98 protein-coding genes and 1 tRNA gene (2 of these 99 only partly in view) are annotated in these 115,343 nt (G+C 59.3%); 51 read left to right on the forward strand and 48 right to left on the reverse strand.

The annotated features are described in order from the left end of the window. Positions 1–145, forward strand: the 3' end of a protein-coding gene (rcdA, locus tag AC5I5B_RS18355; RefSeq protein ID WP_003506184.1) for a protease adaptor protein RcdA. It extends 371 nt beyond the left edge of the window; the window shows 145 of its 516 coding nt (coding positions 372–516); its start codon lies off the left edge, out of view; it ends in the stop codon at positions 143–145. A 153-nt stretch (positions 146–298) separates the two neighbouring features. Here the strand turns inward: rcdA and rpmE are convergent, their stop codons facing one another. Next, entirely contained in the window at positions 299–520 is a 222-nt protein-coding gene (gene rpmE, locus AC5I5B_RS18360; protein ID WP_003506183.1) for a 50S ribosomal protein L31, read from the reverse strand. 261 nt (positions 521–781) lie between these two features. Between rpmE and AC5I5B_RS18365 the strand changes: the two genes are divergently transcribed. After that, on the forward strand, positions 782–2,581 hold the full coding sequence (locus AC5I5B_RS18365; RefSeq protein WP_003506179.1) for an ABC transporter transmembrane domain-containing protein: 1,800 nt from the start codon (positions 782–784) through the stop codon (positions 2,579–2,581). 65 nt (positions 2,582–2,646) lie between these two features. On the opposite strand, the gene AC5I5B_RS18370 is transcribed toward AC5I5B_RS18365, so the two are convergent. The 6 genes from AC5I5B_RS18370 to AC5I5B_RS18395 form a co-directional block, all read right to left on the reverse strand. Then, positions 2,647–4,293, reverse strand: coding sequence for an FAD-binding dehydrogenase (locus AC5I5B_RS18370; protein WP_111834192.1), 1,647 nt, complete (start codon positions 4,291–4,293; stop codon positions 2,647–2,649). An 89-nt stretch (positions 4,294–4,382) separates the two neighbouring features. Further along, positions 4,383–5,414 carry a peptidoglycan -binding protein gene (locus AC5I5B_RS18375; protein ID WP_003506175.1) on the reverse strand — a complete coding sequence of 344 codons (1,032 nt, stop codon included), beginning with the start codon at positions 5,412–5,414 and terminating at the stop codon, positions 4,383–4,385. Positions 5,415–5,416: 2 nt separating this feature from the next. Next, a complete protein-coding gene (locus AC5I5B_RS18380; RefSeq protein WP_003506173.1) occupies positions 5,417–6,439 on the reverse strand; it encodes a hypothetical protein in 1,023 nt (340 codons plus the stop codon). Between the two features lie 201 nt (positions 6,440–6,640). Continuing rightward, positions 6,641–7,441 (reverse strand): inositol monophosphatase family protein, encoded by an 801-nt coding sequence (locus tag AC5I5B_RS18385; protein WP_003506172.1) that lies wholly within the window; start codon positions 7,439–7,441, stop codon positions 6,641–6,643. Positions 7,442–7,605: 164 nt separating this feature from the next. Then, on the reverse strand, positions 7,606–8,706 hold the full coding sequence (locus AC5I5B_RS18390) for a tetratricopeptide repeat protein (RefSeq protein WP_162695504.1): 1,101 nt from the start codon (positions 8,704–8,706) through the stop codon (positions 7,606–7,608). An 8-nt stretch (positions 8,707–8,714) separates the two neighbouring features. Then, positions 8,715–9,368 (reverse strand): thiamine phosphate synthase, encoded by a 654-nt coding sequence (locus AC5I5B_RS18395; protein WP_003506168.1) that lies wholly within the window; start codon positions 9,366–9,368, stop codon positions 8,715–8,717. Between the two features lie 104 nt (positions 9,369–9,472). Here AC5I5B_RS18395 and AC5I5B_RS18400 point away from each other — a divergent pair, with 104 nt between their 5' ends. After that, positions 9,473–10,237, forward strand: coding sequence for a sulfite exporter TauE/SafE family protein (locus tag AC5I5B_RS18400; protein ID WP_003506166.1), 765 nt, complete (start codon positions 9,473–9,475; stop codon positions 10,235–10,237). A 99-nt stretch (positions 10,238–10,336) separates the two neighbouring features. Here AC5I5B_RS18400 and AC5I5B_RS18405 read toward each other — a convergent pair whose 3' ends face one another. Continuing rightward, on the reverse strand, positions 10,337–10,513 hold the full coding sequence (locus AC5I5B_RS18405) for a YdcH family protein (protein ID WP_003506164.1): 177 nt from the start codon (positions 10,511–10,513) through the stop codon (positions 10,337–10,339). Between the two features lie 235 nt (positions 10,514–10,748). On the opposite strand from AC5I5B_RS18405, the gene AC5I5B_RS18410 reads away from it, so the two are divergent. From AC5I5B_RS18410 to AC5I5B_RS18430, 5 genes are all read left to right on the forward strand, one after another. Beyond that, a complete protein-coding gene (locus AC5I5B_RS18410; RefSeq protein ID WP_003497661.1) occupies positions 10,749–10,952 on the forward strand; it encodes a YdcH family protein in 204 nt (67 codons plus the stop codon). Between the two features lie 47 nt (positions 10,953–10,999). Then, positions 11,000–11,467, forward strand: coding sequence for a 5-(carboxyamino)imidazole ribonucleotide mutase (gene purE, locus AC5I5B_RS18415; protein ID WP_035212960.1), 468 nt, complete (start codon positions 11,000–11,002; stop codon positions 11,465–11,467). Positions 11,468–11,478: 11 nt separating this feature from the next. Continuing rightward, complete coding sequence (locus AC5I5B_RS18420) at positions 11,479–12,555, forward strand: 5-(carboxyamino)imidazole ribonucleotide synthase (protein WP_111834245.1); 1,077 nt, start codon at positions 11,479–11,481, stop codon at positions 12,553–12,555. 146 nt (positions 12,556–12,701) lie between these two features. Next, complete coding sequence (gene ykgO / locus AC5I5B_RS18425) at positions 12,702–12,827, forward strand: type B 50S ribosomal protein L36 (protein WP_003497670.1); 126 nt, start codon at positions 12,702–12,704, stop codon at positions 12,825–12,827. Between the two features lie 94 nt (positions 12,828–12,921). Beyond that, entirely contained in the window at positions 12,922–13,542 is a 621-nt protein-coding gene (locus tag AC5I5B_RS18430) for a tetratricopeptide repeat protein (protein WP_087746053.1), read from the forward strand. Between the two features lie 68 nt (positions 13,543–13,610). Here the strand turns inward: AC5I5B_RS18430 and AC5I5B_RS18435 are convergent, their stop codons facing one another. The 3 genes from AC5I5B_RS18435 to AC5I5B_RS18445 form a co-directional block, all read right to left on the reverse strand. Beyond that, positions 13,611–13,868, reverse strand: coding sequence for a DUF2312 domain-containing protein (locus AC5I5B_RS18435; RefSeq protein WP_020812069.1), 258 nt, complete (start codon positions 13,866–13,868; stop codon positions 13,611–13,613). Between the two features lie 147 nt (positions 13,869–14,015). Then, on the reverse strand, positions 14,016–14,321 hold the full coding sequence (locus AC5I5B_RS18440; protein ID WP_111792243.1) for a DUF1244 domain-containing protein: 306 nt from the start codon (positions 14,319–14,321) through the stop codon (positions 14,016–14,018). Between the two features lie 15 nt (positions 14,322–14,336). Next, positions 14,337–15,125 carry an N-formylglutamate amidohydrolase gene (locus AC5I5B_RS18445; RefSeq protein WP_111792242.1) on the reverse strand — a complete coding sequence of 263 codons (789 nt, stop codon included), beginning with the start codon at positions 15,123–15,125 and terminating at the stop codon, positions 14,337–14,339. A 291-nt stretch (positions 15,126–15,416) separates the two neighbouring features. On the opposite strand from AC5I5B_RS18445, the gene AC5I5B_RS18450 reads away from it, so the two are divergent. Continuing rightward, complete coding sequence (locus AC5I5B_RS18450) at positions 15,417–15,803, forward strand: DUF1036 domain-containing protein (RefSeq protein WP_020012242.1); 387 nt, start codon at positions 15,417–15,419, stop codon at positions 15,801–15,803. Beyond that, positions 15,803–17,242: a pyruvate kinase gene (pyk, locus tag AC5I5B_RS18455; RefSeq protein ID WP_003506145.1), complete on the forward strand. Its 1,440-nt coding sequence runs from the start codon at positions 15,803–15,805 to the stop codon at positions 17,240–17,242. The genes AC5I5B_RS18450 and pyk overlap by 1 nt, the downstream gene beginning before the upstream one ends. Positions 17,243–17,324: 82 nt before the next feature. Here the strand turns inward: pyk and AC5I5B_RS18460 are convergent, their stop codons facing one another. Together AC5I5B_RS18460 and AC5I5B_RS18465 are read right to left on the reverse strand one after the other, a co-directional pair. Continuing rightward, positions 17,325–19,229 carry a peptidoglycan L,D-endopeptidase MepK gene (locus AC5I5B_RS18460; protein WP_162695505.1) on the reverse strand — a complete coding sequence of 635 codons (1,905 nt, stop codon included), beginning with the start codon at positions 19,227–19,229 and terminating at the stop codon, positions 17,325–17,327. Positions 19,230–19,404: 175 nt separating this feature from the next. After that, a complete protein-coding gene (locus AC5I5B_RS18465; protein ID WP_111834194.1) occupies positions 19,405–20,952 on the reverse strand; it encodes a sigma-54-dependent transcriptional regulator in 1,548 nt (515 codons plus the stop codon). 169 nt (positions 20,953–21,121) lie between these two features. On the opposite strand from AC5I5B_RS18465, the gene AC5I5B_RS18470 reads away from it, so the two are divergent. After that, a complete protein-coding gene (locus AC5I5B_RS18470) occupies positions 21,122–22,972 on the forward strand; it encodes a M3 family oligoendopeptidase (protein ID WP_111834195.1) in 1,851 nt (616 codons plus the stop codon). Between the two features lie 100 nt (positions 22,973–23,072). Further along, complete coding sequence (locus AC5I5B_RS18475; RefSeq protein ID WP_003506137.1) at positions 23,073–23,708, forward strand: aminotransferase class IV family protein; 636 nt, start codon at positions 23,073–23,075, stop codon at positions 23,706–23,708. On the opposite strand, the gene AC5I5B_RS18480 is transcribed toward AC5I5B_RS18475, so the two are convergent. Then, complete coding sequence (locus tag AC5I5B_RS18480) at positions 23,705–24,613, reverse strand: sensor domain-containing diguanylate cyclase (RefSeq protein ID WP_003506135.1); 909 nt, start codon at positions 24,611–24,613, stop codon at positions 23,705–23,707. The two genes, AC5I5B_RS18475 and AC5I5B_RS18480, sit on opposite strands and share 4 nt — an antisense overlap. A gap of 259 nt (positions 24,614–24,872) precedes the next feature. On the opposite strand from AC5I5B_RS18480, the gene AC5I5B_RS18485 reads away from it, so the two are divergent. From AC5I5B_RS18485 to AC5I5B_RS18510, 6 genes are all read left to right on the forward strand, one after another. Then, positions 24,873–26,318: a homospermidine synthase gene (locus tag AC5I5B_RS18485; protein WP_020809346.1), complete on the forward strand. Its 1,446-nt coding sequence runs from the start codon at positions 24,873–24,875 to the stop codon at positions 26,316–26,318. Positions 26,319–26,467: 149 nt separating this feature from the next. Then, the gene (gene omp10, locus AC5I5B_RS18490) at positions 26,468–26,842 is read left to right on the forward strand and encodes an outer membrane lipoprotein Omp10 (RefSeq protein WP_003506132.1); all 375 of its coding nucleotides are present in this window, start codon (positions 26,468–26,470) and stop codon (positions 26,840–26,842) included. 217 nt (positions 26,843–27,059) lie between these two features. Then, positions 27,060–28,976 (forward strand): 5'-nucleotidase C-terminal domain-containing protein, encoded by a 1,917-nt coding sequence (locus AC5I5B_RS18495; RefSeq protein ID WP_111834196.1) that lies wholly within the window; start codon positions 27,060–27,062, stop codon positions 28,974–28,976. Between the two features lie 351 nt (positions 28,977–29,327). Continuing rightward, a complete protein-coding gene (hemH, locus tag AC5I5B_RS18500; protein WP_111834197.1) occupies positions 29,328–30,362 on the forward strand; it encodes a ferrochelatase in 1,035 nt (344 codons plus the stop codon). 57 nt (positions 30,363–30,419) lie between these two features. Continuing rightward, a complete protein-coding gene (locus AC5I5B_RS18505) occupies positions 30,420–31,469 on the forward strand; it encodes an SPFH domain-containing protein (RefSeq protein ID WP_003506126.1) in 1,050 nt (349 codons plus the stop codon). Between the two features lie 2 nt (positions 31,470–31,471). After that, a complete protein-coding gene (locus AC5I5B_RS18510; RefSeq protein WP_003506125.1) occupies positions 31,472–31,936 on the forward strand; it encodes an NfeD family protein in 465 nt (154 codons plus the stop codon). A gap of 22 nt (positions 31,937–31,958) precedes the next feature. On the opposite strand, the gene AC5I5B_RS18515 is transcribed toward AC5I5B_RS18510, so the two are convergent. Next, positions 31,959–32,954: a KpsF/GutQ family sugar-phosphate isomerase gene (locus AC5I5B_RS18515; protein WP_003506123.1), complete on the reverse strand. Its 996-nt coding sequence runs from the start codon at positions 32,952–32,954 to the stop codon at positions 31,959–31,961. A 112-nt stretch (positions 32,955–33,066) separates the two neighbouring features. Continuing rightward, positions 33,067–33,432 carry a PAS domain-containing protein gene (locus AC5I5B_RS18520; RefSeq protein ID WP_020809342.1) on the reverse strand — a complete coding sequence of 122 codons (366 nt, stop codon included), beginning with the start codon at positions 33,430–33,432 and terminating at the stop codon, positions 33,067–33,069. 92 nt (positions 33,433–33,524) lie between these two features. Between AC5I5B_RS18520 and AC5I5B_RS18525 the strand changes: the two genes are divergently transcribed. Together AC5I5B_RS18525 and uppP are read left to right on the forward strand one after the other, a co-directional pair. Beyond that, positions 33,525–33,845 carry a hypothetical protein gene (locus tag AC5I5B_RS18525; protein WP_153315100.1) on the forward strand — a complete coding sequence of 107 codons (321 nt, stop codon included), beginning with the start codon at positions 33,525–33,527 and terminating at the stop codon, positions 33,843–33,845. Positions 33,846–33,851: 6 nt separating this feature from the next. Further along, entirely contained in the window at positions 33,852–35,351 is a 1,500-nt protein-coding gene (gene uppP, locus AC5I5B_RS18530) for a polysaccharide biosynthesis protein UppP (RefSeq protein ID WP_111834198.1), read from the forward strand. A 57-nt stretch (positions 35,352–35,408) separates the two neighbouring features. Here the strand turns inward: uppP and galU are convergent, their stop codons facing one another. After that, on the reverse strand, positions 35,409–36,296 hold the full coding sequence (galU, locus tag AC5I5B_RS18535; RefSeq protein WP_031233583.1) for a UTP--glucose-1-phosphate uridylyltransferase GalU: 888 nt from the start codon (positions 36,294–36,296) through the stop codon (positions 35,409–35,411). A 195-nt stretch (positions 36,297–36,491) separates the two neighbouring features. Here galU and AC5I5B_RS18540 point away from each other — a divergent pair, with 195 nt between their 5' ends. From AC5I5B_RS18540 to AC5I5B_RS18555, 4 genes are all read left to right on the forward strand, one after another. After that, positions 36,492–37,715 carry a lytic murein transglycosylase gene (locus AC5I5B_RS18540; protein WP_080864733.1) on the forward strand — a complete coding sequence of 408 codons (1,224 nt, stop codon included), beginning with the start codon at positions 36,492–36,494 and terminating at the stop codon, positions 37,713–37,715. A gap of 63 nt (positions 37,716–37,778) precedes the next feature. Continuing rightward, positions 37,779–39,014, forward strand: coding sequence for an SGNH/GDSL hydrolase family protein (locus tag AC5I5B_RS18545; RefSeq protein ID WP_111780745.1), 1,236 nt, complete (start codon positions 37,779–37,781; stop codon positions 39,012–39,014). A gap of 251 nt (positions 39,015–39,265) precedes the next feature. Beyond that, the gene (locus tag AC5I5B_RS18550; protein WP_020809062.1) at positions 39,266–39,940 is read left to right on the forward strand and encodes a response regulator transcription factor; all 675 of its coding nucleotides are present in this window, start codon (positions 39,266–39,268) and stop codon (positions 39,938–39,940) included. Then, positions 39,937–41,292, forward strand: a complete 1,356-nt coding sequence (locus tag AC5I5B_RS18555; RefSeq protein ID WP_111834199.1) for a sensor histidine kinase — start codon at positions 39,937–39,939, stop codon at positions 41,290–41,292. The genes AC5I5B_RS18550 and AC5I5B_RS18555 overlap by 4 nt, the downstream gene beginning before the upstream one ends. An 85-nt stretch (positions 41,293–41,377) precedes the next feature. Here the strand turns inward: AC5I5B_RS18555 and AC5I5B_RS18560 are convergent, their stop codons facing one another. The 3 genes from AC5I5B_RS18560 to gltB are packed head-to-tail and all read right to left on the reverse strand — an operon-like array spanning position 41,378 to position 47,760. Further along, entirely contained in the window at positions 41,378–42,832 is a 1,455-nt protein-coding gene (locus AC5I5B_RS18560) for a glutamate synthase subunit beta (RefSeq protein ID WP_080864730.1), read from the reverse strand. A 15-nt stretch (positions 42,833–42,847) separates the two neighbouring features. After that, complete coding sequence (locus AC5I5B_RS18565; protein ID WP_162695503.1) at positions 42,848–43,006, reverse strand: hypothetical protein; 159 nt, start codon at positions 43,004–43,006, stop codon at positions 42,848–42,850. 8 nt (positions 43,007–43,014) lie between these two features. After that, positions 43,015–47,760, reverse strand: coding sequence for a glutamate synthase large subunit (gene gltB / locus AC5I5B_RS18570; RefSeq protein ID WP_111834200.1), 4,746 nt, complete (start codon positions 47,758–47,760; stop codon positions 43,015–43,017). Positions 47,761–48,129: 369 nt separating this feature from the next. Between gltB and AC5I5B_RS18575 the strand changes: the two genes are divergently transcribed. Further along, the gene (locus tag AC5I5B_RS18575) at positions 48,130–49,182 is read left to right on the forward strand and encodes a threonine aldolase family protein (RefSeq protein WP_020809067.1); all 1,053 of its coding nucleotides are present in this window, start codon (positions 48,130–48,132) and stop codon (positions 49,180–49,182) included. A gap of 28 nt (positions 49,183–49,210) precedes the next feature. On the opposite strand, the gene AC5I5B_RS18580 is transcribed toward AC5I5B_RS18575, so the two are convergent. The 9 genes from AC5I5B_RS18580 to AC5I5B_RS18620 form a co-directional block, all read right to left on the reverse strand. Continuing rightward, on the reverse strand, positions 49,211–49,900 hold the full coding sequence (locus AC5I5B_RS18580) for a response regulator transcription factor (RefSeq protein ID WP_003506100.1): 690 nt from the start codon (positions 49,898–49,900) through the stop codon (positions 49,211–49,213). Between the two features lie 48 nt (positions 49,901–49,948). After that, entirely contained in the window at positions 49,949–52,651 is a 2,703-nt protein-coding gene (locus tag AC5I5B_RS18585; protein WP_020809068.1) for a DUF4118 domain-containing protein, read from the reverse strand. Between the two features lie 55 nt (positions 52,652–52,706). Continuing rightward, positions 52,707–53,273 carry a potassium-transporting ATPase subunit KdpC gene (gene kdpC, locus AC5I5B_RS18590; RefSeq protein ID WP_003506097.1) on the reverse strand — a complete coding sequence of 189 codons (567 nt, stop codon included), beginning with the start codon at positions 53,271–53,273 and terminating at the stop codon, positions 52,707–52,709. A 12-nt stretch (positions 53,274–53,285) separates the two neighbouring features. After that, positions 53,286–55,370 (reverse strand): potassium-transporting ATPase subunit KdpB, encoded by a 2,085-nt coding sequence (kdpB, locus tag AC5I5B_RS18595; protein WP_111834201.1) that lies wholly within the window; start codon positions 55,368–55,370, stop codon positions 53,286–53,288. A 44-nt stretch (positions 55,371–55,414) separates the two neighbouring features. Then, positions 55,415–55,579, reverse strand: a complete 165-nt coding sequence (locus tag AC5I5B_RS18600) for a hypothetical protein (RefSeq protein ID WP_162993069.1) — start codon at positions 55,577–55,579, stop codon at positions 55,415–55,417. A gap of 9 nt (positions 55,580–55,588) precedes the next feature. Continuing rightward, positions 55,589–57,292 (reverse strand): potassium-transporting ATPase subunit KdpA, encoded by a 1,704-nt coding sequence (kdpA, locus tag AC5I5B_RS18605; RefSeq protein WP_111834202.1) that lies wholly within the window; start codon positions 57,290–57,292, stop codon positions 55,589–55,591. Positions 57,293–57,325: 33 nt separating this feature from the next. Then, entirely contained in the window at positions 57,326–57,415 is a 90-nt protein-coding gene (kdpF, locus tag AC5I5B_RS18610; protein ID WP_003506089.1) for a K(+)-transporting ATPase subunit F, read from the reverse strand. Positions 57,416–57,733: 318 nt separating this feature from the next. Next, positions 57,734–58,687: an asparaginase gene (locus AC5I5B_RS18615; RefSeq protein ID WP_003506085.1), complete on the reverse strand. Its 954-nt coding sequence runs from the start codon at positions 58,685–58,687 to the stop codon at positions 57,734–57,736. Further along, entirely contained in the window at positions 58,684–60,141 is a 1,458-nt protein-coding gene (locus AC5I5B_RS18620) for an amino acid permease (protein ID WP_111834203.1), read from the reverse strand. The genes AC5I5B_RS18615 and AC5I5B_RS18620 overlap by 4 nt, the downstream gene beginning before the upstream one ends. A 270-nt stretch (positions 60,142–60,411) precedes the next feature. Between AC5I5B_RS18620 and AC5I5B_RS18625 the strand changes: the two genes are divergently transcribed. Further along, positions 60,412–61,839, forward strand: coding sequence for an aspartate ammonia-lyase (locus AC5I5B_RS18625; protein ID WP_003506082.1), 1,428 nt, complete (start codon positions 60,412–60,414; stop codon positions 61,837–61,839). Here AC5I5B_RS18625 and AC5I5B_RS18630 read toward each other — a convergent pair. From AC5I5B_RS18630 to AC5I5B_RS18645, 4 genes are all read right to left on the reverse strand, one after another. Next, the gene (locus tag AC5I5B_RS18630) at positions 61,808–62,524 is read right to left on the reverse strand and encodes a FadR/GntR family transcriptional regulator (protein ID WP_111834204.1); all 717 of its coding nucleotides are present in this window, start codon (positions 62,522–62,524) and stop codon (positions 61,808–61,810) included. The genes AC5I5B_RS18625 and AC5I5B_RS18630 overlap by 32 nt on opposite strands. A 197-nt stretch (positions 62,525–62,721) precedes the next feature. Beyond that, positions 62,722–65,793: an efflux RND transporter permease subunit gene (locus AC5I5B_RS18635; protein WP_020808555.1), complete on the reverse strand. Its 3,072-nt coding sequence runs from the start codon at positions 65,791–65,793 to the stop codon at positions 62,722–62,724. After that, positions 65,790–66,875, reverse strand: a complete 1,086-nt coding sequence (locus tag AC5I5B_RS18640; protein WP_099087347.1) for an efflux RND transporter periplasmic adaptor subunit — start codon at positions 66,873–66,875, stop codon at positions 65,790–65,792. Before AC5I5B_RS18640 ends, AC5I5B_RS18635 begins: the two co-directional genes overlap by 4 nt. After that, on the reverse strand, positions 66,875–67,951 hold the full coding sequence (locus AC5I5B_RS18645) for an efflux RND transporter periplasmic adaptor subunit (RefSeq protein WP_099087348.1): 1,077 nt from the start codon (positions 67,949–67,951) through the stop codon (positions 66,875–66,877). Before AC5I5B_RS18645 ends, AC5I5B_RS18640 begins: the two co-directional genes overlap by 1 nt. A 303-nt stretch (positions 67,952–68,254) precedes the next feature. On the opposite strand from AC5I5B_RS18645, the gene AC5I5B_RS18650 reads away from it, so the two are divergent. Continuing rightward, positions 68,255–68,869 (forward strand): TetR/AcrR family transcriptional regulator, encoded by a 615-nt coding sequence (locus tag AC5I5B_RS18650; RefSeq protein WP_003506076.1) that lies wholly within the window; start codon positions 68,255–68,257, stop codon positions 68,867–68,869. A 26-nt stretch (positions 68,870–68,895) separates the two neighbouring features. On the opposite strand, the gene hutC is transcribed toward AC5I5B_RS18650, so the two are convergent. Beyond that, positions 68,896–69,636 (reverse strand): histidine utilization transcriptional repressor HutC, encoded by a 741-nt coding sequence (gene hutC, locus AC5I5B_RS18655; RefSeq protein ID WP_099087351.1) that lies wholly within the window; start codon positions 69,634–69,636, stop codon positions 68,896–68,898. Between hutC and AC5I5B_RS18660 the strand changes: the two genes are divergently transcribed. The 5 genes from AC5I5B_RS18660 (at position 69,623) to AC5I5B_RS18680 (ending at position 74,514) form a co-directional block, all read left to right on the forward strand. Beyond that, positions 69,623–70,108, forward strand: coding sequence for a hypothetical protein (locus tag AC5I5B_RS18660; RefSeq protein WP_236775525.1), 486 nt, complete (start codon positions 69,623–69,625; stop codon positions 70,106–70,108). The genes hutC and AC5I5B_RS18660 overlap by 14 nt on opposite strands. 91 nt (positions 70,109–70,199) lie before the next feature. Further along, a complete protein-coding gene (locus AC5I5B_RS18665) occupies positions 70,200–71,237 on the forward strand; it encodes an ABC transporter substrate-binding protein (RefSeq protein ID WP_111834206.1) in 1,038 nt (345 codons plus the stop codon). A gap of 95 nt (positions 71,238–71,332) precedes the next feature. Beyond that, the gene (locus AC5I5B_RS18670; protein ID WP_003506072.1) at positions 71,333–72,190 is read left to right on the forward strand and encodes an ABC transporter permease; all 858 of its coding nucleotides are present in this window, start codon (positions 71,333–71,335) and stop codon (positions 72,188–72,190) included. Beyond that, positions 72,183–73,013 (forward strand): quaternary amine ABC transporter ATP-binding protein, encoded by an 831-nt coding sequence (locus AC5I5B_RS18675; protein WP_003506071.1) that lies wholly within the window; start codon positions 72,183–72,185, stop codon positions 73,011–73,013. Before AC5I5B_RS18670 ends, AC5I5B_RS18675 begins: the two co-directional genes overlap by 8 nt. Beyond that, a complete protein-coding gene (locus AC5I5B_RS18680) occupies positions 73,006–74,514 on the forward strand; it encodes an HAL/PAL/TAL family ammonia-lyase (protein ID WP_111834207.1) in 1,509 nt (502 codons plus the stop codon). Before AC5I5B_RS18675 ends, AC5I5B_RS18680 begins: the two co-directional genes overlap by 8 nt. A 216-nt stretch (positions 74,515–74,730) precedes the next feature. On the opposite strand, the gene AC5I5B_RS18685 is transcribed toward AC5I5B_RS18680, so the two are convergent. Continuing rightward, positions 74,731–75,771 carry a LacI family DNA-binding transcriptional regulator gene (locus AC5I5B_RS18685; RefSeq protein WP_003506068.1) on the reverse strand — a complete coding sequence of 347 codons (1,041 nt, stop codon included), beginning with the start codon at positions 75,769–75,771 and terminating at the stop codon, positions 74,731–74,733. 148 nt (positions 75,772–75,919) lie between these two features. Here AC5I5B_RS18685 and AC5I5B_RS18690 point away from each other — a divergent pair, with 148 nt between their 5' ends. From AC5I5B_RS18690 to AC5I5B_RS18730, 9 genes are all read left to right on the forward strand, one after another. Continuing rightward, positions 75,920–76,885 (forward strand): substrate-binding domain-containing protein, encoded by a 966-nt coding sequence (locus AC5I5B_RS18690; protein WP_003506067.1) that lies wholly within the window; start codon positions 75,920–75,922, stop codon positions 76,883–76,885. A gap of 104 nt (positions 76,886–76,989) precedes the next feature. Beyond that, the gene (locus tag AC5I5B_RS18695; RefSeq protein ID WP_003506066.1) at positions 76,990–77,994 is read left to right on the forward strand and encodes an ABC transporter permease; all 1,005 of its coding nucleotides are present in this window, start codon (positions 76,990–76,992) and stop codon (positions 77,992–77,994) included. Positions 77,995–78,003: 9 nt separating this feature from the next. Further along, positions 78,004–78,822 (forward strand): ATP-binding cassette domain-containing protein, encoded by an 819-nt coding sequence (locus AC5I5B_RS18700; RefSeq protein ID WP_111834208.1) that lies wholly within the window; start codon positions 78,004–78,006, stop codon positions 78,820–78,822. 23 nt (positions 78,823–78,845) lie between these two features. Then, entirely contained in the window at positions 78,846–79,748 is a 903-nt protein-coding gene (locus AC5I5B_RS18705; RefSeq protein ID WP_495752777.1) for a sugar phosphate isomerase/epimerase family protein, read from the forward strand. A gap of 83 nt (positions 79,749–79,831) precedes the next feature. Then, positions 79,832–81,004, forward strand: coding sequence for a Gfo/Idh/MocA family protein (locus AC5I5B_RS18710; protein WP_003506062.1), 1,173 nt, complete (start codon positions 79,832–79,834; stop codon positions 81,002–81,004). A gap of 78 nt (positions 81,005–81,082) precedes the next feature. After that, entirely contained in the window at positions 81,083–82,024 is a 942-nt protein-coding gene (locus tag AC5I5B_RS18715; protein WP_111834210.1) for a sugar phosphate isomerase/epimerase family protein, read from the forward strand. A gap of 55 nt (positions 82,025–82,079) precedes the next feature. Continuing rightward, entirely contained in the window at positions 82,080–83,009 is a 930-nt protein-coding gene (locus AC5I5B_RS18720; RefSeq protein WP_111834211.1) for a sugar phosphate isomerase/epimerase family protein, read from the forward strand. Positions 83,010–83,184: 175 nt separating this feature from the next. After that, entirely contained in the window at positions 83,185–84,894 is a 1,710-nt protein-coding gene (locus AC5I5B_RS18725; protein ID WP_236775473.1) for an AIPR family protein, read from the forward strand. Positions 84,895–85,267: 373 nt separating this feature from the next. Further along, positions 85,268–86,257, forward strand: a complete 990-nt coding sequence (locus tag AC5I5B_RS18730; protein WP_111834212.1) for a restriction endonuclease — start codon at positions 85,268–85,270, stop codon at positions 86,255–86,257. Positions 86,258–86,319: 62 nt separating this feature from the next. On the opposite strand, the gene AC5I5B_RS18735 is transcribed toward AC5I5B_RS18730, so the two are convergent. The 8 genes from AC5I5B_RS18735 to AC5I5B_RS18770 form a co-directional block, all read right to left on the reverse strand. After that, positions 86,320–87,285 (reverse strand): hypothetical protein, encoded by a 966-nt coding sequence (locus AC5I5B_RS18735; protein ID WP_111834213.1) that lies wholly within the window; start codon positions 87,283–87,285, stop codon positions 86,320–86,322. Positions 87,286–87,500: 215 nt separating this feature from the next. Beyond that, entirely contained in the window at positions 87,501–87,968 is a 468-nt protein-coding gene (locus tag AC5I5B_RS18740; protein WP_162695506.1) for a DUF6538 domain-containing protein, read from the reverse strand. 86 nt (positions 87,969–88,054) lie between these two features. Continuing rightward, positions 88,055–88,144, reverse strand: a tRNA-Ser gene (locus AC5I5B_RS18745). Positions 88,145–88,341: 197 nt separating this feature from the next. Then, positions 88,342–89,223, reverse strand: coding sequence for a dihydrodipicolinate synthase family protein (locus AC5I5B_RS18750; protein ID WP_087746121.1), 882 nt, complete (start codon positions 89,221–89,223; stop codon positions 88,342–88,344). Beyond that, entirely contained in the window at positions 89,220–90,863 is a 1,644-nt protein-coding gene (locus tag AC5I5B_RS18755; protein WP_111834215.1) for an ABC transporter ATP-binding protein, read from the reverse strand. The genes AC5I5B_RS18750 and AC5I5B_RS18755 overlap by 4 nt, the downstream gene beginning before the upstream one ends. After that, the gene (locus AC5I5B_RS18760; RefSeq protein ID WP_003506054.1) at positions 90,856–91,779 is read right to left on the reverse strand and encodes an ABC transporter permease; all 924 of its coding nucleotides are present in this window, start codon (positions 91,777–91,779) and stop codon (positions 90,856–90,858) included. Before AC5I5B_RS18760 ends, AC5I5B_RS18755 begins: the two co-directional genes overlap by 8 nt. Before the next feature lie 15 nt (positions 91,780–91,794). Beyond that, entirely contained in the window at positions 91,795–92,709 is a 915-nt protein-coding gene (locus tag AC5I5B_RS18765) for an ABC transporter permease (RefSeq protein ID WP_003506052.1), read from the reverse strand. 76 nt (positions 92,710–92,785) lie between these two features. Further along, positions 92,786–94,294, reverse strand: coding sequence for an ABC transporter substrate-binding protein (locus AC5I5B_RS18770; protein ID WP_111834216.1), 1,509 nt, complete (start codon positions 94,292–94,294; stop codon positions 92,786–92,788). Between the two features lie 321 nt (positions 94,295–94,615). Between AC5I5B_RS18770 and AC5I5B_RS18775 the strand changes: the two genes are divergently transcribed. From AC5I5B_RS18775 to AC5I5B_RS18785, 3 genes are read left to right on the forward strand one after another with little or no spacing between them, the layout of a single operon-like run. Continuing rightward, positions 94,616–95,812: a sialidase family protein gene (locus AC5I5B_RS18775; RefSeq protein WP_111834217.1), complete on the forward strand. Its 1,197-nt coding sequence runs from the start codon at positions 94,616–94,618 to the stop codon at positions 95,810–95,812. Next, entirely contained in the window at positions 95,809–96,765 is a 957-nt protein-coding gene (gene pdxA, locus AC5I5B_RS18780; RefSeq protein WP_111834218.1) for a 4-hydroxythreonine-4-phosphate dehydrogenase PdxA, read from the forward strand. The genes AC5I5B_RS18775 and pdxA overlap by 4 nt, the downstream gene beginning before the upstream one ends. After that, entirely contained in the window at positions 96,762–97,889 is a 1,128-nt protein-coding gene (locus AC5I5B_RS18785; RefSeq protein ID WP_060723106.1) for an iron-containing alcohol dehydrogenase, read from the forward strand. The genes pdxA and AC5I5B_RS18785 overlap by 4 nt, the downstream gene beginning before the upstream one ends. A 40-nt stretch (positions 97,890–97,929) precedes the next feature. On the opposite strand, the gene AC5I5B_RS18790 is transcribed toward AC5I5B_RS18785, so the two are convergent. From AC5I5B_RS18790 to AC5I5B_RS18805, 4 genes are all read right to left on the reverse strand, one after another. Beyond that, the gene (locus AC5I5B_RS18790; RefSeq protein ID WP_003506041.1) at positions 97,930–98,637 is read right to left on the reverse strand and encodes a FadR/GntR family transcriptional regulator; all 708 of its coding nucleotides are present in this window, start codon (positions 98,635–98,637) and stop codon (positions 97,930–97,932) included. Between the two features lie 4 nt (positions 98,638–98,641). Next, the gene (locus AC5I5B_RS18795; RefSeq protein ID WP_111834247.1) at positions 98,642–99,682 is read right to left on the reverse strand and encodes a four-carbon acid sugar kinase family protein; all 1,041 of its coding nucleotides are present in this window, start codon (positions 99,680–99,682) and stop codon (positions 98,642–98,644) included. Between the two features lie 233 nt (positions 99,683–99,915). Continuing rightward, positions 99,916–102,159 carry a polysaccharide deacetylase family protein gene (locus AC5I5B_RS18800; protein ID WP_111834219.1) on the reverse strand — a complete coding sequence of 748 codons (2,244 nt, stop codon included), beginning with the start codon at positions 102,157–102,159 and terminating at the stop codon, positions 99,916–99,918. 169 nt (positions 102,160–102,328) lie between these two features. Then, positions 102,329–102,718 (reverse strand): acyl-CoA thioesterase, encoded by a 390-nt coding sequence (locus AC5I5B_RS18805; protein WP_003506036.1) that lies wholly within the window; start codon positions 102,716–102,718, stop codon positions 102,329–102,331. 173 nt (positions 102,719–102,891) lie between these two features. On the opposite strand from AC5I5B_RS18805, the gene AC5I5B_RS18810 reads away from it, so the two are divergent. Beyond that, positions 102,892–103,086 carry a hypothetical protein gene (locus AC5I5B_RS18810; RefSeq protein ID WP_035212966.1) on the forward strand — a complete coding sequence of 65 codons (195 nt, stop codon included), beginning with the start codon at positions 102,892–102,894 and terminating at the stop codon, positions 103,084–103,086. A 31-nt stretch (positions 103,087–103,117) separates the two neighbouring features. Here AC5I5B_RS18810 and AC5I5B_RS18815 read toward each other — a convergent pair whose 3' ends face one another. After that, positions 103,118–104,926 carry an ABC transporter ATP-binding protein/permease gene (locus tag AC5I5B_RS18815; RefSeq protein WP_111834220.1) on the reverse strand — a complete coding sequence of 603 codons (1,809 nt, stop codon included), beginning with the start codon at positions 104,924–104,926 and terminating at the stop codon, positions 103,118–103,120. Positions 104,927–105,219: 293 nt separating this feature from the next. Between AC5I5B_RS18815 and AC5I5B_RS18820 the strand changes: the two genes are divergently transcribed. From AC5I5B_RS18820 to AC5I5B_RS18845, 6 genes are all read left to right on the forward strand, one after another. Continuing rightward, the gene (locus AC5I5B_RS18820; protein WP_111834221.1) at positions 105,220–108,546 is read left to right on the forward strand and encodes a transglutaminase family protein; all 3,327 of its coding nucleotides are present in this window, start codon (positions 105,220–105,222) and stop codon (positions 108,544–108,546) included. Between the two features lies 1 nt (position 108,547). Further along, on the forward strand, positions 108,548–110,953 hold the full coding sequence (locus AC5I5B_RS18825) for a circularly permuted type 2 ATP-grasp protein (RefSeq protein ID WP_080864706.1): 2,406 nt from the start codon (positions 108,548–108,550) through the stop codon (positions 110,951–110,953). 4 nt (positions 110,954–110,957) lie between these two features. After that, positions 110,958–111,836 carry a transglutaminase family protein gene (locus AC5I5B_RS18830; protein WP_111834222.1) on the forward strand — a complete coding sequence of 293 codons (879 nt, stop codon included), beginning with the start codon at positions 110,958–110,960 and terminating at the stop codon, positions 111,834–111,836. 169 nt (positions 111,837–112,005) lie between these two features. Beyond that, positions 112,006–113,244 carry a vWA domain-containing protein gene (locus AC5I5B_RS18835; RefSeq protein WP_003506025.1) on the forward strand — a complete coding sequence of 413 codons (1,239 nt, stop codon included), beginning with the start codon at positions 112,006–112,008 and terminating at the stop codon, positions 113,242–113,244. Between the two features lie 141 nt (positions 113,245–113,385). Further along, the gene (locus AC5I5B_RS18840) at positions 113,386–115,008 is read left to right on the forward strand and encodes an ABC-F family ATP-binding cassette domain-containing protein (protein WP_003506023.1); all 1,623 of its coding nucleotides are present in this window, start codon (positions 113,386–113,388) and stop codon (positions 115,006–115,008) included. A 60-nt stretch (positions 115,009–115,068) separates the two neighbouring features. Further along, positions 115,069–115,343 carry the 5' portion of a 2-hydroxyacid dehydrogenase gene (locus tag AC5I5B_RS18845; protein WP_060723100.1) on the forward strand. It continues 736 nt past the right edge of the window, so only the first 275 of its 1,011 coding nucleotides appear in the window; its start codon is at positions 115,069–115,071; its stop codon lies off the right edge, out of view.

A 115,343-nucleotide genomic window follows, 5' to 3' on the forward strand; every position in this document is an offset into this window, starting at 1 on the left:
CGAGCGCTCGCTGCGTCTCCAAAACCGCATCGCCCTGCTCGACCGCGAAATCTATCGCCCGTCCGAAGCCGCCAAGGTGCCGGACAATGAAAACAGCGTGCAGGCGCAGCTCAATCTTCTGCGCACAGCTTTCTCGATCAACTGAGAAAAGACGACCTTATCCGGACAATTTGAAAAGCAGGCTGAAAAGCCTGCTTTTTTGTTTTGGTCGTTACACCCATATGCACGGCCGCGAAAAGCAGACAACAAAAAAGCCCGGAAAAACCGGGCTTTTTTATACAATCCGTCCGCAAGTGGATCAGAGGCCGAGGCCGCCGAAACGCTTGTTGAACTTGGAAACGCGACCACCGCGGTCCATAAGCTGCTGGTTGCCGCCCGTCCATGCCGGATGGGACTTGGGGTCGATTTCAAGGTTCATGACTGCGCCTTCCGAACCCCAGGTAGAGCGGGTTTCGTATTCGGTGCCATCGGTCATGACGACCTTGATCGTGTGATAAGCGGGATGGATATCAGCCTTCATGACAATCTTCCTGGTTAAGTGACGTGCGGTCCATTTGCCGCAATTGCGTCAACTGAGCCATTTCAATAAATGAAGCCATAGACCAGATGGGCTATGGCTTCCCAATTCGATGCGGAGCCTATACATGAAGGTCGCCCAGATAACAAGAGCCTGCTATCCCCTTGTGAAAGGAGATGGCCGCAGGGGCTGGAATTTTACCGCGCGCCGGAAATTCACCCGCAAAAGGCCCAAAAACGGCATTGAACAAGGAGCATAGAGGACGTGGCAGATATTGACGAGCAGAAAGCTGCGAAACAGAGGAGCCTGAAGCCGCTTCTTGGCCTCTTCCCCTATCTGAGCCGTTATCGCGGCCTGATGGCGGCAGCTCTTTTCGCGCTTGTGCTTTCCTCCGCCACGACATTGGCCCTGCCGCTTGCCGTTCGCCGCATCATCGACCACGGTTTCCAGACGCCGGATGGCGGCATGATCAACAGCTATTTCGCCGTGCTTCTGGCGATTGCCGTGCTCCTCGCGCTTGCCAGCGCCATGCGCTATTATTACGTCATGACCATTGGTGAAAGGGTCGTTGCCGATCTGCGCCGCGATGTCTTCGCCCATCTCACCACCCTGTCGCAGCAGTTTTTCGATAGCAATCGATCCGGCGAACTGACCTCGCGACTGACCGCCGATACGGTGCAGATCCGCTCGGCATTCGGGTCGTCCGCCTCCGTGGCTTTGCGCAACATCATCATGTGCTGTGGTGCCGTGGCGATGATGATCTATACCAGCCCCGGTCTTTCGGGCCTTGCGCTGCTTGCCATTCCCTTCATCGTTTTTCCGTTGATCGCCTTCGGGCGCTCGGTTCGCGCCCGCTCCCGCACCACGCAGGATACATTGGCCAATTCCGCCGCCTATGCTTCCGAGACGATTGCTGCGAGCCGCACCGTGCAGTCCTTTAACGCCGAGGTGCTGGCAAATGCCCGTTATGGCGCTTCCGTGGAAGCCGCCTATCAGGGCGCTCGGGCAGCGATCGGCGCACGCTCCATTCTCACCGCCGTCGCCATCGCGCTGGTCTTCGGCAGCGTCGTCGGCATTCTCTGGTATGGCGCGCAAAGCGTCCTGTCTGGTGGCATGACGGCAGGCACGCTCGGTCAGTTCGTGCTTTATTCGGTCATCGCGGCAAGCGGTCTCGGCCAGCTCTCGGAAGTCTGGGGTGAACTGGCGCAGGCGGGTGGTGCGGCCGAACGGCTTTCCGAACTGCTGAACGAACGCTCGCCCGTCGCAGAACCCGCAACCCCTGTCGCCATGCCGCAGCCGCCGCGCGGCGAAGCCGAATTCGAAAATGTCGATTTTGTCTACCCGCTCGCGACAGGGCGGCCGATCGTCTCCGGCCTCTCTTTCAAGGTCAGCGCCGGCGAAACCGTCGCAATCGTGGGGCCTTCAGGTGCGGGCAAGAGCACGGTCTTTTCGCTGCTGATGCGCTTTTACGATCCGCAACAGGGCCGCATCACCGTCGATGGCACGGATATCCGCGACGTCACCCTCGCCGATCTGCGCGCGCGCCTGTCCATCGTTCCGCAGGATGTGGCGATATTCGCCTCCTCCATCCACGACAATATCGCCTTTGGCCGACCTGACGCGACACGCGAGGAGGTGCGCGCCGCCGCCATCGCCGCACAGGCTGACAGCTTCATCGAACGTCTCACCGATGGATATGATACCCAGGTGGGTGAACGCGGCGTGACGCTTTCCGGCGGCCAGCGCCAGCGCATCGCCATTGCCCGCGCCATCCTGCGCAATGCGCCGATCCTGCTGCTCGACGAAGCGACTTCGGCACTCGATGCGGAAAGCGAAACGCTGGTTCAAAAGGCGCTTGATGAGCTGATGAAAACCCGCACCACCATCGTCATCGCTCACCGTCTTGCCACCGTGCTGAAGGCCGACCGTATTCTGGTGATGGATGAAGGCCGCATCATTGAAGAAGGCACGCATCAGAGCCTCATCCGCCAGAACGGCCTTTATGCGCGGCTTGCCCGGCTGCAATTCCAGACCGGACCGGACGAATTGCGCGCCCAGGCTTAGTTCACGCGATCGGAGCGGAATTTCAGGCAAAACCGCTGGTGTTTCACCATTCCGCTCTCAACGGCTCACGCCAGCACGCTGCGTCCGGCAATGCGGCCCGAAAACAGGCAGCCGCCAAGGAATGTGCCCTCCAGCGCGTTGTAGCCATGCATGCCACCGCCACCGAAACCCGCCACTTCGCCGGCGGCATAAAGCCCCGGCACCGGCTCACCGGCAGCATCCAGCACCCGGGCTTCAAGATCGGTATGAAGGCCGCCAAGCGTCTTGCGCGTCAGCACATGCAGCCGCACGGCAATCAACGGTCCCATCCACGGGTCGAGCAGCCGGTGCGGTTTTGCCGTCCGCATCAGCCGGTCGCCAAGATAACGACGTGCGCCATGGATGGCCGTTACCTGGGCATCCTTGCTGAAACCATTTTCGATTTCGCGGTCGCGCGCTTCGATCTGCCGGCGGATATGGTCTATATGCAGCCGGTTATCGCCACTGATGGCATTCATCGCCGCCACGAGTTCTTCCAGCGTATCTCGAACCGCGAAATCTTCGCCGCGCTCCATGAAAGCACGCACTGGTCCCGGCGGCTCCTTGCCCAACCTTTTGAGCAGCAGCGGTATATCCTTGCCGGTCAGATCAGGATTCTGCTCCGAGCCTGAAAGCGCAAATTCCTTCTTGATGATCACCTTGGTCAGAATGAACCAGCTATGGCCGCTGCCGCGTTCGCCCAGCATTTTAAGCGTGCCGAGCGTATCGAAACCCGGCATGGCGGGGGCGGCGAGGCGGTTTCCATCCGCATCGCACCAGAAGGGCGAGGGACCGGGCAGAATGCGGATCCCGTGACCCGGCCAGATCGGATCATGGTTTTTCACGCCCTCGGTATAATGCCACATGCGGTCACGATTGATGACGGCTCCGCCAGCCGTTTCCGTAATGGCGATCATGCGGCCATCCACATGCGCGGGAACACCGCAGACCATGCTTGCGGGAGGCGCGCCCAACCGTTCCACCGGCCAGTTGCGCCGCACCAGTTCCTGATTGCCGCCGATGCCGCCGGAACTGACGATGACCGTCGCAGCGGAGAAGGTAAAATCGCCCTGCTCTTCCCGGCTGCTCTCCTGCCCGCGTTGCACGGGGTCGGCTACAAGAACAGCGCCTGAAATGCCGGTCACCCGGCCGTCGACGACCTCCAGACGATCAACCTGGTGGCGAAAACGGAAGGTCAGCCGGCCGGTTGCCGCCATGGCCTTCGCCTTTTTAACGAAGGGTGCGAGTACGCCCGGACCCGTGCCCCATGTGACATGGAAACGCGGAACGGAATTGCCATGACCATGAGCGAGGCTGCCGCCACGCTCGGCCCAGCCGACCACAGGAAACCAGCGCATGCCCATACGGTGCAGCCATTCGCGTTTTTCACCGGCAGCGAAATCGAGATAGGCCTCCGCCCAACGGCGCGGCCAATAATCCTCCGGACGGTCGAAACCGGCTGAGCCGAACCAGTCTTGCCGCGCAAGATCGAGACTGTCTCGCACCCGCATCCGGCGCTGCTCGGGACTATCGACGAAAAACAGACCACCCAGCGACCAGAAGGCCTGGCCGCCAAGGTTCTGCTCGCCCTCCTGATCCACGACACAGACGCTGAAACCTCGCTCAGCAGCCTCGGTTGCCGCCACCAGCCCGGCAAGCCCCGCGCCGACAACGATCACATCATAGCGTTCCATCAGCCCCTCCCAGATATGACGGAATTACTTTTACGCGAACGTAAATTCACTTTCGCCGGAAGGCAACCGCGCTGATGCGGTCCGCAATTTTAGCGCTCGGTGAGCTTGAGTTCGATACGGCGGTTCTGCTGCCGTGCTTCCGGCGTATCGCCTTCGGCAATCGGCTGATACTCACCGAAACCAGCGGCGACCAGCCGGTTTGCCGGGACGCCCTTGGAAATCAGGAATTTCACCACCGAGGTGGCACGGGCCGAGGATAGTTCCCAATTGTCCCGGTAACGTCCGGAACCGGAAAGCTGGACGTTATCCGTGTGGCCATCCACGCGCAGGACCCAGTTGATCTCCGCCGGAATTTCCTTGGCAAGATCGAGCAGCGCGACCGCCAGCTTCTCCATCTCCGTCTGTCCTTCCGGATTGAGTTCATTGCCGCCGGAAGGGAAGAGCACTTCGGACTGGAAGACGAACCGGTCACCGACGATGCGGATATTTTCGCGGTCCGACAGGATTTCGCGCAGCCGCCCGAAGAAATCAGACCGATAGCGGTTCAGTTCCTGCACCCGCTGCGCCAGCGCGACATTGAGGCGACGGCCGAGATCGGCGATCTTGACCTGAGACGAGGTATCCTTGGCTTCCGACGCCTGCAGGGCGGCTTCCACCGAAGCGATCTGCGCTCTCAGCGCCGCAATCTGCTGGTTCAGCAATTCGATCTGCGCGGAGGCGCGGGAATTGGCCTGCCGCTGGTCGTCCAGCTCGCCGGTCAGGCTGCCAATCCGGGCATTGGCGTTCGCATTGTTGCCCGATCCCGCATCGAGAAGCGCCTGCAGTCGCGAACGCTCGTTTTCTGAAGCTGCGAGCGTCGATTGCAGGCTTGCGAGCGCGTCCTCAATATCCTGCTTGTTGCCTTTTTCCATGGCCAGAAGTTCGGTCAGTTCGGCAATCTGGCTGTTGAGGCGCGTCAGCACTTCGTCCTTGCCGGTAATTTCGCGCGACAGTACGAATTGCGCCAGCACGAAGACCGTCAGCAAAAACATGATGGCCATCAGCAGCGTCGAAAGCGCATCGACGAAACCCGGCCAATAATCCACACCCCTGTCGCGGCGGCGGTTGCGCGCAAGCGCCATGGCTACTCGCTCCCGTTATCGTGCCGGGTGCGTCCGGATGATTTCGTGTCGCTATCGATCCGCGCCGACAGCCGGTCGAGCGTGCGGCGGAGTGATTTCGATTCTTCCTGCTGCGCCTCGATCCAGTCACGCAGCATCTGCTGTTCGCTGCGCATGTTCTTGACCAGACCCTGAATGCCCTCGGCAAGGCTGGTCATGGCCGCAAGCGAACGCTCGGTGCTGACCATGGCGCCCGGCTCAACGGCCTTGAACTCCCTCGGCCCTTCCGCCGAGGTGTCAGTTACCGATGACAGCCAGTTTTCGAGCTGGGTGTAAAAACGGTTCTGCGCACGACCGGCCTGAAGATCGAGAAAACCGAGGATCAGCGAACCTGAAAGACCGAGCAGCGACGAGGAGAAGGCCGTTCCCATGCCCGCCAGCGGCGCGGTGAGACCGGCCTTGAGCGAGCTCAGAATATCGTTGCTGTCACCGGCGCTCGGATCGAGCGACTGGATGACATTGCTGATGGCGCCGATGGTGCCGATCAGGCCCCAGAAGGTGCCGAGCAGACCGAGAAACACCAGCAGGCCGACGAGATAACGCGAGGTATCACGCGATTCGTCGAGTCGTGTTGCGATGGAATCGAGGATGGTCCGCTGCGTGACCGTGGAAAGCCGGACTTCGCCGCGCTTGCCGATCAGCGTGCTCATCGGCGCAAGCAGTTTTGGCGCACGGCCGACCTTTTCGACGCTGCCGGCAGCACGAAAGGCATTGAACCAGCGGACTTCCGAGCGCAGGCTCATCGTCTGCGTAAACACCAGAATGATGCCGATGGCCAACACGCCGAGAATGAAGCCGTTGAGCCCCGGATTGGTCATGAAGGCGGTGTGCGCCTGCCGATAGAGAATGGCCGCCAGAAAGCCGACGAGGATCAGAAACAGAACCATCGTCCAGAGAAACGGTGTGGGGCTGGACAGCTTGTGGCTGTATTGCCGTGTGGTCACCGGTTTCTCGACGCCAAGATCGAGCAGCTCCGAATCCGCCATAACGTTCGCATTCCCTCTGGTCAGGTATCCAGCGGAAGCTATTTGAAAATTGCGACGATTTGAAGCGAAAAGCCGGTCTTTCGTCACAGGCGTTTTAGGAAAATGTGTGAGCACCCGGCAATGGAAAACAAAAACACCCGCCGAACATTCGCCGGGCGTCTAAAACTTGTAGAAAACGACAGGTTTTCCGCCGAAAACCGATCAGCGGCCCGGGATGGGACGGTTGGCGACCTCAACGAGCGCCTTGTGGATATATTCATTTCCGGCAGCAACGGTGCCGCTGCCGAAGATATCCGTGCCGCCCTTGATGTCGGATGCGAAGCCGCCGGCTTCACGAATCAGCACCAGACCGGCCGCCATATCCCATGGCGAAAGATCGGCTTCCCAGTAACCGTCGAGACGGCCCGCGGCGACATAAGCCAGATCGAGCGAAGCCGCGCCCATGCGACGGATGCCGGCAGCCTCACCCATGACATGGCGAAGCTCGACCAGGAACTTGCCGTGATTGCCGCGACCGAGATGCGGCACGCCGCAGCCGATGACGCAATCGGTCAGCGCCTTGCGCGCGGCAACACGGATGCGGCGATCATTGAGGAACGCGCCGCCGCCACGCTCGGCGGTGTAGAGTTCGTCGGTGGCCGGATTGAAGATCACGCCGGCAACGACTTCACCGTTACGCTCCAGCGCGATGGAAACCGCAAAATGCGGAATGCCGTGCAGGAAGTTAGTGGTGCCATCAAGCGGATCCACGATCCAGCGATGCGCGCCATCGCTACCCTTTTCCTCGCCACCTTCTTCACCCAGGAAGTCATAGGTCGGGCGGGCCTTCATCAATTCATCGCGCACGATCTTTTCGGCTTTCAGATCCGCCTGCGAGACGAAATCGCTCGGTCCCTTGACCGAGACCTGAAGGTTCTGCACTTCACCGAAGTCACGCGACAAAGACTTACCCGCCTTGATGGCGGCCTGAACCATGACATTGAGAAGGGCTGAACGGGCCATCGAATTTGTTTCCTGGAAAGCTTGCGAACCGCCCGGAAGTTCACCGGGCAGGCACGTCATTATTTTCTTGAATTGAAAGTTTGCGGTTCAAGACCACAAAACGCGCGGAAATTCAAGGCAAAAAGCCCATGGGGCTGCGCCGGCGTGGTTAGGCCCGTCTGCCATCACGTCGGGCGGAAACGATTTGCGGCCTCAATCGCCTTCTTCTGCTGCTCGTCGGTGATCCCGAGATAAAAGTCCTCGAGGGAGGGATCCTTCAGCCCGGCGCGACGGGAAAGCACATACCATTTGGCCGCTTCGACCGCATCGGGCCGGGTGCCAAGCGCCTGAATATAAAGATGCGCCACCTTGTTCTGCGCCACGACATTACCACGCTGTGCCGCACCGTATAGCCAGCGGAAGCCCTCATCCAGATTGCGCTCGCCGCCGAAACCATTCACCAGCCAGATGCCCAGATCGACCTGCGCGGTGTCGTAACCCGCCTTTGCGGCCCGCATCAGCCAGTCCCGCGCCTTGGCCTTCTTTTCGGCCGGCACGTCCTTCACCAACCAGTAAATCTGCGACACCGCATATTGCGCATCTGCAATGCCCTGGTCAGCGGATTTTTCGTAGAAAGGCAAAGCCATCAGCAGGCCCTTGGCGCCGGGATTTTCCGAAACCAGAATCTGGCCCCAGTTGAACTGAGCAGAGGCATTACCGGCTTCCGCGGCGCGGCGCATGAAATCGTCAGCTTTCGCCTTGTCGCGGGTGACGAATTTGCCTTCCATCAGGATCAGGGCGAATTTGAACATGGCAACGGGATCGCCACCCTCTGCAGCCTGCTGATACCAGAAAGCCGCGGTTTTTTCGTCACGGGCAATGCCCAGACCACGCGACATCATTTCCGCCACCAGCGTCTGGGCGGATGCGTCACCGTTCTGCGCACGGTTCAGCGCCTTGTCGAGCGCCTGCACATATTCACCGCGCTGGAAATGCCCATAGGCTTCGTCCACCCGGCCCTTGAATTCCTTTTCAGGCGGCAGGGCGGGCAGCTCCGCACCCATGCGCTGATAGACATTGACGCCTGCGGACGGCTGCAAGTCCTTCTGCTCTTCGGATTGCACCCTGCCCTGACGGGTCGGCTGAGCCTCATTTTCCAGCTGGCGGGAAAGCGCATTGCTTTCGCTCTGCGGCCCGGATTGAGCAAAAGCGACACCCGCCGGCGCGCCGAAAGCAAGCGTCAGCAGCGAAACGGAAAAGCAGAGGTGAACCGAGCGCATGATCATCGCCTGTATCAACCGCCAAACCGTGGCGCTTTTTCGTCAAGCAGGGCGTTGATTTCAGAAACCGCCTGGGCAGCGCCACCGGCATTGTCAAAGACGCCGCTGCGCATCGCCACGAACTCCACGCCGGTTTCAGCTACGGCAACAACCGAAGACACATCCGTGCCACCCATGACGATGGCCGGAATTTCGATCATCGACGCCCACCACTCACCGAGAGCCAGGTTTTTGGGGTGCGCCTCAGGCTTGATGTCGCCTTCCAGCTTTCCGAAAAACACATAATCCGGATTGGACTCGCCCTGCTCCAGAGCCTTGTGACGGTCATCCGCATTACCGCCGCCGACGATCAGCTTCGGCGTGAACTTTTCCACGGCCTCGGCAAGCGCCTCGGCATTTCCAGCTACATGAAGGCCATCCGCCTTCACGCGACCGGCAACGCGGCTGTCACCGGCAATGAGCGCCGCCGCACCGGCCTTTTGCACGACAGGCACGATCAATTCGGCGCGTTTCTGGAAAGCGGCGTCATCCAGACCATATTGCGGAATGATGACGGAAGCGACATCACCGCCCCGCAATGCTTCTTCCACTTCTGTCGCCTGCTTTTGCGCGTCGTCCGATTCCGGAACGATCAGGACAAGGCGGCAACGATCTTCAACTAGGGTCATCGGTTCGTCCATTTCAGACAGAAGACGCTTGCCGCGCAATCTGCACTCGTTTTCATATGACAAATCCGATAAACCGGACCGGCGAAAGGATCAACTGTCCATCCATGCTGACCGATTTTCATTTTTATCTCGTCGCCATCCCCGCAGTCGTGCTCGTCGGCCTTTCCAAGGGCGGGCTGGGCGGCGCACTGGCCCTAATGGGCGTGCCGCTGATGGCGCTTGCCGTATCGCCTGTGCAGGCCGCCGCGATCTTTCTGCCGATCCTGATCGTGATGGATCTCGTGGCGCTTTGGGCCTGGCGGCACCACAACCACCGGGAAACGCTCCTCATCATGCTGCCCGGCGCAATCGCCGGCATCACGCTCGGCTGGGCGACCTCAAGCCTCATCTCCGCGGATGCCATGCGTCTCGTCGTCGCCTCGGTGACGATCCTGTTCGTGCTGCGTTATTTTCAGGAGAGTTTCAAAAGCCGTAAGGGACAGGAAATTCCGGCCAAACCGCAAAGACCGGCTGCCGCGACGCTCTGGTCCAGCCTTTCCGGTTATGCGAGCTTCGTGGCCCATGCGGGTGGACCGCCCTTTCAGATCTATGTTCTGCCGCTGAAGCTCGATCCGAAGACCTATACCGGCATGAGCGTACGCTTCTTCGCCATCATGAATGCGATCAAGCTCATTCCCTATTTCGCGCTCGGCGCGCTTGATGCCACCAACCTCAAGACCTCGGCCAGCCTGCTGCCGGTGGCGATGCTGGCGACGCTTGCCGGTGCAAGGGTGGTGAAATATCTGAAACCATCAGTGTTTTACCCGCTGATGTATTCCATGGCGCTGATTGCCGCGCTGAAACTGCTTTGGGACGGGTTGCCTTTCTAGGCTCAGGCAGCCACTAAAAGGCCCTGGCAGCACGCAGGTGCCGTCAGGGCCGAAAAGGAATCCGTCAGTCCTTCATTGAAGGCTGCGGTTTGGCATCAATTAGTGCCTTGTGGAGGCTTTAAGCCTCTGCAGTTCATCCTTCAGGCGCAGTTTACGGCGTTTGAGGTCGGCGATCTCTCTATCGTCAGAGGACGGGGAAGCAAGAATACTTTCGAGCTCCTCCTCCAGAGCACCGTGTTTCTTTTCGAGCGATGCAATATGAGCCTGAATGGTCATGCGGCACGTCCTTCCATTTTTAAGCCTACCTCCAGCTCTCCATCGCTGGAGTTTCAGGTTTGCGACGACAATGTGACACGGATCGCTGGTCTTGTCGAAGGCGAAATGAAGGCAATAAGTGGGCAATTTGGTCGCAAGGGATAACTTCCCGTTACCGCGATTTGATGATAGAGGCTCGTGAACGATCACAGACGCGCCGGAGCCGATCCGGCTAGCATAAAATGGGGATGACGAGATGCCCGATCAGGACCAGGCGGACATCAGGCTCACGCTGGCGCGGCTGCGCCAGGAGCATGAGGATTATGACGCGGCGATCAACGCGATGATCCAGACCAGCTGCGATGCGCTGAGAATACAGCGCATGAAAAAGAAGAAGCTGGCCGTCAAGGACAAGATGACCCAGCTCGAAGACCAGGTCATTCCCGATATCATCGCCTGAGCCGGAGAGATTACGTGACAGCAGAAACGCCCCCCGTCGCCATCATCATGGGCAGCCAGTCCGACTGGGAGACCATGAAGAACGCCGCCGATACGCTGGATGCGCTCGACATCGAATACGAAGCCCGCATCATTTCCGCCCACCGCACCCCGGACCGGCTTTATGACTTCGCCAATGGCGCGAAGGACGAAGGCTTCAAGGTCATTATCGCGGGCGCCGGCGGCGCTGCCCATCTGCCCGGCATGACGGCCTCAATGACGCCGCTTCCGGTGTTCGGCGTTCCGGTTCAGTCAAAGACCATGTCCGGTCAGGACAGCCTCTATTCCATCGTGCAGATGCCCGCCGGCATCCCCGTCGGCACGCTTGCCATCGGCAAGGCCGGCGCGATCAATGCGGCCCTTCTCGCCGCTGCGGTTCTGGCGCTGAGCGACGAGGACCTCGCTGACCGGCTGGATGCCTGGCGTGCGCGCCAGTCGGCAGCCGTCGCCGAATATCCCATGGACAGCGCCCAGTGACGACCGAAGTGATGGCAAAGACGACCAACCTGACCATCGGCATCATCGGCGGCGGGCAGCTCGGGCGCATGCTGGCGATGGCCGCTGCCCGTCTCAACCACCGAACCATCGTGCTGGAACCGCAGGCCGATTGCCCGGCTGCGCAGGTCTGCAACGACCAGATCGTCGCGGAATATGATGACGAAAAAGCGCTTGCGGAACTCGCAAACCGCTGCGATGTCGTGACCTACGAATTTGAAAACGTGCCTGTCGCGGCCGCCGAAAAGCTTAGCCTCTCCGTTCCCGTCTATCCGCCGCCGCAGGCGCTCAGCGCCTCGCAGGACCGGTTGACGGAAAAACGCTTCCTCAATGGTTGCGGCATCCCGACCGCCGATTTTCGCGCCGTGGACAGCCAGGAAGAGCTGGAAGCCGCGTTGGTCGCCTTTGGCGGCAAGGGCGTGCTGAAGACTCGTCGCATGGGTTATGACGGCAAGGGCCAGCGTCTCTTCCGGGGCGGCGAAGACCTCGCGGGTGCCTTTGCAGCGCTCGGCGGCGTGCCGCTCATCCTTGAGAGTTTTGTCGCCTTCGAGCGAGAGATTTCGATCATCGCCGCCCGTTTCCAGGACGGGACCGTCACCTGTTATGATCCCGCCGAGAATGTCCATCTGAACGGCATTCTGCACACGTCCACTGTTCCGGCAGCGCTCTCCGATGCCGCGAAGGCGGTTGCCGTGGAGTCAGCAGAGAAGCTTCTGGCCGCGCTCGAATATGTCGGCGTCATCGGCATCGAATTCTTCGTCCTGCCGGATGGTTCGCTGGTTGCCAATGAAATGGCGCCACGCGTTCACAATACCGGCCACTGGACGGAAGCGGCCTGCGTAATCTCGCAGTTTGAACAGCATATCCGGGCCGTGTCGGGCCTCGCCCCCGGCAGCACGGAGCGCCACTCCGATTGCGTCATGACCAACCTGATCGGCGACGACATCGACGATGTGCCGGCATGGCTGTCGAAAAAAGACTGTCTCGTGCATCTCTACGGCAAGACGGAAGCACGGCCGGGCCGCAAGATGGGCCATGTGACCGAGCTTCTGCACACAGGAAAAGCCTAGTCTTTTAAGGCAAAGGCACGGCCAAGTGTTGACAGGCAGGGCTCAAACGGGTATCTGCCTGCCAACCGAAAAGAGCGCGCCCCGTTGCGCGCTTTTGATTGTTTGAATAGCACGGCAAAATCCGTGCAAAACTGCGGACCAGTAAAATGAAGATCAAGAATTCGCTTAAAGCGCTTAAGGCCCGTCATCGCGATAACCGCCTGGTTCGCCGCAAGGGCCGCGTCTACATCATCAACAAGCAGAACCCGCGCTTCAAGGCTCGTCAGGGCTGATTGACTGCGGTTCGCGATGGTTTCGCGGATCACTTTGTTGACAGTGCAGAAGTTTGCATTTGATATTGGGCGCAGCCGGGTTAAGCTTTAACCCATGCGCCCAAATCGTTTTAGCACGGCTATCATTCTCGCTCAGGGCTTCCTGTTTTCAAGCCTCCCGTTTCCGGGAATGGCTGCGATTGCCCATGCGGCGGACGGGCAGGCACCTGCTGTTGCGGAATCCGCGCCTTCACCCGCCAAAACCATCGACACTCTTTTTGCATCGCTGAAAAAAGAACGGAATGCGGTCAAGGCACGTAGCATTGCCAACCAGATCGCCTCCGAATGGAATGATTCCGGCAGCGCGACAATCAATCTCCTGATGCAATGGGCGGGCGAAGCCGCCGACGAAAAGCGCAACGCCGCCGCTTACGATTTTCTCGACCAGATTGTTTTGCTCGATCCTGACTATGTGCAGGCGCCGTATCGCCGCGCCATGGTCCATTTCGCCGATGGTGATACCCGCAAGGCGATGGCGGATATCAATCTGACGCTGGAAAGGGAGCCGCGCTATTTCCCGGCACTCGCAAGCCTTGCCAACATCCTCGAAGCCTCGGGCCGCGACGAGTTGGCGCTGAAGGCCTGGGAGCGTTATCTGGCGCTTTATCCTGCGGACAAGGACGCCCGCAAGGAAGCTGCCGACCTTTCGGAAAAGCTCGCCGGCACGCGCGGCTGAATTGGGCAGAGGCCCAAACAAAAATCGCCGCAGAAGCGGCGATTTTTCATTGAGACGTTCTCAACCGATCATTCCATACCGAGCGCGGCCATATAGGTCTGGAGAATCGTTTCTTCTTCGATGCGCTCATTGGCATCCTTCTTGCGCAGACGGATGATGGTGCGGATCGCCTTGGTGTCGTAACCACGACCCTTGGCCTCGCCCATGACATCCTTGATATCGCCCTGAATGGCGGCCTTTTCCTCTTCGAGGCGCTCAACGCGCTCGATGAACTGACGCAGTTCTGCGGCGGCGACGGTTTCGGTGGTGCTGGTATCGTCCATCATATCATCCTTTATTGGCGGCCCGCATGCGAGCCTTGTTCATCATTCCGGGCGAAGCCTTCGCCGGCCGCTGCCAGTGGGCAGCAAAATTCAGGCCTGTGAACTGCCCACTGAAAGGCGTCCCGTCAAGTCGTTTCCGTCGATCAGAGGTTATTCCCTCGACCGGTTCTGTTCAAAGGCGGCTTTCTGGGTATCACTCGCCTCCGCCTGATATTTCTCTTTCCAATCCTCATATGGCATGCCGTAGACGATTTCGCGGGATTCATCCTTGCTGAGCGGAACGCCAGCCTCTTCGGCCGCTTCCCGATACCAGTTGGAAAGGCAGTTGCGGCAAAAGCCCGCGAGATTCATCAGGTCGATATTCTGCACGTCGTGACGTTCGCGAAGGTGCTTCACGAGGCGGCGGAAGGCCGCCGCTTCAAACTCGATCTGCCTGTTGTCGTTCTCTTTCGTCATGGCGAAACTCCAGGCTCAATAGGGGCCGGTACGGGAGGCGAAAAGCTGATATTCATGCAAGACGGGATCGTCATTCATTGCGGCGAAAATGGGAGCGAGCCGATCCGACCATTCGGCGATCCCCTTCTCATCCGCGATCAGGTCCTGCCGAACCTCGAGAAGCGCATGCGGCAGGCCCTTCATCATGCAATGACGATACATGGTGTCGCCCTTCAGCGCCCCGTCATAGGGTTCGTTGTCACCCACAAGGATATCGCCGGTGGCACGCAGATGCGCCAGAAGCGGATCGACCGCACGATGATCGGTATCCCACAGAACCGCCGCATGCCATGGCCGCGGCGTTTCCTTCCAGAACGGCGTGTAGGAATGCAGCGACAGGACGAGCGGCGCTTCTTCCGAGGCCTCGGCCACGCCGGTCAGCACACGGTCCACGGCATTGTGATAGGGCCGGTGAAAAATCTCGATTCGCCTTTGCCATTCCTCGTCCGAAATCGGATGGTTACCGGGGATGATCGCCCCGTCCGAGATCTTCATGATGAGCGTGGGATCATCCTCGCCGCGATTCGGATCGATCAGGAGCCGCGAAAACCGCCCGAGCACCGCCGGTACGCCCAGGCGCGCGGCAAGCGAGCGCGTTAGCCCCTCTATACCGATATCAAATGCGATGTGGCGATGAAAAGCGGTTTGCGGAAGGCCAAGTTTGCCGTAGTGTGCCGGCAGGAGGTTCATGGCATGGTCCGCCAGAAGAACCATGCCTTTGTCATATTCGCCTTCTATGATTTCATAGGGTATGAAGTCGTTCATCGATGATTTTCTGGGGCAGGATTGAGGAGAGAAGCTTGATGGCATGGCTTGAGGCCGGGCGCAAGTTACGGCGAAAGAACAGCCATCTACCTTATCGCACTCATGATCCCACGAACAATATAATCGATTAAACTCGCGTTGACTTTCTTGGGCGGCCACGCCAAGAAGTGTGTTCATTATAACCATGGAATCCGGATGGAAGCCGTGACTCAGTCATCTCTCGCTCTTCCTCGCCACTTCAGGCATATCGCCCGTCTTTTTTCCGCAGCGGCATTGTTTTTGACCCCGTTCATGATCGCGGCACCCGCGCATGCGGATTTTCGCGTGTGCAACAGCACGCAGAACCTCGTGGGGGTCGCAATCGGCTACCGGGCACAGGAGGGCTGGGTCAGCGAAGGCTGGTGGCAGGTCCCCTCTTCGACCTGCGCGACGCTGATCGAGGGCGAGCTGCAGTCACGTTATTATTATCTCTATGCCGAAGATGCCGCTCATGGCGGCCGCTGGACCGGTGACGTCAACATGTGCGTGGCGGAGAACGAGTTCAAGATCAACGGCGTGGACGATTGTTTTGCCCGCAGCTTCCAGAGAATGGGTTTCAAGGAATATGACACGGGCAGACAGGGCAGCTGGATGGTCCAGCTTTCCGATACGCCAGGCACACAGGGAAATCAAAACTGATGAAGCGTAACCGCAAAGTCAAAATTCTTGCAACTCTCGGCCCGGCCTCTTCCGAAGAGGCCATGATCGAGAAGCTGCATCTTGCTGGCGCTGATCTTTTCCGGATCAACATGAGCCATGCGAGCCACGACGTGATGCGGACGCTCATTCAGCGCATCCGCTCCGTCGAGAGCCGTACCGGTCGTCCCATCGGCATTCTGGCCGACCTGCAGGGTCCCAAGCTGCGCGTCGGAAAATTCGCCGAGACGAAGGTCGATCTGGTTCCGGGCCAGACCTTCACGCTTGATAACAACGACACCCCCGGCGACAACACCCGTGTTTTCCTGCCGCACCCTGAAATTCTTGAAGCGGTCAAGCCCGGCCACCGCCTGCTGATCGATGATGGCAAGCTGCATCTGCGCGCTGAAAAGAGCGACGGCAAGAGCATCGTCACGACAGTCATTTCCGGCACCCGCATTTCCGACCGCAAGGGCATCAGCCTGCCGGATACGCTGCTCGGCGTTGGCGTTCTGACCGACAAGGACCGCGTCGACCTTGATGCAGTCCTCGAAACCGGTGAAGTCGACTGGGTGGCGCTTTCCTTCGTCCAGCGTCCGGAAGACCTGGCCGAAGTGCGTAAGATCGCACGTGGCCGCGTCGGCCTGATGTCCAAGATCGAAAAGCCCCAGGCTGTCGAGCGTATCGAAGAAATCATCGAGCTTTCCGATGCATTGATGGTTGCCCGTGGCGATCTGGGTGTCGAAATGCCGCTGGAAGCCGTTCCCGGCATCCAGAAGCAGTTGACCCGCGCCTGCCGCCGCGCCGGCAAGCCGGTCGTGGTCGCCACACAGATGCTGGAATCGATGATCACCGCGCCTGTACCGACACGCGCCGAAGTCTCCGACGTCGCGACCGCCGTCTTCGAAGGCGCTGATGCCATCATGCTGTCGGCTGAATCCGCCTCCGGCGACTACCCGGTCGAAGCGGTTTCCACCATGGCCTCCATCGCCAGCACGGTGGAGCAAGACCCCTATTATTCCAATATCATCTATGCGCAGCGCGCCCAGCCGGAACCGACAGGTGCCGACGCCATTTCGCTTGCCGCCCGCCAGATCGCCGAAACGCTGAAGCTTGCGGCGATCGTCACCTATACGTCCTCGGGCACGACCGGCCTGCGCGCCGCGCGCGAACGGCCGCAGGTTCCGATCATTGCGCTGTCGCCGATCATCCAGACCGCACGCCGCCTGTCGGTCGTCTGGGGCCTGCACTGCGTCGTCACCGGTGATGCCAGCGATCTCGACGACATGGTGAACCGCGCTTGTCGCATCGTGGTTTCCGAAGGCTTCGGCAAGCCGGGCGATCGCATCATCATCTCCGCAGGTGTGCCGCTCGGCACCCCCGGCGCGACCAATATGGTGCGCATTGCCTATATCGGCTCGGACGGCCAGAGCGGCGTCTGACGCCGCGCAATATACAGCATGAAAAAACCCGCCGTCGCCGGCGGGTTTTTTATTGGCCTTTCGGCCATCTGATAGAACTGGCTCAGTGCATCTTCACCGGCGTGCTGAAGCGGCTGGATTCGATGGCCACGGCACCCGGCTTGAAGCTCGCCGAAGTGGCGGAAGCCGACATGTCGTTGCTGAGCATACGGTTGGCGACAACACGCGGTGCCTTTACCGAGCGTCCGGTCGCGCCCTTGTTCTGGTTGAGCGCCCAGTCCGAAATAAGGTCCTGCGTCAGGCGTCCACCACCCACCATGGCCTGCTGGGAAACGGCGGCATCCTGCCTGCTTGGACGCGAACCCTTGGTCGGCATGCCGGCGCTGAGGCCGCCATTGATGGCGGGCTTCAGGTCAAAAGCATCACCGAAGCCAGCCTGCGGTTCGGCCTTGGCCGTTTCGGCGGGTGCGACGGTAACCTTGTGGTTGACGGCAGCCGGGAATGGCGCGGCTGTCGGCATGGCAGCCGACTGGACCTGCGACCGGGCAGCCTGACCGCTCTGTTCAAGAGCGGCAACCACCGTCGGCGAAAGCGTATCCTGCTGCGCCTCGGCGAGATCGTCTTCACCTTCCGGATCGGCATTTGCAGCCGCAAGCAGGGCTTCTGCCACGGCCGGACGGTTGGCGGGAACCGGAACGGAAGCAAGCTCGCCGGTCGCAGCCGGTGTCGCACCGTCGGCGGAAGCCGTCAGGATAGACCCTTCCGCATCACCCTTCATGCCACGCGGGCCGAGAAGTGTGGGCACGGGCACGGAAACCTCAGCGAGATCGGCAAATTGCTGGCGCTCGGCCGGAGCTGACGTCGGCGTCGGCGTGGTCGCTGCCTGCAGAGCATCCTGCGCAGCATTGCGGGCCGGAGAATAAAGGGCCGTCGCAAGGCCGGTATTGGCAGGCGGCTGGTTGCCGAATGCAGGACGAGCCGTCGGCAGCGGCGCATCATTCACGCCGGGAAGTGCCTGTGCCGAAGCAACTGCAATGGTGGGTTCAGGCTCGGGAGCAGCCTGCTGCGGAGCCGCCGGGCGAGCGACAGCCGGGCGTTCTGCGGGCTCCGGCGCTGCGATGCTATCGGGATCTTCATCCTCGTCGCCACCGCCAAAGAGGGCCTGCAACAGGGTCTTGCGCTTGCCGCCGCCGGAAGAGGCAGGGCCGGCACCGGCGCTGGAAGCAACCTGAACGGAGGAGGAGTTGACGCGCTTCTTGTAATCGGCGAGCGCCTGCTCATAACCGGGAAGCGGCTTGCCGTCGGACGGAAGGTGCAGCGTATTGCCGTTCGGGAAGATGCGGACGAGTTCCTGGCGGCTCATGCGCGGCCAGGCGCGAACGCCACCGACATCCATGTGCACGAAGGGAGATCCCGAGGTCGGATAGAAGCCGACGCCGCCGATCTGCATCTGCATGCCGATTTCACGAAGGCGGGCAAGCTTCACACCGGGGATATAAAAATCCATGGCCTTGCCGAGCATATGCTGGCTTTTTTCGGCGACGCCTTTGGTGCGCGTCCGCAGGAGACCGTTGGTCTCCGGCGAGCGGAAGGCCGAAACGACGTTGATGTAATCGGTCGCGCCACTGCGGCGATAAACTTCCCAGACGAGATCGAAAAGGCGCGGGTCCATGCGTGTCGGCTGGTTGCGACGCCAGTCGCGCAGGAATCGGTTCAGCTCCTGCAGGCCCTTCTGGTCATATTTTCCATTGCGCTTGAAGGTGATGACCGCCTTCTCGCGTGTATGGATATAATACAGTTTGAGGCTGCGCGTCTCGGCGGCGGCTTCCGTCGCCGAAACACCTACGAAGGGCATTGCGGCAAGCATCAGGCAGGCAAAGGTGACAGCGCGCGCCGACAGCTTCGTGCATATATCCTTGATCAAGCCGCGCGCGATCCTGGTCGAAAGCGCGTTATTCCGATGCAGATATGGCAATTCGATCCCCGCCTGGAAGACAATTTCTGTCACATTGCCTCAAATGAACGTCAAATACGGTGACACGATGGCAAAATTGCCACACACATACAACCTTCCTCTACATAGTGAATCAGCCACTAACAAGAGGTTTATAGACGGTAAGCGGATATCCTTGCTCAGAAGTTAACGAATTTGCGATCTGCCTTCGAATACGCGGTCTCTGCCTTCAGGCTGCATCTCGAAGGGGATCATCGGGATCAATGCCATAATCCTTCAGCTTGCGATAAAGCGTCGAGCGGCCGATGCCGAGCTTTCTGGCGACCTGGCTCATCTGCCCGCGATAAAAGCGCAGGGCGAAACGGATGAGTTCTTCCTCGATTTCCGCCAGTTTGCGGATATTGCCCGACTCATCCATGCTGGAGATCAGATTTCCGCCCCGGTAGATGGTGGTGGAAATATCCGACGGCTCCTCGATGACGGCATGGCTTTCGGCAGCCGCCGGCGGGGGCGGTGAATAGGTAGCAAGCTTCAGCGACGCCCCTGAAGGCGCACGGATGAGATCATCCGCATCATCGCCGGTCGAAAATTCCGGCAGCTGCAGCGCGATCTGCGGAAAATCGGAATCTGACAGTTCCTCACCCTGCGACAACACCACGGCGCGGAAAACGGCGTTTTCAAGCTGGCGGATATTGCCCGGCCAGTCATAGGCCGTCAGCAGTGCCAGCGCGCTGGCGTTGAGGCCGACGGGATTGGGCAATTTCTGCTCCGCCGAAAAGCGCTCGGCGAAAACCCGCGCCAGATGGGGAATGTCTTCCTTGCGGCGGCGCAGCGCCGGAATGGTGATCGGAAAGACGTTGAGGCGATAATAAAGGTCTTCGCGGAAGCGGCCTTCCTTCACCTCCTCGATGAGGTTCTTGTTGGTGGCGGAGATCAGCCGGACATTCACCTTCTGCACCCGTGCGGAGCCGACGGTTTCGATTTCGCCCTGCTGGACCGCGCGGAGCAGCTTTACCTGCACGTCTAGCGGCAGATCGCCGATTTCATCGAGGAACAGCGTGCCGCCATCCGCCTCCATGAACTTGCCTACATGTTTTTCCGTAGCACCCGTGAAGGCTCCCTTCTCATGGCCGAAGAGAATGCTTTCCACCAGATTATGGGGAATGGCGCCGCAATTGACTGTTATGAAGGGCTTGTTCGCCCTGTCGCCGGCCGACTGGATGGCCCGGGCGACCATTTCCTTGCCCACGCCGGATTCACCTTCCAGCACCACGGGGATGCTCGACTGGGCGGCACGCTGCGCGAGCTCAATGACCCTCAGCATTGCGGGGCTTGCGGAAACGATATCGGTAAAATTCACTGCATTGCTCCGTCCGCGCCTTCCCGTGCGGGCTTTTGCCTCTCTCCTGTCGAGCTTGAGCGCATTGGAGATGGCGGCGCCGATCCTTTCCGGCGAGACCGGCTTCACAACGAAATCGAAGGCGCCGGCGCGCATGGCCTGCACGACGGTATCGATGCCGCCCTGCCCCGTCTGTACAATGACGGGAACATCGGTGCCGAGTTCGCCGACGGCCTTCAGAAAGGTAAGCCCGTCCATTTCCGGCATCATCAGATCAAGGACGACGACATTGATCTCGCCACTATATTGCTTGAGCAGTTCCAGCCCCGCTTTGCCGTTTTCGGCAAGCAAGGCGAGATGCCCATAACGTTCCACCGCATTTTTGAGCAGGCGGCGCTGGACGGGATCATCGTCTATCACGAGAACATGCGCGGTCATTTTTAGCTCCGGTTTCCGGTTTATGGACCTGCTTCATGCGGTCCCTTATTCCGCACTCTGGCATGGGAGACTTGAACATCCAGTTTTGAGAATTGCTTGCATTTTATCCATTGCCGCGGGAAACAAGGTCCCCATATGCTTCGCACGCATAATCAGAAGGACACGTTGGATGACCCTCAACCGCGCTACCCCGCAACCCGTATTCTCCCTTGCCGAAACCTCCGGCCCGGCGCTTGGCGATCTGCCCGGCTGGAAGCTCTCGGATCTCTATCCGTCGGGGGATTCGCCGGAATATAAGGGTGATCTGGAGAAGGCGGCATCGATGGCGGCGGCTTTCGAGGAGAAGTGGAAGGGAAAGCTCGAAGGCGCCGCGAAGGCCACGGGCGAAAAGGGCATTGGGGCCGCGCTGAAGGAATATGAAGCGCTGGACGATCTCATCGGCCGCATCGGTTCCTTTGCCGGGCTCACTTATTTTTCCGACACCTCCAACCCGGCAAACGGCAAGCTTTACGGCGACGCCCAGGCAAAGCTGACAGATATTTCGGCGCATCTCCTGTTTTTCACGCTTGAACTCAATCGCATCGACGACGCCACGATGGACGCCTGCATGGCCAATGACGCCGCGGCGGGCCATTACCGTCCCTGGCTGGTGGATTTGCGCAAGGACAAGCCGCACCAGCTCGACGACCAGCTGGAGCAGCTGTTCCTCGAAAAATCCATGACCAGCGCGGCGGCCTTCAACCGCCTGTTCGATGAGACGATGGCCGACCTGCGTTTCGATATAGACGGTGCGAGCCTTCCGCTGGAAGTGACGCTAAACATGCTGCAGGAGCCGGAGCCGGAAACCCGAAAGAAAGCGGCGGAAGCGCTGAGCGCCACTTTCAAGGACAATCTGCGGGTCTTCACCCTCATCACCAACACGCTTGCCAAGGACAAGGATATTTCCGACCGCTGGCGCAAGTTCGAGGATATTGCCGATAGCCGCCATCTGGCGAACCGCGTCGAGCGGGAAGTGGTCGATGCCTTGGCGGCAGCGGTCAAAAAGGCCTATCCGCGCCTTTCGCACCGATATTACGCCATGAAGGCGAAATGGCTTGGCATGGAGCAGATGAATTATTGGGACCGCAATGCGCCGCTTCCCGATACGTCGAACACGATCATCCCCTGGGTTGAGGCCAAGGATACCGTGCTTTCCGCCTATGGCAATTTTGCCCCCGAGATGGCCGATATTGCCCGCCGTTTCTTCGATGAAGAGTGGATCGACGCGCCGGCCCGTCCCGGCAAGGCGCCGGGCGCATTCGCGCATCCAACCGTACCCTCGGCTCATCCTTATGTGCTCGTCAACTATCTCGGCAAACCGCGCGACGTGATGACACTTGCTCATGAGCTTGGTCATGGCGTTCATCAGGTTCTGGCTGGCGAACAGGGCGCCCTGATGTGCGCCACGCCGCTGACGCTGGCCGAGACAGCCTCCGTTTTCGGGGAAATGTTGACCTTCCGCAAGCTGCTTGATGACACCAAGGATATCAGGGAACGCAAGGCCATGCTCGCCCGCAAGGTCGAGGATATGATCAATACGGTCGTGCGCCAGATCGCTTTTTACGAATTCGAGCGAAAGCTGCACACCGCCCGCAAACAGGGAGAACTGACCTCCGAACAGATCGGCGAATTGTGGCTTTCCGTTCAGGCCGAGAGCCTCGGTCCGGCGATCCGGATTTCCGAGGGCTATGAGACCTGGTGGACCTATATCCCCCATTTCATCCATTCGCCCTTCTACGTGTATGCCTATGCCTTCGGCGATTGCCTGGTGAACTCGCTTTATGCGGTCTACCAGAAGGCCGAGACCGGCTTTCAGGAGAAATATTTCGAGCTTCTGAAGGCGGGCGGCACCAAGCACCATTCGGAGCTTCTCAAACCCTTCGGCCTCGATGCGACCGATCCCTCATTCTGGGACAAGGGACTTTCGATGATCGAAGGACTGATCGACGAGTTGGAAGCGCTGGATAACAAACAGGCTTAATCTCTTCCGCCGGCAGGGCTATCCTATTTCGGACAAGCTTTGCCGGTTGATATTGCCGGCAGAAGACACCGGTTGACAATTCAGGCGACGAGCAAAGGCAATGAAACGCAAACCCGCCGATCTGACCTTGAGGGAAACCCTGCGCTGGGAGCCGCAGACCGGCTTTCAGCGCATCGACCAGCATATGCGCCGATTGTTGCGCTCCGCCGACGCGCTCGGTTTTCGCGCGCCGGTCAACGCAGTGCAGGTGCTGGAAAAGAAGGTGGGCGGCGAAAATCCGCTCTGCGTCAGGCTGGTGATGAACTACAAGGGCGAACTCGATATCGAAACGGCCGATTTCCAGCCCTTGCAGCAGGATGCGGTCTGGCGGGTTCGCATCGCCCGGCAGACCAGGCTCGATTCCTCCGACACCTTCTATCGCCACAAGTCCTCCCGCCGGGAGCCCTATGATGCCGCCCGAGCCGAATTTTCAGCCGGGGAGGCAGACGAGGTGCTGCTGCTCAACGAGCGTGGCGAATTGTGCGAGGGCTCATCGACCAGCATTTTCGTCGAAATGCCGGATGGGCAATTGCTGACGCCGCCGCTCGACAGCGGCATCCTGCCGGGTGTGCTGCGCGCCGATCTGATCCGCGAACGCAGGGCGCGCGGACAGGCGCTGAAACCGGAAGACATCGCCGGCCGGAAGCTGTTCGTCGGTAATTCGCTGCATGGGCTGATTGCGGCGGAGCTTGTTTAAACCGTCACCGCCAGAAGCCGGTCCCGTCCTCTCTCCTTGGCCGCATAAAGGGCCTGATCGGCGCGCAGGAAAACATCGTCGGCGCTTTCCGCCACCTGATAGGCGGTCATGCCCGCCGAGCAGCTATAGGAAAAATCCGGGAATTCGGAAAGAGGTCTGGAAAGGCGTACTTTCTGCAGCAGCCGCTCAACAATCTCCTGGCCTTCGGCAACCGAACTGCGCGGCAAAATCAGCATGAATTCCTCACCGCCGATCCTGCCGAAACAATCCACCCGCCGGATGACGGAGTGGGCGATGGTGACAAAATCGCGCAATACCGCATCACCACATTTGTGACCGAAGCGATCGTTGATCTGCTTGAAAAAATCGATGTCGAGCGTGCAGAGGCAAAAGGGCGCCTCAAGCCCCTTGGCGACCTGCTCCACCTGCAGAGCGAGCTTGGCGAAGACGAAACGGCGGTTTGCTGTTCCCGTCAATTCATCCGTCTGCGAGGCGCGTACCGCCAGATCCCTGTCCTGCCGCAGGGTTCTATAACCCTGGCGCAGTTCAGTGACGTCGCTTGCGACGCACAGCATCCAGCCATCCTGCTGCACCGTCTCGGTCATCCAGAACCAGCGGCCGTCATACAGGTCCATCTCAAAGGCGCGATAGGGCAGCTTGCCGCGCCGGGACTGCGCCGAGAGCAGCCATCCCTCGAAATCATTGTTGCGAATGACGACCCCGGTGCGCAGCCGATGGTTCAGCCGCATGATATCCGCCCAGGTTGGCAAATCACCGGCGGCAAGCTGAAAGCTTTCCCGAAACGACGGATTGGCATGGCGCAACCGGTCCTCGGAATCGTAAAGGGCAATAAGGACGGGGGTGGCACTCTGAAGAGCTGCGACACGCTCTAAAAGATCATTCAACAGGCAACTCCCCTGCGATGGCGGAAAACTCCCCTGTCGTCATCCGGCCAAAGCCCCCACGCCTCTGGACGCACAAAACGAAAAGAAGAATTTAATTATAAACGCACTCTCTAAAATGCGAAGAGGCAGAAATGGTGGAAACAATGCGTTCGCCCGTCTCGCCGTCATTATCGTCATATGTCCGTCATCCACCTGCCCTTTATTGTGGCACGCTTTTATGATCTAGCTTACTTATTGGCTGAAAAAGGAAAATTGACGAATGACGGACGCAAACCACCCGATTTATGGCGATATTGACGGCCCCATCATCATGATCGGCTTCGGCTCCATCGGGCGCGGCACTCTTCCGTTGATCGAACGTCATTTCAATTTCGACAGGACCCGGCTCGTCGTCATCGACCCGCGCGAGGATATCGCCGCCTTTCTGGCCGAGAGAAACATCCGCCACGTCCAGAAACATCTGACCAAGGAGAACTATAAGGAAGTTCTCAAGCCGCTTCTCAAAGGTGTGCAGGGCCAGGGCTTCTGCGTCAATCTTTCGGTTGATGCCGCCTCCGTCGACCTGATGCGGATCTGTCGCAAGCACGGCATGCTTTACATCGACACCGTGGTGGAACCGTGGCCCGGTTTTTATTTCGATGCCGATGCCGACAATGCCGCCAGAACCAATTATTCGCTGCGCGAAACCATGCTGAAGGAAAGAGCGCGCAGGCCCGGCGGCACGACCGCGGTTTCCACCTGCGGCGCCAATCCCGGCATGGTGTCCTGGTTCGTGAAGCAGGCACTCGTCAATCTCGCCAAGGATACCGGTCTCGACATCGAGGAGCCGCAATCACATGACCGGGAAGGCTGGGCAAAGCTGATGAAGCAGCTTGGCGTCAAGGGCGTGCATGTGGCCGAGCGCGATACCCAGCGGGCGAAAGAGCCGAAGCCCTTCGGCGCTTTCTGGAACACATGGTCCGTGGAAGGTTTTATCGCCGAAGGTTTCCAACCCGCCGAACTCGGCTGGGGAACGCATGAAAACTGGATGCCGAAAAACGCGAAAAAGCAGAAAAAGGGGAGCAAGTCGGCGATCTATCTCGATCAGCCCGGTGCCAATACGCGGGTGCGCACCTGGTGCCCGGGGCTCGGACCGCAATATGGATTTCTCGTCACCCATAATGAAGCGATTTCGATTTCGGACTATTTCACCGTCCGCAACGATGATGGCGATGTGACCTACCGGCCCACCTGCCATTACGCCTACCACCCCTGCAACGACGCCATTTTGTCCCTGCATGAGCTCTTCGGCAATGGCGGCAACCCTCAGCCGATCCAGCATGTGCTCGGTGAAGACGAGCTTGTCGACGGCGCCGACGAGCTTGGTGTCCTGCTTTATGGTCATGACAAGAACGCTTATTGGTATGGTTCGCGTCTCACCCTGCAGGAGGCGCGTTCGCTTGCCCCCAGCCAGAATGCCACCGGATTGCAGGTCAGTTCCGCGGTATTGGCCGGCATGGTCTGGGCGATTGAAAATCCGCAGGCCGGCATCGTCGAGGCGGACGAGGTGGATTACCGCCGCTGCCTCGAGGTGCAACGCCCCTATCTCGGTCCCGTCGAGGGACATTATACCGACTGGACGCCGCTCGACGGCCGCCCGGGACTGTTCCCCGACAATATCGACACGTCCGATCCCTGGCAGTTCCGCAACATCCTTGTGCGCTGACGCGGCATAGTCTCATATTTGCCACGCCGGGGCTTTCCTGAACGACGTCAGGAACCGGGGAGAGCGAACAACGTTGCCTTGAAATAAAGAACGCTTCACGGCATGGTCGAAGCACAGAAGGTTTCATCGAATCGCAGGAGAACAGGCTCATGAACTTCAAGACAAGCGCTGCTTTGCTTTCAGCCGCCATCGCGGTGTCTTCATGCGTCGCGCCGGGCCCCTCCCAGCAGACCTCGATGGCGCCTTCGCTTTCCCGCGGCCCGGCCGTCGATGGTCGCTGGATCGACCGCAACGGCATCGTATCCACGTTCCAGAACGGCGCTTTCTCCACGCGTTCGACAGACACCAACACGCTTCTGGCCTCCGGCACCTACGTGACGATTTCGCCGACGCTTTATGAAATCAACATGACGTCGCTGGTGCGCAACACGCAGTCACGCGTCAACTGCGCCCTCGTCTCCCCGTCACAATTGAACTGCACGACCGACACGAACAGCCAGTTCTCGCTAACGCGCCAGGGCTGATAATATCGCCTTTTCAATAGGATGACCTTCTTAAACGCACGCCTTCGGCGTGCGTTTTTCTTTATTGCGCACCTGTCATAATTTCGCTTGCGGCGGCTGCCGCTAAATGGAAACATCCGGTTTTCGAAAGACTGAGATGTTTTCGGATTAAAGAATGAGCGCGGTCGGAGAATGATCAGCCGGCCTGGACTTCCGCTTTGAACAGGAGAGAGGGACCATGAAGAAAATTTTGGGACTGGGCATGCTGAGCGTTTCGGTAATAACGCTTTCAGCTGGAGCGGCTCTGGCCGATTACGAGCTCAACATTCTTCACATCAACGATTTTCACTCCCGTATCGAATCGATCAACAAATTCGACTCGACCTGCTCGGCGGAAGAAGAAGGCAAGAACGAATGCTTCGGCGGCGCCGCGCGCCTGCTGACCGCAATCAACCAGACCCGTGACGCGCTGAAGGCGGAAGGGAAAAATGTCCTGCTGCTGAATGCCGGCGACAATTTCCAGGGATCGCTGTTCTACACCACCTATAAAGGCACGGTGGAAGCGGAAGTGCTGAACGCCATGAAGTTCGACGCCATGACCGTCGGCAATCATGAATTCGACGATAGCGAAGACGGCCTTGCCGGCTTCCTCGACAAGGTGCAGTTCCCGGTCGTAACCGCCAATGTGGTGGCCACTGCCGCCTCGAAAATCGGCGACCGCGTCAAGCCGTCCATCGTGCTCGAAGTCGGCGGACAGAAAATCGGCATCGTCGGCGCCGTTGCCAACGATACGGCGGAACTGGCAACACCCGGTCCCAATATCACCATCGCCGAAGATGTCGCAAAAATCAGCGAACAGGTGCAGAAGCTGAAGCAGGACGGCGTCAACAAGATCATCGCGCTGACGCATGTCGGATATCCGCGCGATCTCGAATTCATCGCCAAAATTCCTGATGTCGACGTCGTGGTTGGCGGCCATACCCATACGTTGCTGTCCAACACCGACCAGAAGGCCGAAGGCCCTTATCCGACCCTCGTCGACAATCCCGGCGGCTACAAGGTTCCGGTGGTGCAGGCCGGCCAGTACAGCAAATATCTCGGCGACCTCAAAGTGGTCTTCGACGACGGCGGCGTCGTGAAGGAAAGCAAGGGCGACCCGATCCTTATCGATTCCTCCTTCAAGCCCGATGAAGCCACGCTGAAGCGCATTGATGAGCTGAAGGCGCCGATCGAAGCGCTGAAATCCAAGGTCGTCGGCACTTCGGAAGGCCCGATCGAAGGCGACCGCAAGGTTTGCCGCGTGAAGGAATGCTCCATGGGCAATCTGGTGGCCGATGCGACGCTGGCCCGCGTCAAGGATCAGGGTGTCACCATCGCTTTTGCAAACAGCGGCGGCCTGCGTTCCTCCATCGATGGCGGCGATGTCTCGATGGGTGAAGTGCTGACGGTTCTGCCGTTCCAGAACACCGTTGCAACCTTCCAGCTCAAGGGCGAGGATATTCGCGCTGCGCTCGAAAACGGCGTCAGCCAGATCGATGACGTCGCGGGCCGCTTCATGCAGGTTTCCGGCATGAAATATTCCTTCGACCGTTCCAAGCCGGCCGGTAGCCGCATCGTTTCGGTCGACGTCAAGGAAGGCGATGCTTTCGTGCCTCTTGACCCCGCCAAGACCTATATCGTCGCAGCCAATAACTACGTGCGCACCGGCGGTGATGGCTTCAAGGTCTTCGCGACCAAGGCGATCAATGCCTATGACTTCGGCCCTAACCTTGAAGAGGCAGTTGCGGCTTATATCACCGCCAACAGCCCCTATAAGCCCTATACCGACGGCCGCATCAGCGAAGTGACGCCTGCCGGTTATGTCGCTCCGGCAAAGCCTGCGGCACCGACACCAGCCGCAACCGCGCCTGCCCCGGCTGCTGCTCCAGCACCCGCGGCCACCGTACCCGCTGCACCCGCGCCAGCATCCCCGGCACCTGCTGCGGCCGCTGCCGCCGTCAGCAAATACGTCGTCGAAAAGGGCGATTCGCTCTGGAAGATCGCAGCGGAGAAATATGGCGACGGCGCTCTCTGGCACAGAATTGCCAAGGCAAACACGCTGAAGCAGCCGAACCATATTGAAATCGGCGAGGAGCTGGAACTGCCGGCCCAATAAGCCGGGCGGGAACGAACAGGGCAATTTGCCGCAGACACAACGCCGGCCCCGGCACATCGGGGCCGGCTTCTTATTTTCTATTTAAAAACAAAGCGCTACGGATAAAATTTTGCCAAGGGCGAGCCTGCGCCTCCCCTCACCCCGGAAATTGCCGCCGCCGATGGTTCAATCCTGAAGAATTTCGTCTAGAACACGATGAACAAAATGACGGCCAGAGCGTATAGCTCGGGCATTCCGGCCAAACCTCATCGGTTTGCGTTCGGGCAGATAAACAGAAGATGGAGCGTTTCCGGCCTTTATCTGCGGCGGGCCGCTCCTTATACAACCAGTCCGAGTTTCAGGGTATCATTCATGGCGACAGAACTATCCCCTCTCCCCACAAACCATCCCCGTGTAACTTTTGGCAAGGTGGGCGTCCTGCTCGTCAATCTCGGCACACCTGACGGCACTGACTATTGGCCGATGCGCCGTTATCTGGCGGAGTTTCTGAGCGACAAGCGCGTGATCGAGTGGTCGCGCCTCTACTGGTATCCGATCCTTTATGGCATCGTCCTCAACAAGCGCCCGCAGAAGGTCGGCAAGGCCTATGAGGAAATCTGGAACCACGAGCGCAATGAAAGCTACCTGCGCACCTATACACGCAGCCAGGGCGAGTTGATGGCGGAAGCGTTGAAGGATCTGCCCAACGTCGTGGTCGACTGGGGCATGCGCTACGGCCAGCCCTCAATCGCCTCGAAGATCGACGCCCTGAAGGAACAGGGCTGCGAAAAAATCCTGCTTTTCCCGCTTTATCCGCAATATGCCGCATCGACCACCGCAACCGTGAACGACAAGGCTTTCGAGCATCTGATGAAGCTGCGCTGGCAGCCCGCCATCCGCACCGTGCCGCCCTATCATGACGATCCCGCCTATATCGAGGCGCTCGCGGCCTCCGTCAAAAATCATCTGGCGACACTGGACTGGGAGCCGGAGATGCTGATCACCTCCTTCCACGGCATTCCGCAATCCTATTTCAAAAAGGGCGACCCCTATTATTGTCATTGCCAGAAAACCGCCCGCCTGCTGCGGGAAGCGCTGGGGCGGAGCGAAAAGAACTTCATGATCACCTTCCAGTCGCGTTTCGGGCCGGAAGAATGGTTGCAGCCTTATACTGACAAGACCGTGGAAAAACTGGCTTCCGAGGGCGTGAAGCGCATCGCCGTCATGAATCCCGGCTTCGTTTCGGATTGTCTTGAAACACTGGAAGAAATTGCCGGTGAAGCCGGTGAGATATTCCTGCATAATGGCGGTGAGAAATTCACCCATATTCCGTGTCTCAACGACAGCGTCGAGGGCATGAATGTTCTCGAAGCGGTTGTAAGACGGGAGTTGCAAGGCTGGGTGTAATCTTGCCATAAGGTTGTTGGGATAAATCCCCGATAGTTCTGATTTGGAGGGAAAGTGATGATTGCATTGGGCGGTTTCGACATCGTCGTCATAGCGGCGGTTGTTCTGGTTATTCTGGTGCTGTTTGCCGGCATCAAGACCGTGCCGCAGGGGCATCGTTACACGGTTGAACGGTTCGGGCGTTATACCCGCACGCTCGAACCGGGCCTGAACCTCATCGTGCCGTTCTTCGAGAAAATCGGCTCGAAAATGAATGTGATGGAGCAGGTGCTCCACATACCGACGCAGGAAGTCATTACCCGCGACAATGCAAGTGTTTCTGCCGATGCCGTCACCTTCTATCAGGTGCTGAACGCCGCACAGGCGGCTTACCAGATCGCCAATCTGGAAATGGCGATCGAAAACCTCACCATGACCAATATCCGCTCGGTGATGGGCTCGATGGACCTCGACGAGCTGCTGTCAAACCGCGACGCCATCAATGACCGCCTGCTGCGCGTGGTCGATGAGGCAGTAGGCCCCTGGGGCATCAAGGTCACCCGTATCGAAATCAAGGATATCGCGCCGCCGAAGGACCTCGTCGATTCCATGGCGCGGCAGATGAAGGCGGAGCGCGAAAAGCGCGCGCAGGTGCTGGAAGCAGAAGGCGCCCGCAACGCCCAGATCCTTCGCGCGGAAGGCGCCAAGCAATCCGCCATTCTGGAAGCGGAAGGCCAGCGCGAAGCGGCGTTCCGCGATGCCGAAGCACGCGAACGTCTGGCCGAGGCCGAAGCCAACGCCACCCGCATGGTGTCGGAAGCCATTGCCTCCGGCAACGTCCACGCCATCAACTATTTCGTCGCCCAGAAATACACCGAAGCGCTTGCCGAAATCGGCACGGCCAAGAATTCCAAGATCGTGCTGATGCCGATGGAAGCCTCAGCGCTGATCGGCTCCCTCGGTGGCATCGGCACGATTGCACGGGAGGTATTCGGCGACAAGGGCGATGCACCGAGCGCGCCCGCCGCCCCCACGTCATCCCGCTCCGTGCCGCCGACCCGGCCCTCCGGCCAAAGCATCAATGTTACCATCCCGGGTAATCCCTTCGGTTCTTCATCGGAGAAGTGACGATGTTGCAACGGCTTGCCACTGAGCTGGGACCCTGGAGCTGGTGGATCGTCGGCTTCGTGCTGCTCGCCGCAGAACTCATCGCGCCCGGCGTCTTCCTGATCTGGATCGGCATTGCTGCGCTGGTCATCGGCGTCTTTTCGCTGTTCTTATGGGATGCCGCAATCTGGGCCTGGCAATTGCAGCTGGTGCTGTTTGCCGCGCTCTCCGTCGTCTTCGCCCTGCTCGGCCGTAAATATTTCGGCCGAAACCGCGGCGCAAGCGACGAGCCATTCCTTAATCAGCGGGAGGCAAGCCTTGTCGGCCGCACCGCGACCCTTCAGGAACCGATTGTCGAAGGGCGTGGCCGGATCAGGCTGGACGATACATGGTGGCCGGTAAACGGCGAAGACATGCCGGCCGGAACACGCGTGAGGATCGCTTCTGCGCGCGGACGCACGCTGACAGTCGAGCCGATTGACCGATAGGTTTTCAGGATCGGCGGTAGCGTCAAGCCACGCCGATCCTCAAGAGATCGTGGAAATGCACCAACCCGATCGGTCGATTGTCGTCATCAATGACAATCAGCGCGCCGATGTGGAATTTTTCCAGCGTCGCCAGTGCGCTGGTTGCCAGCACCGATTTTTTGACGGTCTTCGGCGAGCGGGTCATGATGTCGTCGACCGTCATTTCGGCGAGGTTGCGCGACAGGTTGCGCGCCATGTCACCCTCGGTGACGATGCCGCACAGACGGCCATCCTCATCCAGAATGCCAACACAGCCGAAATGCTTGCGCGAGAGAACACCAACCGCTTCCGGCATGGCCGTTCCCTTATTGACCAGCGGCACGCGATCACCGGTATGCATGATATCGCTGACCAGTGTCAGGCTAGCCCCCAGCTTGCCGCCGGGATGAAACACCTTGAAATCGCCCGCTGTGAAATTGCGCGCCTCGAGAAGCGCAACGGCAAGGGCATCGCCCAGCGCCAGCTGCATCAATGTGGAGGTCGTCGGTGCAAGTCCGAGCGGGCAGGCTTCCTGCTCATTGGGAACCAGCAGCACAATATCTGAAGCCTGGGCCAGCGATGAATTTTCCGAGCAGGTGAGCGCGATCAGCGGAATGGAAAAACGGCGCGAATAATTGATGATGCTGCGCAATTCCGCGCTTTCGCCGCCTTTGGAGATCGCCAGCACCACGTCATCGCCGCCGATCATGCCGAGATCGCCATGGTTGGCTTCCGCCGCATGCACAAAAAAGGCAGGCGTGCCGGTGGAGGCGAAGGTGGCCGCAAGCTTCGCGCCTATGTGGCCGCTTTTACCGACCCCGGTGATGATGAGGCGGCCGTTCGACTGGCCGATGGTCTCGATCGCCTTGCAGAAGGGCTCGGAAAGACCGTTCTGGAGAGCGTCCTCAAGGGCGGCAAGGCCAGCCCGCTCCATCGAAATCGTCCGCACGGCGGATTCGATGGCATTGTCTTCGACCAGTTTGACGGCGCGCGTAATCATGGCCGACTGTTACTCTTTCAGCCGGAATAAGTCCACTCTTCAGCCGGCAAGCACCGAGTTTTAGTAGATGCCACCCGAAAATGTTCAGCGGTTTCGGTACGACGGCATGTCGTTAATGACGCCGGTCCGGTGGAGAAATCTCCTCGATCGTTCCCAGCCGCTTGAAAGGGATGTTTTCCTCATCGACCAGATATCGCCCGAGCGTCCTTACCCATGAGACCGAGCCGTCGCTACGGCGCACGGCATATTCCTGATTATAAAAACTCGCGGCCTTCAGGGTGATCAACGCCGTTTCGATCACACGGTTTCGATGATCCAGGTCCACTTTTTCGAGCATCTGAAAAATGCTGATGCCCTGCATCGCCTGTCTTAGTGGAATCCCGAAGAGATCAGCACATACTTCATCTAAATAGAAACGGTCATTGGTAATATCCCAACAATAAAAGCCAACCTGCTTGATGTTCAAAACGGGATTCATGAAACGACGCTGTCACACAAAATAAATTTAATACGGCTTGCTGAGCAATAGAAGATCAGCCCTGTTAGATCATAGGGCGATTCCGTGCCAAATTGAAACGTTTTAATCTTCTCATATTAGAATTTTTTTGCATTTATGACTATTTTTCTCCAGTCATCGGAGCGGACGAAATCGAGCCGTCGGTTTCGGTGATGGATGCCGCTGCTTTTCCGCCGCCCGCCATAACGCTGAAATCCCGGCGATCTTTATCAACTGTTAACCATAAAAAACCTATTGTTAAAGCGATGTTAAAACTTGCGTCGCCTGTCTGGTCCCTGGTTTCTTCATGTCATTTCATCGGCCTGTCACTCATCGGGTCCGAGGAGATGCCCTGGCGGGCCTTCGATCCGGCATCGGCCAAACTCGCCGGGTGAAAAGGAATGAATGTGAAGGGCACCGCCACACGTCTGCCGACGTCGCGGAAAGCAGCAACCCTGCTGCTCGCCTGCACGATTTTTTGCCCGCAGGGAAGTGCTTTCGCGCAGACTGCAACGACGGCCACGCCCGTATTACCGGGCGCCGCTTCTGCCGGAGACGGAAGAACCTCACCCCCGCTGGCGACGGATGGAGGGGTGAACACAAGCACGGCTCAGGCCACAGCCACGCCGGCGCCCGCACCACAACTCTGGCGTCCGTCCAACAATCCCGGCGACCCGATTTACGAACAGCAGGACGACGCGGGCCAACCCTATGCCGACGCCGAAAACCCCTATGAGCCGACGATGGACGGCGGCGAAAATCCACGGATAGCGACCCAGCCCGGACAGACGCCCGGCATCCGGCTCGGTACATTCCTGCTGCGGCCTTCGATCAGCCAGACGATCAATACGGAAAAACAAACGAATACCGGCGGCCCTTCCAGACGCAACTATCTGACGACGGGCATACGCGGCACGCTCACCAGCGACTGGTCCCGCCACGCTTTGACGGTGACAGGCGACGGTGCCTGGGAGAGAAACTTCGGCAGCGACAAGGATGGCGAAGAGCCCCGGGCAAGAATAGAGGCCGATCTGCGCCTTGATCTCGGCGAAGAAACGACAGCCAATCTCAAGGCCGGTTACGAATTCAGCCGTGAGGACACGACGGACCCCAACGCTCTGACTGGCGCTGCCGTACAGGGCGGCGAACACCGCTTCACCACGAGCGCGTCGATAGAGCGGGATTTCGGCAAGCTGCGCGGCCTGGCGGCGCTCGATCTCTCGCGCACGGTCTATACGGATGCAAAAGGCATAGACGGACGGCCGATCAGCCTCAGCGACCGCGACCAGAACGGTGCCAACCTGCGCGGACGCATCGGCTATGAATTGTCACCGGCGCTCATCCCCTTCCTCGAACTGAACGCCGGGACGACCAAATATGACAGGCGTCTCGACAATTCGGGCTATGCCCGTTCCTCCAATGCCTATGGGGCAAAGATCGGCGCGGAAGTCGATCTTGGCGAGAAGACACGCGGCGAGGCCGCCATCGGTTATCTGCGCAAGCAATATGATGACGATCGCCTCGCCTCGATCGGCGCATTGACACTGGATGGCGAACTCAACTGGTCACCCCAGCGCGGCACGAATGTCAATCTCGGCCTGCGCACGACGATAGAGGACTTTGCCGGCGGGCCGCAGGGTGGCTGGATTTCCTACCGGCTGGATGCCGGCCTGACCCACGAATTGCGCAACAACCTTGTCGCCCGCCTGACGGGACAGATCGTGCACCGCACCTTCCCCTCTTCCGACACAGAAAATGCCGTGGAATATACCGCGGGTGCCGGCCTGACCTGGGGTCTCAACCGCTATCTCGACCTGACCGCGGACGTCAGCTACCAGTGGACGCCGGTTTATGACAGCAGCGAGCTGCGCGTCGGCGCAGGACTTGTCCTGAAGCGATAATGGCCACAAACGAAAATCCCGGCGCAAAGGCCGGGATTTCCTTATATGCTCGGTCGATTATTTCAGACCGTCGATCAGAGCCTTGATCGGCGCTTCGATCGCAGGGCGAATATCGCCACGCTCAAGCGCGAAGGCGACATTGGCAAGAATGAAACCATCCTTGGCGCCGCAATCGAAGGTCTGGCCACGGAAATGATAGCCGGCGAACTGTTGCGACTTGGCAAGCGACAGCATGCCGTCCGTCAGCTGGATTTCATTGCCGGCGCCACGCTCCTGATTTTCGAGAATGTCGAAAATCTCGGGCTGAAGAATATAACGGCCGTTGATGTAGAAATTCGACGGCGCCGTACCCTTGGCAGGCTTTTCGACCATTTCAGTGATCTTGAAACCTTCGCCGACGGCGTCGCCCACGCCGACGATGCCATATTTATGCGTCTGATCAGGGGCGCATTCCTGCACCGCGATGACATTGCCCTGGGTCTGGTCGTAAAGTTCGACCATGCCCTTAAGGCAGCTTTTCTGCGAATGCATGATCATGTCGGGCAAGAGCACGGCGAAAGGCTCGTCGCCGACGATATCACGTGCGCACCAGACCGCATGGCCAAGACCAAGCGGCACCTGCTGGCGCGTGAAGCTTGCCGTGCCCGCCTTGGGCAGAAGGCCGGCCAGCAATGTCAGCTCGGCATTCTTGTTGCGCTCGCGCAGCATCTGTTCGAGTTCAAATTGAATATCAAAATAATCTTCAATCACAGCCTTGCCGCGGCCGGTGACAAATACAAAATGCTCGATGCCCGCTTCCGCCGCCTCATCAACGACGTATTGAATGACCGGCTTGTCGACGACGGTGAGCATTTCTTTCGGAACCGCCTTGGTGGCGGGCAGGAAACGTGTACCGAGACCTGCGACCGGAAATACAGCCTTCCGAATTTTCTTCTGTTCTACCACATATCCCTCCTGAGAGATAAAACTTGATCACAATCCCCGCACGCTGTTGTTATTTCAAAAATAACAACGTTTTGTAAAGGGTGACGCTACCATCTATTAATGGTAAAGAATTTGTTGACGTTCTTTTGTTATCCATGATGACGCCCGATGCGTTTTCGCAATCGAAATGACATTCGAGAGAACGAAAGACAGACGATGACAAAGATGATCCTTTCAGATGTCCGCAAATTCGGCTGCATGGTGGTTGCAGGCCTGGCAATCTCGCTGGCGCCCGTTTCAGCCCGCGCCGATCAGGGATTCCGTCAGTGGATCAACCAGTTCTATGCAACAGCCGCGAAAGAAGGCATTAGCAAGGCGACCTATCAGAAGGCCTTTGCCGGTGTCAGCGAGCCGGATCCGGATGCGCTGCGCAAGGCCACCTTCCAGCCGGAATTCACCACGCAGATCTGGGATTATCTCGATTCCCGCGTCAATCCGTACACGGTGCGGATCGGCCGCGAAATGAAGATGAAGCACGCGACGACGCTCAACTGGATCGAGCGTAACTTCAATGTCGACAAGCACATCATTCTCGCCATCTGGTCGATGGAATCGAATTACGGCGCGGTTCTCGAAAAACCGGAGCGGCTGCACAACATTCCGCAGGCGCTGGCAACGCTCGCCTATTCCGATCCCAAGCGCGCCAAATTCGCGCGCACGCAACTGATCGCCGCTCTGAAGATTCTTCAGGCGGGCGACGTGACACCGAAACAGCTGACGGGTTCCTGGGCGGGCGCGATGGGTCACACCCAGTTCATCCCCACCAGCTACCTGCTTTATGCCGTCGATGCGGATGGCAACGGCAAGCGCGATATCTGGCATTCCGTTCCCGACGCCCTGGCAACCGCTGCCAATCTTCTTTCCAAGAACGGCTGGGAGCCCGGCCGCACCTGGGGTTACGAAACCGCCGTTCCGCGTGGCGGCGCCCGTTATGAAGGGCAGACGAAGACCATTGCGGAATGGGCAAAGCTTGGCTTCACCCGTCCGAACGGCAAGAACTTTACCCGCGGTTCCGATCGCGCCATGCTGAAATTGCAGGGTGGCGCAAACGGCCCCGGTTTCCTGGTGATGAAGAACTTCTTCACCATCAAGAAATACAACGCTTCCGACAGCTATGCGCTGGCTGTCGGCCTGCTTGCGGATGAGATTGCCGGTTATGGCGGCATGCAACAGAAATGGCCGCGTCCCGACGGGACGCTGGATATTCGTGAAAAATTCGAACTCCAGACCCGCATGAAGGAACTCGGCTATTATGATGGCGAGGTTGACGGGAACTTCGGCTCCGGTTCGAAAGCCGCCATCAGCGCCATCCAGTCGCGCATGGGTATGGAAACCGACGGTCAGCCGTCGCAGCGGTTGCTGAGAGCCCTGCGCAATTGATAATGTGCCGGCGAATTCGGCGGCGTCATGGGCGCCGTCGATGCATCCGGAAAGGTTGATGTCATGAGTAGGAAACCTGCGGCGAAAAACGGAAGAACCGGCTGGCGTTTCTGCGCCGTCCTTCTTTCCGCTGTGCTTACACTGCCGCTCGTTCCTTCCGAAAGCTTCGCACAGGAGCAACGGCGCACCCTGTTTGAAATGCTCTTTGGCAAACCTGTGGGCCGCGATGGCGGATCCGGCCGCGAATACCAGCCCCGCAACCGCCGGGATTTTCCCTCTGCTCCGCGTGAACGATCGGTCACCCGCCCGCAACCCGCCAGAAAAGCGCCCTCGGTGGTGCAGATGCGGACCGCAAAACCGGAACCGGCAGCCAAGCTTGAAAATGCAAGGCGCGTTCTGGTCATCGGCGATTTTCTCGCCGGCGGCATGGGGGAAGAGTTGGTCAATGCCTTTGCCAGCTCGCCGGCAATCACCGTCGATGTGCGTGCCAACGGCTCTTCCGGCCTCGTCCGCACCGATTATTACGACTGGTTCAAAAACCTGCCGCAATTCATCAGCGAGACCAATCCGGCCACCATCGTCATCATGATGGGATCGAATGATCGCCAGCAGATGCAGATCGGCGATATCAGGGAGAAATTCGGCACGGAGGCCTGGTTCAAGGAATATGAACGGCGGATCGACGAACTTTTGACCCTTGCCGGACGCCAGAAGGTGCCGCTGCTCTGGGTTGGCGTTCCGGCCTTCCAGTCGCCATCGCTTTCGGCCGATCTCGTCGGCTTCAACCGGCTTTATCGCAGCCATGTCGAAAAATATGGCGGTGAATTCGTGGATGTCTGGGACGGTTTCGTCGATGAGGCGGGAAAATTCGTCATCACCGGCTACGACATGAACGGCCAGCAGGCCCGTCTGCGTGAGGCTGATGGCATCGGCATGACACAGGCCGGCAAGCGCAAGCTTGCATTTTACGTCGAAAAATTCGTGCGCCGGCACCTTGATAGCGCCGGACCGGACCTCGTGAAACTGGACGGCAGCAATCTGCCGGCGCTCACCTCCCTGCCCGCACTTGGCATCGATGCGGGGCAGGTGCGGACCCAGCCGATCAGCCTGACCGATCCCAATCTCGATGGCGGCGACAAGCTGCTTGGCGACGCCCCTTTGACCGCCGGCCCCACACGCGTATCCGTTGTGGAATCGCCGCGCGAAAGGCTGACCAAGCGCGGCGAGATGGCCGATGCACCGGCAGGCCGCATCGATGATTATCGTGTGGCGCCGGATACCACACAGGCCAAACAATAAGCACTTTCGCAGCGGCCTGACCGCCCCGCAGCGGGCGTAATGTTTAGGCAATCCGCGCATGACAGGGTAGGTACAGCTTTGCAGGAATGCGGGGTTGGCCATCCACCACCCCCGGTCCCCCTTTTGCATGGCGATATTTATTTGACGGCGACGCCTCGCTCGTCCGTAGCGTCAGCGGCGCCGTCTTTTTTTGCCTTTCGCCCGCGCCCCTTCTTCCCGGAAGGTACGCCGGACAATGCCGAGATGAATTCATGCGCCTGCTGCTTGTTGAAGACGAACGCGAAATGGCAGCAGCCCTGTCCGCCGCGCTCCACCGGTTCGATATTATCGTGGATACCGTCGGCACGCTCGATCTTGCCCGTCACGCCATCATGGATGGTGTTCACGACCTCGTTGTGCTTGATCGGCAATTGCCTGATGGCGATGGCATCCAGCTGATAGAAGATTTGCGCCTCCTGCCCATCACCCCGCCCGTCATCGTGCTGACGGCGCAGGGTTCGCTTGCGGATCGGGTCAATGGCCTCAATCTCGGTGCGGACGATTATCTGGCCAAGCCGTTCGCCGTCGAGGAATTGCTTGCTCGCATCCGGGCCCTGATGCGCCGGCCGGCGGGTGCGGTCACGATGACAGCAAAGCTCGGCAGGCTGGAATTCTGCTTCGAAACCCGCGAAGTGCGCATCATGGGTGAATTTCTTCCACTGACAAGACGGGAACTGCTGATCCTCGAAGCCCTGTTGCGGCGGCAGGGCAGAACGGTGCTGCGCTCATTGCTCGAGGACGCTGTCTATAATTTCGATGATGAGATCCAGTCCAATGCGCTCGATTCCCATATTTCCCGCTTGCGCCGCAAACTGGCGGCCGCAGATGCGGGTCTCGAAGTCCACGGCATTCGTGGCGTCGGTTATCTCCTGAGGGCCACCTTATGAAACCGGCCAAAAGAAAATCGCTCAAACGCCGCCTCACCATTCAATTGCTGCTGTTCCAGATCGGCAGCCTTTTCATCGTTACCGCGGCCATCATCACCTATATGTCGAGTGGCGGTGCGGGCAGCGCGCTGCTCAGCCCTGAGGCGGCCCAGATAACCGCCAATGCGATCGTGCGCGATAAGGATAATCGGCTGGTTCTCAGGGAAAAACCTGAGTTCATCGACCTGCGCAACGGCACCTCTGATTTCTGGTTTGTCGCCGTCAGCGAAAAAGGCGAGATCGTTCAGGGCGGGCAGGTGCCTGAGGCCTTCAGCAACATGGATCAACAGCTTAGCGACGTCAGGATCTCGGACGTACGCGACGCAGCGCTTTCCTATTCCTATCTTGCCGTGGTGCGCATCGCCGTCGTTCGTCGCGCCTCCGGCCCAGCGGGAGAATTCGTCATGATCGGCAAGGGCGGCCCGTTCAGCATGACTTTCCCCGTCCTGCTGTTCTCAAACATACTGATCATGCCGGTCCTCATTCTCATGTCCATTGTGACGATCGTCGCCATTCCCTGGCTCATCCGCAGGGAATTTCGCGCCCTTTCCGCCATTGCCCGGACAGCGGAAACCATAGATATCGACAGACGTGGATATCGATTGCCGGATGGCGATATTCCACGAGAGGTGCAACCGCTCGTGCATGCCGTCAACGGCGCGCTGAAACGGCTGGATGACGGCTACGAACGGCACAAGCGTTTCATTCTCGATGCCGCCCATGAATTGCGGACCCCCGTCGCCATTCTCCAGACCCGCGTTGAAACGCTGCTGGACGGCCCGGCCCGAAACAGAATTTTGGCGGATGCCAGCCGCATTGCCGTGCTGGCCGAACAATTGCTGGATCTACAACGTCTCGGCGGGCAGAAGGCACCTCTGGTACCGCTTGATCTTGTCGGCCTTTGCAGGTCGGTCGTCGCCGATATGGCTCCGCTCGCCATATCACAGGGATATGCGCTCTCCTTTGAGCCGGAGGAAGAGCCGATCCTCGCCCTTGCCGACGACGCCTCGTTGCAGCGCGCCCTGATGAACATCGTGCAGAATGCCATCGAACATGGCGGCAATCGCGGAACGATCACGATGCGGGTCGCGGCGAACCGGGTGATCGAGATAGCTGACGAAGGCAATGGCATTCCCGAAGAGGAACGGGAGCTGATTTTCGATGCCTTCCACCGCCTGCGGCCTAAGGATCGCGGCACCGGGCTCGGGCTCAACCTCGTGCAGGAGATCATGCGCTATCATGGCGGAGAGATTACCATCAGCGATGCTTCCACCGGTGGCGCCTGCTTCCGTATCACCCTTCCCTATTGCTGACGAAGAAGTCCTCATTTTCGAAGCCAAAAAGAAAAGGCCTGTTGCAAACGCAACAGGCCTTTTCCGGTCGTATTATCTTCGGTGCTTAGCGCGGAAGAACGGTCGCCCCCATCAGCGCCTCATCGATCGCGCGTGCGGCCTGACGGCCCTCGCGGATGGCCCAGACCACCAGCGACTGGCCGCGGCGTACGTCACCCGCCGCCCACAGCTTGTCGACCGAGGTCCTGTAATCTGTTTCGTTGGCGACCACGTTGGTGGAGCCACGGCGGTCAGTATTCAGCGTCAGCTGACCTTCCATTTCCTTCAGCACGCTATCGGTGAAGGGACCGGAGAAACCGATGGCGATGAAGGCGAGATCAGCCTTGATGATGAATTCTGTGCCGGCGATCGGCTTGCGACGATCATCCACCTGACAGCACTTCACACCCGTCAGAACGCCGTCTTCACCGACGAATTCCAGCGTGGCAACCTGGAACTCGCGAACGGCGCCTTCGGCTTGCGAGGACGAGGTGCGCATCTTCGTTGCCCAGAAGGGCCATACCGCAAGCTTGTCTTCCTTTTCCGGCGGCATCGGGCGGATGTCGAGCTGCGTGACTTTCACTGCACCCTGACGGAAAGCCGTGCCGACGCAGTCAGAGGCCGTATCACCACCACCAACAACGACGACATGCTTGCCGCCGGCGAGGATCGGATCGGCCGGCCAGCCGATGCTGTCGATGTTTTCACGGCCGACACGGCGGTTCTGCTGCACGAGATAAGGCATGGCATCATAAACGCCATTAAAATCGGCACCGCCGATACCGGCCGGACGCGGGGTTTCCGAACCGCCGCAATAAAGAACCGCATCGTGATCGGCCAGAAGCGCTTCGACCGTTACATCCACGCCGACATTAACGCCGCAATGGAAGGTGACGCCTTCGCCCTTGATCTGCTCGACACGGCGATCGATGAAGTTCTTCTCCATCTTGAAATCCGGAATACCGTAACGCAGCAATCCGCCGGGCTTGGATTCACGCTCATAGACGTGAACCTCGTGACCGGCGCGGCCAAGCTGCTGCGCAGCGGCCATGCCCGAGGGACCGGAGCCGATGATGGCAACCTTCTTGCCGGTGTGGATCGTCGCCGGCTTCGGAACGATGAAGCCCAGCTCGTAAGCCTTGTCGGCAATCGCCTGCTCGACGGTCTTGATGGCGACCGGCGCATCCTCGAGGTTCAGCGTGCAGGCCTCCTCGCAGGGTGCGGGACAGACGCGGCCGGTGAATTCCGGGAAGTTGTTGGTGGAATGGAGGTTGCGGATCGCCTCTTCCCAATTGTTGTTATAAACCAGATCGTTCCAGTCGGGGATCTGGTTATGCACGGGACAGCCCGTCGGGCCGTGACAGTAGGGAATGCCGCAATCCATGCAGCGCGCCGCCTGCTTCTGCACCTCGGCATCCGACATCGGAATGGTGAATTCGCGGAAATGGCGGATACGGTCCGATGCGGGCTGATACTTGCCCACCTGCCGGTCGATCTCAAGAAAACCTGTAACCTTGCCCACGTTTATGTCCTCACATCAAAGCGGAGCGCCTGTTGGGCCCCAGTACCAGTAAGCGAAACCGAAAGCCGCCCCCAATACGATGAATTCAAATCCGGTCTCGCCGCTTGTCCAATAGATCACCATGAGAACGGCGACCGCGATCATCAGCGAGACCAGTTGGTGTAGTATCCTCACGCGGCGGATTATTCCGCCGCCACGCCCATGCGCATGCGCTCCATTTCCTCAAGCGCACGACGGTATTCGACCGGCATGACCTTTCGGAATTTCGGACGGAACTCGCTCCAGCGGTCGAGTATATCCTTGGCGCGTGCAGAGTTGGTGTAGTGGAAGTGATTGGAAATCAGCTGGTAGAGCCGCTCCTCGTCGTGACGCGTCATGTCCTCGGATACGTCAACGCGTCCCTTGTGCATGAGGTCGCCACCGTGATGGTGCAGCTTCTCGAGCATGTCGTCCTCTTCCGGAACCGGCTCCAGCTCGACCATGGCCATGTTGCAGCGGGTGGCGAAATCGCCCTTCTCGTCGAGAACGTACGCCACGCCACCGGACATGCCGGCCGCGAAGTTGCGGCCCGTCTCGCCGAGCACCACGACAATACCGCCCGTCATATATTCGCAACCGTGGTCGCCGACACCTTCGACAACCGCGACCGCGCCGGAGTTGCGCACTGCAAAGCGCTCACCCGCAACACCGCGGAAATAGCACTCGCCGGTGATGGCGCCGTAAAGAACGGTGTTTCCGACAATGATCGAGTTTTCCGCGACGATACGGGTGTTTTCCGGCGGGCGCACGATGATGCGGCCACCCGAAAGACCCTTGCCGACATAGTCGTTGCCGTCACCCACCAGATCGAAGGTGATGCCGCGAGCGAGAAACGCGCCGAAGGACTGACCGGCCGTGCCGCGCAGCGTCACGTGGATCGTATCGTCCTTCAGACCCTTATGGCCCCAGCGCTTGGCAAGCGCGCCTGACAGCATGGCACCGGCGGAACGGTCGACGTTCTTGATCGGGACTTCGAAAACGACAGGCTCGCGGTTTTCCAGCGACGGTAGCGACTTCTCGATCAGCTTGCGATCGAGAATATCGTCGATCGGGTGCTTCTGACGCTCGGTCCAGAAGGTTGCCTCCTTGGGAGCCTCTACCTTGTGGAAGATGCGGCTGAAATCCAGACCTTTGGCCTTCCAGTGCGCCAGCATCTCATCCTTTTCGAGGAGTTCGGAAGCGCCGATGATCTCGTCCAGTTTGGTAACGCCAAGCGAGGCGAGGATTTCGCGCACTTCTTCAGCCACGAAGAAGAAGTAGTTGATGACGTGTTCCGGCGTGCCCTTGAAGCGCTTGCGCAGAACAGGATCCTGCGTTGCGACGCCGACGGGGCAGGTGTTCAGATGGCACTTGCGCATCATGATGCAGCCCGCAGCAATCAGCGGCGCGGTGGCAAAGCCGAATTCATCCGCACCAAGCAGCGCGCCGATGATGACGTCGCGGCCGGTCTTCAGACCACCATCCACCTGCAGCGCGATGCGCGAACGAAGGCCGTTCAGCACCAGCGTCTGCTGGGTTTCGGCAAGGCCGATTTCCCAGGGCGAACCGGCATGCTTCAGCGACGTCAGCGGCGAAGCACCGGTGCCGCCATCGAAACCGGCGATGGTGATATGGTCGGCGCGCGCCTTGGCGACACCCGCCGCAACCGTGCCAACGCCCACTTCCGACACCAGCTTCACAGAAACATCTGCTTCCGGGTTGACGTTCTTCAGGTCGTAGATCAGCTGCGCCAGATCTTCGATGGAGTAGATATCGTGGTGTGGCGGCGGCGAAATGAGGCCGACGCCCGGCGTGGAATGACGGGTCTTTGCAACCGTCGCATCCACCTTGTGGCCGGGCAGCTGGCCGCCTTCGCCTGGCTTGGCACCCTGCGCGACCTTGATCTGCAACATGTCGGCATTGACGAGATATTCCGTCGTCACACCAAAGCGGCCGGATGCGATCTGCTTGATGGCGGAACGCTCGGGGTTCGGCTTGCCATTCAGAAGCGGCATGTAACGGTCGGATTCTTCGCCGCCTTCGCCGGTGTTGGACTTGCCGCCGATGCGGTTCATCGCAATCGCAAGCGTGGTATGCGCCTCGCGGCTGATCGAGCCGAAGGACATGGCGCCCGTCGAGAACCGCTTGACGATATCGACCGCCGGTTCGACGTCGTCGATGGAAACCGGCTTGCGGCCGAGCGCTTCCGCCGATTTGACCTTGAACAGGCCGCGAATGGTGTTCATGCGCAGCGCCGTCTCATTCACCATGTCGGCAAATTCACGGTAGCGCTCCTGGCTGTTGCCGCGCACGGCGTGTTGCAGCGAGGCGACGGCATCCGGCGTCCAGGCGTGGCTTTCGCCGCGCATGCGATAGGCATATTCGCCGCCGATATCGAGCGTGTTGGCAAGGATCGGATCCTTGCCGAAAGCCGCCGTGTGGCGCGTTACGGTTTCCTCGGCGATCTCGGTCAGACCCACGCCCTCGATGGAGGTGGCGGTGCCGAAGAAATACTTCTCGACGAATTCCGACGACAGGCCGATGGCGTCGAAAATCTGCGCGCCGCAATAGGACTGGTAGGTGGAAATGCCCATCTTGGACATGACCTTGAGGATGCCCTTACCCACCGCCTTGATGTAGCGATAGACGACTTCGTCGTCCGACACTTCCTTCGGGAAGGCGCCGTGCTTGTGCATGTCGAGCAGCGTGTCGAAGGCGAGGTAGGGGTTGATCGCCTCCGCGCCATAGCCAGCGAGCAGACAGAAATGATGGATTTCGCGCGGTTCACCGGTTTCAACGACGAGGCCGACCGAGGTACGCAGACCCTTGCGGATCAGGTGGTGATGCACGGCAGCCGTCGCCAGCAGCGCGGGGATCGCAATGCGATCCGGGCCGAGCTGGCGGTCGGACAGAACGATGATGTTGTAACCACCGCGAACAGCGGATTCAGCCCGCTCGCACAGGCGGTCGAGCATGTCAGGCATGCCTTCGGCGCCGCGCTCCACATCATAGGTAAAGTCGAGCGTCTTGGTATCGAAACGGTCTTCGGTGTGGCCGATGGAGCGGATCTTTTCCAGATCGCCATTGGTGAGGATCGGCTGGCGCACTTCCAGACGCTTGGCACGGGCCGCACCCTCGTGATCGAGAAGGTTCGGGCGTGGGCCAATGAACGAAACGAGGCTCATCACCAGTTCTTCGCGGATCGGATCGATCGGCGGGTTGGTCACCTGCGCGAAGTTCTGCTTGAAATAGGTGTAAATCAGCTTGGACTTGTCCGACATGGCCGAAATCGGCGTATCGGTACCCATCGAGCCGATGGCTTCCTGGCCCGTTGTTGCCATCGGCGACATCAGGAGCTTGGTATCTTCGCTGGTGTAACCGAAGGCCTGCTGGCGATCGAGCAACGACACGTCACGCCGCAGCGCCCGGGGCTCCACCGGCTTCAGATCCTCAAGAATGAGCTGGGTACGGTCTAGCCAGGTGCGATAGGGGTGCTTGGCAGCAAGCTCGTGCTTCACATCCTCGTCGGAAATGATCGAGCCCTTTTCCATGTCGATCAGCAGCATCTTGCCCGGCTGCAAGCGCCACTTCTTGATGATGCGTTCCTCCGGCACCGGCAGCGTACCGGCTTCGGATGCCATGATGACGCGGTCGTCGTCGGTGACGAGATAGCGCGCCGGGCGCAAACCGTTACGGTCGAGGGTTGCGCCGATCTGCTTGCCGTCGGTGAAGGCAACGGCGGCCGGGCCGTCCCACGGCTCCATAAGCGCGGCATGATATTCGTAGAAAGCCTTGCGTTCAGCCGACATGGACAGGTTGCCCGACCAGGCTTCCGGGATCAGCATCATCACGGCGTGGGCCATGGAGTAACCGCCGCGCACGAGGAATTCGAGCGCGTTGTCGAAGCAGGCGGTGTCCGACTGGCCTTCATAGGAAATCGGCCAGAGCTTGGAGATATCGTCACCGAACAGCGCCGACGAAACAGACGCCTGACGCGCCGCCATCCAGTTGACGTTGCCGCGCAGCGTGTTGATCTCGCCGTTATGGGCGACCATGCGATAGGGATGCGCGAGCTTCCAGGACGGGAAGGTGTTGGTGGAGAAACGCTGGTGCACCAGCGCAACCGCGGATTCGAAACGCGGGTCCGCCAGATCCTTGTAATAGGCTCCAACCTGATAGGCGAGGAACATGCCCTTGTAGACGATGGTGGAGGAGGACAGCGAGACGGGATAGAAATCCTGCGTTTCCTTACCGCCGCCCTCGTCGTAGATGCGGTTGGAGAGAACCTTGCGGATCAGGAACAGCTTGCGCTCGAAATCAGCATTGGTGGCAGCGTCGCGCCCGGCACCAATGAAGACCTGAACATGGTGCGGTTCGGTCGCTGCGATATCCGGCGCCTTGGAGAGCGAGGAATTATCGACAGGCACATCACGGAAGCCAAGGAACTGCTGCTCCTCCTCACCGATGACGTCAACGATCACCTTCTTGTAGTGCTCGATGCGGGAAGGATCGCGCGGCATGAAGATGTGACCGACAGCATATTCGCCAGCCTTTGGCAACGTCACGCCCTGCCCGGCCATTTCCTCGCGGAAGAAACGATCGGGAATCTGCACTAGAATGCCCGCACCATCGCCCATCAGCGGGTCGGCACCGACGGCACCACGATGCGTCAGGTTTTCGAGAATGAACAGGCCGTCCTTGACGATCTGGTGCGACTTGACGCCCTTCATATGGGCAACGAAGCCGACGCCGCAGGCATCATGTTCATTGGCGGGATCGTAAAGACCCTGCCTTTCCGGCAAGCCGCCCGCGAAACGCGCTTTCGCAGAAACGGGTGCGGCCGCAGCCGCGGTGGGACAGTCTGTGGTCAGGGTTGCGGCGGCGATGTCGGCCTGCGGCTTGTTCGTCATTTTTGTCCCTCCTGCAAAATTACTTGCATGGTTTCATGCGAAGATCCGGCTCGACACGAATTTTCGCTTCCCGCAAAACCCGTATTCAACCCGGCTCGATCAAATTTAGGACAGCAAAGCTGTCTCAATTCACGAGGATTTTGACAGAAACGGGCGAATTTTGCAAGGGTGCGAATCCAATTAGTGAAAGCCCCATTTTGCAGCGAAGTTTCGATACTGACCTATTGTGCGAAACTTTCTTGTCGCAAAGCAGCCCGACCCGTTGCTTTCATTACCGGATTTGCCAATCTCAATGTTCCGACCTAGAACTTTCCCGTTATCGCTTCGAACAGCCCGAACAGAACCTCAGCTATCGGAAAGCCTTCAGAGATGTTTTTTGCTTCAGACAATTGGGCTGGCGCCCATCCGGCCGTCAACGAACGGCTTTCGCGGGAATCCACACGCTTTGCCGCAGCTTATGGCACCAGCGAACTCGATCTCTCCATCGAAAAACGCTTCAACGAGATTTTCGAACGCGAAGTCGCGGTATTTTTCGTCGCGACCGGCACGGCGGCCAATTCGCTTTCGCTGGCCAGCATTGCCCGCGCTGGCGGCCTGACCTTCTGTCATTCCGAAGCGCATGTGATCGAGGACGAGTGCGGCGCGCCAGATTTCTTTTCCGGCATGCGCATGGTGGCAGTCGAGGGACCGAACGGCAAGATGCTGCCGGAAAACCTGATCGAACGCATTGCCCGTTATCCGCAGGATGCCGTGCACCACGGCCGCGCCGCGGCCATCACCATGACGCAGGCAACCGAAGCCGGCACCGTCTATACGCTCGATGAAATCGACGCCATCGCCAAAATCGCAAAAGACAACGGCCTGCCGCTACACATGGACGGCGCGCGTTTCGCCAATGCGCTTTCCGCACTCGGCACCACGCCCGCCGAAATGACGTGGAAACGCGGCGTCGACGTCCTGTCTTTCGGCGGCACGAAAAACGGCTGCTGGTGCGCGGAGGCAATCGTCTTCTTCGATCCCTCGCTCGCCCGGGACTTTTCCTTTCTGCGCAAACGCACCGCCCAGCTTTTTTCGAAATCACGCTTCATTGCCGCACAGTTCGAGGCCTATCTGCAGGACGACCTGTGGCTCGGTCTCGCCGGCCACGCCAATGCCATGGCCAACCGGCTCCGCGCCGGTTTCGCTTCGCTAAACAGCGCCCGCCTTGCCTGGCCGACCACGGCGAACGAGGTTTTCGCTATTCTGCCGAAGGCTGCCGCCGAAGCTGCTACGGCAAAGGGTGCGAAGTTCTATGATTGGCTGGAACCGCGCGATATGCCGCAAGAAGTCGGCAAGGACGAGATGCTGATCCGCATGGTCACCAGCTTCGCGACAACCGAGGCCGATGTGGACGAATTCCTGTCGATCTGCGCTGCCGTCTGAAATATCAGGGCGTCGCATCGCGACGCCCTCACACCTCCTGCAGCCGATAACCCACACCGGTTTCCGTCAGGATATAACGGGGCTGATCCGGAATTTTTTCGATCTTCTGGCGAAGCTGGCGCACATAAACCCGCAAATATTGCACGTCGGTCAGTTCGTCCCACACATGCTCCAGCAGGAAACGGTGGGTCAGAACCTTGCCGGCATGCTGCACGAGAACCCGCAGGATGTCATATTCCTTCGGCGAGAGCTTCACCTCCCGGTCCTCCACCCGGACGATGCGTCTGACCAGATCGACGGAGAGGTCGCCGGTCTGAAACACCGGCCTCTCCCCCTGGCTTTGCAGACGATGGCGCAGAGCAACACGGATGCGGGCGACGAGTTCGTTCATGCCGAAAGGCTTGGTGATATAGTCATCCGCCCCCAGTTCCAGCGCCTTGACGATACCCGCCTCATCCGTGCGGCTGGAGAGAATGATAACCGGCAGCGCCAGGCCCTCGCCGCGCCATTTCGCCAAGAGATCATGCCCCGACATGTCCGGCAGGCCGAGATCGAGAACGACGAGATCCGGCTTGTCCTCACTGACCAGCTCCATGGCGACCTTCGCATTCATCGCTTCGCTCACCGAATATCCCTGAGTCGACAGCCCCACGCGCAAAAGCTTGCGGATCGGCGGTTCGTCGTCGATGATCAGAATACGAACGGCGGAATTGGTCATTCCCGATCTCCTTCAGCGGCATAGCCGCTTGTCGCCGGCAATCGTGCCTTAATCATGATCTATTACAGGCGCATCGGCAGGAACCGGCAGACTGACGGTAAACTGCGCACCGGTGCGACCCGGCCTGTTTTCCGCGCGGATCGACCCGCCCATGGCCTCGATAAACCCCTTGCAGATGGACAGTCCGAGACCCGTTCCGGCCTGCACATGGTCCGCCTTGCGCACCCGGTAGAAACTGTCAAACACCCGCTCGGTATCATCGGGTGGAATACCCGGCCCCGCATCGGCTACAGACAGGAAGATATTCTTGCCATGTCGCCAGCCGCGAATCTCGATGGTCGTATGTTCGGGAGCGTATTTGGCGGCATTGTCGATGAGATTGAACAGGACCTGTTCGAAAAGCACGGGGTCGACCTTCAGCATCGGCAGGTCGGATGGAATATCCAGAACGATCTCATGCCTGACGACGATTTTTGCCGCGCGCGACAGCGCGGTTCCGACCATATCGCCCAGGAAATGCAGACCATAATTCGGCTCCATGGCGCCCGAACCGATCCGCGTCATATCGAGAAGATTGGAGATGAACCGGTTCAGCCGCTCGGATTCCTCGATGATCGTCGAAAGCAGTTCGCCGCGCGCATCCGGCGGGATGTCCTCGCCGAAATCCTTCAGTGTTCCGGCCGAACCCAGGATGGCCGCAAGCGGCGTCTTGAGATCATGTGAAATGGATGTCAGCAGCGCGGTGCGCAGCCGGTCGGTTTCCGCAGCAAGCCTTGCCCGGTCGACGTCAGAGACGAGTTGAATCCGCTCGATGGCGAGTGCCGCCTGATCCGCCAATGCGTCAAACAGCCGTTGCTGCTCCGGTGTCAGAAGCGGGCCGAGCCGGTCATCGTCCAGCCCCACCACGCCGACGGCGCCACTGCCAGTGCGCAAGGGCAGATAAAGACGTTTGGCGCCGGGAAGCGTATCTGCGCCCCTGCCCGCAGCCTTGTTGTGTTCCCAGGCCCACTGGGCTGCAGCAATATCGGCATCGACAAGCGTATCATCAGGCGGATATCCCGCCTTGACCGCTATCGTATTGTTTTCCGGCAGAAGCAGAACGATCCGAACCTTCAGCATCGAGGCCATCTGGAAAGCGGCTGCCCACAACACGTCGTCCAGCGTTCCGGTCACCGAAAGCTTCTTGGAGAACAGATACAAATCTTCCGTCGTTCGTGCCCTTGCCCGCGCGGAGGCCGCCTGCCGCTGCACCGCGACGGTGAGGTTGGAGGCGACGAGCGCCACGCCAAAATAAAACAAAAGAGCGACAAGGCTGTCCGGAGAACTGACCGTCAGCGTGTAACGGGGCTCCAGAAAGAAGAAGTTGAAGGCGACCGCGCCAAGCAGCGAAGCATAAAGCGCCGGGCCCAAACCGCCGCGCACGGCGGCCGCCAGAACGGCCATCAGGAAAACAAGCGCGAGGTTCTGCACATCGAGCGTCTGATCGAGCACGATGCCGACCACGATCGCCAGCCCAACAAACAGGGTGCTGTTGAGATAGGACCGGAAGGACTGGCGTGACCGCGCCGGTGCGGGCTTTACGGCTTGACCCTGCTTTTCTTCCCTCTTGTCGCCGGAAATGACATGCACGCTGATATCGCCCGCGTGGTCGATCAGATCATGCGTCAGCGAACGCTGGAAAATTCGCTGCCACCAGGATTTTCGCGGGCGGCCGATGATGATGTGGGTGAAATTATTGGCATTGGCGTAGGAGATGATCTCACGGGTCAGGTCCAGTGCCGGCAGGGTCACCGTCTCGCCGCCAAGCTGCTGCGCGAGCCGCATGGTGCCCGCCAGCCGGTCTTTTTCCGCCTCCGATAATTGCTGCGAACGCGGGGTATCGAGATGCAGCGCCGTCCAGGGTGCACGCAGGCGATCCGCCTGTCGGCGGGCGTAACGCACCAGCCCCGGACCATTGCCGCCATGATCGAGACAGACCAGAACCCTGTCTCCCGCCGCCCAGGGCCCGGAAATGGCATGGGACTGCATGTGGTTGAGCAATTGCTCATCCACCCGTTGGGCAGTGCGCCGGAGCGCAAGCTCTCGCAGGGCCGTGAGGTTACCGCGCGAAAAATAATTCTCGATGGCGCGCCGGGCGGTGCGGGGCAGGTAAACCTTGCCATCCTGAAGACGCTTGATCAGATCGTCCGGAGTAATATCGATGATTTCGACATCGTCGGCCCGGTCGATGATGCTGTCAGGCACCGTTTCACGAACACGGATGCGGGTGATCTGCGCAACGATGTCATTCAGGCTTTCGACATGCTGGATATTCAGCGTCGTATAGACGTTAATGCCCTGCGCCAGAATCTCCTGAACATCCATATAACGCTTGGGATGGCGGCTGCCAGTGGCATTGGTGTGAGCCAGTTCATCGACCAGAACCAGAGCGGGACGACGGGCCAGAATGGCATCGAGATCCATCTCCTCCAGCACCTGACCGCGATAATCGATGCGACGGCGGTGGATGATCTCGAAACCCTGCACCAGCGTTTCGGTTTCCCGCCGGCCATGGGTTTCAACGACGCCGATGACGGCATCCACACCATCCGCCAGCTTCGCCCGGCCGGACATCAGCATTTCATAGGTCTTGCCGACGCCGGGCGCTGCGCCCAGAAAAATCTTCAACCGGCCCCGCGCCTCGCGCCGGGCGTTTTCCAGCAGCGCATCGGGCGATGGTCGGCTCGGCATATCACGATTGTCGTCAGGCATTTAACCCACCAGTGGTCGAGGCTATGGCTTGCGAACAAGCCATAGCCATTTCAATTCATGAGCCGGCTGCGTCAAGGGCCATGTTGAGTGCCAGCACATTCACGACAGGCTCTCCCATGAAGCCGAGTTCCGGTCCTTCGACATGGCGCTCGATGATGCTACGCAGGGACGCCTCATCCATGCCCCTCGCCTTGGCCACGCGGGGAACCTGAAAATAGGCGGATTCAGGCGAAACATGTGGATCAAGGCCGCTGCCCGAAGCCGTTACCAGATCGGCGGGAACCTCGGCCTCCGGATTTTCGGCTTTTGCGGCCTCGTAATCCTGTTTCACCCGGTCGATGAGCTTGGCGCTCGTCGGCCCGAGATTGGAGCCGGAAGACGAAGCGGCATTATAACCATCGCCGGCAGCGGACGGCCTTCCGTGGAAATATTTCTCACCGGTGAAGGCCTGCCCGATCAATTGCGAACCCACCACGGCACCACCTTTTTCTACCAGGCTGCCATTTGCCTGAAAGGGGAAGATCGCCTGCGCGAGACCTGTCATGCCCAAGGGATAGGCAAGGCCGGTGATGGCGGTGGTGGCGAGGATGAGCACCAGTGCGGGACGAAGCTGTTTAAACATTGTCTTTACTCCTCAGGCGAGACCGAGCGCCGTAATAGCGAGGTCAATGGCCTTGATGCCGATGAAGGGAACGATGATGCCGCCGAGGCCATAGATGACCAGATTGCGCGACAGCAGCGCGCCGGCGCCAATCGGACGATATTTAACGCCCTTCAGCGACAGGGGGATCAGCGCGATGATGATGAGCGCGTTGAAGATGATGGCTGACAGGATGGCGCTCTGGGGTGTCGAAAGCCCCATCACGTTCAGAACGCCAAGCTGCGGATAGAGCGCCAGGAACATTGCCGGGATGATGGCGAAATATTTGGCGATGTCGTTGGCAATGGAGAACGTCGTCAGCGCACCGCGCGTCATCAGCAATTGCTTGCCGATTTCGACGATCTCTATGAGCTTGGTCGGATCGCTGTCGAGATCGACCATATTGCCGGCCTCACGGGCCGCAACCGTGCCGGTGTTCATGGCAACGCCGACATCGGCCTGGGCCAGCGCGGGAGCGTCATTGGTGCCGTCGCCGCACATCGCGACAAGCTTGCCCTTAGCCTGTTCCTCGCGGATAAGCTCCAGCTTGTTTTCCGGCGTCGCCTGGGCGAGGAAATCATCCACCCCTGCTTCCGCCGCTATTGCCGCGGCCGTCATGGGATTGTCGCCGGTGATCATCACCGTGCGGATGCCCATGCGGCGAAGCTCCGCAAAACGCTCGCGAATGCCACCCTTGACGATGTCCTTCAGCTGCACAACGCCGAGCAATTTTCCATCGCGCACAACGGCGAGCGGCGTGCCGCCGGTCTTGGCGATCTCTTCCGCAATTGCCCGGATGCCGCGCGTGGCGTCCGTTTCGGTTTTGACGGCAAGCGCCACATTGCCCTGTTGCGGAGCGCCGCCATCAACATAGGCAAGAACGGCGTCGACCGCGCCCTTGCGAATGGAAGCACCTTCGAAATCGACACCGCTCATTCGGGTCTGGGCGGTGAAAGGTACGAAATTCGCATGGAGTTTCTGCATGTCGCGGGCGCGGATACCGTATTTTTCCTTGGCCAGAACCACGATCGAGCGGCCTTCCGGCGTTTCGTCGGCAAGGGAGGCAAGCTGCGCCGCATCGGCCAGTTCCTGCTCGGAAACGCCGGCAACGGGACGAAACTCGGTCGCCTGACGGTTGCCAAGGGTGATGGTGCCGGTCTTGTCGAGCAGCAGCGTATCCACGTCGCCCGCAGCCTCGACGGCGCGGCCGGACATGGCCAGCACATTGAAACGCACCAGCCTGTCCATGCCGGCAATGCCGATGGCGGATAGAAGCGCACCGATGGTGGTCGGGATGAGCGTCACGAACAATGCCACCAGCACGATGATCGGGATCGAACCGCCGGCATAAGCCGCGAAACTCGGAATGGTGGCTGTGGCCAGAACGAAGATCAGCGTCATGCCGGCCAGCAGGATATTGAGCGCGATCTCGTTCGGCGTCTTCTGGCGTTCAGCACCTTCGACGAGCGAAATCATCCGGTCGAGAAAGGTGGAGCCGGCAGCGGCGGTGATACGGACCCTGATCCAGTCCGACAGCACCTGCGTGCCGCCGGTGACCGCCGAGCGGTCGCCACCGGATTCGCGGATGACGGGGGCGGATTCGCCAGTGATGGCCGCCTCGTTGACGGAGGCGACACCTTCGATGACCTCACCGTCGGAGGGGATGATATCGCCCGCCTCGACGAGAACGACATCGTTCACCTTCAGGCTGGTGCCCGCCACCATTTTATATTGGCTGCGGTCATCGCCGGTCAGCAGTTTCGCCTGGGTCTCCGTGCGGGTCCGGCGCAACGAATCCGCCTGCGCCTTGCCGCGCCCTTCGGCGACGGCTTCCGCGAAATTGGCGAACAACACGGTAAACCAGAGCCAGAGATTGATCTGGAAGGAAAAGCCGAGATTGGCGCCACCGGTGATGAGATCGCGGATGAACAGCACTGTCGTCAGCACCGACACTGTCGCCACCACGAACATGACCGGGTTGCGCGCCAATGTGCGCGGGTTGAGCTTTTTGAATGCGGCGGCAATGGCCGGCACGAGAATGCGAGAATCAAGGATGCTCGCTTGTTTGGACTGGCTCATGAAGAGGCTCCAGCGTTTGAAACGGGGCGACCGATAAGGGTCGATCAGCCCGTGATAACTTCGAGAGCGACGACGGCGGCGAACAGAGCCGCCATCATCGCAAGAATGAGATTGGAGGCGCACCAGCCGCCGGGCGTGGCGCTCCCCTTGCTGGGAGCGACCTTGCGGGCGGAGACGATGCGGTTACTTCGAGACTTTTCGTCATTCATGGCATCACCTCAGAAGAGCTGGCCCGCCGCCATGACAAGATGTTCGGCAACGGGGCCGAGTGCGAGCGCTGGCAGGAAGGTGAGACCACCGACAATCAGGATCGTGCCGGCAAGCAGGCCGACGAAGAGCGGACCATCCGTCGGGAAGGTGCCGGCTGAGGCCGGAACGGTCTTCTTGGCGACCAGCGAACCGGCAATGGCGAGCGCCGGAATGATCACCAGAAAACGACCCATCAGCATGCCAAGGCCAAGCGTGATGTTGTACCAGGTGGTATTACCCGTCAGCCCGCCGAAAGCGGAGCCGTTATTGGCGGCGGCGGAGGTATAGGCATAGAGGATTTCGGAGAAGCCGTGCGGTCCCGCCGTACCGATCGACGCCACGGCCGAGGGAAGGACGGTGGCCGTTGCCGTGAAAGCCAGCATGGCGAGCGGCAGGCAGAGAATGGCCAGAACCGCCATTTTCATTTCCTTGGCCTCGATCTTCTTGCCGAGATATTCCGGCGTGCGTCCGACCATCAGACCCGCCACGAAGATGGCGATGACGATGAAGAGCAGGATGCCGTAGAAGCCCGCGCCGACACCGCCGACGATCACCTCGCCCAACTGCATGTTGATGAGGGGAACAAGACCGCCCAGCGCCGTGAAGCTGCCATGCATGGCATTGACCGCGCCGCAGGACGCAGCGGTGGTGATGACTGCGAAGAGCGACGAGAGCGCCACGCCGAAACGGACTTCCTTGCCTTCCATATTGCCGCCGGCAAGGCCGAAGCTGTGCATCAGCGGATTTCCGGCCGCTTCCGCCCAATAGGTAACGGCGACGCCGGCGATGAACAGCACGCCCATGGCGGCGAGGATCGCCCAGCCCTGGCGCTGGTTGCCAACCATGCGGCCGAAAACATTGGTGAAGGCGGCGCCGATCGCGAAGATCGACACCATCTGGATCATGTTGGAAATGGCGTCGGGGTTTTCAAAGGGATGCGCGGAATTGGCGTTGAAGAAACCACCGCCATTGGTGCCCAGCATCTTGATCGCCAGCTGCGACGCCACGGGACCGACGGCAATCGTCTGCTGCACGCCTTCCAGCGTCTGCGCATTCACATAGGCGCCAAGGGTCTGCGGCACGCCGAGCCCCACATAGATGAGGGTCAGCACGATGCAGAGGGGCAAAAGCACGTAGAGCGTTGAGCGGACCATATCCACCCAGAAATTGCCGATCGCCTTGCCGGAGGCGCGTGAAAAAGCGCGGATGAGGCCGATGGCGATTGCCATGCCTGTCGCCGCGGAAACGAAGTTCTGCACGGTGAGACCGGCCATCTGGGTCAGATAGGACAGCGTGCTTTCGCCGCCATAATTCTGCCAGTTGGTGTTGGTGACGAAGCTGACCGCCGTATTGAAGGAGAGTTCCGGCCCAACCGCCGCCATTCCCTGCGGATTATAGGGCAGCACGGCCTGAAAACGCATCAGGGCATAGAGCAGGGCAAAACCGAGGAGGTTGAAGAGAAGCATGGAGAAGGCATAGGTCGTCCAGTGCTGCTCCTCGCGCTCGCTTGTCCCGGCAAGGGCATAAAGGCCGCGCTCGACGGGTGCGAGAACCGGCGACAGCAGGGTGCGTTCGCCATTAAAGACACGCGCCATATAGAAGCCGAGCGGCTTCACCAGCGCAAAAATGATCCCGCAGAAAAGCAGGACCTGAAACCATCCATTGAGGGTCATGGTATTGAACTTTCAATAGCCGTCGTTTCCCGATCAGAAACGTTCGGGGCGAATGAGAGCATAGGTGAGATAGGCGGCGATAAAGACCGTGACGGCGCCGCTCAAGATATAGTCGAATGTCATCGCAGCCTCCCGTCTAAAGCCGGTCGCAGGCGCGCGTATAGGCAAAGCAGAGGGCGAAAAACACCGTGGCTGCACCGATCAGAACAACATCCATCATCGATGGGACTCCTTTTTATTCGAGGAGCCGGACAGGAAGAAAAGCGCCGTCATGTGGGACGTCGCTTTTCAATCTTTCTGGCTGAGAAGGGAACACCATCCCTTCCCGCACAGAAGAATGCACCCGAACCGCATAAAGGTTCGAGACGGCCACAGAGGCAATAAAATAGGAATCCTATAGGAATTTCGACGCCCGCCGGTCGAGGACATCGCTGCCGCTACTTAAGAGAGCGGGCTGTCGCTGAAAGCGGACATGATGGTTTCCGCCGGACTTTTATCGGCCAGCAGCGCGGCCAGCAAAATGCGGGCCTGTCCCGGACGAAGCGTGGATGAATGTACGGCGCCCGCCGCGACAAGATCATGCCCGCCGCCGCCGCCGCCGTAACTTGCCACGAGCCGCCCTTCGGGCACGCGGCTGGAAACGATGACGGGAACGTTGCGTTCGGCGCAGCGCTTCACGGCTTCGGCGATACGCGGATTGGCGTTGCCGGAACCAAGCGCCGCAAGAACGATACCTTTCGCGCCCGCCTGCAGGCTTGCATCAATATGGGTGGCATCACAGCCGGGATGAATGGCGACGATATCGACGCGCTGATCGGTTACCGGGGCGGCAAGCCGCAGCGTTGCGGCAGCAGCCAGCGGCCGGGCCGAGCGGAAGGCGTCCGCCTCGTCCGCGCTCAGCTTGTAAAGCCCCCAGGCAGGCAGACAGCGGCCGCCGAAGGAGAGAAGCACGCCCTTCCCGGCATTCGCCTGATCGAGCGCTGTTTCTATGGCCCGGGCCAGATTGGCCGGCCCGTCCGCGTCCTTATGGTCTGCCGTAAACTGCGCGCCGGTGAAGACCACCGGCTTTGTGATGGCCTGCTGCAAATGCACGAGCAGCGAGGATTCTTCCATGGCGTCGGTGCCATGCAGAACCACGATGCCGGCAACGGCGGGATCATCAAGCTCTGCCCCCACCGCATCGCTGATGCGCTGCATGTCTGCCAATGTCAGGCTGGAGGAATCCTTCGCCATCAGATCGACCGGCTTCAGCCGGGCGCTGATTTGCGGAACCAGCGTCAGCAGGTCCTCACCCGAAAGGCTGGGCGTGCTGACGCCATCGGCGCTACGCCGGCTGGCGATGGTGCCGCCGGTGGCGATGACCGCCACCAGAGGCGTTGCGCCCTGCCCGCTCAATGCGACGCTCCTGCACCGGCACGCTCGGCCGCCAGACGGTGGATGCGCTCACGCAAGAGATACCAGCCAATGACGAGCGCCGGGATGATGAGGAGCAGCGAGGCGATGGTCCAGGAGCCGACGGGATAGTCGAAGGCCATCAGAACCAGCACGCCGAACAGGAAGATGAGCGTGAGAATGCCGGTGTAGGGCGCGCCGAACATGCGGAAATCCGGACGTGCAAGCTCGCCACGCCTGGAAAGCTGCCAGAGCTTCAGCTGGCAAAGCACGATGACCGCCCATGCGCAGATGATGCCGAGCGCCGAAAGGTTGAGCGCGATTTCGAAAGCGGCGGAGGGAACGACCGCATTCAGGGCCACGCCGAGAACGGTGACGACGGCCGTGACCGCAATGCCGCCATAAGGCACGCCATTCTTGTTCATCTTCGCCAGCGCTGCCGGAGCCGAGCCGGAAACCGCCATGGAATGAAGAATGCGGCCGGTGGAATAAAGACCGGCATTGAGCGAGGACAGCACGGCGGTCAGAACGACGAGGTTCATGATCACATCGGCACCCTCAACGCCGATGGAACCGAAGAAGGTGACGAACGGGCTCTCGCCGGCCTTGTAAGCGGTGTAGGGCAAAAGCAGCGTGAACAGCAGTACCGAGCCGACATAAAACACGACGAGACGCAGGACCACGGCGCGGATGGCGCGCGGCATGACCTTGCGCGGGTCTTCAGTTTCGCCCGCCGCCGTGCCGATCAGCTCAATCGAGGCATAGGCGAACACCACGCCCTGTATGATGACGAAGGCTGGAAGAATGCCATTCGGGAAGAAGCCGCCATTATCCGTAATGAGGCTGAAGCCGGTAACGTGGCCTTCGATGGGCGTGCCGAAAATGACGAAATAGACGCCAACGACGAGGAAAATGGCGAGCGCAAGCACCTTGATCAGGCTGAACCAGAATTCCAGCTCGCCGAAGACCTTCACCGACAGCATGTTCATCGCCAGCACGACGACCAGTGCCGTCATCGCGAACACCCACTGATCGATACCCGCCAGCCACGGCACGTATTGCTTGAAGAAATTCATGTAGAGGGCGACGGCGGTCACATCGGCCACAGAGGTCATCGCCCAGTTCAGCCAATACATCCAGCCGGCCGCGAAGGCCATCTTCTCGCCGTAGAACTCGCGGGCGTAGGAGACGAAGGAACCGGAACTCGGGCGATGCATGATAAGCTCGCCTAGCGCGCGCAGCACCAGAAATGCAAAGAAACCGCAGAGCGCGTAAACGAAAACCAGCGCCGGACCGGCCTGCGCTAGACGCCCGCCCGCACCCAGAAAGAGGCCCGTGCCGATAGCGCCGCCGATGGCGATCATCTGGATCTGGCGCGGCTTCAAGGCCTTATGGTAACCGAGGTCCTCTTCGATGAAGACCTCACGTTCGGCGGGTGCCGTTTTTCCAGAATGCATGGATTTATCCTCCCGATAAAACGCTTGTAATCGGCAATAAGCCGGAAATCAAAGTGGAACTGGCGTCGTCCCCAAGGCTGGAAATATGGCCAGCGAATGCGCGCATGCTGTAAAGCTGCATGACAGATTTTTGCCCTCTTAATTGCAGAGACTGGCTTTCGTCAAGAGCCACCGGGCAATATTGACCTTCCCCCTCCTTGGGAATATGGTCATCAAATCTGTAAGACAGCTTTACAGATTTTGCAACGCTTAAAGCCAGTGGAGGACACAGTGAGCGTGACGCGCAGGGAGCATGATTTGCTCGGAACGAAGGAAATTCCCGCGGATGTCTATTGGGGCGTGCACACCGCGCGCGCTGTGGAAAACTTCAAGATCACCGGGGTGACCATTGGCCACAACCCCTATCTCGTCCGGGGACTGGCCTATGTGAAGGAGGCGGCGGCACGCGCAAATCACGAGCTCGGCCTGCTCGACACCGAACGAATGGAAGCCATCGCCGAGGCCTGCCGCGAAATCCGCGCCGGCGCGTTGCATGAGCAATTCGTGGTGGATGAAATTCAGGGCGGAGCCGGCACCTCTACCAACATGAATGCCAATGAGGTCATCGCCAACCGCGCGTTGGAACTGCTTGGCCACGAAAAAGGCGATTATGCCCGCCTTCACCCGAATGATCATGTCAATCTCAGCCAATCGACCAACGACGCCTATCCGACCGCAATCAATGTCGGGCTGATCGAGGCGATCGATGATCTGGCGGCTTCCATGGGCGTTGTGAAGGACGCTTTCGACCGCAAGGCGCAGGAATTTGCCGGCTTCATCAAGATCGGCCGCACGCAATTGCAGGACGCCGTGCCGATGACGCTCGGCCAGGAGTTCCGTACTTTCGTGGTGATGCTTGGCGAAGATCAGGCGCGCCTGATCGAATCCGTGGCACTACTACACGAGATCAACCTTGGCGCCACCGCCATCGGCACCGGGCTCAATGCGCCGCGCGGTTATGCCGAGCTTGCCTGCCAGCATCTGGCGGAACTGACGGGGCGACCGCTGGTGACGGCCGCCGACCTGATCGAGGCCACGCAGGACCCCGGCGCCTTCGTGCATCTCTCCGGCGTGCTGAAACGCGTTGCCGTCAAGCTGTCGAAAACCTGCAACGATCTTCGGCTGCTCTCTTCCGGCCCGCGCGCCGGAATTGGCGAAATCACCCTGCCCTCCGTTCAGGCCGGTTCCAGCATCATGCCGGGCAAGATCAATCCGGTCATTCCCGAAGTGGTCAATCAGGTGGCCTATGCGGTGATCGGCAACGACATCACCATCACCATGGCCGCCGAAGCCGGGCAGCTGCAGCTGAACGCCTTCGAGCCGATCATCGTGCGCGCGCTTTCACAGAGCATCAGCCAGCTCAGCGCTGCCTGCCGCACCTTGGCGGAACGCTGCGTCGACGGCATCGTGGCCAATCCCGCCATCATGGCGCAGCGTGTGGAAGAATCGATCGGTCTCGCCACCGCGCTCAACCCGCTGATCGGTTATTATGCGGCAACGGAAGTAGCCAAGGAAGCGCTTGCCAGCGGCCGCACGGTGCCACAGGTGGTTCTGGAGCGCGGTTATCTCACCGATGCGCAATTGCAGCAGGCGCTGAGCCCGCGACACCTTGCCAACCTGCCTGCCGTCACGGCTGGCGAAGCCGATCTTCGCCAATGATCGTCGTCACCACCTGCTTCACCTGCCCAAGGTGAAGCTCCATCGCCTCCCGCGCCTCTGGCGCTGAACCCCGTCGGATCGCCTCGACGATCCGGCGGTGCTCGAAATTCGACGCGACGCGGCGGCCGGCCATCAGGTTCACCATCTCGGATTGCTGGGATAGGGCCTCACGGGCATCGGCCACCACCTTGGCGAACAGCCTGTTGTCCGAAGCTTCCGCAATGGCGCAATGAAACTGCCCATCCAGCAGCACCCAGGGATGCGGCCTTTCTTCGGCTTCCATCCGATCACAGAGGTCAAGCAAGACCTCCAGCTGGGCATCGGTCCGCCTCAACGCCGCCCAACCGGCCGCCGGCACCTCGATGAAGGGGCGGGCCTCGATCAGATCGCGGGCGGAATAGGCGCCGTAATTTAATTCGGAAGGTGGCGTCGGCGTCATCACATAGGTGCCGCTTCCAGTGCGGGTCTGCGTCAACCCCAGGGTCTGGAGCGAGCGCAGCGCCTCGCGAATGATCGGCCGGCTGACGCCATATCGCGCTGCCAGATGGGCTTCCGAAGGCAGCCGGATGCCGACCGCAAGCTGCCCCGAGGTGATGGCGGAACGGATATCATCGAACACCGCTTCTGCGGCATTCTTGCGATTGATCGGCTGCCCATCCGCAAGCCAATCCGACAACCCGCCCATCTTTAAACCCTCCGCACTCTCAATATGTCCGCAATATCAACGCAAAACCAGACAACCGTCCAAACGCAAAAGGACGGCCGCCGCTCTCGCAGCTAAGCCGACCTTCCTAACATTATCCTGACCGCGGGAACAACGACGGTGGATATTTTTGTTGGAGCGAGGGGACAACGACGCCGTACCCTCGCCCCGCACCGATGTCACGCCTTGATTTCTGTTCCCTCCGGCTTGTCATCCTCACGCGGAATGCGGAACCAAGCGACATAGAGCGCGGGGAGGAAAAGCAGCGTGAGCGCCGTACCCACCACGATGCCGCCCATCATCGCATAGGCCATCGGACCCCAGAATATCTCCCGGGAGATGGGGATGAGGGCAAGGGTGGCGGCCGCCGCCGTCAGCATGATCGGCCGCATGCGGTGCTCGGTCGCCTCGATGACGGCATGCCATGCCGAGACCCCTTCGCTTCTCAGATGCTCGATCTGCACCACCAGAATGACCGAGTTGCGGATCAGGATACCGATCAGCGCCAGCACGCCGAGAATGGCGACAAAGCCCATCGGCGCATTGGAGAAGAGCAGCGCCACCACGACGCCGATCAAGGCCGTCGGCGCAACGGCGAAGACCAGGAACAGCCGGCTGAAGCTTTGCAGCTGAACCATCAGGATCGTCGCCATCGCAAACAGCATCAAGGGCACCACGGCAACGATCGGAGCCTGCGAATCCGCGCTGGATTCCACGGAGCCACCGACTTCCATCTTGTAACCGACGGGAAGCGTCTTCTCGAAAGCCTCGAGTTTCGGCTTCAGCTGCTCCACGATCGTGGCTGGCTGTGTTGGGCCGATAATCGCGGCCTTGACGGTGACTGTCGGGATCCTGTCACGACGCCAGATGGTCGGCTGCTCCAGTTCGTAGCGGAAATTGGCAATCGCCGAGAGCGGCACGGCCTTGCCGTTCGTCGCCGGCAATTGCAGGTTCTGCAACGTCTCGATGGACCCCCGCTCTGCCAGTTGCGCGCGCGCCACCACGTTGACGAGGTAAATATCGTCCCTGACCTGGGTCACGGTAGAACCCTCGACAATGCTGTTCATGGCATTGGCGATATCTTCCGAGGAGACGCCGAGCTGCCGGGCCTTGTCCTGGATGACATCGACCTTCACCACGCGCGTCGGCTCGTTCCAGTCCATCACGAGGTTCGAGAGCAGCTGATGTTCACCGACGATACCGGACAATTGCTGACCGAGTTCGCGGACCTTCTGGATATCAGGACCGCTCAGGCGATATTGGACCGGTTTCCCGACGGGAGGACCGATATCGAGCAATTTCACGAAGGCGTCGGTGCCGATGAATGTCCGGTCCAGATAATCCTGCAGCTCGGCACGCACCTTGTCGCGCACATCCAGCCCCTTGGTGACGATGACCGTCTGGCCGAAGGTGACGTCAGGTGTCTGCACGTCGAAGGACAGGATGAAACGCGGTGCGCCTTCGCCGACATAGGTCGTCCAATGGTCGATATCCGTATTTTTCGCCAGCATTTCCTGCTCGAACTGCGCCATCTGCCGGTTGGTTTCGGCAATCGAGCTGTTCTGCGGCAGGTTCCAGTCGACGATCAACTCCACACGGTCGGATGACGGGAAGAACTGCTGCTGCACGAGGCTCATGCCGCCGACGGAAAGGCCGAAGAGGGCAATGGTGAGGATGATCGTCACCCAGCGCCAGCGCAGCGCCCGCCCGAGGAGCCAGGAAAAGGCGGAGGCGAACCGGCCCTTCTTTTCATGGTGCGATTTCATCGTCTTCGGCAGGATCGTGACGCCGAGAAGCGGCGTGAACAGGACGGCGACGATCCACGATACGATGAGCGAAACGGCGATCACCACAAAAAGCGTGAAGGTGAATTCACCCGCCGCGGAGTTGTTGAGACCGACCGGAATGAAGCCTGCCACGGTGACCAGCGTGCCCGTCAGCATCGGGAAAGCGGTGGAGGTGTAAACATAGGTCGCCGCTTTTCTGAGATCGTCTCCGACCTCGAGCCGCGCGACCATCATCTCGACGGCAATCATCGCATCGTCGACGAGAAGCCCGAGCGCAATGATAAGGGCGCCGAGCGAGATACGTTGCAGCGAAATGCCTGTGTATTCCATGTAGACGAAGGTGATCGCCAGCACGAGCGGAATGGAAACGGCAACCACCATGCCAGCTCTGAGGCCAAGGCTGATGAAGCTTATGACGAGAACGATTGCAATCGCCTCGAACAGCGCCGAGGTGAAGCCGGAGACCGCTTCATCGACCACGGCCGGCTGATCGGACACACGATGCACATCGACACCAACAGGCAGATCCGCCACCACACGCTTCATCTGTGCATCCAGCGCCTCGCCGAAATGCAGCAGGTTCGCGCCGGTTTTCATGCCGATCGCAAGGCCGATAGCCGGCTGGCCGTTAAAACGGAACAGCGATGACGGCGGATCGACATAACCGCGCCTGATCGTCGCCACTTCCGTCAGCGGGAAGAACCGGTTGTTGACCCGCAGATTGATGGACCGCAGGCTGTCTTCAGAGGTGAACTGGCCGCTGACGCGCAGCGCCACACGCTCAGGCCCGGCATTAACGAAGCCGGATTGCGTGACGGCGTTCTGGGATTGCAGCGTCTTGATGATCGACTGTTGATCGATGCCGAGGGCTGCGATCTGCCGCGTGGAGAACTCCAGATAGATCGTCTCGTCCTGCGCGCCGATGACATCGACCTTGCCGATATTGTCGACGGTCAGCACCTTTGCACGGGCATCCTCCACCAGGTCGCGCAATTGCCGCTGGCTGAGACCATCGCTGGTGAAGGCGTAGATATTGCCATAGACATCTCCGAAACGGTCATTGAAGAAGGGGCCGACCACGCCGGAGGGAAACTCCCCCTTGATGTCGCCGATCATGTTGCGCACCCGCACCCAGGTCGGTTCGACATTGCGTGCCTTGGTTTCCGGCACCAGTTCCACGAAGATTGTGGTGCGGCCAGCCACCGTCTGGCTGCGCAGATGGTCGAGATTGTCGAGCTCCTCGAGCTTCTTCTCGATCCGGTCGGTCACCTGCCGGGCCACTTCCTCCGCGGAAGCGCCGGGCCATTGCGCGCTGATCACCATCGTCTTGATGGTGAAGTTCGGATCTTCCTCACGGCCGAGGTTGAGATAGGAGAAAACGCCGGCGAGAACGAAGACCAGCATGAAGTACCAGACGAGCGAACGGTGTTCGAGCGCCCAGTCGGAGAGATTGAATTTCTTCACTGACGGACCTCCTGATCGATCCTGATGGCCTGTCCATCCTTGAGCTTGTGAACACCGGCGCTAGCGACGCGCTCGCCGGGCTTGACGCCGTCGGTGATACGCACGCTGCCGCCCTCAGTCGGCTCACCTTCTATCGTGACAGGGCGCAACGTCACCGTTGCCTTGTCGGCATTGACGATCCAGACACCCCACCCACTATCTGTTTTCAGCAGGGCTGATGCGGGAAGCATGATCTGCGGTTCGGATGCGGCAAGCACCGAGGCCGTGACGACGGAACCCAGCCTGAATGCCGGCGGCGCATCCTGCAGGCTGATCTTCGTGCGGCGCGTGCGCGTTGCCGTTTCGGCTTCCGGAGCGATCTCGCGCACCACGCCGGTGGTGCGGATTTTCGGGTCAAGCTGCAGGGCGATCTCGAAGGCGGAACCGATCTCGAGCCGCTGCGCCGCAAATTGCGGAACATCGACCACCACATCGCGCACTTCCGGCCGGGCAATCGTCACGACCGTTTGGCCGGCCGAAACAACCTGACCGATTTCGCCTGAGGTTGCCGTCACCACGCCGTCAAATTCCGCATGCAGCTGCGCATAACCCAGCTGCTCCTCGGCCTTGTCCAGATTGGCGCGGGCCTTGGCGACGGCGGCGTTGGCGGTGCGTGTTGCCTGTTCGGCTTCTTCCAGTGCGGCTTCCGTGCCGCTGCGGGCTTCAGCCAGCACGCGCTGACGCTGTTCCGTCGTGACCGCGTTGGCCAGCTGCGCTTCCGCATTGGAAAGATCGGATTGCGCACTCTTCACCGCAAGCTCGAGCGCCAGCGGATCGATCGACGCGACCACGTCGCCTTTCTTGACCAGATCGGCCACATCGACATTGCGGGCGATGATCCGACCGAGAACACGAAAACCGAGATCGGTCTGAATACGCGATTCCACCGTGCCGGTCAGCCGCAGCGCATCGGCGGGCTTCTCTTCCACGACGACGGAAAGCACCGGACGCGGCGCCTCGGCGGCGGCTTCCTGCTTCTCCTCGCAGGAGGAGACCGCAATCGCCACAGCCAACAAAAACAAGCTTCTGTATATACTGGACATTATTGTGCCTGCCCCTTTTCATAGGCGACTTTTTCACCGGTGCGGAGAAATTTGGTCCCGACGGTGACAACGAGATCGCCGGGATTAAGTCCTTGCGCGATGACGAATTGACCGGTCTCGTAGTCAGCGACCTCGACGCGCCGCATGGCGATTTCCGAGGATTGCGGATCGACCACCCAGACGGCGGGAAAGCCGTCCTGCGACGTCATCGCCGACCACGGAAGCTCAATCGCATCGACCTGCTTGAAGCGGAAATGGCCGGATACAGGCGCCCCGAGCGGCATGGTCAGATCACCGTTCAGACCCACCTTGACCCTGATCGTTCCATTGTCGGGGTCGATCGTCGGAGAAATCTCCCGCACTGGCGCCGCAACGCTGCGGGTGGGATCCGACAGGAGGCTGACATTGACGAGATTGTCGATGTCGCGCTCGAGAAACAGGGATTCATAGACATCGAAGACCGCATCGCGCGGTCCGTCATGCGCCAGCGTGAAGATAAGCTGGGCGGCCTGCGCCACCTGGCCGACTTCGACGTTGCGCGCCGTGATCACGCCGTCCGCATCGGCCCTGAGTTCAGTGTAGGACAAGGCATCCCGTGCCGTGTCGAGCTGCGCCTGCGCCGATCTCACCGCGCCCTGCGTCGTCAGCAGGGTTTCCTGGGCCTTGTCGACCGCTGAACGCGAGGTCACCTGCGTCCTGAACAGGCTTTGCTGACGGTCGAACGTCAATTGCGCCTGCGTCTGCTGCGCTTCTGCGGATTGCAGGTTGGCGAGCGCAACATCGAGATCGGCCTTTTGCTCTTCAGGATCCATGCGGGCAAGCAATTGCCCGGTCTTGACCCGTGTACCCACATCCACCAGCCGCTCGGTGATCTTGCCGCTGACCCGGAAAGACAGGTCCGTCTGGACCCTTGCCCTCACTTCACCCGTTATGACGCTGCCGCGATCGACGGGCTTCTTCTCAGCCGCGACCACGCCGACGGTGCGCAGCGGCTTTTCGGCAGGCGGCTCTTCATTGCTGCAGGACGACAGGGCGAAAATGCCGCCAAGCGCCGCCGCGATAAGGATGGTTTTCATGGTGACCTCTTGATCTTCGCCTCATCCTATAATATTTGACTGACTGAATAGTCAATGAAATTCTTATGCCGCCGATCGGGATCTTTCCGGAACATCGGGCCAGCCTCCCGAATGATCATTCCACTTCGTCCGGCATATCCTTGCGGGCGCATCGGCAATGTTCCGGCATATTGAAGCATGCGCGCGCCTTCACAAAAATCCATTCCGGTTTTTGCGCCGGTGCTATAGGCAAACCATCTCTCATTTCCGCCTATCGCGACGGACAGAAGGGCACGCGCCGAAAAAACAAAGGAATCCGGGGCCATGGCGAAAGCAAAACTGACACGTGCTGAACAGAAGATACAACGTCCGTTGCAAATTCTCGATGCCGCATTCGAGGAATTCACCAAAAGGGGATTTACCGCGACACGGGTAGAAGACATCGCGGAACGGGTGGGTGTGACGAAAGGAACGGTCTACGTCTATTTCGAAACCAAGGAGGCGCTCTTCGAGGCAATGGTCAAGCACGCCTCCCAGCCATTCCAGGAAGCGTTCAAGGCCTATGCGCATACATCCGACGACCCCGTCGAGGAGCTGCGCCTGTTACTGGAATTCATGTTCGACGCACTCGTCGACAACAAGAAAATGCGGGAACTGTTCCGCCTCATCCTTGCGGAAGGCGCAAAATTCCCCGATCTCATCGACCAGCATCATGACACGTTGATGGCGCCGGTCTTCGAGCGCATCAATACGATCCTCGAGGAAGGCGTGGCGAAAAAAAGGTTCAGGGCCAATCCCCCCGAACTCGCCAAGGTCGTGATGTCGCCCATGGTCGGAACATTGGTGTTTCGGCTGATTTTCAACGACCGGCGCATTTTAGACAGGCAGGCCGTTCTGAAGATTCATCTCGAACTGATCATGCGCGGGCTGCTGGCATAGGCATCACTGCACGCGGCTGCAGACCTCTATTCCTGACTTTCAAGCCGGTATCGGGAACCGGGATAGAGCAGCCGCACGGACGTGACGGCACGGCTCGACGACCAGGTTCTGCGGCGCACGAGAAGGCAGGGCTCGTTTCGGCTGATGGCCATCAGCTTGCATTCCCAGGGCTGGGGCGACGCCGCCTCGATGAACTGCTCGGTCCGGGAAATAGGTGCCGCCGCCGTCAGATAGGCATTCGGCGTGAGCGTATTGAAATCCTGCATCAGATAATCCGGAGCGATCTCCGCATTGACGAAGCGATCTTCGAGCTGGATCGGCACGTCATCTTCATGGTGCACGATGATGGAGTGGAAAACTTTCGCTCCCACGGTGATCTCGAGCGCCGTTGCGAGATCCGGACCGCAAACTTCCGTCTGGGCGAGGATCAGGCTTGGCCGATGGGTTGAACCGCGCTCCTTGATCTCGTCGGCGATGTTGCGCACGCCCATCATGCCGGCGCTGCGCTTTTTAGGAGCGACGAAAGACCCGCGCCCCTGCACGCGAACAATCACCCCCTCGGTTGCCAGCTCCCGCAAGGCGCGGTTTGCCGTCATGCGGCTGACACCCAGCATGTCGACCATCTCGTTTTCTGAGGGTATCCTGTGGTTCGTCAACCACTCTCCGCTGGCGATCTTTTCCTTGATCTGTTCCTTCACCCGCTCATACAGCGGCAGGGAGGAGCGATCGCCCGAGACAGAAAACTCGCTTTCGATGACGGGCAGCATTAAAACTCCTAAAAATCGGGCGACTGCACAAAACGCAGCCAGAATCCGCGCAAGCACAAAATTATCACATCCTATCTTGCTTGTCTTTCGCAAATATGTGAAGTTACATATACAACTTGAGGGGAAAATAATGGCGAGCGAAGACTCGATCTCTGGCAGCCGCAAGTCTCCCGCCGACGGTCGGAGCGATATTCAAATGCCCGCTCAGCGCAAGGGCAGCAGCTGCCATGCCGGAGCTAAAGCTGTATTTGAAGGCTCGCTTGGGCAATATGCGCTGAAAGCTCATCCTTTTCAGAACCGGCCAGCCGCAGGCGCGTTCGACCCAAAGTCGCCGATACGCGCACCCCATACGAATTTCCCAAAGTTGTATAGTGAACTTCCGACACACCGCTTCGAGGTGGACATCGAATTCCATATTGATTCGATGAGCGCCCGGCCGCCGATTTCGACGGGATATGAAATGCACCAATGACCGCCGGGCTCAGGGGCAAACACCTGCCCAGGGCACGCCCGTCTCACGCATGCCAGCAAATTGCCAATCATCAAACCAAAAGGGGAATGCAATGCTGAATTCAAAACTGAAAATCGCGCTGGCCACCACCGCGCTCATCGTGGGAGCGTCCGCAGGCGCGGCCAAGGCGGAGGGCTATTGCAGCGCAGGAAAGACCATCACCTTCGCCGGCATCGACTGGGAAAGCGGCGCTTTCATCACCGAAGTCATGAAGGAAATCCTTTCCAAGGGCTATGATTGCAAGGTCGATTCCATTCCCGGCAACTCCGTGACGCTGGAACGGGCAACCGCCAATAATGACGTGCAGATCTTCGCTGAAGAATGGATCGGCCGCTCCGACGTCTGGAACAAGGCTGCGGAAGCAGGCCAGGTCACGTCAGTTGGCAAGACCTTCGTCGGCGCCGCCGAAGGCTGGTTCGTGCCGGAATATCTGATCAAGGGCGACCCCGCAAAAGGCATCGAAGCCAAGGCTCCGGACCTGAAGAGCGTCGACCAGCTTTCCGATCCGAAGATCGTCGAATTGTTCAAGGACCCGGAAGAGCCTACCAAGGGCCGCTTCCTCAATTGCCCGTCGGGCTGGACCTGCGAAGGCGTCAACACCGCCAAGCTGCAGGCATACAAGCTGGAAGCAAACTATGTGAACTTCCGCCCCGGCACCGGCACTGCGCTCGACGCCGCAATTGCCGCCGCTTATCTCCAGGGCGAGCCGATGCTGTTCTACTACTGGAGCCCCACGGCAATCATGGGCAAATACAAGCTCGTCCAGCTGCAGGAGCCGGCCTATAGCGACGCCTGCTGGAAGGAACTGACAAGCGCGGATGGAAAGCGCGACGCCGGTTGCGCCTTCCCCTCCGTCGAGGTGGCCTATGGCGTGAACAGCACCTTTGCCAAGGAAGCGCCTGAGATCATCGCGATCCTTGAAAAAGCGACCTTCCCGCTGACGGAAATCAACGCCAGCCTCGCCTACATGACGGACAAGCAGGTCGATGCGACAGCCGCCGCCAAGACCTTCCTTCAGACCAAGGCCGATATCTGGAGCAGCTGGGTTTCTGCGGATGCCAAGGCGCGTATCGAAGCCGCCGTTAAGTAAACATCGCAGGCGCGCCGGACTTCCGGCGCGCATTTTCCCGTCAGGACAGGGGCCGGCTCCCGGAAATGGGGTCGGCAGGCGCGAGGACGACACCAATGTTTCCTGAAGTTTTCCATATTTCCATCCGCGGCCCGATCAATGAGATCGTGCGCTCGCTGGTGGTAAACTACGGCTACCTTTTCAAGGCGATCTCACAGACGATCCTGCAGGCGATCCTCTTCGTGGAATGGGCGCTGCGCGGTCTGCCGTGGTGGGTCATTTTTCTGGTCTTCCTGGTGCTCGCCTGGTTCGCGGCGAAAAAGATTTCGCTCGTCATCATGGTGGCGGTGATGCTTTTCATCGTCGGTGCGCTCGGCCTCTGGGATCTGACGATGCAGACGCTGGCGCTGATGCTGATTGCCAGCCTCATCTCCATCGTCATCGGCGTGCCCATGGGTATCCTGCTTGCCAAAAGCGAATGGGCCCGGCGTATCACCCTGCCGATCCTCGATGTGATGCAGACCATGCCAAGCTTCGTGTATCTCATCCCCGCCATCATGCTGTTCGGCCTCGGCAAGGTTCCGGCCGTACTTGCCACCATCGTTTATGCCGTGCCGCCGTTGATCCGCCTGACCGATCTCGGCATCCGGCAGGTGGACCGGGAAGTGGTGGAAGCGGCGACCGCTTTTGGCGGCAGCCCGAGACAGATCCTTTTCGGCGTCGAATTGCCGCTTGCCACACCTACGATCATGGCCGGTCTCAACCAGACGATCATGATGGCGCTCTCCATGGTCGTCGTCGCCTCGATGATCGGTGCGCGCGGTCTTGGCGAACAGGTGCTGAACGGCATCCAGACGCTTGATGTCGGCAAGGGCCTCGAAGCGGGTCTCGGCATCGTTATTCTCGCAATCGTGCTCGATCGTATCACCCAGGGTTTTGGCCGATCCAGCCGGAAGGAAATGGGCAATGACTGATATCCATATCCGTAACGTGTCCAAGATTTTCGGCGGCAACTGGAAGGCTGCGCTCGCCATGGCGCAGCAGGGCGCGGAAAAGAGCGAAATCCTGGCGAAGACGGGATGCAGCGTCGGCCTCGACAATGTCAGCCTCGATATAGCGGGCGGCCGCATTTTCGTGATCATGGGCCTCTCCGGCTCCGGCAAGTCGACGCTGGTGCGCCACATCAACCGTCTTATCGAGCCGACGAGCGGCGAGATTCTCGTCGGAGACGACAATGTTCTCGCCCTCAAGGCGAAGGAGCTGCGGGATTTCCGCAACCGGCGCGTCAGCATGGTGTTCCAGAATTTCGGCCTGATGCCGCACCGCACCGTCTTGCAGAACGTCGTTTATGGCCAGCGCGTGCGCGGGCTGACCAAGGCCGACGCACGGCCCATCGGCATGAAGTGGATCGAGACTGTCGGCCTTTCAGGCTACGAGGACAAGTTTCCCCACCAGCTTTCCGGCGGCATGAAACAGCGCGTGGGTCTCGCCCGCGCGCTGGCGGCCGATACCGACGTCATCCTGATGGACGAGGCCTTTTCGGCGCTCGATCCGCTGATCCGCGCCGACATGCAGGACCAGTTGCTGCAGCTCGAAAAGAACCTGCACAAGACCATCGTCTTCATCACCCACGATCTTGACGAGGCGCTCCGCATCGGGGCGCAGATCGCGATCCTGAAGGACGGAAAACTGGTGCAGGTGGGAACACCGGACCAGATCCTCAACAGCCCCGCAAACGACTATGTCGCCCGTTTCGTGGAGCGCCGCGCAGGTGCGGGGGAAGCCCAGCATGGCTGATACGGTCACCATTGATCGTCCCCTTACCTGGCAAGAGATCGCCGCCGTCGCAAAGGGTGCGACGCTTTCCCTGTCGGATACGGCGTGGCGGCGCATCGCCAAGGCCCGCGCCATCGTCGATGCGCTCGTTGAAAAACGCGTGCGCGGTTATGGCATCAATACGGGTGTCGGTGCGCTCTGCGATGTGATCGTGGATATTCCGCAACAGCAGGCCCTCTCCCGAAACATCCTGCTCAGCCATTCCTGCGGCGTCGGAGAACCGCTCGGGCGCGAAGAAACGCGCGCCATCATGGCTGCCCAGATCAACAACTTCGCGCATGGTTACTCCGGCGTGCAGGTCAAAACGGTTGAAGCGCTGCTGGCCCTGCTGAATGGCGATATTCTTCCCGTCATTCCCTCGAAGGGGTCGGTGGGTTACCTCACCCATGCCGCGGCCATAGGCCTCCTGCTGATCGGCGAGGGCCAGGCCCGCCACGGGAGCGAATTGATCAGCGGCAGACAAGGGCTGGAAAAGCTCGGCCTCGAACCCATGGTCCTGCAGGCAAAGGAAGGGCTGAGTCTCGTCAACGGCACACCCTGCGCCACCGGTCTCGCCAGCCTCGCACTTGCCCGCACCACTTCCCTTATCGACTGGGCCGATGCGGCAGCTGCTATGAGCTATGAAAATCTTGGCGCACAGGCGGACCCCTTCGCCGCAGAGCCGCTTGCGCTACGCGCCTCGCCCGGCATCCAGACCGTCGGCGCGAACCTGCGCCAACTCCTGGCCGGAAGCCCGCTTCTTGCCCGGTCGGCCGGATCGCGCACGCAGGATCCGCTCAGCCTGCGCGCCGTGCCGCAGGTGCACGGCGCCGTTCGGGATAGCGTCGCGCAGATCGCCGACGTCGTGAACCGCGAGCTTGCGAGCGTCACGGATAATCCTGTTGTCACCGGCACGCCGCAGGCGCCCGAGGTCCATTCCCAGGCCCATGCAGTTGGCGCGGCACTCGGGCTTGCCATGGATGGGCTGGCAACGGCCGCAGCCGAACTTGCCGCGATTTCCGAGCGCCGTATCGACCGGCTCGTCAACCCGCTTGTCAGCGGGCTGCCTGCCTTTCTGGCAGAAAGTGACGGTGTCTGTTCCGGTTTCATGATCATCCAGTACACGGCCGCAGCGCTTGCCGCAGAAAATCGCCGCCTTGCCGTTCCCGCCAGCCTCGATGGCGGCATCACCTCCGCTCTGCAGGAGGACATACTCACTCATGCCACCGCCGCTGCCGACAAGACACTTTCGATTATCGGCAATCTGGAAACCATTCTGGCGATCGAGATCATGAGCGCGGCGCAGGCTTACGACATGCAACCAGACAAAGCCGGCCGTGCACCCGGCACCGATACGCTCCACCAGCGTATCCGGACGACAGTGCCCTTTTACCGTGACGACCGGCCGCTCAACAACTTGGTGGCTGCTGCGCGGGAAATACTGCAGACCACGCATGCAGGGATACGCGCCGACGCGGGTTGACTGCTGCGGTAGAAATCTGGCTGAACAGGATGTGAAAGAGGTTACTCTCTGCCGGTCTTGTGGGCGATGAGAACGGTTTCCGCAATCGCGCTGGCGACATGGTGCGGAGCCGCCTCGAGGCGACGCTCCGTCCAGTCATCATGCTGTGCGCTTTTGCCGAAAGCCCGTGGACGATCTTGCCCGGATGAGCCTCCAAATTCCGGTGAGCATGCCGAGCTAGGTCCAGATGCTTTCGGGTGTCAGGATTTCGAAGGGCACAATCCGCTGTTCGACGGAGGACGAACCACCGTTTTCGATGCGCCGTAACATTACGTCGATCAACTGCTGCGGCATCCTGTCGAGGGGAAGCGGCAGCGATGCGGTGATCAGCCCTTCGTTGAGGCCCTTGCGCGTTTCCGGACCGATATCGTTACAGATGATTTTTATGCCGCGCTGCCGCTCGACAGGCAGTTCTCGAAGTGCGCGCAGAACACCAGATATGCCGCCGCCATTGACATAAATCCCCCTGAGCCCGTGTTCGGCAGCAATCATGTCCCGAACGATGACATAGGCATTTTCCGGCTCCTCGTGGGTCAGCAGCGTTTCCGCGACCTGAAGTTCGGGGGTGTTCTCCCGCATATAGGAGCGAAAACTCGCATCAGAAACATCCTGACACTGGTAACGATTGCTGCCAATCAGCGGCACGACCGTTCCCTCGCCCTTCACCGTCTGGCTAAGGAACCACGCCGCCGTGCGGCCGCGTTTCCAGCTATCGGTCCCGACAAAGCCCGCCCGGCTCGCCGCGGACAGATCGGACACATAAGTCACCACGGGAACGCCCCTGCCCCGCAGTTCGTCGATCGCCTGGCTGACAAGCGGGTGGTCGGCCGTCACCACCGCGATTGCGCTGCAGGATTGCCCCATCTTCAGGAGATTGGCGGAGACGGCCTCCGGCGAAAGATCGTCCTCGAAAACAACGTCCGGCTCGATAATGCTATCCGGCCGCTGGCGTGCGGCGGCAATGATCCCTTCCGCCCAAAGCCGATAGAGCGGCCGGTGGGATTGCTGCATCAGAAAGCCGAGCCTGTGGTGAGGCATAGCCTCGCGACGACGGTCCTTGATGGTGCCGAGACCATAAAAACCGATTTCCTCCGCCGCCTTGAGAATCTGGTCGATCGTATCCTGTCGCACGGCGGTCGAACCGTGCAGCAGCCGGTTCACAGTGGAGATGCTGACGCCCGCGGCCTTCGCAAGATCGGTGATGGTCGGTCGGTTCATGGCGCCTCACAATCCTATCATTCCTGAATGACATATAATGATACGAAATGCAACATTAAATGAAATATAAATTCCATTCTTATGAAAATGAAAGATATAAATCATCCCATCATGAGGGCCCGTTGGGAGAATGGGCAGGGAGGAAACAATGGCATTTTTCAGGAAATTTCTGGTCGCGGGCGCTGCGTCGCTTGTGATGGCATCCGGTGCGTTTGCGGCCAATATCGCCGTTGTCGGCGGCAAGAATGACGATGCGTTCTGGAACCTCATCAAAAAAGGTGTCGACGACGCACGCCTCGTGGTCGAGGCGAATGGTGGCAAGGTCAACTATCTCCGCCTGCAAACCTACGACAACTTTGCACCCGATGTGGTGCAGCTGATCCAGACCGCCATCAGTCAGAAGGTCGACGGCCTCGTCATTCCGAACTGGGTTCCGGAAGGCGAGGACCCAGCGATCCGGGAAGCCATGAATGCCGGCATCAAGGTCATTCTCATGAATGCCGGGGGGCACGAGAAGGCCAGGGAACTTGGCGCGATCAATTATGTCGGCTCCGATGAATATCTGGCCGGTGTGGCCGGCGGCGAATATTTCGCCAGGCAGGGCAAAAAGAACGTTATCTGTGTCAACACCGTTCCTGGCGCCGCCAATCTCGAAGCACGATGCAAAGGGGTCCTTGACGGCATCACCAAGGCCGGCGGCACCGGCAAGCAGCTGCCGCTTCCCGCCACCAGCTTCGGCGATGCCACCGCCGTCGCCGAAGCGATTAAGGCCACGCTGCTTCAGGACGGCAAGATCGACGGCGTCCTTACCATTTCGGCAGGTGACGCGGATTCGGCCGCCATCGGCGTCATGCAGGCCGGCAAAACCGAAACCGCCCTGCTCGGCACTTTCGATCTCAACCAGTCCGGCCTCGACCGCATCAAGGACGGAACGCAGGGTTTCGCAATTGACCAGCAGCCCTATCTGCAATCGCTGCTGGCGGTGACGCTTCTGGCCTCGGCCATCGATTTCGGCACCGATCTGCCGACCGCCCCGCTGCTGACCGGACCGAGCATTGTCGACAAATCCAACATCGAAGCCACGCTTGCCGGCGTCGCCAAGGGTGCGCGCTGAGCGGTGAGACACGCCCTGCCCCGACCCCCGCCGTACCGGGGATCGGGACCTGGCGGGCAAAGGACACCGCCTCGAAACCTTTGACTAATAGTGGAGTGAACGACGTGAAAAATCTCTCGTTGGGCGACCTTTTGCGCCGTCCGGAATCGGGCGCCTTTCTCGGCCTTGTTTTTGTTCTTGCCTTTTTTGTTGTCTTCGGCAGCATCGAATTTCTGAAACCCGCCGGCGCCGCAAGCTGGCTGAATGTCGCTGCCAATCTTGGTATCGTCGCCATTCCCGTCGGGTTGCTGATGATTTCCGGCGAGCTGGATATTTCCATCGGCGCAATGATCCCGGCCGGCGCGCTGACGGTCGCCATTATCTCCGGTTATTACGGCATGCCGATCTGGCTCGGCATCATCGGCGCGCTTTGCCTTGGTGTACTTGTCGGGCTGATCAATGGCTTTCTGGTCATAAGAACCGTGGTGCCATCCTTGATCGTGACGCTCGGCACGCTCTTTGCCGTGCAGGGTCTGATCCTCGGTTTTTCGGTGCTGCTGACTGGAACGACCAGTGTGGCGCTAAGTCCGGCCCAATCCGGCCCAATCGCCAAATTCCTGTTCGGACAGTTCATCGGCGGCAGTTTTCAGGTCAGTATCATCTGGTGGCTGCTGCTGACGGCGATCTATGTCTTCTATGTCCATTATTCGCCCTTCGGAAACTGGATCTTCGCCATGGGCGGCGACCGCGTGAGCGCTCGCAACGCCGGCATTCCCACCGACAAGTTGACGGTGACGCTTTTCGTCCTTTCCTCTGTCAGCGCCTCCTTCGTCGGCGTCTGTCAGGCCATATTGTTCAATGTCGCCCAAGTCTCGGCGGGCATGACCTTCATCTTCAACTCCATCATCGCGGTCGTCGTGGGCGGGGTGTTGCTGACCGGCGGCTTCGGTTCGGTGATTGGCATTTTTCTCGGCACCATCACCTTCGCCATCGTCAATCAGGGCATTTATTTCACCGCCTTCGACCGCAACTGGTCAAGCCTCATCATCGGCGTCATGCTGCTCTTGGCGGTGCTGATGAATAACACCTTCCGCGTCATGGCGCTCACCTATTCACCGAAGAAGAAGTGAGGACGGACGATGACGACACCCATTCTCGAACTTAAGAGTGTCAATAAATCCTTCGGCCCCATCGATGTTCTGCACGATATCTCGCTGAAGGTGCGGGCGGGCGAAGTGCTCTGCCTGCTGGGAGACAATGGCGCTGGAAAATCCACGCTGATCAAGACGCTGGCTGGCGTATACCAGCCCAGCTCAGGCGAATTGTTGATGGATGGAAAGCCGATCAATTTCGACGGGCCGCGCGATGCACAGCGCATGGGGATTTCCACTGTTCATCAGTTCGGCGGAACCTTTCCGTTGATGAGCATCGGCCGCTCCTTCTTCGTTGGCGCCGAACCGACCAAGGGTTTCTGGCCCTTCCGGGTTTACGACCGCAAGAAAGCCAATGAAATCGCCGTCAAGGCCGTGCAGGAATTCGGTATCACCCGCATCGATGACGGCGACCGCCTGATCGGCGGGCTCTCCGGCGGCGAACGGCAATCGCTCGCCATCGCCCGCGCGGTGCATTTTGGCGCACGTGTTCTCATCCTTGACGAGCCGACGGCGGCGCTGGGCGTGAAACAGGCGTCCCACGTTCTGCGCATCGTGCTGGAAGCACGTAAGCGGGGGGTCGCGGTGATCTTCATCACCCATCAGGTCACCCACGCAATCGCAGTCGGCGACCATTTCGCCGTGCTCATCCGTGGCGCGGTCGCCGCCAACTTCCGCAAGGGCGAGAAATCCCGCGAGGAAATCACTGATCTGATGGCCGGTGGTGAAGCGCTCGCCGATCTAAGCGCAGAGGTGGAAAATTACATGGCCGGTCATGACGACCATCCGCCGCCGCTATCCAATTGAAACATTGAGAAGGATCAAGACCGATGAAAATCGCCATCGACCCCCACATGCACCGTTTTAGCAGCCTCGAAGCCCTCCCGGCCAAAGTAAAGGAACTCGGCTTCGACTGGATCGAGCTCAGCCCGCGCGCCGATTTCCTCGAATGGTTCAAGACGCCGCGTGTGTTTCCCGAGCGCATCCGGTCCTTCAAGAAGGCTTTGAAGGAGGCCGATGTCGGCATCGCCTCGCTGCTGCCAATGTATCGCTGGGCCTCCAATGACGAGACCGAACGGCAGGCGGCGGTCAAACACTGGAAACGCGCCATCGAGATCGCCATCGAACTGGAGGTCGACACGATGAACTCCGAATTCGGCCGTGGACCGCATCCCGACAAGGGCTCCTGTTATTGCTGCCATACCGGCTCGATGATCGAGGCCTGCGAGGACGCCTGGTGGCGCTCGATGGAAGAGCTGGTGCCGATCTTCGAACGCGAAGGCATCAGCCTGCATGTCGAACCGCATCCGGAAGACTGGTGCGAGACGCTGCAGCCGGCGCTCGACATCATCCGCACCGTCAATTCGAAAAACGTCAAATTCCTCTATTGCGCGCCGCATACCTTCTATTTCGGTGACGACACCAAGGCGATGCTGCGGGAAGCCAAGGATGTGCTGGCGCATGTGCATGTTGGCGATACCTTCAACCACAAGGCCAGTTCCGGGCTTCGCTACATTCTCAACCCGCCCGGCACGCAGGCGCGAGTGCATCAGCATCTGAATATCGGCCAGGGCGAAGTGCCGTGGGACGACTTCTTCGGCACGCTCTCCGAAATCGGTTTCGACGGCATCATGACCTCCTGCGTCTTCGCCTGGGAGGACAGGGCGGATGAATCGAGCAAGTTCATGCGAGCCAAGATGCAGGACTATATCGACCTCTATTTCAAGAAATAACGCGGCATACCGGCGCTGATGACGAGGCAGGCCTTGCCTCAAGCGACAGACCATTCGGAACATCAAATTGAAAGGCGATTGACATGATCAACGGAGAAAGACTGATTTCACGCCCGCTGCGCTGGGCCATGGTGGGCGGCGGACGCACGGGACAGGTAGGTTACAAACACCGCACCGGCGCCCTGCGCGACGGCAACTACCAGCTCGTCGCGGGCGCCTTCGACCTCGATGCCGAAAGGGGCAGAGACTTCGGCGTCAATCTCGGCGTAGCGGCGGAACGCTGCTATGCGGATTACAAGGCGCTGATTGCCGGCGAGACTGCGCGTGAAGACGGTGTTGATGTCGTCTCCATCGCCACCCCCAATTTCACCCACTACGAGATCACCAAGGCCTGCCTTGAAGCCGGGCTGCATGTCATCTGCGAAAAGCCGCTATTCTTCACCGTGACCGAATGCGACGAGGTCGCGCGGCTCGCCGAACAGAAGGGGCTGATTGTCGGCGTCACCTATGGCTTTACCGGCCATCCACTCGTCCACCAGATGGCGGCCATGGTCAAAAAGGGAATGCTGGGCGACATCCGTATCGTTGACCTGCAATATACCCACGGCTTCAATGCCGGTGACGATGTGGGCGCGGGCGAGGCCGTCAAATGGCGCACCAATCCCCGTACCGCCGGCCCGACCTTCGTGCTGGGCGATATCGGCACGCATCTTTATTATCTCTCGGAAGTCGTGCTGCCGCATATGAAGGTGGAACGGCTGCTCTGCGACCGTAAGGCCTTCATCCCCACCCGCGCCCCGCTGGAAGACCACGCCACCGTTCTGATGCACTATGACAATGGCGCACGCGGCCGCCTCTGGGTCTCCTCCGTCAATGCCGGCAATATGGGATCGCAGCGTTACCGCTTCGTTGGCTCCAAGGCCTCGCTTGAATGGTCTGATTCCCACCCCGACCAACTGATCTACGAGGTTCAGGGCGAACCCGGCCGCATCCTGCACCACGGCATGCCTTATCTGGAACAGGAAAGCCTCGCCATCGATCGTATGGGGGCGCTGCATACCGAAGGCCTCGGTGACAGCTGGTCGAACATCTACCTCTGGATCGCCCAGGCGATCGACGCAGCAAATCGCGGTGACAGGGCCTTTCTGAAAACCCACCATTATCCCGGCATCACGGCCGGCACCGAAGGCGTTCGCTGGCTGGAAAACTGCGTCCGCTCGGCCGATGCCGGCGCCGCCTGGGTCGACTTCGCATAACCAGTTCGGGGGCGCGCCGGACCACTCTCCCGTCCTCCTCCTCACGCGCGTCCCCATATTTTTCGGAAAGACAACACAATGAAACTCGCGATTTGTACTGATGTCATGGCGAACCTGTCCTTCACAGATATGCTCGACAAATGCGTCGCGCTTGGCGTCGAAGGCATCGAGATGACCGGAGGCGGATGGTCCAGTGGCCCGCATTTCCGGGCGGACGAACTTCTGGCGAACAAGGGGCTTCTCAAATCCAAGCTCAAGGAAATCGAGGCCCGCGGCCTCGAAATCGCCGCCCTCAATTGCTCCGCCAACCCGCTCGATCCCGGCGATATGGGCAAGCGCCACCTGAAGGAAATGCAGGACACCGTTCGGCTCGCCGGTGAAATCGGCGTGACAAAGATCGTCACCATGTCCGGCCTGCCGGAGGCGGCGCCCGGCGATACCGTGCCGAACTGGCTCGTCTACACCAAGAGCTGGCCGAACGAGATGCCAGAGCGCGACCGTTACCAGTGGGAAGATCGCGCTTTCCCCCTCTGGCATGGGCTCGTGAAGCTCGCGAAAGAAGCTGGCGTCGAAAAATATGCGCTCGAGAATTTCTCGGCCATGCTTGTCTGGAACCCGGAAACCCTGTTCCGCCTGCGCAACGAAGTCGGCCCGACGGTGGGCATGAATCTCGATCCGTCGCATCTGATGTGGATGGGGGCTGATCCCATCGCGTCGGCCCGTGCGCTGGGCGGTGTAATCCACCATTGCCATGGCAAGGACACCCGCATCGAACGCGGCCTGGCGGATGTGAACGGTCTGCTGGAGCTGAAGGAGGTGACTGACGTCGCCAACCGCAGCTGGAACTATGTGGCGGTAGGCGCCGGCCGCGACCTGCAATGGTGGAAGGAGTTCTTCTCCGTCGTGCGCATGGCCGGTTACAATGGCTGGGTGAGCCTCGAAATGGAAGATTTCACCATGTCCACCGAGGCAGGCATCCAGTCCTCCATCGACGCCCTGCAAGCCACCATCAGCCGCTGAAACCTGCTCCGGGCCGCAGAAGGCGGCCCGGCGTCAATTGCGCCACGAGGATGCCATGACCAACCAGATCACCATCACCACCGCTCCCTGCTGCTGGGGCGTCGACGACGTCAAAAATCCCCATCTACCCCATTGGGAAAAGGTGCTGGGCGAGGCGAAGGCCGCCGGTTTCGGCGGTCTGGAACTCGGCCCCTACGGGTATCTGCCGCTCGATCTCAAGCGGGTTTCACAGGCGCTCAATGAGCGCGACCTGAAGATCGTCGCCGGTACGATCTTCGACGATCTGGTCTCACCGGAAAACCGCCGCAACCTGTTGCGCCAGACCGACGAGATCTGTGCGTTGATCACCCGCCTGCCAAAACCCGAAACCCATGCCGGCCAGCGTTTTCCCGCCCCCTATCTGACGGTGATGGACTGGGGACATGACGAGCGGGACTATGCCGCCGGCCATTCCGACCGCGCGCCGCGCCTCGATGGAAACGCCTGGAACGGCATGGTGGAAAACATCCGCGCCATCGCAACGCTCGCCCGTGAAAAATACGGCGTGCGCGCCACCATCCATCCCCATGCCGGCGGCTACATCGAATTTGCCGATGAGTTGCAGCAGATCGTTGAGGACATTCCCGCAGATCTGGCCGGCCTCTGCCTCGATACCGGCCATATGGCCTATTCCGGCATGGATCCCGTCGCCACGCTTCGCCGCTATTGGGATCGTGTCGACTATATTCATTTCAAGGATATCGACGCCACGGTTTTTGATGCGGTTATGGGAGAACGTATCCGCTTCTTCGACGCCTGCGCCAAAGGCGTCATGTGCCCGATCGGTCGCGGCTCAATCGATTATCCGGCCATCCGCAGCCTTTTGACGGAACTCGGCTATGGCGGCTATATCACCATCGAACAGGAGCGCGATCCGCGCAATGCCGGCGGCATTCTGGATGATCTGGCGGCCAGCAGGGCGTTTCTCGCCAAGTGTAGGTTCTAATATCAAGCCGCAAATAGCCTTTGTTACGTCCATTCTGTCTTCCGGGGACAACGCGATTCCCCGCAAAACGGCAAGATTTTTACTCACTCCCGATATTTACAACCCTTGCGCTAAAATCATATGCTGCATAAACTTAAATTGAATCGTTGCGCAATGAGGACACTGCACTCTGCATTTGGTAACAAAATCATATTTCAACACCTTTTGTCAGAACTTCGGCGCGCCATATTCGGACAGCAAGAATTTCGAAGCATTTGCAAATTATTGCATTTTCTCAAAATATACTGGCGATAGTGTTGAAATTTCTGATCTTGTCTACGATGGCGCTGATCCGGGCATCGACGGAGCTTTTCTTTACCTTGACGATCGTGCCGTAATGTCTCTTGACGAATTAAGCGAGATATTTGACGGCTCAAGGCGCGAGTATTCTGTATCGGTTGTGTTTACACAGGTAAAATCATCAACCTCTTGGAGCAAGATGGAGGTAGACTCCTTTATAGCCGCCGTGGTTGATCTTCTCTCGGATGAACCTGCACAGCCACATGCACCGCATCTTGCAGAATTTCGATCGATGTTCAAAACTGTGTTCGATAACATAGGCCGAATAAAAAATGGCCTCCCTGATCTACACGTCTATTTTTTGACAGCGGCACCGGATACGGATGCTCCTGAGATAAATGCGGCATTTTCGATAGGAGAAAACTCACTAAAGAAGCTGGGCTATGCCCATGACACGCGATATGTCAAAGGTCACAGAGACTTTATTCACGATCTTTGGCTCTCTGCTGATGGACCAGTCGAAGCGCGGCTCCCAACTATCGGATACGCACCCTTTCCTGCTGCACCAAATATAAACAACGCCTATGTTGCGACAGTTCAGGCCCGAAACTTCATAGACACCGTCTTAAAAAGCGCAGACGGAACACCGAGAAAAAAACTCTTCGAAGAAAATGTTAGAGACTTCCTTGGGGTTGATGCAGACGTCAATTCTGAAATTGCCAGTACCCTTGATGAAGCAGACAAAAAGTCGCGCTTTGGCTTGATGAATAACGGAATAACGATCGTCGCGTCCAGCGTACGACCAGCAGGCCAGGAAATCTTCATACGCGATTTTCAAATCGTCAATGGCTGCCAGACTTCTAACGTTTTGATCTCGCTAGATGAAAAGGTCGACGCGAGTGTTAGCCTCATGGTGAAGCTTATTGAAGCAGATGAGCCCTCTGTAATCGATGACATAGTAAGAGCAACAAACAGACAGTCAAAAGTCGAAGATGCGCAATTTATATCGACTCTTGATGTACTGAGAAAACTTGAGCAATATTTTAATGCTCGAGGTGCTTCTGAAACGAACCGCTTATATTTTGAGCGCAGAAAGGGGCAATACGCACCGGAAAATGTTGTGCCTGTTAGGGTATTTGACGTGCGAGAGACGGCGAGGTGCTACGCTGCGATCACAATGATGCGCCCGGATTTGGCAAGCCGTTATCCAAATCGATTGACGGGCGAACTGTTAAACGACGTCTTCAAGCCGGGATCACCAGAAGAAACCTATTACACCGCTTGCTTTGCTCACTATCGCCTAAAGATGCTTATTTCCAATAAGAAATTTGATGGCAGATACTCTAAGTTGCGTTGGCATTTGATGTGTGCCGCTGCAAAATATTGCTCTGAGAACTATAAAAATCTTGGTTGCAAAACAAAGAACGAGGCCATTTATAGCTTATTTTCCGCAAACGAAGGTGTCTGGTTCGATCGACTAAACGCTTTGGTCACAGCAGCCATTCCTGATCCGGACATCTCGCGGGATCTACTGAAATCACCGCCGCTAACCGCTACTATTCTTTCAAATGTGGATGCATTGCAGGAAAATGCGTCATTCGCTTAGCAGGAAGCCTCGGCGCAAAAAACGCGGGCATTGCCGCCCCGATAGCCGCCTCCTCGAAGACCTTCTAATCGAGACGACATGGGAATTATTCGTAAATGGCGGAGAGGGTGGGACTCTCGCCTCTCATCCCAAAAAGCCCAGAAAACAAGGGGTTTCGAGCCGTCAACTTTGCGCTGTGTGTACCAATCTTGTGGCCAGTCGTATCCTGTCTATTGCTAATGGTCAACTTAGTCGATGGATGGGACGGAGGCCGCCTTTAAAACAAAACGCTTAGGGAATTTTGCGGACTCGGCTTAGAGAAGACCTTCGTCATTAAATTGATTTCCATTCAAGGCGCTTGCGGGCAAAGCCATCAGTACAGTGGGGAAATACATTGGGCAAAATTTGGGGATCGCGTGAGTTTTTCATCGACGTCTTGACGGAAATTGCTGGATACAAAGCTGGTATAGTTCTCACTGAAGAAGAACTCTATGAGATTATGCGCGACGAAGGCGATGTCGGCATTATCCTCGATCCGAATGGCCCAGGCGGTGGTCGCATTCATTCTAGTTCGCTGGAGGAGGCTGTGGTTACACTTCTCTACCGCCTTGGGAATACGCCCTCGGACAGCAATATTTCTATCACTATCGAGATGTTCCACAAGTATCGGAAGAACACGCAACAAAAGGCGATCTATGATGATCTGATGGAAACCTTTACAAGGTTTCTTAAATTGGCACACACGCAAGCAGATGGCGGCCTCATCGATCCGACGCCGGTTATGCTTGAATTGTTCGAGCGTCACGGCAACGACGGCGCTACGATGGCAATGGAGTTTATCGTTGGCTATCAGCGCGACCTTCACCGCAGTGCTTGGGGTTCGATACGCAGCATCGATTGGCGTGATACCGTGGAACTAGACGGGTTGTTTCAAAATGCTGGACTGGAGACGCAGCACAGCAAGTTCTTCGACCAACGCTATATCGACTACCTCAGTCAGAACTTCGAAAAGATCGACCAAATGCACTGGCGCAAATTTGAAGGCTTGACCGCTGAGTTTTTTGAACGTGAAGGTTTTCGCGTTCATCTGGGACCGGGTAGCAATGATGGAGGAGTTGACTTGCGAATCTACCCTGTCGATGCTTCCTCAGAACGCCCGCCCATGATCTTGGTGCAATGTAAGCGTCAGAAAGCAAAGATCGATAAAACGCTGGTTAAGGCGGTCTATGCGGATGTTCTCGACGAGAATGCGGAAACGGGTCTGATTGTCACGACGTCAACACTGTCCCCCGGCGCGGAGGCCGTACGCACCGCTCGAAACTATCCAGTTGAGGCAGCCGACAGAAGGACATTGCGGACGTGGCTGGACAAGCTTCGTTCGTGAGCATTCCGGCGGAGATGTCACGTATACCTACGTGACATCTCCGCCCGATTTAGGAACTATTTTTACAAAGCCGTCCGTAGTTCTTGAGCAAGAGTAATGATACGTGCAACGTCGGCTTCTCGCTTTCTCCAAGCCCGAATAAAGAGACGATATCCACTGTCACCATGCTCAACGTGATCGCACAACACATCACCGCGTTCGTCCAGATAGGTACCAGCGACAAGTTCGTCACCGAAGACCAGCTCAGAGACCATTCGAACGAGTTCTGGGTCGGGGGTAGACTGCCCGTCGCGCACAGCTTCATGAGAAGCTGTTGAAACCGTCATTTTGGATGTCGTGATGCCGAGGTCCTCCAATTTCGGCCAATACTTCGCCGCCGTGACATGCCCGATCTGGTGATGCATTTTCAGATAGTTCCTCGTGGGAAGCTCATTGTGTTCGTGATAGTAGTTAGCCACAGCTTCGCGGACGATCTTCTCAGCCTCGGGTCCGCGACGGCCGCGAAGATCGCTGCCATTGCTGGTCTGCACGGCTTTCATTTTATTTGATCCTTTGGGAATTTCGTTCGAAGTCATGCTGGACGGAGTTTCATTCGCTTGTGGCGAATGCAGAGCCAAACCAGAGTTAGCGTTTTCATCACTTGGTGCCCTGCGTTTGAGCGCTGTGTGCAAATGCGCCCGGGAAACGCCGAGCATCGAGATTGCACGGTTGATGTCTAGCTCCTTATTGCGGATGGCATCTAGGATTGTGTCCGGAATGCGCGGCTTTCTCCGCGTTTTCCGGCGGCGACCAGCTTTAACGTCGGCGCGGTAATAGTCCGCCATTTCCCACAGTTTGATGGATTCGTCCTTTGTCCGCTGCAAGGAGCCTTGCTGGACCTCGGTAACCGCTTCATCGGGATCGGGGGTTTCGAGGCGTACCTGGGAAGTTACGACCGTTTGGTCGCTCCCTGATACGGGGTGAGAGGTTGGCGCAGCGTGGTGGCCCATGGTGCCAACTACATCGGCCACAGTGTTCAGTGACTCCATCAGAGAGCCCTTCCTAGATCGTGTTTGCAACAATGTTTGGGGGGTGGCCTAGTTGGCTCTTAACGGGAACACTGAGAGCGTGTTGAGTCCCGAGTTGGCTCTACGACGGACAACCTTCCGATCCCCATTGGTGCTCTCACACACCGGGGCAGATCGTTCGTGCTCTGAACTTGGTGTAAAAATGGAAGGGTTTCAACCTCAGTAGTTGATCATGGTTAGCCGTGACGATTAAGATAGTCATTGATCGCTCGGTCATTGCGGCGAACCTTGTATGTTTCCATGACTCGCTCGAAAAGCGCGTCGTCCTTGGTCAACTGGAAGACCTTCACTTTCTCCGGGCGAAGATGCAGATGATCGGCAATCAGCGATGCCTCTCGAAGGTGAGGCGCTCCTGGATCATCCTCATTTTCGGCGATCATCGCTCGATAGATTTCCCCGGACATGGCGACCGCTTGCTTCTGGGAAAGGGAAATTTGGCCGACAGATAGTTGCCGCCATCGCGCCTCAGTTTCCCCAAGTATCCGTGCATGCGCAATTTTGGCCTCTCGGGGATCGCGTGTGCCGAGGCTTACCTTTTCCTCTTTCTTTCCGACAAGGGGAATCAGATGTTCCGGAACGCGCTTTCGGAATTGATAAATACCTGTAGTGGGGTGCTTTGTGGGGCGTGACATTCTCAGGACCATGTGGACCGCCTTTGTGTACCAAAGCGACGGTTGCAAATCCCTTAAAACTCAATGTCTTGAGCGTTTTCAATGGCTTTTTTGATTTATGGCGGAGAGGGTGGGATTCGAACCCACGATACCCTTGCAGGTATGCCGCATTTCGAGTGCGGTGCATTCGACCACTCTGCCACCTCTCCGCATGCGCGAACGCTTGCGTTGCGCGCTCCTCTTAAACATCAATGGCGTGACTGACAAGGGAAATTTCGTGTTTGTGTCACAAATTATTCGTCATGGATGAGGCTGGGGAAATGCTTCGGCTTCTGGCTGTTTTTGGCGGATATTTTGACGTGACGCGCACGAACCGCGACGGTGCGCGTCATATTCGGCAGCGGCGTTAGAGCCGTTGATAACGCCGCAAGATTTCCACGATTCTGTCATCCTGCTCTTTATCCGGCAGAAGGGCCGGTTGGCGGCTGGCACCGACAGAAGAGTCCTGAAGATAAAGCGAGCGTTTGACCATGGCCGGTGCGAAACCGAGTGCGTAGAGATCAGTGCGGAAGTCCGCGTAGATTGCCTGCTGGCGTTCGGCCTCAGCGATGTCACCGGCGTTGAAAGCACTGAGAATGCCGGCGAGCACATCCGGCAATGCGTTGCCGAGGCCGGAAATGCAGCCTGCGGCACCGTTCTGCAACGACCAGAGAACGAGGTGGTCCGGGCCGGAATAGACCTCGAAACCGGGCATCTCCTTTGCCACCTGAAGATAGGCCTCCAGCGTCTGCTGTGCACCGCCGGAATCCTTGATACCGGCGATATTGCCATGGGCCGCGAGTTTGCGGGCGGTTTCCGGCTCTATGTGGTTTTGGGTTCGGGCGGGAATGTCGTAGAGATAGATCGGCGTTTCAACGGCGTCGGCCACCGTCGAAAAATGGCGGATCAGCCCGTCCTGCGTACAGGCGATGAAGAAGGGTGTGATGACGGCGATACCGTCGACGCCGATGCGGTCGAAGGCCTCGGCGAGCTGCAGGGTTTCGTAAGTGGCGGGCATGCCGGCATTGACAATAACCCGGGCGCGGCCTGCTACTTCGTCCACCACCTCTTCGGTCAGCCGGATCTTCTCCTCATGCGTCAGCGCGGTGAAATCGCCATTGGTACCGGCGCACATGATGTTGTTGCCGGCCGCCACCTGGCGGCGCACCTGCGCGCGTGTCGCCTCGTAATTGATGGTTTCGTCTTCGTTGAAACAGGTGACGAGCGCGACGAAGGCTTGTTTGGTCATGAAAGAACTCCGCTTGGATTTCCAATAGTGTGGCCGGCATCGGCCGGTCGATGCGTGGACTGCATATCGGGGTCCGGATCGAGGCTGGCCGAAAGGAGCGCACGCGTATAGGCCTCGCGCGGCGCCTCGAAAACCTGCCGAACCGTGCCGAACTCCACCACCTCTCCCCGCTGCATGACCATGACGTGATCGGCAAAATCCCGGACCACGGGCAGGTCATGAGCGATGAAGATGAAAGAAAGGCCCATCTCGCGGCGAAGCTTGTCCAGAAGCGCAATAACCTGCGCCTGAACCGAAACGTCGAGCGCCGAGACCGCCTCGTCGCAGATGATGAGCTTCGGCTCCAGCGCCAGCGCACGGGCAATGGCAATCCTCTGCCGCTGGCCGCCGGAGAACTGATGCGGATAGCGGCGCATATGTTCCGGCGAAAGGCCGACCTGATGCAGCAATTCCGCGACCCGTTCGCGCCATTTCGCTTTGGGCAATATATCGGGATGGATGACCCAGGCTTCGGAAATAAGCTGGAACACCGTCATTCGGGGATTGAGCGACTGGGTGGGGTCCTGAAACACCATCTGCAGATCACGCCGGAGCGCAAAGAGTTCCGCAGGCGAAAGCTTGAAGAGATCGCGACCTTTCCACGAGGCGCTGCCCGCATCCGGCTCGTCGAGCCGAAGGAGAATGCGCGCGAGCGTCGATTTGCCGGAGCCGCTTTCGCCGACAACGGCAATGGTTTCCCCGGCCATGAGATCGAAGGAAACACCCTTCAGCGCCTCGAAGGCGCCGTAACGCTTGCGCACGTCGCGCACGCTGAGCAGCGCTTCGCCCGCCGCCTGCGGCTCGTGCATTTCGCCTCTGCCGGGTGCGGCGCTGATGAGCTTGCGGGTATAGGGGTGCTGCGGATTACGATAGACCTCACGAACCGTGCCGGCCTCAACCAGAACGCCCTTTTCCATCACCACCACCCGGTCGGCGATTTCGGCGACGACACCGAGATCGTGGGTGATGATGAGCACAGCCATGCCGGTTTCCCGCTGCAACTCCTTGAGCAGGGAAAGCACTTCAGCCTGCACGGTCACATCGAGCGCCGTGGTCGGTTCGTCGGCGATCAGGAGATCGGGCCGGAGCGCCAGCGCCATGGCGATCATCACGCGCTGGCGCTGGCCGCCGGAAAATTCGTGCGGATATTTCTTGAGCGCCCGGTCGGGATCGGGAATGCCGACGCGCGCGACCAGCCGCCTCGCCTCCGCTTCGGCCTTTGCCTTGTCCATGCCATGGGTGGTCATCGCCTCGCGGATCTGCCAGCCGACGGTATAGACGGGATTGAGATGGCTGAGCGGGTCCTGAAAGATCATGGCGATACGCCGGCCGTTAATCTCGCGGCGCGCTTCAACCGGCATTGTCAGAAGGTCCTGACCGTCGAGCAGTATCTGGCCGCTGCTGATATGCCCGGGCGGCATGTCGATGAGGTTCATGATGGCTGACGATGATACCGACTTGCCCGAACCGCTTTCGCCGAGGATAGCCAGCGTTTCGCCGCGGTCGATATGGTAGGAGACATCCTTCACCGCATGGACGATACCGCTTGCGGTGTGGAACTCCACGGAAAGGTTGCGCACGTCGAGAAGATGGTCAGCCATGCTTGCGGCCTTTCATTTCCAGCCGCCAGCGCTGCACGGGATCAAGCGCGATACGCAGCCAGTTGGAAAGCAGGTTGAGCGACAGGGTGGTGAGGATGATGGCGAGCCCCGGCCAGAACGACAGCCACCAGGCATTGGTGAGATATTGCCGCCCCTGCGAAATCATCAGGCCCCAGGTGATTTCCGGCGGCTGAATGCCAATTCCGAGGAAGGAGAGAGCACTTTCCGCCAGCATCACATAGGCGAAATCCAGCGTTGCGAGCGTCGTCAGTGTTGGCAGCACGACGGGCAGGATGTGGCGGAACAGAATGCGTTTGCCGGATGCGCCCATCACGCGCGCTGCCTGCACGAACATGCGTTCGCGCACCTCCAGCACCTCGGCCCTTGTGGTGCGGATGTAAACGGGAATGCGGGTGATGGCGAGAACCAGCATCAGATTGAGGATGGAGGAGCCGAGCAGATAAAGCACGATGACCGCGATCAAGAGCGACGGGAACGACATGATCACATCCGCGAGCCGCATGATGATCTGGCCGACACGGTTTGAGGAAAAACCGGCAATCAGGCCGAGCACGGTGCCGGTTATGGCGGAAAGAAGCACTGCGCCGGCCGCAATCATCATCGTATTTTGCGTGGCGGCGACGATGCGCGCGAGAAGCGAACGGCCGAGCGCATCCGCCCCCAGCCAGAAATACCACTCGCGCTGCCAGTCGAACGGGGCGAGATTGCGTCCGCGCAGGTTCTGTTTCGTCGCGAGATCACCGAGCCATGCCGGGCCGACAAAAGCGAGGATAACGACGATGATAAGGAAGACCGCGGCACAGAGCGCGAATTTATCCGCCCACAACATGCGCAGCATGCGCGTTGCGAAGGAGGGTTCGGCTATGATCTCGGTGTCGGCGTTGGAAAGGCTCATGGCTGAAGGGCCTCCTCAGTGCCGGATACGCGGATCGAGGAGCGCATAGGCGATATCGATCAGAAGATTCATCAGGAAGATCGCCAGCGCGGTCACGAGAATGGCGGCCAAAACGACGTTGAAATCGCGTTGAAGAATGGAATCGATCATCAGCTTGCCGACACCGGGAAAGCCGAAGATGGTTTCGACGATGACCGCACCGTTGAGAAGGCTTGCCGCCTGGTCGCCAATGACGGTGATGACCGGCAGCATGGCGTTTCGCAAGGCATGGATGAAAATGATCGGACCCGACTTCACGCCCTTGGCGCGCGCCGTTTTGACATAGGCCGAGGACAAAGCGCCGATCATCGAGCCGCGCACCACCTGCACGATAATACCGAAGGGGCGCACGAACAGGACCGCGATCGGCAATATCCAGTGCAGCACGGAGCCCGTGCCTGACGTGGGCAGCCAGGCAAGATTAACGGAGAAGACGACGATGGCAACGATCGCCAGCCAGAAATCCGGCACGGATGCACCGATGAGCGAGATGCTTGAGGCCATGCGGTCGAAAAAGCCGCCGGAGCGGAAAGCCGCAAGCGAACCCACGACGATTGCGGCGGTTGTGACCAGCGACATGGTGATGACCGCAAGCCACAGCGTCCAGACGAAAGCCTCCAGCACAACATCCAGTGCCGGGCGGGCTTTTCTGAGCGATTCTCCCAGATCCCCCGTCATCACATCGCCCGCATAACGCAGAAACTGCACCATCAGCGGATCATTCAGCCCGTGCAGCGCCCGAAACTGCTGCTTCAACTCCTCCGAAGCCTCCACCGGCAGAAACAGCGCGGCCGGGTCCCCCGTCAGGCGGGACAGGAAGAAAACCATAACGATGAGGCCGATCAGGGAGATCAGGCTCGCAACGGAACGTTTTCGGATGAAGCTCAGCATGGTTGCCTCCGGTTTTTCAATGCGGCAGCGTAGCTTTCGCTGCGCCGCCGCTTCTCAATTGACAAGACGCGGGGTCTTATTTGATGCCAATTTCCGAAAGCTGCAGCATCGAGTTCGTTGCAATGGTGGGCTTGAAGTCCAGCCGTTCCGAGACGCGGGAGAAGCCGACCATGTGGAACAGCAGCACATCAGCCACCACGTCGTCGTGCAGATAAGCGATGAGTTCCGACCAGAGCTTGGCGCGTTCGTCACCCACGGCTGCGGATGCACGTTCGATCAGATCATCCACCTTCTTGTCCGAGAAGCCAGACTGCGTGCCCTTGGTGGCATATTTGAAGAACATGGTGAAGGACGGGTCGCCCTTTGAATTGTCGTGCATGGCGGCGACAATCTGCGGACCGCGGCCTTCCTTGAAGGGCTTGGAATAATAGCTTTCGTGCTCTGCCACTTCCACGAATTTCAGGTCTATCTTGAAGCCGACTTCCTGCAATTGCTGCTGGATTGCTTCCATGATCTCGGTGACATTAGGGAAATTCGCCGTGCGCGCGATGATGGTGATCGGCGTATCCACCTTAACGCCGGCAGCCTTGGCTTCCTCGAGCAGCTTCTTTGCGCCATCGGGGTCATAAGGGAAGACCTTGACGTCAGGGTTCCAGCCAAGCGTGGTCGGCGGAACGAGCGCGGTGGCCAGCACGGCACCTTCCGGAACCAGTGTACCGAGGAAGGCCTGCCGGTCGATGGCAAGGTTGAGCGCGCGGCGCACCCGCACATCGTTCAGCGGCGCTATATTGTGATCGAGACGCATATAGACCGTCTCGCTGTCGAGATAGGAAAAGTCGGTCTTTGCATTGGTGGCGTCGAGCTGGGAAATGGAAGGCGAAAGATCGGCTTCGCCGGTTTGCACCATGGCGGCGCGAACCGAAGGATCGGCGCGGAAAAGATAGGTCGCTTCCGTCACCTGCGGCTTGGAGCCCCAATAATCGTCGCGCGCGGTGAGAACGATCTGCTGGCCCGGCGTCCAGTTGGTCAGCTTGTAGGGCCCGGTGCCCACAGGTTCGCGAATGAATTCCATCTTGGTTTCTTCGGGAACGATGGTGACGAGCGACATCAACAACGGCAGAATGGGCTGTGCCGGTTCGGTCTTGAAGTCGATCGTGTGGTCGTCGACGATCGACGGGGTCACGGTCATGCCACCGAAATATCGGCGGGACTCGCAGGCGTTCTTGTCGCTCATGATGCGTTCGAAGCTGTGCTTGACGTCCTTGGCATCGAATGCCGTGCCGTCGGAAAACTTCACGCCTTCACGCAGGTGGAAACGCCAGCTGCCATCGGCATTCTGCTCCCACTTCTCGGCAAGGCGCGGCTGAACACCCTTCTTGCCGCGCACATCGAGCTCGGTCAGCGTCTCGCTGACATTTTCCATGATGATGCGGCCGATATTGGAGCGGGTCGCCATGCAGGGCTCAAGCAGATCAGCTTCTTCCGCCAGCACGATCTTGATCGGCCCCGATGCCGCAAGCGCCGGCGAAACCGCGGCACTGAGGGAACCCAAGACAAGGGCGCCCGCAATCAATGACTTCTTCATTCCGTTCTCCTCCCAGATCAGAAATTCAGCAACATGGCGGCGCACCGCAAGGGACGTTCTAAAAGCCCCATCTCCTGCATTGAGGAGCATGGCGTGCGGATGATCGTCTCCTCCACCCGTAAGCAGAGCATCGACGTTATCGCATTTTTTGTCAAATTATTTTTCGAATGCAATTTTTATTCAAGCCAAATCTATTAATTTTATTATTTAAAAACAAATATTTAATTCAGAAAATCAAAAATATTAGATCCTTTTTTTCCATCAAATAAACTTGACAACTTTTTGAATATGCCATTTTCATCAGGACAAGAGGAGACCACGATGACCCCTGATGACATCGCTCACGCCATGACCGGAGCCATGCATGCCGTGTCGGAAAACCGGCAGGAAGCATTCCTGCCATCACCCATGATCCAGAACCATGCGAGCTTCCTGCACCTTCTGGATGACGGCACCCTGATCTGCGTCTGGTTTGGCGGCACATTGGAGGGAAAATCGGATATTTCGATCTTCGCATCCGTGCTGACACATGGTTCAACCCGCTGGGGGCCGCCGCAGCGCCTGAGCCATGACCCCGCCCACTCCGAACAGAACCCGGTTCTCTTCACCGCGCCGGATGGCGTTCTCTGGCTGTTTCACACAGCCCAGCCCTCCGGCAACCAAGATGAGTGCCGCATTCGCATGGCGCGGGTCACACGCGACCCGACAGCACCGGAAAAGCTCGTCTCCGAGGAAGGACGGTTTCTCGATCTCCCGCAGGGCTGCTTCATCCGCGCGCCGCTGCGCATCCGCGATGACGGCGCTTGGCTGCTGCCGATCTTCCGCTGCGTCCAGCGTCCCGGCCAGAAATGGAACGGCAGCCACGATACGGCGGCGCTCGGCATATCCACAGACAATGGCGCGACTTGGCAATTGCAGGAATTACAGAAATCGACCGGCTGCGTGCATATGAGCCCGGTCGCGGTGACGAATGGCCACTACGCCGCCTTCTTCCGCCGTCGTCAGGCCGATTTCGTTTACCGCACGGAAAGCGCCGATGGCGGCCGCTCATGGTCAAAGCCGCAGCCGACCGATGTGCCAAACAATAATTCCTCCATTGCCGTGATCAGGCTCGGCGATGGCAGGCTGGCAATGATCTGCAACCCCATCAACGCCGCGCAGTCGAGCGATCGCCGCGCCTCGCTTTATGACGAGCTGGGAGAGGAAGACGACAGGCCGGATGCCGATCCGAGCGGTGGCTGTGTGCCGGTCTGGGGCGTGCCGCGCGCGCCGGTTTCGATCTGCCTCTCCAATGATGACGGGCGCAGTTTTGCCACCCGGATTCTGATCGAAGACGGGCCGGGCACCTGCCTGTCGAACGATTCGACGGATGGCCGCAATCAGGAAATGTCCTATCCATGGCTTCTGGAAGCGCCGGACGGTACGCTGCATGCGAGCTACACCTATCATCGCCGCGCAATCAAATATGTCCGGCTGGCGCCCGGCTGGGCTGACGAGAACGACGGGAGACAAAGATGAGCAATATCATTGGCATCACCATGGGCGACCCCTGCGGCGTCGGCCCAGAAATCACGGTGCGGTCGCTGGCGGACATGTCCGCGCCGGATCGCGCGGCGACGCGGATTTACGGAAATCTCGCCACGCTGGAAGCGGCGCGGGATGCGCTTGGCGTTGATATCGATCTCTCTCAGCATGTCGTCGACCTGCCCGTGGAAGGCGCGCCGCTGCCCTGGGGTACATTGTCGCCGGTGGCTGGAGACGCCGCTTTCCGTTTCATCGAAAAGGCGGTTCGCGATGCCGAAGCGGGCGCAATCGGCTGCATCGTCACCGCGCCGATCAACAAGGAAGCCTTGAATCTCGCCGGCCACCATTATGATGGGCACACCGGCATGTTGCGCAGCCTCACCGGTTCCTCGGCCGCCTATATGCTCCTCGCCTCGGAACGGCTGAAAGTCATTCACGTCTCGACCCATGTTTCCCTGCAGGAGGCCATTCGCCGGGCAACGACGGAGCGGGTACTGGCGACCATCCGCGCCGGCAACGCGCATCTGAAGCGCATCGGTTACGAGCGGCCGCGCATCGCGGTTGCCGGCATCAATCCGCATTGTGGTGAAAACGGGCTGTTCGGCACTGAGGATGACGACCAGATCGCACCGGCGGTCGCCGCCGCCCGCGCCGAAGGCATCGAGGTGCAGGGGCCTATTTCCGCCGACACCGTATTCCACCGGGCTTATTCCGGCGCTTTCGATCTTGTCGTCGCCCAATATCACGATCAGGGCCATATCCCGATCAAGCTTGTTGCTTTCGATACCGCCGTCAACGTTTCCGTCGATCTGCCGATAGACCGCACCTCCGTCGATCACGGCACGGCTTTCGATATCGCCGGCAAAGGCATCGCCAATCACGGCAACATGAATGCGGCCATTGCCTATGCGCGCAAGCTCGTGGCGGGCAAAGAACCGAAGGGATGAGTACCATGTCTACAGCTCCCATTCTCATCCACCAGCCACGCCGGCTCGCCGTTGGCGCAGGCACCATTTCACAGGTCGGCGCCTGGGCGGGAAAAACCACCTCGACCCTTATTATCGCCACACCGCTGACGGCGAAATTTGCCGACCGGCTGCAATTGCAAGGTCCTTTCACCATATTCGATGCCATTCCCGGCGAGCCGGACACCACAACGCTCGATGCCGCCCTTGCCGCGGCCCGCGCCGCCAAACCGGATCTGGTCATCGGCCTCGGCGGCGGTTCGGTGATGGATGTGGCAAAACTGGTCGCGGCGCTCTGGAATTCCGGTCAGACGCTTGAGGATGTGGCGGGGCCGAACAGGGTTGTCGGGCGCGACACGCGGTTGGTGCAGATCGCCACCACCGCCGGCACCGGTTCGGAGGCTGGCATCCGTTCGCTCATCACAGATCCCGTCAAAGGCAACAAGATCGCGGTCGAAAGCCCTTATCTGATTGCGGATTTCGCCGTACTCGATCCGGAACTCACCTATTCCGTGCCTTCAGCCGTTACGGCGGCAACGGGGGTGGATGCCATGGCCCATTGCGTTGAAGCCTTCACCAACCGCAAGGCCCATCCGATGATCGACGGTTTCGCCCGCATGGGCTTTGCGCTGGTGGGCAAATATCTGGCGCGCGCCGTCCGCGATGGCGCGGATACCGAAGCGCGAGAAGGCATGATGCTCGCTTCCTATTATGGCGGCATCTGTCTCGGCCCGGTCAATACGGCGGCCGGTCACGCCATTGCCTATCCGCTCGGCACGCTTCTCAACCTGCCGCACGGGCTGGCGAACGCCATCGTCTTCCCGCATGTTCTGGCCTTCAACCAGCCTGCGGTTTCGGCGAAAACCGCAGAAGTAGCGGGAGCGCTCGGGCTCCGCGAACACCTTTCGCCTGATGATCTGCGCAAGGCGGCGACGGATTTCTGTGCCGGGCTCGGCATCGAAATGTCGCTCGCACGGCACGGCGCGACTGAAGCCGATCTTCCCCGCTACGCTGAGGATGCGCACGCCATCCGCCGGCTGATGGACAATAACCCCGTCGATATGAGCGTCGAAGACGTGCTCGGGATTTACCGCCACGCCTTCTGAGCAAAAATCCGGTACGCGGACACGCGCATCGGCCTTCCGCTTAATCCGTATGCGAAGACTCAAACAGGCGGTCGCGCGATCCGGTCAGGTGCTGGAGCATAAGCTGGCGTGCCGCCTCTGCATCCCCATCGGCGATCGCCTTAGCGATTGCCTCATGCTCGGCAAAAACACGCGTCAGACCGGATGCCTCCCGCTTCACCGACATGCCGTGGAACTTCATTCCCACTGCAATATGGTCTTTCAGCGCTTCCATCGCGGTGGAGAAATAACTGTTTCGCGCCGCCCGCGCGATGGCAAGGTGGAACTGATAATCGGCATCCTCGCGGTGAGACTGGCGATTGGTCGCGTCCCGCATCAGTTCGAGCGCCTTCCTGATCGCCGCAAGCCTTTCGCCATCGTGCCGCAATGCCGCTGCTGCGGCCGCCGCCGGCTCCAGCGTCAGCCTGAATTCGTAACAGTTGAGAAGATCAGCAACGTTTTCGAGCTGCCCGAAGCCGAGCGGTTCACGCAGACCAAAGGCCCTGACATAGCTGCCGGAGCCTCTGCGGGAATAGATGAAACCCTGCTCGCGCAGCCGCCGGAGTGCTTCACGCACCACCGGCCGCGATACTTCGAATTCCATGGCGAGTTCGTGTTCGGTCGGCAGCCGCTCATCCGGCTTGTAGGCGCCGGATTTGATCGCCCGGTGCATTCTCTCGAAAATAATGTCCGGAAGTGCCTTGCGCGCCGTTTCTTTCATCAGCCCCATCTGGTCAGCTCTCTCCAGCGTCATTGTCGCCAAGCATCATTTTCGCGATCCGTTTCAGCGTGTCAGCTTGCCCAAAACCGCCGGACTTCGCAATGATGCATTGGTCTCCGGACCAGCCGACGCCGAGACCCGGCAGGCATTCGCCGGCAAGACGCAAGCGCGAAATGCCCATGGCCCGCAGCACGGCTTCGGCCGTGGCTCCACCCGATAACAGCAGTCTTGCCGCCCTGGCGGTAAAATGCGGCACGACGCCTTCCGCCAGCCGGTCTGAAACCGCAAGCGGCGACAGATTTTCCGCACCCTGCGTTGCTTGAACCAGCGTCAGGCCGGCACCCCCATCTGCATGACTGGGCACGACACCATTCGGCGCCTCAACGATCGAGACAGGCCCAACACTCCCAAGTACGTCAATCTGCTCCACCGTGATCGGATCGCGGGACCCGATGACAAAAAGCCCCTTGCCGGCTGGAACGGCCGCCGCCTCAGGGACAGTCTGGCCCGTCATCGCCTCAGCCAGCGCCTCGGCAAGCCCACGCGCGCCGACCAGAAGATCGGCCCCCTCCGCCTGCGCGGCGGCGAGAGCTTCCCTGATATCGCCCTTCGATCGCGTATCGGGTACCGTGCAGCGGCCGGCGTGTCCGCCCAGTCTGTCATAAACAGGAATGGCAATTTCGACGCCAAAGCCGGAAACAGCTCCGTCAACAACGACACGGTCAAAGTCCGGAATGGCGGGCGCGACAAGCGCGTGGCGATAGGAAATCGCATCCATTTCCGCTGCAATATGCCCCTTCAGGCGGGAATCGATCTTCTTGAACAAAATTGTACCGGCCGGAACCAGCGCCAACAGTTCCTGCGTGCGGCGGCGGGCTTCATCCGCCTTGCCATCACGACAGCCGAGATTAACGCTGAGGACGGCAGGCGCATCCGCAAGCGCTGCACGCACACCGTCAAGCCCGATCGCAACCTCGGTCGCCAGCCCGCGCCCGGCAAAGGGGGCGGCGGCGTCGAGCGCTCCGGTCAGATCATCGGCAAAAATCAGCAGCACGAACGAAGCCTTCATAAAAGTTGTAATGTTTTACGTCGATAAATTGATTTATAATCAATAGATAATGGGATGTGAATAACAAAAATTGTAACACGCTATTTCGAATTGACCAAACGGCTGCGAAGAGACCCGCAGAGCGACGGCAGAATTCGGAAATAGTGGCAGGGGATGTCAAATGCGGACCGCAGCCACACATGGCTGGACGGGGCAAAGATGACAAACCGCCGAGGTTGCTAGATGAACCGGAAGGGCAGGCCCGAGATGAGCGCTTTGACAAAACGTTTTTTCTGAAAGCGTCCGTTCAGCGATACCCGTGGCAGCTGCGTCGGCTTTTCGAGGCTGTGGGGACCAATAACGCCGGCCTGCGTGGTCACGGCCGCGGAAAATCCCGCGTCTTGAACAGCTTTCGCTTCGCGTTCTCCCACCGCCCTTACCCAGCCATAGGGATAGGAAAAGGACCGTGGCCGATGGCCGATATAGGCTTCCACCCGACGTGCCGATTCTGCGATCTCATAAGCCAGGCGCGCCGCATCGACCTTGCGCATATTCACATGCGTCATGGTATGGGCACCAAAATGAACCAGAGGATCTTCCGACAGCGTCCTGAGCTCATCCGTATCCATGACGAGTTCGTCCACGATCGCGATGGGATCGACGCCATGTTGCCTCGCCGCACGGTCAATTCTTTCCACCGCCTCGTCTTCCGAAAAGTTCTGGACGAAATCTTCAAGCCGCGTGAATGCCTCCGCTTTCTGCGAAGGGTTGGCGCATGCCACCTGCTCCGGCCCCGCCCCGAAATCGAATTCGAAAGACGCGGCCTTCTGCGTCAGGGCAGCGGCGGTTTCCCACCAAAGGCTGCGTGTTCGCTCGACAAAACCCGGCGTGATGAAAATCGTGTAAGGCACGGCATATTTGCGGAAGATCGGCGCTGCATGATCGGCATTGTTGCGATAGCCATCATCAAGCGTGAAGGCGCAGAACGACCGACCTTCGTGGTTATCGGCAAGCAGAGCCGGCAGATCGTGCAGATGGACCGGAACGAGGCCACATTCGAGCGCGGCCTGTATCGCCTCTTCCAGAAATTGCGGCGTAACTGACAATTGAACGTTCGGTGCAAAGGCCGAAACAGCCCTGCCCGGGCGCACATGGTGAAGTGTAAAAATCACACCACGCCCCGCCAAGGACGGAAACGCCGACCGGACAGGCGGGAAAGAACTCACTTCCAGCCCCGCCCTTATGGCCCCATATTTTCCGAGGCGTTTGAGCGGCGGTAAAAATCCCGTTTTCGATTGCCCTGACGCCAGACCGGGAAGGATGCGTTTTTTTATGACCCGCAAGACCGTCAATGGCAGATCGATCAGGCCCGGCAAGGGATCGTTCAGCGCAAAAGAGGCCCAGCTGCGGATTTTGCCCAAAGAGGCGAAATAGTCTCCAATCCTCGTCTCACCCCTCCGGGCCAGAGTGAAAGCCGCAACGGTATCGCGGACAAGATAAGACCAGGAAACGCCCTGCCGCGCGCTGACGGGCTGGCCAGTCTGCTCGTCATTCGCGACCCGCCACAGCAAAGCACCAAGATCGACGCCCGCGGCCGAACAGAGGCCGAACCACGACCATGGGCGCGGATTGACATCGAGAAGTTTCAACTCGCCATCCCGGCCGTCGAGCTTGAACTCGACCTCGACAAGCCCGCTATGGCCTGCGGATTTCAGCATTTTTCGAGCCGCATCGATCGCTTGCCCATTATCGACAACCTCGACACGGGTGCTGGTATAACCGAAATCGACGGGATATTGCCGGGCGCGCCGAGCCGTGAATTCGGCCATCGGCTCTCCATTGAGCCACAGTGCCGCGTAGGAAAACTGACTTTCTCCGCCGCCGGGAATGAGTTCCTGCACAACGACGTTGCCAGCGCCGATCTCTCCACTCGCATCGGCGAAAGCAGTCTTCAGCGCCTGGCGATCATCCGCCCGGATCACTTTCGCCCGGGCAATCGTGGTATCACCGCCCCCCATGTTGGGCTTGAGAATGACGGGAAACATCACATCCAGCGCATCGATGTCGGCGTCCGATGTCAATGCATAGGTCCGGGGAATGCTGACACCAAGCTCCGCCGCACGCTTGTAAAGCAGCGGTTTTTCACACAGCCATTGCAGAGCCGCCCAATCCGGCAGAACGATTTTGTAAAGAGCGGAAAGCTCCTCACGGTGCTGCGAAATGAGCTGGACCTCACCATCGCCGGACGGCACCAGCAGACAGCCCTTCAAACCGTGCTTCTCGGCCATTTGACGCAGGAACGCGATCGCCCCGGCATCATGCGGGCCAGCCCAGCGAATTGTTTCCCGCACGAAGCGCGACCAGCCCGGCAAGGGGGAATCGTGGGTGAGATAATAGACGGGCACATTCAGGACGCCGAGGCTGCGCGCAAGGGCAAGCGTGCCGTGAGCGCCGCCGACAATAACAACACCTGGAATGGTCAAAGCCTGATCCCCGTCCTATTCCATATCTTGATCGCAAAAATTGATAAATAAATTCGATATTTCGAAAGTATTGAGCGGAGAGATATCGAATGGCGCGGAAGGCCAAAGCGCCTGTGCTCTTTATTCCTTTGGCAGGCGCTTTGTCGTTGCTTTGAAAAGACGGCGACCTTCAAGCCTCTTTGCGGACGGGGCGCGGCTCACCATTGTCATCCACCGCGACCATGATGAAGACGGCCTCCGTCACCTTTTCGCGTGAATCCTGATAATGCCTGCGGGTCCAGGCTTCGATCTTGAGCGTGACGGAGGTGCGGCCGATCTTTTCGATCCTGGTATAGACGCACAATGTATCGCCGATCTTGACCGGCTTCTTGAAGACGATCTCATTGACTGCCACGGTGACGGTGCGGCCGCCGGCCACATCATTGGCGCGAACGAAAGCGGCAAGGTCCATCTGCGACATGACCCAGCCGCCGAAAATATCACCGGCCGGGTTGGCGTCGGCGGGCATTGCAAGCGTTCTGAGCGTGAGTTCCATGTCGGCGGGCGGTTGCTGGTCCATGTCTCAAAATCCTTTCACAAACCTCCCGCTGCCGGACTTAAACAACGGCGCCCTATCCGCCAATAGCCGATTTTTCGCGGCAGCCCTTCCAAAACAGCAAGGAATCACAGGGCCATCGTAAGCTTCGGTTAACCATGATGGGGCACGATTCCAAAAAACGCGAGGGCGTGCGAATGGCCTATGACTGGAGTGGAAACAACACAATACAGCAGCGCTACGACCGTATCGTCCTGGCGGTCGCAAGCGTCGTGGCCATCAGCCTGGCAACAGGCACACTTGCCCTGCGCTCACAGGTGGAGCCGGAATCCGCGATAAGCCTCGTCAAACAGCAACGGCTCGCTTCAGACAGCTGGCATTTGCGGCTCTGATCCGCTCCCATCAGGCTCAGGGCCCGACGATCTACTGCGGAGCACTATCGGGCCTGGAAGTATTTTCCTTCGGAAAGGTGTGGTCGAGATGGGCCACTTGAGGCGTTAGGATCGACAGGAATGTTTCCGACCGGCCGATATAGATGATCGCCGCGCCGCCGATCCCGTTCAAAACCTCCGCCAGCGTATCCTGCGTCTGTTTTTCCAGCCCTTCCAGCAAATCGTCGATCACGAGGAATTTCGGCTTCAAAAGCAGGGCATTGGCAACACGGATGCTGGCCTGCTCATCCGAATCGAGTTTCTTGTCCCAACGGATATTCTCATCGAGACGCGAGGCCATTTCTCCAAGCCCGCATGCGGTGAGCACCGCGAGATAATCCGCATCCGTAAACCGGTGCGGCGCGCGCGGATAGGCGAGGATTTCGCGCAGTGAACCCGACGGCAGATAGCCGTGCTGGGCGATGAAAAGCGTGTCGGATTGTTCGGGCATCTCGATCCTGCCCTGCCCCCAGGGCCAGAGCCCCGCCATGGCCGCAAACAGCAGCCGCCTGTTCACGCCCTGCTCGCCGTTTATCATCAGCCGTCCGCCCGGCCCGACCTCGATCTCGGCCTCGCGCAACCTGAACCCACGCTCCATATCCTGTCCGCCCGCATCACGGCAGATCGTGACCGACTGCAAACGAACCCTCTCATTCTCCGCGCTGCGTTGCAGATCAATCGTCAGGCCGTGCTGTTCAACGCTGTCCATCTGGATAAGGGCATTCCGGAAGACGGAAACGCGCTGCAATGTCGCCTTCCAGCTGGCGATAGGGCCGAAATTGTCGATATACCAGCGCAGCGCCGTATTGACCTGGTTGAAGGCGCCGACGGCCATCATCAGCCCACCGAAGGTGAGGTTGCCGGAAAAATAAACCGGCGCCGCGATCAGGATCGGCGCCACCACCGCCAGCCAGCCATACCCTGCCGAGACCCATGTGAGATGCGTCAGCGCCATGGCAAGGCCCCGGATGACGCCGAGCACCGCGTCAATATCGATACCGATCCGACGCCTTTCGTTCTTCTCACCGCGCGCAAGGGCAATGGCGGCAAGATTTTCGCTCGCCCGCATCAATGAAAAACGCAGTTCCGCTTCTTTGGAATAACGTTCGGCATTCAGCCCGACCAGCCGATAACCGACGAGATTGCTGAGAAGCGAGGCGGAACCGGCATAAAAGATCGCCGCCCAGACCATATAGCCGGGGATAGCATAGGTATCGCCGCTGATGGTGATGGTAAAACCGGCCGAGAGCGACCAGAGGACGCCGATAAAGCTGACGAGCAGGATCGTCGCGTTCACGAGACCGATAGAAAGCGCCGTACTGCTTTCCGCAAGGTTGCGGACATCGTCATGCAGGCGCTGGTCGGGGTTGATGGCGATCGTGCCGAAACCTGCAAGACGGGCGGCGCGACCCGGTTTCAGCCATTGATCCACCATATCCTTGGCAAGACCTTCGCGCATGTTCAGCGCCGTCATCTGGTTCAGCCAGGTCTGGATGACGTTGAGCAGCAGCAGCAGTCCCGCGATGATGGCGAAGACCTCGAGCTGATGAATGAATGCATCAAGATCGCGCCGTTCCAGGGCATTGTAAAACGGCGCATTCCATTCATTGAGCCTGATCTGCCCATAGGCGGTAAGCAATATCACCGTGAGCAGCGCGATCGACAGCAATATCAGCCGGGTGCGCACCGGCGATGTCCAGAAGGCGCGCCCCATCATCCGCAGCTGGGCGGGAAAATCGAGATCGAAACCCGAAAGATTAGCCGCGCTCTTGCGCTGATCGTCGGTCACGGTTGTTGCCATTCATTCCATTCCGAAACGTCAGTCGGCAAAGAAAGCGGATCGCGATTCTGCGCCTTGCGATGCCAAGCAATAACATGCTGTTTAACCTTGTCCACAATCCCGGCGAAATCTCCGCGACGGTGATTGAAAAGCCCGGGCAATTCTTCGTTCGGGCAAACATCGTGGTCTCAACCAACAATGCGATTGCCCCCGGAAATGATCCTTGCTTTCTTTTCCTGCATTGCACAAAATCCGAATAATTTCAGAGGGGCGGACAAACCGCATAAACCGGAAAAACCGGGCAAGGCAGATTAATGGCGATCAAAGCGAGCATTTATCATCTGACGCATTATAAATACGACAACCCGGTTCGCCTTGGACCACAGATCATAAGACTAAAGCCCGCCTCGCACTCCAGAACCCGCGTCATCAGCCATTCGCTCAAGGTTTCACCCTCCAATCACTTCGTGAACCTTCAGCAGGACCCCTACGGCAATTACCTCGCCCGTTTCGTTTTTCCCGAACCGGCCACGGAGTTTAAGATCGAGGTCGATCTTGTCGCCGATATGACGGTTTACAATCCGTTTGATTTCTTCGTGGAGGAAGAAGCGACAAAGTGGCCCTTCGATTATCCGCAGGAATTGCGTGACGATCTCTCCATCTACATGAAGCCGGAACCGACCGGCCCGCTGCTCGCCGCCTTCATGGCCACCGTCGACCGCACACCGGGGCAACCGACTGTGGACATGGTCGTTGGCCTCAATGCCCGCCTGCAACAGGAGATCGGCTACGTCATCCGCATGGAACCAGGCGTGCAGACGCCTGAGGAAACGCTTGCCTCCGGCAAGGGGTCGTGCCGCGATACCAGCTGGCTGCTCGTGCAGGTTCTGAGGCACCTTGGCCTCGCCGCCCGCTTCGTGTCGGGATACCTCATCCAGCTGACGCCAGACCTCAAGGCGCTGGACGGCCCATCCGGCACCGAGGTGGATTTCACCGATCTTCACGCCTGGGCGGAAGTCTATATGCCCGGCGCAGGCTGGATCGGCCTCGACCCCACCTCAGGTCTTCTGACCGGCGAAAGCCATATTCCGCTGGCGGCAACGCCACATTATCGCAATGCCGCACCGATTTCCGGCGGCTATTACGGCCATGCCAACACGGAATTCGCCTTCGACATGCAGGTCCGCCGGGTTGCCGAAACGCCGCGCATCACCAAACCTTTTTCGGATGAAAGCTGGGAGGAACTCAATGCGCTCGGCCAGGAGGTCGACGAGGTTCTGAATAGCCATGATGTCCGGCTGACGATGGGCGGCGAGCCGACCTTTGTTTCCATCGACGATTTCGAATCCGAAGAGTGGAACACCGGCGCGGTCGGGCCGACAAAGCGTGAAAAGGCCGACGCCCTGATCCGCCGCCTGCGTGAGCGTTTCGCACCGGGCGGCTTTTTGCATTACGGACAGGGAAAATGGTATCCGGGCGAAAGTCTGCCCCGCTGGACCTTCTCGCTCTATTGGCGAAAGGACGGCCTGCCGATCTGGCAGAACCCGGCGCTGATCGCCGAAGAGGGCGCCAATACGGGCGTCAGGGCGGAGGATGCGCAGAAACTGCTGGACGGCATAGCCAGCCACCTCGGCATCGAGCCGGAGCTGGTGCTGCCGGCCTATGAGGATCCGGCCGAATGGATCATCAAGGAAGGCAGCCTTCCCGACAATGTCGACCCGTCCAATTCCAGACTGAAAGACCCGGAAGAGCGAAACCGCATTGCCCGCGTCTTCGAGCGGGGACTGACGACACCGACCGGCTATATTCTTCCCGTTCAGGCGTGGAATGCACGCGCCGCCGGCAAGCGCTGGATCAGCGAAAAATGGAAAACGCGACGCGGTAAAATATTCCTCGTTCCCGGTGACAGCCCGGTGGGTTACCGCCTGCCGCTCGGCACCCTGCCTCATGTGCCGCCATCCGCCTATCCCTATATTCATGAGGCCGACCCTTCGATCCCGAGAGGTCCGCTTCCCGATGTCCTGACACCATCGGGCCGCGCCATGCCTGAGGCTTCCTTCCAGGCGAGCGAGGGGGCGGGACAGGAGCGCATAGAGCAGACGCTCGGCGAAATCGGCGGCGCGGTGCGCACTGCCCTGTCCGTCGAGCCGCGCGATGGCCGGCTGTGCGTCTTCATGCCACCCGTCGAGCGCATCGAGGATTATCTGGAACTGATCGCCGCTGCGGAAGCGGCAGCAGCCAATCTTGGCTTACCCGTCCATATCGAAGGTTATGCGCCGCCCCATGACGAGCGTATCAATGTCATCCGCGTCGCGCCCGATCCCGGTGTCATCGAAGTCAACATCCACCCCGCCGCGGGCTGGAAGGACTGTGTCGATATCACCACCGCCGTTTATGAAGAAGCGCGCCAGTCGCGTCTCGGCGCCGACAAATTCATGATCGACGGCCGCCACACCGGCACCGGCGGTGGCAACCATGTGGTCGTGGGCGGCGCTAACCCCAATGACAGCCCTTTCCTGCGCCGTCCTGACCTTCTGAAGAGTCTCGTCCTGCACTGGCAGCGACATCCGTCGCTCTCCTACCTCTTTTCCGGCCTGTTCATCGGCCCGACAAGCCAGGCACCGCGCATCGACGAGGCGCGCCATGACAGTCTCTACGAGCTGGAAATCGCGATTGCGCAGGTGCCCGCACCCGGCGAGGGCGTGCCGCCGCTGCCGTGGCTGGTCGACCGCCTGTTCCGCAACCTGCTGACAGACGTGACGGGCAATACTCACCGCGCCGAAATCTGCATCGACAAGCTGTTTTCGCCTGACGGGCCGACCGGCCGCCTCGGCCTTGTGGAATTCCGCGGCTTTGAAATGCCGCCGAACGCACGCATGTCGCTTGCCCAGCAATTGCTGGTGCGTGCCCTCATTGCCCGCTTCTGGAAAAACCCGGTCGCCGGCAAATTCGTGCGCTGGGGCACAGCGCTCGCCGATCGTTTCATGCTGCCGCATCATATCTGGGCGGATTTTCTGGATGTGCTCGCCGATCTCAGGGAAAACGGCTTCGACGTGAAACCGGAATGGTTCACCGCCCAGCAGGAGTTCCGTTTCCCCTTCTTCGGCGAGGTGGAATATGAGGGCGCGAAGCTGGAACTGCGCCAGGCGCTGGAACCCTGGCATGTGATGGGCGAACAGGGCGCCATTGGCGGCACCGTGCGTTTTGTCGACAGCTCCGTCGAGCGCCTGCAGGTGCGGCTGGAGACCTCCAATCCCGCCCGCTACACCGTGGCGTGCAACGGCCGCGCCGTTCCGCTGACGCCGACGGAAAACCGCAGCGTTGCGGTGGCCGGCGTCCGCTTCAAGGCATGGCAGCCCGCCTCCGGCCTGCATCCCGTTCTGCCCGTCAATTCACCCTTGACCTTTGACATTTATGATACATGGTCGAGGCGATCGATCGGCGGATGCATCTACCATGTTGCTCATCCGGGCGGGCGCAATTACGAGACCTTTCCCGTCAACGGCAATGAGGCCGAGGCACGCCGCCTCGCCCGTTTCGAACCATGGGGGCATACGGCAGGGCAATATCCGCTACAGGCGGAAACCGTGTCGCCAGAATTTCCGCTGACGCTCGATCTGCGTCGGCCTTACGGAGTGTAAATTGTCCAAAGCCCCGGCAACGGAACGCAAAACGGAAACGAGCGCGCAACCGCGCGGGCTTGAATATTCCCCCTTGCCGGGCGTCGCTGACGAAATGCTCGATACCAACGGCAAGGTGAGGCCGGTCTGGAAAAACCTGCTCGATGCCCTGTCGCGCATGTCTGAACGGGAACTGCACGAGCGTTTTGCCCGCACAGACCGTTATCTGCGCGATGCCGGCGTGTTCTACCGCGATTACGGCAAGGGCAGCAGCGAAAGAAACTGGCCGATCTCCCATATTCCCGTGCTGATCGACGACAGGGAATGGGCCGTCCTTTCCGAAGGGCTGAAACAACGCGCCGATCTTCTGGAAGCCATGGTCGCCGATTTCTACGGCGAAAACCGGTTGGTGAAGGAAGGTTACGTGCCGCCGGCACTGATCGCTTCCAATCCGGAATATCTGCGGCCCATGGTCGGCGTAAAACCGGCAAGCGGCCATTATCTGCATTTCTGCTCGTTTGAAATCGGCCGCGGCCCCGATGGAAACTGGTGGGTGCTGGCCGACCGGACGCAGGCGCCTTCCGGTGCGGGTTTCGCGCTTGAAAACCGGGTGGCGACCACCCGCGCACTGTCCGACATCTACGCGGAAACCCATGTGCACCGTCTGGCGTCGTTTTTCGGCGCTTTCCGCGATACGCTGCAGGCGCACCGGAAACACCCTGACGACCGCATCGCGGTGCTGACGCCCGGCCCCGCCAACGAGACCTATTTCGAACACGCCTATATCGCCCGTTATCTCGGCTTCATGCTGCTGGAGGGCGAGGACCTCACCGTCGTCAACGGCCGCGTCATGGTCAGAACCGTGGCCGGGCTCAAACCCGTCGGTGTTCTCTGGCGGCGTCTGGATGCTTCCTATTCCGATCCGCTGGAACTCAACCAGCAATCCCATATCGGCACGCCGGGCATGGTGCAGGCGCTGCGCAATGAAGCGCTGACCATCGTCAACGCGCTTGGCAGCGGCATTCTCGAAACGCGGGCGCTGCTCGCCTTCATGCCGCGCATCTGCCGCCACATTCTCGGTGAAGAACTGAAGCTGCCCTCCATCGCCACATGGTGGTGCGGGCAGGAAGCCGAGCGTCGCCATGTTGCCGGCAATATTGAAGGCATGGTCATCGGCCCGGCCTATTCGCGGATGCCTTTCTTTGACGATAACGGCCAATCCGTACTCGGCTCTTCGCTGCGTGAAACGGCAAAGGAATCGATCAGCGACTGGCTTGCCTCCGACGGCCACAGGCTGGTGGGTCAGGAAGTGGTGAAGCTTTCAACCACCCCGGCCTATATCGACAACAAGCTCGTGCCGCGCCCAATGAGCCTACGCGTTTTTGCCGCCCGCACCCAGGATGGCTGGCAGATCATGCCGGGTGGCTTCGCACGGATTGGAAGCGGCGACGACGTTTCCGCAATCGCCATGCAATCTGGCGGGAGTGCGGCGGATGTCTGGATCGTCAGCGACAAGCCGGTGGAACGCACCACCCTTTTGCCCGCAGAGGAGAGCTTCACCCGCAACATGCCCGGAAGCCTGCCGAGCCGTGCGGCCGACAATCTCTTCTGGCTTGGCCGCTATATCGAGCGTTCGGAAGGCGCCTTGCGCATCCTGCGCGCCTGGCATGGACGTTATGCCGAATCCGCTGATCCACGCCAGCCGCTGCTCGCCCATGTGACGCATTATCTCGAAGCGCTGGACGTGGAGATGAACGACGCCGTGCCGGAAAGCCTGTTGAACAACATCAACAGCGCGCTTTATTCCGCCAGCAATATCCGCGACCGCTTTTCGCCTGACGGATGGCTGGCGCTGAACGATCTTGCCAAGACTGCCCGCCGCTTCCACGCGAAAGTGGCCCCCGGCGATGATGCCACCCATGCCATGACGATCCTCTTGCGCAAACTTGCGGGCTTTGCCGGTCTCGTGCACGAAAACATGTATCGCTTTACCGGCTGGCGTTTCCTGTCGATCGGCCGTTATCTCGAACGTGGCCTGCATATGACACGTCTTCTCGGCCATATGACCGGCCCGGATGCGCCTGACGGTTCCTATGACATGCTGCTCGAAATCGGTGACAGCGTCATGACCCATCGCCGCCGCTACAATGTCAGCACGGCCGGCCTGACCGTGACCGATCTTCTGGCGCTCGACCCGCTCAATCCCCGTTCGATCCTGTTCCAGCTGAACGAGATCCGCACCGAGGTGGAGCAGCTTCCGAACGCCTTCGTCAATGGCCAGATGTCGCCCTTCTACCGCGAGGCGATGCGCCTGCATTCCGGGCTGGCGGTCATGACGCCTGAAAACATGAACGGCGCGATCTATCGTCAGCTCGAAACCGATATGGAACATCTCTCCGATGTTCTTGCCCGAACCTATCTCGGATAATCCTATGCTCTACGACCTTTCCCTGCATATGGGTTACACCTACGACACACCGGCCCACGGCGCGCGCCACATCATCCGCGTTCTGCCGCTCTCCATTCCCGGCCGGCAGCGGCTTGTCGCCGGTTCCATCGATGTTTCGCCGACGCCGGAAGAACGTGTCGCCTTCGATGATTTCTTTCATCAACCGGCGACCTCGGTGCATCTGCGCGCGCCGCATGAAAAACTCGACATCCGCATGCAGGCCCGCGTGATGGTGGAGGCACCGGCGCTGACGGCGGATTTCTCTCCGGAGCTTTACCGCCTGCCGCAGGAGCTTGCCGATGTCTGGTCGCTCGATTCCCAGTCGCCGCACCATTTCATTGGCGCAAGCCCGAGGATTGGAATGGACGCGGCGATATCCGCCTATGCCCGGGAGTTGCTGAAACCCGGAATGACCATTCGCGAAATCGCGCGCTCTCTGTGCAAACGCATCCACAGGGATTTCACCTATGATGGCGAGGCGACGACGGTGGATACGACGCCATCGGAAGCCTTCAAGCTGAAGCGCGGCGTGTGTCAGGATTTTTCGCATATCATGATCATGGCGCTGCGCAGCCTCGGCATTCCCGCCGGATATGTCAGCGGCTTCCTGCGTACCATTCCCCCACCGGGCAAGGAACGGCTGGAAGGCGCCGATGCCATGCATGCCTGGGTTCGCATCTGGTGCGGCGAGGCAGCCGGTTATCTGGAGCTCGATCCCACCAATGATATCGTCGCGGGAAGCGACCACATCGTCGTCGGTTATGGCCGGGATTATTCCGATGTCGCCCCGGTCATCGGCGTCTTGAAGAGCTATGGCAACCAGCAGATAAAACAGGCCGTCGACGTCATCCCCGTCCAGTAATGATACGATGTGTATTATTGCGGCCATCGCGCGAAACAATTCTTGAAAATACTTTGAAAACTGCACCAAATTGAACGCTGCGTAAAATTGAACCGATCACGTTAGCGGATTCTACATCGTTTGCGGGTTTCCTGCGCTCAATCGAATATTCTAATCGGTGAGCACCACTATGACCGCCTCCGCACCTCACAAATTGAAGCGCCGTTTCCTTGCCGATAAGAGCGGCAATTTCGGCATGATGACGGCCATTCTGCTGCCGGTCCTGCTGGGTTTTGCCGGCGCCGGCATGGAGTTGGCGAATGTGATGCAGGTGAAAGCCGATCTGCAGAATACCGCGGATTCTGCAGCCCTTGCGGCGGCGACCGAGGCCCGTTTGAAAATGGGCGACCTGACGGACGAGCAGATCAGGGCAATCGCCAAGAACTTCATTGCGGCCCAGATGGAAAAGAACCTGACCGTGGAAGAGAAAAAGGAACTGGAGCAGAACTCTCCAACCGCTATCACGACGACGGAAAATGCCCGCGGCAAGACCTACACCGTCGAGACGACGATCAACCACCGGGTACAGCTCAACCCACTGCTGGGGTTCATTGGCGCCAAAACACTCGATCTTTCGGTAACCGGTACCGCAAAGAGCACCGTCAACAAGGGCGCACCGATCTCCATGTATCTGGCACTTGACCGTTCCGGTTCGATGTCATTCAAGACGGATACCATCGATACGAAAAAAACGTCATGCCAGAACTATACGGCTGACAACTGGAATAAATATCCCAATCTGGGCAAGACATCGCCCTGCTATGTCAACAAGGCCACGTCGCTCAAAACCGCCGTCGGGTTTCTGGTCGCGACGTTGAACAAGGCCGATCCGACCTATACCGCCAACGGCGGTTCCGAGCTCGTTCGCACGGGTGCGTCGGTCTATACACATGAGACCTATGCCGCGCAGACCATCAGCTGGGGCACCAGCAGCGTTGCCAGCTATGTCGACAAACAAATCCCGGAATTTCCGTCCGGCGGCACCGACGCCCGCAGCAGCCTGAACGCCGCATATAACGCCCTTAAAAAAGCCAACCCGGATGAAGCGAAAGCACATAAAACGAAGGGGAGTGAATCCTTCGAGCGCTATATCGTTCTCATGACCGACGGTGAAATGACGGGAAACAGCGCCGCGTGGAATTCGAGCATCGACCAGTCGGTACGCACCACCTGCGAGACTGCCAAGAAAGATGGGATCAAGATTTTCAGCGTCGCTTTCATGGCGCCGGACAAGGGTAAGTCGCTGCTGCAATATTGCGCATCCAGCATCGACAATTATTACGCCCCTGAAAACATGGAGCAGATCGTCACCGCATTTGGTGAAATCGCCCGCAAGGCAGCCGGCAGCATGGCCACGCTGACCAACTGACAAGCGCACAAGGAAATCCCCGGGGCGATATTGCTTCGGGGCTGATGTTGCCAGACTGCATGGCTGGCAAGACACGCACGGCAGGTGACAGCGGCGGCGGCCCGTGGCATAGGAGGGCCGCTCCCATTCACAGGCCCTGTCATGATCCGCATCGAAAATATCAGCAAGTCGAACAGTCACCGCATTCTCTACATCGAGGCCTCCGCCGCGCTCAATCGCGGCGAGAAGATCGGTCTTGTCGGTCCGAACGGCGCCGGAAAGACCACGCTGTTCCGGATGATAACGGGTGAAGAGCAGCCCGATGAGGGCCAGGTCGTTGTCGAGAAGGGCATGACGGTCGGTTATTTCGATCAGGATGTCGGTGAAATGTCCGGCCGCTCTGCCGTCGCCGAAGTCATGGAAGGCGCAGGCCCGGTCAGTGAAGTGGCAGCCGAACTTCGCGAATTGGAAGCAGCCATGTCCGATCCCGACCGGATGGACGAGATGGACGCCATCATCGAACGCTACGGCGAAGTGCAGGCGCGTTATGAGGAGCTGGACGGCTACGCACTGGAAGGCCGCGCCCGCGAGGTGCTGGACGGGCTGAGCTTCAGCCAGGAGATGATGGACGGCGATGTTTCCAAGCTTTCCGGCGGCTGGAAGATGCGCGTGGCGCTTGCCCGCATTCTTCTGATGCGCCCGGATGTGATGCTGCTCGACGAACCCTCGAACCATCTCGATCTTGAAAGCCTGATCTGGCTCGAGGACTTCCTGAAGAATTATGACGGCGCGCTGCTGATGACCTCGCATGACCGCGAATTCATGAACCGCATCGTCACCAAGATCATCGAAATCGATGCCGGCAACCTCACCACCTATTCCGGTGATTACGGCTTTTACGAACAGCAGCGCGCGCAGAACGAAAAGCAGCAGCAGGCGCAGTTCGAACGCCAGCAGGCCATGCTCGCCAAGGAAATCAAGTTCATCGAACGCTTCAAGGCCCGCGCTTCTCACGCTTCGCAGGTGCAGAGCCGTGTGAAGAAACTCGAGAAGATCGACCGCGTCGAGCCGCCAAAACGGCGTCAGACAGTTGCTTTCGAATTCGCGCCGGCGCCTCGCTCCGGCGAGGATGTCGTGGCGCTGAAGAAGGTCAACAAGGCCTATGGCAGCCGCACGATCTATGGTGAGCTGGACTTCATGGTGCGGCGCAAGGAGCGCTGGTGCATCATGGGCGTCAACGGCGCTGGAAAGTCGACGCTGCTGAAACTGGTGACCGGCACGGCGGAACCGGATTCCGGCAATGTCACCCTCGGCGCCAGCGTCAAGCTTGGCTATTTCGCCCAGCATGCCATGGATGTGCTGGATGGCGACAGCACCATTCTCGAATGGCTGGAGGAGCGTTTTCCGAAGGCGGGTCAAGCGCCGTTGCGCGCCCTTGCTGGCTGTTTCGGCTTTTCCGGCGACGACGTGGAAAAACGCTGCCGTGTTCTTTCCGGCGGTGAAAAAGCCCGTCTCGTCATGGCCGCCATGCTGTTCGATCCGCCGAACTTCCTCGTGCTGGACGAGCCGACGAACCACCTTGATCTCGACACCAAGGAAATGCTGATCAAGGCCCTGTCGGGTTATGAAGGCACGATGCTCTTCGTTTCGCACGATCGCCATTTCCTGGCTGCGCTCTCGAACAGGGTGCTAGAACTGACGCCTGATGGTATCCACCAATATGGCGGCGGCTATACCGAATATGTCGAAAGCACGGGACAGGAAGCGCCGGGCCTTCGCAGCTAAGCCACCTGCCGGACCCACCGCCCTGTAACGGCAGCTTTCGTTTGGAGACTGGAGAAACAGATGCGGATCGTGGTCTACAGCGCCAAACCCTATGACAGGCAGTTCCTTGACGCCGCCGCCCGCCCTGGCATGCGGATGCAATATTGCGAAGCACGCCTGTCTCCCGAGACCGTGGCGCTGGCGGAGGGAGCGACGGCGATCTGCGCCTTCGTGAATGACGACCTGTCGCGACCGGTGCTTGAGAAGCTGGCGGAAATGGGTGTTCGGCTCATTGCTCTACGTTGCGCCGGTTTCAATCAGGTCGACCTCGCCACTGCCGAAAAGCTCGGCCTGAC

It is taken from the genome of Agrobacterium sp., from assembly GCF_059499945.1.

Coding starts and splice junctions, on each gene's coding strand:
- rpmE (WP_003506183.1), bottom strand. CDS start 520: ATGAAGGCTGATATCCATCCCGCTTATCACACGATCAAGGTCGTCATG.
- AC5I5B_RS18370 (WP_111834192.1), bottom strand. CDS start 4,293: ATGGAACGCTATGATGTGATCGTTGTCGGCGCGGGGCTTGCCGGGCTG.
- AC5I5B_RS18375 (WP_003506175.1), bottom strand. CDS start 5,414: ATGGCGCTTGCGCGCAACCGCCGCCGCGACAGGGGTGTGGATTATTGG.
- AC5I5B_RS18380 (WP_003506173.1), bottom strand. CDS start 6,439: ATGGCGGATTCGGAGCTGCTCGATCTTGGCGTCGAGAAACCGGTGACC.
- AC5I5B_RS18385 (WP_003506172.1), bottom strand. CDS start 7,441: ATGGCCCGTTCAGCCCTTCTCAATGTCATGGTTCAGGCCGCCATCAAG.
- AC5I5B_RS18390 (WP_162695504.1), bottom strand. CDS start 8,706: ATGATCATGCGCTCGGTTCACCTCTGCTTTTCCGTTTCGCTGCTGACG.
- AC5I5B_RS18395 (WP_003506168.1), bottom strand. CDS start 9,368: ATGACCCTAGTTGAAGATCGTTGCCGCCTTGTCCTGATCGTTCCGGAA.
- AC5I5B_RS18400 (WP_003506166.1), top strand. CDS start 9,473: ATGCTGACCGATTTTCATTTTTATCTCGTCGCCATCCCCGCAGTCGTG.
- AC5I5B_RS18405 (WP_003506164.1), bottom strand. CDS start 10,513: ATGACCATTCAGGCTCATATTGCATCGCTCGAAAAGAAACACGGTGCT.
- AC5I5B_RS18410 (WP_003497661.1), top strand. CDS start 10,749: ATGCCCGATCAGGACCAGGCGGACATCAGGCTCACGCTGGCGCGGCTG.
- purE (WP_035212960.1), top strand. CDS start 11,000: ATGGGCAGCCAGTCCGACTGGGAGACCATGAAGAACGCCGCCGATACG.
- AC5I5B_RS18420 (WP_111834245.1), top strand. CDS start 11,479: ATGGCAAAGACGACCAACCTGACCATCGGCATCATCGGCGGCGGGCAG.
- ykgO (WP_003497670.1), top strand. CDS start 12,702: ATGAAGATCAAGAATTCGCTTAAAGCGCTTAAGGCCCGTCATCGCGAT.
- AC5I5B_RS18430 (WP_087746053.1), top strand. CDS start 12,922: ATGCGCCCAAATCGTTTTAGCACGGCTATCATTCTCGCTCAGGGCTTC.
- AC5I5B_RS18435 (WP_020812069.1), bottom strand. CDS start 13,868: ATGATGGACGATACCAGCACCACCGAAACCGTCGCCGCCGCAGAACTG.
- AC5I5B_RS18440 (WP_111792243.1), bottom strand. CDS start 14,321: ATGACGAAAGAGAACGACAACAGGCAGATCGAGTTTGAAGCGGCGGCC.
- AC5I5B_RS18445 (WP_111792242.1), bottom strand. CDS start 15,125: ATGAACGACTTCATACCCTATGAAATCATAGAAGGCGAATATGACAAA.
- AC5I5B_RS18450 (WP_020012242.1), top strand. CDS start 15,417: ATGATCGCGGCACCCGCGCATGCGGATTTTCGCGTGTGCAACAGCACG.
- pyk (WP_003506145.1), top strand. CDS start 15,803: ATGAAGCGTAACCGCAAAGTCAAAATTCTTGCAACTCTCGGCCCGGCC.
- AC5I5B_RS18465 (WP_111834194.1), bottom strand. CDS start 20,952: ATGACCGCGCATGTTCTCGTGATAGACGATGATCCCGTCCAGCGCCGC.
- AC5I5B_RS18470 (WP_111834195.1), top strand. CDS start 21,122: ATGACCCTCAACCGCGCTACCCCGCAACCCGTATTCTCCCTTGCCGAA.
- AC5I5B_RS18475 (WP_003506137.1), top strand. CDS start 23,073: ATGAAACGCAAACCCGCCGATCTGACCTTGAGGGAAACCCTGCGCTGG.
- AC5I5B_RS18485 (WP_020809346.1), top strand. CDS start 24,873: ATGACGGACGCAAACCACCCGATTTATGGCGATATTGACGGCCCCATC.
- omp10 (WP_003506132.1), top strand. CDS start 26,468: ATGAACTTCAAGACAAGCGCTGCTTTGCTTTCAGCCGCCATCGCGGTG.
- AC5I5B_RS18495 (WP_111834196.1), top strand. CDS start 27,060: ATGAAGAAAATTTTGGGACTGGGCATGCTGAGCGTTTCGGTAATAACG.
- hemH (WP_111834197.1), top strand. CDS start 29,328: ATGGCGACAGAACTATCCCCTCTCCCCACAAACCATCCCCGTGTAACT.
- AC5I5B_RS18505 (WP_003506126.1), top strand. CDS start 30,420: ATGATTGCATTGGGCGGTTTCGACATCGTCGTCATAGCGGCGGTTGTT.
- AC5I5B_RS18510 (WP_003506125.1), top strand. CDS start 31,472: ATGTTGCAACGGCTTGCCACTGAGCTGGGACCCTGGAGCTGGTGGATC.
- AC5I5B_RS18515 (WP_003506123.1), bottom strand. CDS start 32,954: ATGATTACGCGCGCCGTCAAACTGGTCGAAGACAATGCCATCGAATCC.
- AC5I5B_RS18520 (WP_020809342.1), bottom strand. CDS start 33,432: ATGAATCCCGTTTTGAACATCAAGCAGGTTGGCTTTTATTGTTGGGAT.
- uppP (WP_111834198.1), top strand. CDS start 33,852: ATGAATGTGAAGGGCACCGCCACACGTCTGCCGACGTCGCGGAAAGCA.
- AC5I5B_RS18540 (WP_080864733.1), top strand. CDS start 36,492: ATGACAAAGATGATCCTTTCAGATGTCCGCAAATTCGGCTGCATGGTG.
- AC5I5B_RS18545 (WP_111780745.1), top strand. CDS start 37,779: ATGAGTAGGAAACCTGCGGCGAAAAACGGAAGAACCGGCTGGCGTTTC.
- AC5I5B_RS18550 (WP_020809062.1), top strand. CDS start 39,266: ATGCGCCTGCTGCTTGTTGAAGACGAACGCGAAATGGCAGCAGCCCTG.
- AC5I5B_RS18555 (WP_111834199.1), top strand. CDS start 39,937: ATGAAACCGGCCAAAAGAAAATCGCTCAAACGCCGCCTCACCATTCAA.
- gltB (WP_111834200.1), bottom strand. CDS start 47,760: ATGACGAACAAGCCGCAGGCCGACATCGCCGCCGCAACCCTGACCACA.
- AC5I5B_RS18575 (WP_020809067.1), top strand. CDS start 48,130: ATGTTTTTTGCTTCAGACAATTGGGCTGGCGCCCATCCGGCCGTCAAC.
- AC5I5B_RS18580 (WP_003506100.1), bottom strand. CDS start 49,900: ATGACCAATTCCGCCGTTCGTATTCTGATCATCGACGACGAACCGCCG.
- AC5I5B_RS18585 (WP_020809068.1), bottom strand. CDS start 52,651: ATGCCTGACGACAATCGTGATATGCCGAGCCGACCATCGCCCGATGCG.
- kdpC (WP_003506097.1), bottom strand. CDS start 53,273: ATGTTTAAACAGCTTCGTCCCGCACTGGTGCTCATCCTCGCCACCACC.
- kdpB (WP_111834201.1), bottom strand. CDS start 55,370: ATGAGCCAGTCCAAACAAGCGAGCATCCTTGATTCTCGCATTCTCGTG.
- AC5I5B_RS18600 (WP_162993069.1), bottom strand. CDS start 55,579: ATGAATGACGAAAAGTCTCGAAGTAACCGCATCGTCTCCGCCCGCAAG.
- kdpA (WP_111834202.1), bottom strand. CDS start 57,292: ATGACCCTCAATGGATGGTTTCAGGTCCTGCTTTTCTGCGGGATCATT.
- kdpF (WP_003506089.1), bottom strand. CDS start 57,415: ATGACATTCGACTATATCTTGAGCGGCGCCGTCACGGTCTTTATCGCC.
- AC5I5B_RS18620 (WP_111834203.1), bottom strand. CDS start 60,141: ATGCATTCTGGAAAAACGGCACCCGCCGAACGTGAGGTCTTCATCGAA.
- AC5I5B_RS18630 (WP_111834204.1), bottom strand. CDS start 62,524: ATGGGCGGGTTGTCGGATTGGCTTGCGGATGGGCAGCCGATCAATCGC.
- AC5I5B_RS18640 (WP_099087347.1), bottom strand. CDS start 66,875: ATGTCCAGTATATACAGAAGCTTGTTTTTGTTGGCTGTGGCGATTGCG.
- AC5I5B_RS18645 (WP_099087348.1), bottom strand. CDS start 67,951: ATGAAAACCATCCTTATCGCGGCGGCGCTTGGCGGCATTTTCGCCCTG.
- AC5I5B_RS18650 (WP_003506076.1), top strand. CDS start 68,255: ATGGCGAAAGCAAAACTGACACGTGCTGAACAGAAGATACAACGTCCG.
- AC5I5B_RS18660 (WP_236775525.1), top strand. CDS start 69,623: ATGACGGGCAGCATTAAAACTCCTAAAAATCGGGCGACTGCACAAAAC.
- hutC (WP_099087351.1), bottom strand. CDS start 69,636: ATGCTGCCCGTCATCGAAAGCGAGTTTTCTGTCTCGGGCGATCGCTCC.
- AC5I5B_RS18665 (WP_111834206.1), top strand. CDS start 70,200: ATGCTGAATTCAAAACTGAAAATCGCGCTGGCCACCACCGCGCTCATC.
- AC5I5B_RS18670 (WP_003506072.1), top strand. CDS start 71,333: ATGTTTCCTGAAGTTTTCCATATTTCCATCCGCGGCCCGATCAATGAG.
- AC5I5B_RS18675 (WP_003506071.1), top strand. CDS start 72,183: ATGACTGATATCCATATCCGTAACGTGTCCAAGATTTTCGGCGGCAAC.
- AC5I5B_RS18680 (WP_111834207.1), top strand. CDS start 73,006: ATGGCTGATACGGTCACCATTGATCGTCCCCTTACCTGGCAAGAGATC.
- AC5I5B_RS18685 (WP_003506068.1), bottom strand. CDS start 75,771: ATGAACCGACCGACCATCACCGATCTTGCGAAGGCCGCGGGCGTCAGC.
- AC5I5B_RS18690 (WP_003506067.1), top strand. CDS start 75,920: ATGGCATTTTTCAGGAAATTTCTGGTCGCGGGCGCTGCGTCGCTTGTG.
- AC5I5B_RS18700 (WP_111834208.1), top strand. CDS start 78,004: ATGACGACACCCATTCTCGAACTTAAGAGTGTCAATAAATCCTTCGGC.
- AC5I5B_RS18705 (WP_495752777.1), top strand. CDS start 78,846: ATGAAAATCGCCATCGACCCCCACATGCACCGTTTTAGCAGCCTCGAA.
- AC5I5B_RS18710 (WP_003506062.1), top strand. CDS start 79,832: ATGATCAACGGAGAAAGACTGATTTCACGCCCGCTGCGCTGGGCCATG.
- AC5I5B_RS18715 (WP_111834210.1), top strand. CDS start 81,083: ATGAAACTCGCGATTTGTACTGATGTCATGGCGAACCTGTCCTTCACA.
- AC5I5B_RS18720 (WP_111834211.1), top strand. CDS start 82,080: ATGACCAACCAGATCACCATCACCACCGCTCCCTGCTGCTGGGGCGTC.
- AC5I5B_RS18735 (WP_111834213.1), bottom strand. CDS start 87,285: ATGGAGTCACTGAACACTGTGGCCGATGTAGTTGGCACCATGGGCCAC.
- AC5I5B_RS18740 (WP_162695506.1), bottom strand. CDS start 87,968: ATGGTCCTGAGAATGTCACGCCCCACAAAGCACCCCACTACAGGTATT.
- AC5I5B_RS18750 (WP_087746121.1), bottom strand. CDS start 89,223: ATGACCAAACAAGCCTTCGTCGCGCTCGTCACCTGTTTCAACGAAGAC.
- AC5I5B_RS18755 (WP_111834215.1), bottom strand. CDS start 90,863: ATGGCTGACCATCTTCTCGACGTGCGCAACCTTTCCGTGGAGTTCCAC.
- AC5I5B_RS18760 (WP_003506054.1), bottom strand. CDS start 91,779: ATGAGCCTTTCCAACGCCGACACCGAGATCATAGCCGAACCCTCCTTC.
- AC5I5B_RS18765 (WP_003506052.1), bottom strand. CDS start 92,709: ATGCTGAGCTTCATCCGAAAACGTTCCGTTGCGAGCCTGATCTCCCTG.
- AC5I5B_RS18770 (WP_111834216.1), bottom strand. CDS start 94,294: ATGAAGAAGTCATTGATTGCGGGCGCCCTTGTCTTGGGTTCCCTCAGT.
- AC5I5B_RS18775 (WP_111834217.1), top strand. CDS start 94,616: ATGACCCCTGATGACATCGCTCACGCCATGACCGGAGCCATGCATGCC.
- pdxA (WP_111834218.1), top strand. CDS start 95,809: ATGAGCAATATCATTGGCATCACCATGGGCGACCCCTGCGGCGTCGGC.
- AC5I5B_RS18785 (WP_060723106.1), top strand. CDS start 96,762: ATGAGTACCATGTCTACAGCTCCCATTCTCATCCACCAGCCACGCCGG.
- AC5I5B_RS18790 (WP_003506041.1), bottom strand. CDS start 98,637: ATGGGGCTGATGAAAGAAACGGCGCGCAAGGCACTTCCGGACATTATT.
- AC5I5B_RS18805 (WP_003506036.1), bottom strand. CDS start 102,718: ATGGACCAGCAACCGCCCGCCGACATGGAACTCACGCTCAGAACGCTT.
- AC5I5B_RS18810 (WP_035212966.1), top strand. CDS start 102,892: ATGGCCTATGACTGGAGTGGAAACAACACAATACAGCAGCGCTACGAC.
- AC5I5B_RS18815 (WP_111834220.1), bottom strand. CDS start 104,926: ATGGCAACAACCGTGACCGACGATCAGCGCAAGAGCGCGGCTAATCTT.
- AC5I5B_RS18820 (WP_111834221.1), top strand. CDS start 105,220: ATGGCGATCAAAGCGAGCATTTATCATCTGACGCATTATAAATACGAC.
- AC5I5B_RS18830 (WP_111834222.1), top strand. CDS start 110,958: ATGCTCTACGACCTTTCCCTGCATATGGGTTACACCTACGACACACCG.
- AC5I5B_RS18835 (WP_003506025.1), top strand. CDS start 112,006: ATGACCGCCTCCGCACCTCACAAATTGAAGCGCCGTTTCCTTGCCGAT.
- AC5I5B_RS18840 (WP_003506023.1), top strand. CDS start 113,386: ATGATCCGCATCGAAAATATCAGCAAGTCGAACAGTCACCGCATTCTC.